Source organism: Dietzia sp. NPDC055340 (assembly GCF_053645335.1).
The window spans coordinates 110,777-222,409 of the sequence record NZ_JBSHML010000003.1; the positions used below are offsets into that span (position 1 = coordinate 110,777).

Genomic DNA, 111,633 nt, shown 5'->3' on the forward strand with positions numbered 1-111,633 from the left:
CCCTCGACGCTGTGCCCGTGCGCATCCAGCCGCGGGGAGAACACCCCGAGTCCGACCTGGGCGGGCAGCGAACCGAGGATGCCACCAGACACCCCGCTCTTGGCCGGGATGCCGACCGTGGACATCCAGTCGCCGGCCGCGTCGTACATACCGCACGTGGCCATGACCGCCAGCACATGCCGCGCCACCTCATCCGAGACCACCCGTTCCTTGGTCACCGGATTGACCCCGCCGGCGGCCAGGGTCACCGCCATCACCGCCAGGTCGCGGACGGTCACCGTGTAGGCGCACTGCCTGGTGTATCCGCGGACCGCCTCGTCCGGGTCGCCGTCAATGATCCCTCCGGCCCGCACCAGATTGGCCATCGCCCGGTTGCGGAACGCGGTACGCAGCTCGGAGTCCAGAACCGTGATATCCACGTCCAGCGGGCGACCCGCGAACGCCGAGAGCCCCTCCTGCACGGCCGTGTCCCGCTCGATCTCGGTCGCGTCCGGCGGCCCGACGAGGGTGTGCGTGGTGATGGCTCCGATGTTGATCATCGGGTTCTCCGGGCGTCCGGTTTCCGGCTCGAGCGAGATCTCGTTGAACGCATCACCGGACGGCTCCACGCCGACCTTCTCCAGCACACTCTTGATCCCCCGGTCGCGCAGGGCGAGGGCGTAGATGAACGGCTTGCTCATCGACTGGATGGTGAACTCGGCGTCCGCATCGCCGGCGGTGTAGACGACGCCGTCCAGGGTGCAGGCGGACACGGCGAACCTGTCCGGGTCGACGGAGGCGAGCTCGGGGATGTAGTCGGCCAACTCGCCGTCGTCGCCCACCGAGCAGGCGTCGCGGATCTCGAGCAGATATTCGGGTACCGGCGTCTTCACACCCTCAGATTGTCACGAGAACTAGTTTGCGGATAAGTGACGCCCATCAGTGTTCTTCTTCCCCGTCTCTCGTAACTTCACAGTTGACGGGCCGGAAAGGTCCGAGGAAGACACCACGAGGAGAGGATAGAAATGGCCGCGAACAGCCAGAACATCGTCAAGAGCATGCTCCGTGCGGAGGGTTTTTCCTGCCCCTCCTGCGTGGGCAGGATCGAGAAGCAGGTCGGCCGCCTCAAGGGCGTGGAGGACGTGAAGGTGCACTTCGCCTCCTCACGCATCGAGGTTGAACACGACCCCGAGGTCGCCAGCGTCGACGACGTGGTGGCCGCAGTCGGCAAGGCCGGCTACAAGGCACGTGCCAGCGCCTTCTGACCCACGCCGGCCCCTATCGGGTCGCGCAGCGGTCATTCGGGCCGCCGACGGCAGCTTCTCAACCGAGCAAGTGCACCACCGGCCGGCGCCAACGGGCGCCGGCCGCCTGAGGTCCGGCACCCCTGACGGTGGCGGAGAAGAGAAAGAGGAAAAGACCATGACCACGATCCGTAGTTGGCTGTACGGGCGGTGGTTCGTGCCCATCGTGTCCGGGCTGCTCATCATCGGATCGTTCATCGCATCCGGTGTGGCCGGCTCGGACTTCCGTGGGCTCGAGGGCAACACCATCCTGGCCGACGCGCTGATGTTCGCCGCCGCCGTCGTGGCCGGCGCGCCCATCGTCAAGAAGGCGATCGACGCACTGCTCATCCGCCATATCGGCATTGACCTGCTGGTCTCGGTGGCGGCGATCGGCGCGATCATCATCGGCAACTACTGGGAGGCGGCCGCGGTCACCTTCCTGTTCGCGATCGGCCACGCCCTCGAGGCGGCGACCCTCAACAAGACCCGCTCGGCGCTGGCCGAACTGGTGGCGGTGGCCCCGGATGTCGCTGTGGTGATGCGCGATGGCGAACAAGTCGAGATCGACGCCGGCCAGGTGAGCCAGGGCGAGATCGTCCTGGTCAAGAACGGCGCCAAGGTGCCCGTCGACGGCCAGGTCGTGGCCGGCTCGGGCGCGCTGGACGAGGCCTCGATCACCGGCGAGTCCATCCCTGTCGAGAAGGGCAAGGGCGACCAGGTGTTCGCCGGCACCATCTCGCGTGGCGGCTTCCTGCACGTGCTGGCCACCGGCATCGGCGCCGACACCACTCTGGCGCGGATCATCCACCGCGTCGAGGAAGCGCAGGATGCCAAGGCCCGCACCCAGAGCTTCATCGACCGCTTCTCCACCTGGTACACCCCGGGCATCATGATCCTCGCGCTGGTCGCCGGCCTCATCTCCGGTGATGTGGTTCTCGCCCTGACCCTGCTGGTGATCGGTTGCCCCGGCGCTCTGGTCATCTCGATTCCCGTGGCGATCGTCGCCGGCATCGGCCGTGCCGCCCGCAACGGCATCCTCATCAAGGGTGGCGAGTACCTGGAGACCTCCGCCAAGATCGACGTTGTCGCGGTGGACAAGACCGGCACCCTCACCGAGGGTCGCCCCGAGCTCACCGACGTGCTGGTGCTCGATCCGGCCATGGACCGCGCCGATGTGCTGGCCCTGGCTGCCGGCGGCGAGGCCGGTTCCGAGCATCCGCTGGCCCGACCGATCCTGGAGGCCGCGGCGGCCGAGGGGATCCGCTACGACACCCCCGAGTCCGTCAAGCCGGTCGCCGGACAGGGCCTGACCGCCCAGGTGGACGGTCACCGTGTCCTGATCGGCAACCAGGCGCTGCTGGACCAGTTCGGAATCGTCGACGACGGCGCCGCGCAACGTGCGGCGGACGAGTTCGCCCGCGACGGCAAGACCCCGATGATCATCGCGGTGGATGCACGAGTCGCCGGCGTCATCGCGGTGGCCGACACCATCCGTGCGGACGCGGCCGAGATGGTCTCCCGTCTGCACGAGGCGGGCGTGGAGACGGTCATCATGCTCACAGGTGACGTGCGGTTGGTCGCCGAGGCCGTGGCGAAGGCGACCGGTGTGGACGAGGTCCGGGCGAGCATGTTGCCCGAGGACAAGCTCGACGCGGTCACCGAGCTGCAGCGTCAGGGGCACACCGTGGCAATGGTCGGCGACGGCGTCAACGACGCTCCCGCCCTGGCCACCGCGGACATCGGTGTGGCCATGGGCGCGGCCGGCTCGGCGGTGGCAGTGGAGACCGCCGACATCGCGCTCATGGGCGACGATCTCCTACGCCTGCCCGAGGCCATCGGCCTGGCCAAGCGCACCGTCAGCGTGATGCGGCAGAACATCGCGATCGCGATGATCACCGTGGCCGCTCTGCTGGCCGGCGTGTTCGCGGGCGGGGTCACCATGTCGATCGGCATGCTCGTCCACGAGGGATCCGTCCTGGTGGTGATCATCAACGCCATGCGGCTCATGCGTCGCAGGGGCAGCGCCCCGAAGGCAATGGCGGCACCCGCGCGCAGCGATGCCGACCTCGGCGATGCGGATCGCGATTCCGTGAAGGTCTGACGCACCACGTCGAGGCAGCCCGCATTCCGCGAACGGCATGCCACACCGCAGAGACGACAAGGGCCCGGACCGGCAATCAGATGCCGGTCCGGGCCCTGCCGCTATCGTGCGGCGCGACTTGTCGGTCAGCGTCGCGCGCAGATCAGTGATCGTGGTTGTCGTCAGCCTTGGTCGGGTGGACGGTGCCGTGAGCGTGCTCCGGCGGGGCGTACAGCGAGTACACCTTGAGGTCCTCGTCACCGATGTTGGTGACGTTGTGCCACGAGCCGGCCGGCACGAGGATCACCCAGTCGTCGCCGACCTCGCGCTCGAAGTCCAGCTGGTCCTTGGCGGGGCCCATCTGCACGCGGCCCTTACCGGCCTCGACGCGCAGGAACTGGTCGTGGTCGTCGTGGACCTCCAGCCCGATGTCGTCACCCGGCTTGATGCTCATCACCGTGAGCTGCATGTTCGATCCCGTCCACAAGGTGGTCCGGTAGTTGTCGTTCTCCAAGGTGGCGTCCTCGATGTCCACGACATACGGGTTCGGACCATGATCGGTGGGGCTCATCGCGGTTCCTGTCTGTTCGGTGTAACTGACACTGACAGCCTGCCCGAAACGGCCGGCCCGCGTGGCGCGTATCTACCTGGACGGCCCCGTCAGCGGGCGCGCGACCGCCTCCAGTCCGTCGCGGTCGAGCACTGCCGTCCATCGTCGTCCGGAGTCGATGATCCCCTCTCTGCGCAAGCGGCTCATCACCCGCGAGACGGACTCGGGTGTGGAGCCGGTCATCCCGGCGAGATCGGCGCGGGTGAGAGGCAGCTGCAACAGTGTGCCGGGCGCGCCGCCGTCGCCGAAACCCGTCCGGGACTCGCCGAACTTGTCGGCGATACGAAGCAGCGTCCCCGCGACCCGCTCGGCCACCGTCCGGGTGGACTGGTGCATCACCGTCGTGCGGGACTCGCCGAGCTGACCCGCCAGATCGTCGACGACCCGCAGCGCGACAGCCGGGTAGCGGACCAGGAGTTCGCGGAAGTCCTCCGCGGAGATCCGCAGTGCACAGAGCGTGTCGAACGCCTCCACGGTCTCGCCGTACACCGGACGGCCGAGCGTGTCGAAACCGCCGAAGACGTCGCCCGGCGCCAGCAGGTCCACCACGACGGTCCTGCCGTCCTCGGTGTCGCGGTAGGCTTTGGCGCGGCCGTAGGCCACCAGGTAGAGGTGGCCGGCCGAGTCGCCCTCGGTGTAGACCGCGTCGCCCGCCCCCCAGGACAGTGCCACCGAGTGCCGGTCGACGTCGGCGATACCGTCGGCGTCGAGGTCGGCGAAGAACGGTGTGTGCCGCAGGACCGCCAGTCGTACCGGCTCCGGGCACGCATGCGGTTGCGCGCACGTCGGTCGCAGGGGCGTGACCCGGCGGGCGGCCGCACGATCGGAAACCGAGCTCATATCCCCCACTGTGCCAACTTCCCGGTTCAGGACACGAGGATCTGGGTGGCGTGCGCCTTGAGCTGCGCCTCCGCCCACTTGGCCTGGCGGTGGGTCTCCGGCTGACACTCCTCGGCCAGCTCGAGCAGGCGCATGTGCCGCACCCCCTGGGCGGCCTGCGCGAGGAGCAACCAGTCCATCTGCACGCCGGAGGCGTCCACGTACACGTTCCGCAGGTCCTCGAGCATGAGTAGCTCCGGCGCACGCAGCCGGCCGATCAACTCCGAGCCCTTCTCGCGGACCCGGGCGGCCGGCCCGGACTCCAGCCGGGGAGCCGGATCGAGGTCGAGCCCGTAGTCGACGCCGACCTCCACCATCCGCCGCAGGTGGCGGCGCGACCATTCGGCGTTGTCCCGCGCGACGTGGTGGATCTCGTGGTCGACGGCGTATCGCTCGGAGACCAGCAGAAGCTGCCGACCCAGCCGCACCTCGGAGTGGTGGAGTTCGTGCAGAACGGGTGCGAGTTTCATCGCGCGCCCTCCTTCCTGGATTCCCGGTGCCCCGGCCCGTGGGCCTCCGCCGCAGCGGCCGAGTCCGCGACCCGCGTGATCCGGGCGGCCGCGGTCTTGAAGATCGGCTGCTTGGACACCGGGTCCCAGTCGGTGAGGGTGAGCTCGTTGGCGGCCCGGCCGGCCGCGTCGCGAGCCGGGCCGTCGCCGGTCGGGGTGTCCCAGTAGCCGTAGTGGAACGGCAGGAACAGCACCCCGTCGCGGATGTCGGTGATCCGCACCGTCGCACGGACGCGGCCGCGCGGGGAGGAGATCTCGGCGTAGTCGCCGGCGGTCAGCCCGGCGGCTGCAGCGTCGCCCGCGCTGATCTCCACCCACACCTCAGGGGCGGCGGCGTCGAGCTCCGGTGCCCGGCCCGTCTTGGTGCGCGTGTGGAAGTGATAGAGGGTGCGTCCGGTGATCAGATGCAGCGGGTGGTCGTCGTCGGGTCTCTCGTGCGCCGGCAGGTACGGCGCGCCCTTGAGCATCGCCCGTCCCTCCGGGTTGAACACCTTGTACTCCTGCGCGTTCTTCGGGGCGCCCGTGACCAGGTCGCGGCCGTAGTTCTCGCACACGTCGGGGTGGGCCCAGAACCGGCCGTCGGTGTAGAGACGTTCGGTGCCGTCCGGGTTCTCCTCGTTGCACGGCCACTGCACACCGGACTCGCCGCGCAGCTTGTCGTAGGTCAGGCCCGTGTAGTCGCACAGGCGCCCGCGGCTGCACTCCGTCCAGGCGTCGAACGCCGACTCCGGGTCGTGCCAGTGCACGAGCGGGCTGCCGTCCTTGCCGCGCAGGTCAAGGCGGCGGGCGTAGTCGAGGAAGATGTCCAGGTCGGCCTTGGCCTCACCGGGCGGCTCGACGGCCTTCTCGGACAGGTGCACGGTGCGGTCGACGTTGGTGAACGTGCCGGTCTTCTCCCCCCAGGTAGCGGCGGGCAGCACGACGTCGGCCAGCTGGGCGGTCTCGGTGAGGAAGATGTCCTGGACCACCAGCGTGAGCCGCTCCTGCGACAGGATCGAGCGGATCCGGTGCAGCTCGGGCAGTGACACCGCCGGGTTGGTCCCGCTCACCCACAGCAGGCGCAGCGAGCCGTCCTCGACGTAGCGCATCATCTGCATGGCGTGCGTGGGGGCGGTGTAGTGCGGGATCGCCATCGGGTCGACGTTCCACACCGACGCCAGGTCGTCGATGTGCGAGGGGTTGGACCAGTTCCGGAAGCCCGCCAGGTCACCGTCCGCCCCACACTCGCGGGTGTTCTCCGCCGTGGGCTGGCCGTTCATCTGCAGCACGCCGCAGCCGGGCCTGCCCAGCATGCCGCGCAGGAGGTGGATGTTGTTGACCTGGATCGACGCCGCCGCGGCCTGATGCGACTGGTAGAAGCCCTGCAGCACGGTCGACATCAGCTTCTCCGCGCCCGCGAGCAGCCGCGCGGCCTCCCGGATCCGCCCGGCCGGGACGCCGCAGATCTCGGCGGCCCACTCGGGCGTGCAGTCGGCGACCTGCCCGGCCAGCGAGTCGTAGCCCACCGTGTGCGAGTCCACGTAGTCGCGGTCCACGGCGTCGGACTCGATGAGCTCGTGGATGAGCGCGTTCATCAGCGCCATGTTGGTGCCGGGCAGCGGCGCCAGGTGGAGGGTGGCGTGCGCGGCCACCGGGGTCCGTCGCGGGTCCACGCACAGGATCGCGGGTGGGTTGGGACCGGCCAGCCGGTCGAGGATCCGCATCCACAGGACGCTCTGCGTCTCGGCCATGTTGTGGCCGTACAGGGCGATCACGTCGGCGTGGTCGATGTCGGTGTACGAGCCCGGCTGCCCGTCGCAGCCGAAGGAGGCCTTGAGCGCCGCGGCGGCGGTGGCCGTGCACAGCCGCGTGTTGCCGTCGACGTGGTTGGTGCCGATCCCACCGTGGGCGATCACGCCCAGCGTGTAGTACTCCTCGGCGAACAGCTGGCCGCTGGTGTAGAAGCCGATCGCGCTGGCTCCCTGCTCGTCCAGCAGCTCCCGTGTCCGGCCGACGACCCGGTCCATCGCGGTATCCCAGTCCGTCTCGACCAGCTGGCCGTTCTCCCGCACCAGCGGCCGGGTCAGCCGGTCCGGCGAGGAGTTGGCCTGCCAGCCGTAGAGGTCCTTAACGCCCAGGCGACCGTGATTGACGCGGTCGCCGGCCCGCCCACGAACCCCCTGGATGCGGCCGTCGACCACCGCCATGTCCATCGCGTCGCCGTTGGAATGCAGGATGGAGGCGGTCTGGACCCAGCGGTCCACGTCCTCCTCGCGCACGCCGTCCGCCAGGTGGGTGTCCACGCGGACCGGCCAGTCCTCGCCGGGCCCGTAGGCGGTGCGCTCGCCCCACGGCTGATCGATCCGCGTGGGCCGCGGCCTGCTGCTGTCGGGATGTGTCGGGCTCATCCGGTCCTCCCTTCCTGGTGGGCGTCGTACCTCGTGAGTCCGCGCGCGGCCGGCCCCTCGAGCAGCTCGCCGCACGCCGAGAAGCGCGACCCGTGCCACGGGCAGTCCCAGGACCGCTCCGCTTCGTTCCAGCTCAGTACGGCTCCCAGGTGAGGGCACAGCAGTCCGACGCGGCAGGTCTCGTCGTCGTCGCCCCTGGCCTGGCCCATCGGCCGGATGCTCGGCCGTGGCGGCCGTACCACCGCCTGCGCCGCGGTCGCGGCGAGCTGCGCCGGCAATCCCGCCGCGAACGGCACCGCGCCCCGGACCGTGCCGGCGATCGTGGGCCGCCCGAACGACGTCCGCGGTTCGCGCCCCTCGAGGCGGTCGACCATGATCCCCGCGGCCGCGGGCGCCGCCGCCAGTCCCCACTTGCTGTAGCCGCCGGCGAAGTGGACCCGCCCGCGCCCCCACGGCAGCGGTCCGGAGCGGGGCAGCATCGTCACCGGGTGGTAGTCCTGCGCGGACCAGCCATGCGTGAGGCGCGCGCCCGGGAAGTGCTTCTCCGCGTATTCGCGCAGGGAGTCGAGCTTGTCGGCGGTCCCGGCGGCCGTGCCGGTGCGGTGGCCGTTGCCGCCGACGAGCAGCACCTCGCCGCCCGCGGACGGGACCGCGCGCAGCGACCGCGCCGGGCTCTCGACGGAGACATACATGCCCTCCGGTAGTCCGCCCGCGTAGTCGAACGCGCACAGGTAGGAACGTTCGGCCTCCATGGTCGCGACCGAGGGGCCGCGGTCGAGCGCCGGCGTCGCCGTGGCCAGCACCACGTCGCGCGCGGTGAGGGTGGAGCGACGGGTGGGACCGGGTGCGGCCGTGGTGCCGGAGGTGCCTGAGGCGTCGGAGGTGTCGACGACGACGTCGCCCGCCACCGCGTCGACGGTCACGTCGACGAACGCCTCGTCCCCGCTGCCCCGCGCATCGAGGCCGGTGACACGCGCGCCCTCCACGATCCGCACGCCGAGCGCCTCGACCGTCCGAACCAGCGCGGCCAGCGCCTCGGCCGGGTCGAACTGCAGCTGCTCCGGCAGCTCGACCGCGGCCTTGGCAGGGAACGGCACGTCGATCCGGTCGTACCACCGCGCGGGCAATCCCAGATCGCGAAGGGTGCGCATCTCCTTGCCCAGCGCGGACCCGCCGAGCAGGCCGCGCGAGAACGTCACGGCCCGCGGGCGCTGCACGGCCACGTCGTGGGTCTCGCAGAACTCGGCCCACCAGTCCAGGCCGTACAGGTTGGCGTCGGCGTAGGCGCGGGCGGTGTCCAGGCCGTGGCGTGACCGGATGGCGGAGAGCCGCGTGCCCTGCAGCACCGACACCTTGGCCGTGGTCGCCCCGCTGGCGCCCGCGCCGACGGTCCGCGCTTCGATCACCACCACCGAGTGGCCGCGCGCCGCCGCCATGAGCGCGGTGATCAGGCCGGTGAAGCCCGCACCCGCGACCACGAGGTCCACGTGCTCGTCGGCCGGGATGTCGACTGCGGGGACGTCGATGGTGCTGCGCTGCCAGTACGAAGTGCCCATGGTGGCTTACCGTAGGACTGCCCAACCGCCAACGCATCCGCTCGACTTCCACGCCGGCGCAGAATCGCCGTCTGCTCACACGGTCCGCTTCTCACGATGTACTCCGGCCCGCGCCGCGCGACTCACGCCAAGTCGAGGGCTCCATCGAGAAGCGGAAAGCGCACAGACTCACTCGGGCGATGCGGGCCGAACCCTCTTCCCGACGCAGCCGGGCGGCGAGGCGGCGAGGCGGCGGGGCGGCCAGGTGATCGGGCAGCAGGCGGCAGGCGCTGCAGAGGGCTACGTGCGCTACTTGCCGGTGAACCCGGCGTCCACGGGGAGCGTGATACCGGTGATGTGCCGGCCCGACTCCTCCACCAGGTAGAGCACCGCGCGCGAGATGTCGATGGGGTCGAGCATCGGCACCGGCAACGCATTGCCCATCGTGTGCCCGGCCGGGTTGCCCGCGAACCAGGCCTGCATCTCCGCGTGCGACACCATCGCGGTGGGCACGCCGGCCGGGTGGATGGTGTTGATGCGGATGCCGTGCGGCGCCAGCCAGATCATGAGACTGCGCATGATGCCCACCACGCCGTGCTTGCTGGCGGTGTACCCGGTCGCGGCGCCGCTGCCGTCGCCGCCGCGGCCGGTCAGGCCGTTCGTCGACGAGATGAGCACGATCGATCCGCCCTGATCCCGCTCGACCATGAGCGGCGCGATCGCGTGGACGGTGTTCCACACGCCGACCAGGTTGACCATGATCGTGTCGATGAACGCGACCTGCGCATCCGGCTCCTGCCCGCGCTGGAGGTTGATGCCCGCGTTGGCCACGACGATGTCCGGCACGCCGAACGCCTCGACACACCGGTCCACGGCTGCGGCGACGTCGGCGGTCTCGCGCACATCGCCCTGCACCGCCACGATCTCACCGCCGACCGCCTCCACCTCGGCGACGGTCTGATCCAGATCCGACTGCGTGGCCAGGGCGTACGGCACCGACGCGATGTCCTCGCAGATGTCGAGGGCGAGGATGCGGGCCCCGCGCCGCGCCAGCTCCACCGCGTGACTGCGCCCCTGGCCCCGGGCCGCGCCGGTGATGAAGGCGACCTTGCCCGCGAGTGACTGCTGTTCCATGTGCTCCACGCTCCTGCTCACGATGCCCGAACGGCGACCTGCCGGGCCGCCCGGCGGGGCGACCTGACTGCTGTCAGAATCTAAGCACCGAAGCGCGCCCGCCGATGTGGATCAGCCTGAACCTGTCGCGTCCAGCACCTCGCGAAGCGCCGCGGCGAACGCGTCAGCATCGCGCGCGACCAGCCGCGAATAGCTCAGTACCAACCCCGACACCGGATACCGCGCGGACTGGCTACTCAGCGACCGCGTCCGCCACCCGGCCCGCTCGAGTGCGCGGACCACGTCGTCGTCGTCATATCCCGGCAGCATCACGCACAGGTGGAGCCCCGCCTCTACACCTGTCACATCCACGGTCGGGCACTCGCGCGCGAGCGCCGCAACCAGGCGCGCGCGCCGATCGCTGTACACCCGCGCCGCCCGCGCCAGGTGCCGGTCCATCGCGCCCGAGGCCATGAACCCGGCCAGCGCGTCCGCGGGCAGCGACGACGGCCCGCGCCGGTGCACCGCCAGCCACCGCTCGACCTCGCGGCGCAACCCGACCGGTGGCAGGCACCAGGCGACACGCAGGTCAGGGGCCACGGACTTGGACGACGTGCCGACGTACGCCACGCACCCGTCGGCGCCCGGCAGCGTCGCGAGCGCGGGCAACGGCGCGACGCCGTAGCGGAATTCGCCGTCGTAGTCGTCCTCGATCACCAGCGAGCCCGTCCGTCGCGCCCACTCCACCAGCGCGACCCGCCGCTCGACGCTCATGCGGTGGCCGAGCGGGTACTGGTGCGCGGGCGTGGTGAACACGATCGCGGGCGTCTCGCCCAGGCGCGCGGCGTCGAGGCCGTCCGGGTCGACGGGGTGAAAGTGCACGTCCAGGCCCTGCTCGCGCGCCATGAGTAGCGCGCCGCGGTAGCCGGGATCCTCCATGTGGAACGGGATCGCGGCGGGGCCCGGCCGGCCGGCCTCCTCGCGCCGGGCGACGAACGCGGCGCACAGGGCGGCGATCGCCGAGCGCGACGAGTCGAACAGCAGCGGGTCCGCGCCGGCGATCCCGCGATGCCGCCGCAGGTGCCCCGCCAACGCCGCGCGCACCGTCGGACTCGGCTCCTCCCACGGGTTGACCCCAGCGAGCCCCTGCGCCGCGGCCGCCCGCACCGCCGACCGCCACGCACGCTCCTCCACCAGCGCGGCGTCCGGGATCCCGGGACGCAGGTCGCGCGGCGATCGCCCCCGACGGGTCTCGGGTAGGGGCGACGACGAGGCCTCAGACGCAGCACCGTCACTCCGCCGGGTCCTGGCACCCGCGCGGGCGGCCTGCGCGGCGCCCCGGCTGACGCGGGTGCCGGAGCCGTGTTCGGAGGCCACGAATCCGGCGGCGGCGAGTTCGTCGAACGCGCGCACGACCGTCCCCCGGGACAGGCCCGTCTGCTCGGCCAGCGCGCGTGTGGACGGCAGGCGGTCGCCGTCGGCCAGGGCGCCGTCCGCGATGCGCTCGATGATCGCGTCCACCAGATCCGCGGCTCCCGACACCTGCCCCAGGACCAGGGCGCCGGGGCGGGAGGTGCGGGACATGGACCAAGCGTAGGCGGCGACCGCGGTCACGAGGCCGGAGAAGTCGCCCGCCAGCGTGTAGGATTCACCGGCAGTGGGGGAGTATCCATCACGCTGTGGACGTCAGCACGCGGGCCCGAGGATCGGGTCGGCCGGGCACAGCGGCTCACACCAACGGTCAAGGCCCGGGTGAGCGGAGAGACTCACGGGGCTTTGTCGTCCCACGCCGTCTCTCACGAAAGGACCCTCTCCGTCCATGGAGATCACTCCGCTGCTCTGGGGCATCACGATCGCGGTGATCGTGGGCCTGCTGGCCTTCGACTATTTCTTCCACGTGCGCAAGGCACACCTGCCGACCATCCGCGAGGCCGCGGTCTGGTCCGCGATCTACGTGGGTCTGGCCCTGTTGTTCGGCCTCATGTTCTTCGCCGTGGGCGACACCGCGCACGCCGTCGAGTACTACGCCGGCTACATCACCGAGAAGGCGTTGAGCGTCGACAACCTCTTCGTGTTCCTGGTGATCATGGCGTCGTTCAAGGTGCCGCGTGAGTTCCAGCAGAAGGTGCTGCTGTTCGGCATCACGTTCGCGCTGATCTCGCGCACGGTGTTCATCCTCCTCGGCGCCGCGATCATCGAGGCCTGGTCGGACGTATTCTACCTGTTCGGCATCGCGCTCCTGCTCATCGCCGGCCAGCAGCTCCGAGGCGAGCTCACCGGGGACAAGGACGGCAAGGACGAGGCCGACAACGTCATGGTCCGGCTGGCCAAGCGGTTCCTGCCGGCCTCCGAGCACTACGACGGCGACAAGCTGTTCACCCGCGAGAACGGCAAGCGGCTGCTCACGCCGATGCTGCTGGTCATGGTGGCGATCGGTGCCACCGACATCCTTTTCGCGTTCGACTCGATCCCCGCGATCTTCGGTCTGACGCAGGAGCCGTACATCGTCTTCACCGCCACCGCGTTCTCGCTGATGGGTCTGCGGCAGCTGTACTTCCTCATCGACGGCCTGCTCGACCGGCTCGTGTACCTGTCCTACGGGCTGTCCGCGATCCTCGGGTTCATCGGCGTCAAGCTGATCCTGCACGCACTGCACGAGAACAACCTGCCGTTCATCAACGAGGGCGAGAACGTCTCCGTCGTGGAGATCCCCACCAACCTCTCGCTGCTGGTGATCGTGATCATCCTGGCGATCACCGTGGCGGTCTCGCTGCTCAGCCCCAAGGGCAAGGCACTGCGTGCGCTGCAGAACGCCGAGCGCTACGCGTTCCGCTACTCCAGGCTCGCCGAGGACACCGACGTCTCCGAGGCCGACCGCGTGCAGGCCGAGCAGCTCATGGACGACTGGACCCGCAAGGCCGAGTCCGTGGCGCCGAGGTACCGCGAGGAACTGCTCGAACACAAGGACAAGTACTCCGACATCATCCGCACCGCGCACGAGACCCGGTTGGCCTCCGCGCGGGCCGCGGGTCGCGAGGCCGGCGAGTCCGAGAAGATCGTCAAGCAGCGCGGCCCCACGGTCTGACGGCGCCGGGGCCTGGGGCCCGGGGCCTGGGGCCTGGGGCGGCGTGCCCGGGCCCCGCTGGCCCGGGCCGGGGCGGCCGGCACTGACCCCGGCCCCGCCAGACCTTGTCGACATGAGTGCGAAACTCGTCGGCATCACTGCGAACCCAGCCCGGAAAGATAGCAGTGACGCCACCAAAGTTCGGGCAGCGCCGACACCGGACCACCGGCCGTCAGCAATCCCCGTATCGGCCGCCCCGAACCTTCGCCAAAGTGGTCTCACCATTTGGCCCGAAGTGGACCTTCCCAGCCGAGCCACTTAGCGGATGGAATGGCCTCATGCAGAACTCCGCGACCGCCTACAACCGCCCGGCGCCCACGTACCGCCAGTCCGCACGCCTCCGCGACGTCCGTTACGACGTGCGCGGCCCCATCCTCACCGAGGCCATGCGACTCGAGGCCGAGGGCCACGACATCCTGCGCCTGAACCTGGGCAACATGCGCCCGTTCGGCCTCGACGCACGCCCCGAGATCGTCGAGGCCGTGGCCCGCGACCTCGGCGACGGCCAGGCCTACTCGGATTCGCGCGGAATCCCGGTCGCGCGCGAGGCGGTCGCCGAGCACTACCGCCGCTGCGGGATCGACCAGATCTCGGCCGAGGACGTGTTCCTGGGCAACGGCGTCAGCGAGCTCATCACCCTCGTCCTGCAGGCCCTGGTGAACCCGGGCGACGAAATCCTGGTCCCGGCACCCGACTACCCCACGTGGACCGGCGCCGTGAACCTCACCGGCGGCGTGCCCATGCACTACCTGGCCGATGAGGCGAACGGCTGGAACCCGTCGCTGGAGGACATCGAGTCCAAGGTCACCCCGCGCACGAAGGCCCTCGTCCTGATCAATCCCAACAACCCGACGGGCGCGGTCTACAGCGAGGAGACGGTCCGCGGGATGGCCGACATCGCTCGCCGCCACGGACTCGTCCTGCTCAGCGACGAGATCTACGAAGAGCTGGTCTTCGGCGAGGCCGTGCATCACCACGCGGCGCTCGCGGCCGGCAGTGACGTGTTGTGTCTGACCTTCGGCGGCCTGTCCAAGGCGTACCGGGTGTGCGGCTATCGGGCCGGCTGGGTCGCCGCGACCGGGCCGCTCGACCACGCCGCGGACCTGCTCGAGGGCATCACGCTGCTGTCGAACATGCGGGTCTGCCCCAACGTGCCGGGCCAGTACGCGATCCCGGTGGCGCTCGCCGCGGGGACGCCCGGATCCGCGCTCCCGGCGGACGTCGTCGACCCGGGCGGCCGCCTGGAGTCGCAGCTGGCGATGGCGTCGGACGCCCTGAATGCGATCCCCGGGGTGAGCTGCGTACCGCCGCGCGGAGCTCTGTACTGCTTCCCTCGGATCGACCGGGAGATGTACGGGATCGACGACGACGAGGAGTTCGTCCTCGATCTGCTGCGCTCGGAGCATGTTCTCGTCACGCACGGGACGGGGTTCAACTGGCCCGAGCCCGACCACTTCCGGATCGTCTGCCTGCCGGAGGCAGGCGTTCTGGAGCGGGCGATCGCCTCGATCGGCGACTACCTCGCCCGCCGCAGGCTCCGCGTCGCGGCCTGAACCCGGCCCGCCCCGCAAGACGCGCCGTCTCATCGTCCAGAGGGTTCCGCACACATCTCGCGAGTAGACGTGTGCGGAACCCTCTGGGCGATGGGCGCGAGCCGGTGACTTCGCGTATCCCGCCTGATCAGCCCTGGAGCGCGGGCTTGATGTAGTCCCACCCGGCGTCGAAGTTCTTCATGAAGTTGACCCAGTTGTGGGCGCCGGTCGGTGTGTAGACGACCTCGTGCTCGACACCGGCCTGGTTGAGTGCCCGCTCGAACGCCGTGGTGCCCTCGAGAACTCCGCGCTCGAGAACCACGCCCACGGCCAGCGACTGCACGTCCCCCTTGTACGCCGCGAGGTCGTCGGGCCCGATGACTCCGCTCCCTGCCGAGAAGAACACGCTCTTGCCATCCAGGCCGCCCACATGGGAGATCGTGTCGTTCTCCCGCCACTGGTCACTGCCGTGCGGGCCCCACATGTTCTGGACGTCGGCGCCGCGCGTCTCGACGGTCATGCGCAACGTCTGGTAGCCGAGCGGGTCCATGGTGGAGTAGTTGCCGCTGAACGACATCACGGCGTCGTACATGTCGTATGTCGCGGCGAGGTGCATCGCCGCCTGGCCTCCCATCGAGATGCCGCCGACCGCAGCCTTGTCGGTCACCTGCAGCTGCGACTCGACGATCCCGGGCAGCTCCTCGGTGAGGAACGTCTCCCACTTGTAGTTTCCGAGGAGCGGATCGTCGCTCTTCCAATCCGTCCAGTACGAGGCGTACGCCCCGGTGGGGGCCACGACGTGGACGTTGTCGTTCGCGAGCGGCCGCGTGTCGGTCTTGGCCATGGACCGCCATCCGGAGGGCTTCTCCGGGGAGTCGACACCGTCGAGCAGATAGAGCACCGGCGCGGGCCCCTCCCCCTTGGACGGCATCACCTCGACGAGGACCTCCCGCTGCATCGCGAAGGAGTCGACGACCCAGTATTCGTAGTCCCCGACCTTCGTCTTGCTGACGAAGCCTGGCGCTGCGACGTCCTTGTGCGGGCGGGGATCGCCGTACAGAGGAGTTTGCGAGCCCGTGCCCAGCGGGAAGTCCGCCGAGCCGACCGAGCCGATGACCCCGGCGGTCGATCCGACCGGCAGCGAGCCGATCACCTCGAGCGCCGTCTCCACTCCTCCCTCACCGAGGCTGGACACGTCGATGTCCTGGGCCGCGGCGGGGCCGGCCGAGCCGATGGTCAGGGCGGTGGCGAGAGCGCCGGCGGTGGTGGCCGCGAGGCGGCGCAGTGCGGGATTCATGTGTCTCCGATGGCGGATCGTGTCGCCGCCCGGTGACGACGAGAAAAGGTGGTGCAGAAAGAGCCGGCGGCTCAGTACAGCGCCGACTTGATGTAGTCCCAGCCGGGCTTGATCTTCGGCACAAAGGTATGCCAGTTGTGGAAGCCTGTGTCGGCGTAGTCGGCGAGATGCTTGATGCCCTCGCGATCGAGTACCCGCTCGAACTCCTCGGTTCCGGACCGCACGCCCGACTCCAGCAGGAGGCCCAGGGTCATCTTGAGGTAGTCGTCCCCGTACTCCTCGATATCTGTCTGCCCGACCCTGGGGCTGCCGGCGGAGAAGTAGACGGCGGTGTTCTCGAGGCCCTGCACGTGCGAGATCGTGTCGTGGTCCTTCCAGCGGTCGCTGCCGCGCGGGCCCCACATGTTCTCGAGCTCGCCACCCCGGCCCTCGATGGCGCCGCGGATCGACTGGTAGCCCAGCTCGTCCATGGTCGAGTAGTAGCCGGAGATGGACATGACGCCCTGGTAGAGCTCGGGGTGCGTGGCCGCGAGGTGCATCGCCGCCTGACCGCCCATCGATACGCCACCGACGGCGTTGTTGCCGTTGGTCGGCGTCCCGCGCTCCGCGAGCTGCGATTCGACGATGCCGGGCAGCTCCTTGGTGAGGAACGTCTCCCACTTGTTGTAGCCCAGAGTCGAGTCCTCGGCGTTCCAGTCCGCCCAGTACGCCGAGTACGCGCCGGTGGGCGCCACGATGTGGACGTTCTCGTTCTGCATCATCTCGTCGATGTGCACCTGGTGTCGGTAGCCGGAATTACCCTCCGGCGAGTCGACGCCGTCGAGCATGTACAGCACCGGCGCCGGGCCCTGGTCGGTGACCTGCGAGGGAACGACCTCGACGATCACCTCTCGCTGCATCGCCGCGGAGGTGACCAGCCAGTACTCGTACTCGCCGACGGTCTTGTCGAGCCCGACGAACTTCGACCCGGTGATCGTGTCCTGGCGCGGGCGGGGCGGCTTCTTGAGCTCCTGCAGCGACCCGGCGCCGTCGAGCGGGAAGTCGGAGGAACCGAGGGCGCCGAGCGAGCCGAGGGCGGACCCGAGCGGCAGTGAACCGGCGACCGAGCCGATCATCTCAACTTCCTCTAGTCCGAGCGAGGAGGTGTCGATGCCGTCGAGTTGGGCGTAGGCGGGCGTGATCGACCCGATGGTGAGGGCGAGGGTGAGGGCGCCGGCGGTGGCGGCCGCGAGGCGACCGAGTCCGAGGGACATGAGCCTCCAGATTCGAGGGGAGGGCGTGCTCGGAAAGCTTAATCGATCCTGAGCCCCGACGCGTTACCAGACCCCTCGCACGATCACCCGCGCAGGGCCCCCTCAACCGCTCCGCCGAGGTCCTGCGGCTTCCGGTTAGGGCCGAAGCGGCCCACCACCCGACCGTCGCGACCGATGAGGAACTTGGTGAAGTTCCACGTGATGCGCCCGCCGAGCATCCCGGACTTCTCCGATTTGAGCCAGCGGTACAGCGGGTGGGCATCGGCGCCGTTGACGTCGATCTTGGAGAACATCGGGAACTCCACGCCGAAGTTCCGTTCGCAGAATTCCCCTATCTGCTCATCGTCGCCCGGCTCCTGGTGCGCGAACTGGTCGCAGGGGAAGCCGAGCACCACGAGCCCGTCCTCGCGGTAGTCCTCGTAGAGCTTCTGCAGGCCCTTGTACTGCGGGGTGAATCCGCACTTGCTCGCGGTGTTGACCACCAGCACGACCCGGCCCGCGTAGTCCGAGAGGTCCTTCTCGCTGCCGTCGAGCAGGCGGGCCCGGAAGTCCGAGAGGGTGGGGGTGTCGGCCATGAGGACTCCTCGTTGTTCGCGTTGTTGTCGTCGTTCTGGTCGGTCCCCGACGCGCGCGGCTCGGTCGCGCGCGGATCACGCTCCATTGTCCCCCGGTGACCGGCCCTGGTGGGCCGTTGCCCCGCTACCGGCCGCGGGAGACGTCCGGCATCGTCAGTGCCGAGGCCGCGCCGATCAGGCCCATTACCGCCAAGAAGACCAGTGCCCACTGGACGCCGATCAACGCGAGTGCCGAGCTGATGCCGCCGACCAGCAACAGGATGATCCCCATGCTGGTGTTGCCCACCGCGACATAAGCGGTCCGTGTGTCCCCTTCCGCGACGTCCACGACGTAGGTCTTGCGGCCGACCCGAACGCCGGAGTGCAGCAGCGTGAGCAGGAAGTAGGAACCCACGAACACGGCCGTGCCGGCGGCCGATCCGCCGTCGAAGCCGGGGACCGCGAGCACCACCACGACCAGCGCGATCGCCACGAGCGAGGCCGCCGACGCCGCACGCGCCATCAGCAGCCGGCTGGACCGGTCGGCCATGCGGCCGAAGATCCGCCCGCCGATCAGCGACGCCACGCCCGAGGCGAGGATGAACCCGCCCAGCCCGGTCAGGGCGTGGGTGCCCGCGGCGACCGACATCGACACGATGAACGGCGGGCTCAGTGACGACACCAGCAGCAGCCCGCGCACGGAGATGAACTTCCGGAAGGTGGGATCCTCGCGGAACAGGCGCGCGGCGTCGGCGAACCACGAGCCGGACGCGCCCTCACCGCCCTCACCGCCCGAGCCCGAGGAGTCGTCCTTGCCGGACTTCTCCGACCGCCCCTCCCCTGCGGGCTCCTTGATCTGCGCGTACACCGCAGCGGACAGGGTCCACATGACCGCGCCCGCCGCCAGCAGGATCGCGATCTGCCCGGCGTCGATGTCGTGTCCGCCCACCAGCCGGATCGCCAGACCCAGCGTGACGGCCACGAGCCCCGCGGCGGAGGTGGCCAGCCCGATGATCTGCCCGCGTTCACCGGACGGGATCGTGCGCCCCTGGACGTCCTTGGACGCGATCGAACACAGGCAGCGGCCCAGCGAGAACATGACGAGCGCCGCCAGGATCCCCACGCCCGCGGCGGTCCCGTGACCGAGCGCGGCGATCGCGGCCATCACCGCCACCGACGCCGCCTGTACGCCCGCACCGGTGACGAACACCCACTTGCGCCGCCGCACCCGCACGACCAGCGGCGTGAGGAATGCCTGCGGCAGCATCGACCCGGACTCGCGGATCGGCACCAGCAGTCCCACCAGCGCGGCCGGCACGCCGATCACGTGGAACAGCCACGGCAGCACGGTCGACGCGCTGACCATCTGGTCCCCCGACGACTGGAACGTGTTGGCCGCGACCAGCCGCAGCCCGTTGCGCGGCACGTCCTGCTGCACGTCGCGGGGCAGCGCCGTCTCGGCGGGATCGACCCGCGTGACGAGGCGGGTGTACAGACGGTCGGGGGCGCTCACGTCTCAGGACAGTAGCCGCCCACTCCGACACCACCGCCCGGAACCCCACAACCGCAGAATCCGCCACCCTCCGCCCGGGTCCGCTGCCCTCCAGGGGAGGTAGCGGACCCGGAACGCGGGTAGCGGATTCCGGGATCTGTCGGCTGGACGGGCCAGCCCGTCGGCCGTCTCGTCAGCCGAGCGGCCCGCCGCAGTTGGGCCACGCGCCGGCGCCCTGGCTGGCGAGCACCCGCTCACCCACGGCGATCTGCTGCTCCTTGGTGGCCTGGTCGGCGGTGGCGGCGTACTCGCCGCCGCCGTGCGCGGTCCAGGTCTGTGCGGCGAACTGCAGGCCGCCGTAGTAACCGTTGCCGGTGTTGATCTGCCAGTTGCCGCCGGACTCGCACTGGGCGACCTGCTCCCAGGCGGCCGGGCCGGCGGCGTTGGCGGCCGGCGTGGCGAGGCTGGCGGCCCCGGCGGCGACTCCTCCCGCGAGGAAGGCGCCGGCGAGGGTTCGGACGAGGGTCTTCTGCATTCTTCGTGACCTCCATGGGGGTCTGGCGTGTCGTGCATCGGTCGTCGGACAGCCGCCGACCCTACGTACCCGGCCGGGGAGGTGCGCAAGGTCGGAGCCGGTGCGAACCCGAGATCAGGGGATCGGCAGGGGTCGACGACGACGAGGCCCGTCGCAGGTCACGGCCCTGAATCGCCGGGTGCGATCGCCGGGCATTCGAGCGGTGGTGACATCGCCCACATCAAGGCAGGCTGGGGCCATGAGTGCTTTCGCGAAGGGCGACCATGTCGAGTGGAACTCCGAGGCGGGGATGGTCAGCGGCGTGATCCGGGCGGTCCACACCAAGGACGTGGAGTTCAAGGGTCGGACACGGCGCTGCAGCCCGGAGGAGCCGCAGTACGAGATCGCCAGCGACAAGACCGACCACGTCGCCATGCACAAGGAGAGCGCCCTGCGGAAGATCGGTAAGTGACCGACAGCTCGATCGCCATCGAGGATCGGACAACTGGCAGGCCTCGCTCGGTGGCGATCCACGAGTGCGGCGACCCGTCCGGCACACCCCTGATCCACTTCCACGGCACCCCTGGCTCCAGGCTCGAGGCGGATTTCGGTCACGAGATCGCCGCCAGGGCGGGCGTACGGGTGATCGGCTTCGACCGGCCCGGTTACGGCGCTTCCGACGCCGCGCCGATCAGCGCGGTGGGCATCGCTCACGAAGCGGAGTCGATCGCCGATCATCTGGGGCTGGAACGGTTCGCGGTGTCGGCGTGGTCAGGCGGTACCGCGTTCGCGTTGGCGACCGCCGCTGTGCTGCCTGAGCGCGTCTCACGTGTGGGGATCGCCGGCGGGTTGGCGCCGTTCGACCGGATGCCCGATGCCCGCGACTCACTCTCGCCGAACGACCTCGAGGCGCTGGCGCAGCTACCCGCCGATCCGGCTCGTGCCGCGGGGCTCTTCCGCACCGGGAACGCCGATACGCTCGGGGCGATGCTCTCGGTTCGCGACGACGAGGCGGCGCCCTGGATCGACTGGATGTTCGCGTCCAGCGACACCGAGGTGGTCGCCCGCCCCGAAGCCCGCCGCGCGCTGGCCGTGAACTTTCGTGAGGCGCTGCGCCAGGGCACGGACGCGATCGCGTGGGACAACGTGGCGTTCGTGGGCCCGTGGGGGGTGCAGGTCGAGGACGTCGTCGCGCCGGTTCTGCTCTGGTACGGAGACCGTGACGAGATTGCCCCACCGGTCAACGGGCAGTGGCTCGCCGAGCACCTCGCCCACGCCCACTTGACCGTCTACCCGGGCGAGGGCCATCTGGTACCGCTGACCTATTGGGCCGAGATACTGCGGTCACTGACTGTCGACCACCGACCCGTCGAATCACTCATGGAGGTTCAACTTCGCGGTGCCGGACACGACGATCCCGTTGTGTTCCGGAATTGACACTTCGAGCAGGCTGGGGCGGCCGACATGGGCACCCTGGTGGATGTGGACTGCCCGGGATGGTGGAACCCGGCCGATCTCGCGCAGGTATGCGCCGGTGGCGGCAGCGGCGGATCCGGTTGCCGGGTCCTCGTTGATGCGGCCGACCGGAAAGATGTTGCGGGCGACGAACTCGTCCTCAGCGACGGGATGCAGCACCGTGATGGTGCCCGCCCACCCGCGCTCCCTCATCATCTCGGCGACGGGTGCCGGTGCGAATCGGAACTGGTTGAAGATCTCGGCGTCGCGCAGCACCAGCATCGGATGCCAGTTGCCGGCGAAGGCCTCGCGGGCCGGGAAGTCGGGGTGCAGGTCCCCGGCTCGCAACCCCAGTAGGTCGAGGACTCGGTCGGTCACGTCGGACGGCATCGCGCGGACATGGGGTTGCACGCTGGTGAAACTCACCCGGACACCGTCATCCGTGTTCTCGACCGCCAAAGAGACCTCACCGACCTCGGTGTCGAAAACGATGCTCTCGATGCTGTATCGCTCTGCCAGCGCGACGGCGGTCGCCACGGTCGCATGGCCGCAGAACGGTACCTCCGCGGCCGGAGACCAGTAGCGAATGCCGACGATCAGACCGCGCAACTCGGTGCTGATGCTCGTCACGAACGCTGTCTCGGGGTAGCCGACTCGTGCGGCGATGCGCAACATCTCCGCATCGCTCAGTTCGGCGGCATCGAGCACTATGCCCGCGGGATTTCCCCCGCCTTCCGCTGCGGCGAACGCGGCGTACCGCAGAATCTCGGGTTCGACCAAGGACTTCATGAGTCAAGGCTAAACATCGCGCGTCGCGTCAGCCCGCGGGCCGAGTGGAGGATCAGGCAGTGGCGACTCAGCCAGCGACGGCGGCCGCGAGGTTGCCCAGGCTGTCGGCGAGCTGCTTCTCCGACACCACCGGGAACGACAGCTTCTCCCGGAGCTTCTTGTCGACCGCGGACCAGTCGTAGGTGAGCCGGACCCTGGTCGAGTCGGGCCCCTCGGGCGTGAGCTCCCAGACCCACTCCCAACCGGGGGGCTCGGTGCCGGCGGGGGCGGTCTTCCACGCGAGCAGCTTGTCGTCGACGAACCCGGTGACGTGGTTGTCGGTCCGGTACTCGCCGCCCATGGCCTCGGCGTACATGTCCATGGTGAACACGTCGCCCACCTGCTGGATGCGGTCGGTCTTGTAGTCGCCGCGGACCATCCCCGAGCCGTCCAGCCGGGCGTGGTTCTCCGGGTTGGACAGGCACTCGAAGATCTCGGCCGCCGAGTGGTCGATCACTCGCTCGACGATGACGTTGGTGGAATCACTCATGCCCCCACCGTGCACGCTGACGGCCGAGCGCGCATCCGCTGCGCGGCCGAGATCGTCGAACGCTTGCCGGGTAGCCCGGGCCCGGGTAGGCACGAGGTATGGGAACCACACTCGAGATCACGACCGACGACGGAACCGCCGAGGCCTACCTGACCGGGTCCGGCCCGGGTGTGCTGTTCTTCATCGACGCCATCGGGCTGCGGCCGCGCATCGAGGAGATGGCCGACCGGATCGCCGGCTGGGGCTACACCGTCCTGGCTCCGAACGTCTTCTACCGGCTCGGCACCAGGGAAGAACTGCTCCCGCCGATGGACCTGACCGTCCCCGAGAACCGGAAGGCGTACGGGCCGGTGATCATGCCCCGCGTGCAGGGCTATACGCCGGACCTGTCCGACCCAGACACCGCGCGTTGGCTCGACGTCCTCGGCGAGCACGCGCGCCCGGGGCCCGTCGGCGTGACCGGCTATTGCATGGGCGCCCGGTTGGCGGTGCGGGCGGCGGCGCTCCGGCCCGAGCAGGTGGTGGCGGCCGCGGGCTTCCACGGCGCGGCCCTCGTCGACGGCTCCGAGGCGAGCCCGCATCTGCTGCTGCCGCACTGCCGGGCCGAGTTCGCGTTCGGACACGCCGACGCGGACCCGGCCAACGACGCCGAGGCGATCGCCGAGCTGGGCCGGACGCTCGACGCCGCCGGGCTGACCGCGGTGAACGAGACCTATCCGGACGCCCCGCACGGCTTCAGCATGTCGGACACCGCCTCCTACCAGGAAGAAGGCGCCGAGCGGATGTTCCGCACGCTGGAGGCCCTCCTCCAGCGCACGCTGGGCGGCCCCGCCCGGGGCTGACTCCGGCAGGCTGCCCGCCCGGGGCGGGCCGCCTCCGGCGGGCCGGCCCCGGGCGCGCCTCAGCCGCGGCGGGCCGTGAAGCGACCGATCAGGCGGGTGCCCGCCAGGAACGGGACCCGCGTGAACCGCTTGGAGTACCAGGCGAAGGTCGCGAACGCGTCCGGGGTGATCACGACACGGCGGGCCTCTATGCCCCGGATCGCCCGCCGGGCGATGATCTCCGAGGTGAGGTGCGTCTTGGAGAGCAGCTTGCGCGCCATCTCGTCCGACTGTGCATCCTCCCCGGACAGCGAATCCGCCAAACCGGACTGGAAGAACTGCGGGCAGATCACCGACGTCGACACCCCCCGGTGCCGCAGTTCCGCGTCGAGGGTCTCCCCCAGCGCGACCGCCGCGGCCTTGGTGGCGTTGTAGGCGCTCATCTGCGGTGCGTGCACCAGGCCGGCCGCCGAAGCGGTGATGACGATCCGGCCGCCGTCCGGGATCCGGCCGGCGAAGGTGCGGCAGCCGCGCACGACCCCCAGCAGGTTGATCTCGACGATCCGCTGCCACGCGGCCATCGACGTGATTTCGATCGGCCCGCCCACCGCGATGCCGGCGTTGTTGACCAGTACGTCCAGTCGGTCGATCTCCGCGGCCGCCGTCTCCCAGTCCGCGTCCGAGGTCACGTCCAGTCGGCGGTACGTCCAGCGCCCGGTCAGCGCCCGCACCTCGGCCGGCGCCTCGGCGTGGACATCCGTGAGGATCACCTCGTCACCGAGCGCCAGGAACTCGCGCGTCAGCGCCAGCCCGAGCCCGGATGCCGCACCGGTGATGAGGACACGACGCGAGCCGGCCTCGGCCGCCGACGCCCCCGCGCGGCCACGTCGGGAAAGGAATCCGCTCATCGGGTCAGGCCCACCTTGTCGTCGTCGTTCTCGTCGTCGAACTGGATGCCCGCGGCCTCGTGGCCCGCGACCTCAGGACTCGCGGCGGCGCTCCCCACGTCTGGCCGCCCGCCGGACAGCTCCACGTCCGGACCGAAGGCCATCCCGCGGCGCTGGTCGCCGAACGCCAGCTCCGGGATCTCCACCAGGTAGTTCTGCACGTAGCGCCACGGCCGGGTCTCGCCCTGCTTGGGGAAGAGATGGCCGTCGCGCCGGATGTAGCCGGCGTCGAAGTCGAGCAACAGCCGATCGGCGGGCTCCTCGGGCGCAGTCGGCGCGTACACGGTGTCGCCCCGCTTCCACAGTTTGACCATGTAGCGCGAGACCATGTCGGCGCGCAGTGTCCACGACGAGTTGATATAGCCGACGGTGAAGCTGAAGTTGGGCACGCCGGCGAGCATCATGCCGCGGTAGGTCGCCTGGGCGGAGATGTCCAGGGGCCGGCCGTCGATGCTCAGGGTGCCGCCGCCGAACGCCTGGAGCCGCAGGCCGGTGGCGGTGACTATCACGTCGGCGGGGATCTCTTCGCCTCCGACGAGCCGGATGCCGGTCGGGGTGAACGTCTCGATGTGCCCGGTCACCACTCGCGCACCGCGCTGCAGTGAGCGGAAGATGTCGCCGTCGGGGGCCTTGCACACGCGCTGATCCCACGGGCGGTAGTCGGGCGTGAAGTGCTGGTCGATCATCTCGGCGGAGATGTAGCGCCGCTGCATCGCGCGCAGCGCCCGCTTGAACAACCACGGCACCCGCTGCGCGATCACGAACTGCGACATGTCGCGCGCACCGTGGTTGAAGCGCGCGACCTTGTAGGCAAGCGGCCCCGGCAACAGACGCTTCCACACCGCGCTGATGGTGTCCTTCTCCGGCAGCGGGCCGATGTAGCTGGGGGTGCGCTGCAGCATCGTGACCTCGGCGCCCAGCTGCTCCAGCGACGGCAGTAGCGTGACTGCCGTTGCGCCGGAGCCGATCACGACGATCTTGCGGCCCTCGTAGTCCATGTTCTCGGGCCACTGCTGTGGGTGGATGATCTCGCCGCGGAAGTCGGCCTCGCCCGGGAACTCGGGGCGGTAGCCCTCGGCGTGCGAGTAGTACCCGGCGCCGTAGTGGACCCGGCGGGCCCACACGATGCGCTCGGTGGTGGTCGAGGCGTCGCCGGCCGCGACGTCGGCGGAGGCGTCGCCGCCCACGCGGCACGTGATGCGGTACAGCTGTAGAGCGGTGTTCCAGTCGGAGTCGGCGACCCACGACCGCAGATGCAGCCGGTCCAGCGCGCCGGCCTCACGGGCGGTGTCGCGGATGTACTCCTTGATGTCGGCGCCGCCGCCGAGCGTGGAGTCGTGCGGCCACGGCCGGAACGGGAAGCCGAAGGTGGCCATGTCCGAGTCGGAACGGATGCCCGGATAGCGGAAGGTGTGCCACGTTCCGCCGAGATCGTCATGGGCGTCGTGGATCTCCCATTCCCACTGCGGGAAGGTGCGATTGACGTGGTGCGCGAGATCGATCCCGGAGATCCCCGCGCCCACGATCAGCAGGTCCAGCGGGTTCTCTGGCGTCGCGCCCGGCCGCTGGCGGCTGTCGGTGGAAGTACTCATGCCGAGTACCGTAGCCGCGCCTGGCGTCAGAAACCTTCCGTAATGCGCCAACAAGTTGAGAATTCGCGCCACCCGACGCAGGGTTACCCCATGGCATTCATCCGATCGGCAGGCCTGCGCGGCGTCCGACAGGTGGTCACCGACCTGGGCGGGGACCCCGACGACCTGGCCCGGCGCTGCGGCCTGCCGACCGCCGCCCTGGACAGCGACGAGATCCTGGTCGAGGACCTGGCGATCGCCCTGCTACTGGAGACGGCCGCCGCGGAGCTCGACTGCCCGGACCTCGGCCTGCGGGTGGCCCAGCTCCAGGACCTGGACATGCTGGGCCCGGTCGCCGTGGCCGTGAAGAACGCGCGCAGCACCACCCAGGCGCTCGAGATGACCTCCAAGTACCTGTTCTTCCACTCGCGGTCGATCGAGATCACCGTGATCCCCGATCCCAGGGGCGACGACGACGTGCTGGGCGTGCGTTTCGGATACCGCGACGTAGACCAGGAGATCCCTCCGCAGTCCGTCGACCTGGTGCTCCTGTTCCTGCACCGCGCGATGCAGAGCGTGCTGGGGCCCGACTACGGACTCCTGTCGGTGGAGTTGCCGAACGAACTCGGCGCTGCGGAGCAGCAGTACCGGGAGCTATTCGGCGCCCCGGTGGCGGCGTCGACCCCGGGCGCGGTGCTGCGCGTGCCGTCCGCGCTGCTCGGGCAGCCCATCCCCGGCGGCGACCAGACCCTGCAGCAGTTGGCGCTCCGGTACCTCGACCAGCACGTCCCCGCGGACCGACGCGGCTTCGTCGACCACGCCCGGGCGGTGCTGCACCAGTCGCTGGAGACCGGCACCTCCTCGCTCGCGGACGTCGCCGGCCTGCTGGCGGTGTCGCCGCGCACGCTGCAGCGCGAGCTCGCCAAGGAGGGCACGACCTTCGCCGGGATCCGCGATGATGTCCGTCGCGAGACGGCGCTGCGACTGCTCACCACCACGGAGATCCCGCTGTACCAGATCGCCTCCGCCCTCGACCTGGGCGATGCGACCACGTTCAGCCAGTACTCGCGCCGCTGGTGGGGAAAGACCGCTCGCCAGGTACGACTCGGCGGCACGCCTGCCGTCGAGGTGGGAGACTGGAGACCATGAGCTCGATCCCGGCGTCCGACCCCCTGGCCATGCTGCGCTCCGGGCGGGGACCGGAGGACGGGGCCGAGCCGGACGACCCGATCCGCGAGCAGATCCTCGACGCGGCGACGGCGCAGTTCCAGAGCGTGGGGATCGCCCGGTCCACGATGAACGACATCACGCGGCGGGCCGGCCTGGCTCGGATGACCCTGTACCGGCGGTTCGCCAACAAGCAGGAACTCGTCGAGGCGACGCTGCTGCGTGAGTCGGCGTGGTTCCTGTCCGATCTGCAGCAGGAGATCGACGCCCACGACACGGTGGAGGACAAGCTCACCGAGGGGTTCGCCTTCACCGTCGAGACACTGCGCGATCATGACCTGCTCAACCGGCTCCTGGAGACCGAGGCGGAGGCGACCGTCCCGCACTTCACGGTCCAGGGGGCGCCGCTGATCACCGCGGCCGCGCACTTCCTGGCCGGCGAGGTCTCCCGCAACGCCCCCGACTCGCGCAGCTACGAGGAACTGCTGGTCGTTGCCGAGGTGACCGTGCGGCTCGTCATCTCGTTCGTCCTCAGTCCGTCCATGGTCATCGATCTGGACGACCCCGAGGTCTCCCGGGCGTTCGCCCGCAACCACCTCGGTCCGCTGCTCGGCCCGTCGGCGTTCGCCGGCGAGGCCGGACCAGCGCATTCCTGAGTAATTCTTCGCAGGCGGTTGACGAAACACCCCTCCGTGTCTAGCGTCAGTTACAAATAGATCGCGGATGTCACTCTGTATCGATCCGCATCTGGCTCCCACGCTCCCGGCAACGGCCGGTGACCGGAAGGATGATCATGACTGCTGTCGCACCCGCCCCGTCGGCGACCACCGAGGAGTACGAGAACACGCTCCGGCGCCTGTCGGACGCCTCGGTCCACCGCAGCTTCGACCCGTTCAAGGACATCTCCTGGGACCACCCGGACTTCAAGGCGGATCCCACCGACAAGCGCTGGATCCTGCCCGCTGGGATCGACCCGCTGGGCGGGCACCCCTGGTACCTGGCGCAGCCCGAGGAGAAGCAGATCGCGATCGGCCTGTGGCGCCAGGCCAACATCATGAAGGTCGGCCTGCAGTTCGAGAACATCCTGATCCGCGGGATCATGCAGTACGTCTTCAAGTCGGAGAACGGCTCGGCCGAGTTCCGCTACCTCACGCACGAGGCCACCGAGGAGTGCCACCACACCCAGATGTTCCAGCAGGGTGTGAACGCCATCGGCGCGGACGTCCCGGGAATGCCCAAGTGGCTGCGCCGGATCTCGCCCATCATCCCGATGGCGGCCGGCCCGTTCCCGGTGGCCTTCTTCATCGGGGTCCTCGCCGGCGAGGAGCCGATCGACCACACGCAGAAGCAGGTCCTGCGCAACTCGGACAACCTCCCGCCGGTGCTGTCGCGGATCATGGAGATCCACGTCGCCGAGGAGGCCCGCCACATCTCCTTCGCCCACACCTTCGTCGCCCGCAACGCGCCGCGCATGTCCCGCCGAGAGAAGTTCCTGGTCTCGCTGGCGTTCCCGGTGATCATGCGGCTGCTGTGCGACGCGATCCTCAAGCCGACCAAGGAGTTCCGCGACGCCTTCGACATCCCACAGGAGGTCGTCGACGAGCTGTACTGGGACGGCCCTGAGTCGCGCCGGTTCCTGTCGGACCTGTTCGGTGACGTGCGCATGCTCGCCGAGGATTCCGGGCTCATGAACCCGACCGCCCGCCGCGTGTGGAAGGCGCTGAAGATCGACGGCCGCCCCTCCCGCTTCCGCGGCGAGCCGCCGGTCGCGTTCCACGAGCCGGCCCCGGCCGCCGCCGCGAGCTAGGCTGCCATGCCCCACGTCATCACGCAGGCCTGCTGCGCGGACGCCTCATGCGTCCACGCTTGCCCGGTCAACTGCATCCATCCCACGCCGGACGAGCCGGATTTCGGCACCGCCGAGATGCTCTACATCGACCCGGTGTCGTGCGTGGACTGCGGCGCCTGCGTGGGGGCGTGCCCGGTCGGGGCGATCGTGCCGCACACCGAGCTGGCCCCGGAGCAGCAGGACTTCCTGCGTATCAACGCCGAGCTCACCGGGGACAACCGTCCGTCCCGGCCCCAGGCCCGCGTGCCGGCGTTGGTGCGCCTCGGTCCGACCCGCACAACGCTGCGGGTCGCGGTGGTGGGCGCCGGCCCGGCCGCGCTGTACGCCGCGGACGCCCTGCTGCGACAGGACGACGTGCAGGTCACGGTCTTCGACCGGCTGCCGGTGCCGCACGGACTCGCCCGCCACGGCGTGGCGCCCGACCACACCAGCACCCGTGCGGTCGCGGACCTGTTCACCGCGATCGAGGACGAGCCCGACTTCGACTACCGGCTGGGCGTGCGGATCGGCGAGGACGTCACCGCCGCCGAACTCGCCGCGCACCACCACGCCGTCATCTACGCGACCGGCGCGGGGACCGACCGGCCGCTGTCCATCCCGGGCACCGACCTCCCCGGCAGCACGTCCGCGACAGAGGTGGTGGCCTGGTACAACGATCACCCCGACCACGTGGACGCGCACGTGCCGCTGGACCACGAGCGCGCGGTGATCGTCGGCAACGGCAACGTGGCGCTGGACGTCGCGCGCATCCTGGCCACCGACCCGGAGCGGCTGGCCGACACCTCGATCGCTCCGCACGCCCTGGACGCGTTGCGCCACAGCCGGGTGCGGGAGGTGGTGGTGCTGGGCCGGCGCGGCCCGCAGCACGCCGCTTTCACCCTGCCCGAGCTGGTGGGTCTGGCCACGCGGGAGGACATCGACCTGCGCGTCGACGCGCCCGACGGCATCGACGTGGACGCCACCGCCGACCGTCAGACGCGCCTCAAGCTGGAATATCTCGCCGAGCTCGCCGCGCGCCAGACCGACGCGCCGGGCGATCGCCGCCGGATCGTGCTGCGCTTCCAGGCCTCCCCCGTGGAGGTCGTGGGAACCGACCGTGCGGAGGGCCTGCGGGTGGTGCGCACCGAGCTCGAGGTCGACGACGACACCGGCACCGCCCGCGCCGTCCCGGTTTCCGGCTCCGAAGAGGTCATCGCGGCCGGACTCATCCTGGGTTCGGTCGGCTACCGTGGCGTTCCGGTGCCGGGAGTGCCGTTCGATCCGGCCTCCGCGACGATCCCCAGCTCGCAGGGCCGCGTGCTCGACGAGCCCGGCGGCAGCGAGTTGCCGGGCCAGTATGTGGTGGGCTGGATCAAGCGCGGACCGCGCGGGTTCATCGGCTCCAACAAGACGTGTGCGGCGGAGACCGTCAACGCCCTGTTGGCCGACGCCAACTCGGGGACGCTGCCGTCGCCGCGGCCCGCGTTTGAGTTCGACGCGCTGCTACGCGGTCGCCGACCCGATCTCATCGACGGTGCGGCATGGCGCCGCGCCCGCCCCCGCGCAAAGGCCGCTGCCTCTGTTTAGTGGGCCCGGGTTTCTCCCGGACGACCGACCGCCGCGCCGACCCGGCGACGGCCCAACCCCGCGGCCATCCAGTCGACCAGGTCCGCGACGTACTCGTGGTGCGGTGGGAACGAGTCGGGGGAGGCCTCGGCACGGACGGCGAGGTCGGAGGTGACGACGACGACGAGTTGCCGCACCCGGTGCCGTGCCATCTCCGTGCCGCACCGTCGCGCCGTCTCGCTGACCAGCGCCTCGATCTGATCCTGGAGCGCGGTGCCGCCGACCGGCCCGGCGGTGACGGTCCGACCGACCTCGGTCAGCGGTCCCACCTGGGCGATCACCCGGAGTGTGCAGCGCCCTTCTTCGTCGAGGAGCAGATCCGCGAGCGGTGCCACCACGGCGCGTACCGCCTCGGGCAGGTCGGGCGGGTCCGTGCGCCAGCGCGCCAGGTCGGCCCGGCGCTCGTCCTCCATCCGCGCCACGCCGTCGGCGAGGATCTGCGCGAGCAGGCCGCTGCGGGAGCCGAAGTGATAGTTGATCGCCGAGTCGTTTCCCTGCCCGGCGTCGGCGATGATGTCCCGGACCCGGGCCGACTGCCAGCCCTCGTCCGCGAAGCGGCGCAGTCCGGCCAGGTAGAGGGCCCGGCGAGTGTCGGCGGAGGTGCGCGGCATGGGCCGAGTCTAGCCGGATTCGGCCCGACCCCTTCCCCCGGATTAACAGTAGGTGTTAAATGGCGGCATGTCCGCCGAGACGCCCTCCGCAGCCACTGCCCCGCCCGTCCCTTCCGCGCCGACCACCGCGACGGCCGACGTGTTCGACCCCTTCGATCCCGCGCACCTCGCCGACCCGTACCCGGCCTACCGGGTCCTCCGCGAGACCGACCCTGTCCACCACCACGTCAGCGACGGCACCGCTGCCCGCCCCGACTTCTGGGCCCTGTCCCGCTACGCGGACGTCGACGCGGCGGTCACCGCACCAGACCTCTTCTCCTCCGCCAGCGGTCTGACCTTCTACCCGGACGAGATCGCCGCGCTCGGCCTGGCCCCGACCATCGTGATGATGGATCCGCCCGAGCACTCGACCAAGCGCCGCCTGTTGGCCAGGGCCTTCTCGCCGAAGCGGGTGGCCGCCACCGAGCCGGTCATCCGCGAGTTCGTGCGGGGCCGCCTCACCGACCTCAGCACGCGCTACTCCGCCGGCGAGTCCGTCGACCTCCACCGCGACTTCTCCTCGCAGGTGCCGACGTTCGTGCTCTCGCACCTGTTTGACCTTCCGGAGGCCGACCGTCCGCTCTTCGACCCGTGGGTCACCGCTCTCACCTCACTCCAGGAGGAGGGCTTCCGCCCCGAGGGACTCGCGGGCGATGCCGTCTCGGCGGTCGCGGCGATGTTCGAGTACTTCGGGGCGCTCATCACGGAGCGTCGTGCGGCCCCCGGGGACGACCTCATCTCGGCGCTCACCCGGGCCGAGATCGATGGCCATACCCTCACCGACTGGGATGTCCTGGGGTTCTGCTTCGTGATCGTCGCCGGCGGCAACGACACCACCGGCAACCTCATCTCGCACACCGCCGCTCTGCTCGACCGGCACCCCGACCAACGAGCGATGCTCGCCGCGGACCCCGGCCTCATCCCCGGTGCGCTCACCGAATGTCTGCGCTTCGAGTCCAGCGTGCAGGCCCTGGCGCGGACCACGACCCGCGATGTGACGATCGAGGGCACGACGATCCCGGCCGGGGAGAAGGTGATGATGCTGTACGGATCGGCCAACCGCGACGAGCGCCACTACGGCCCCACCGCCGACCGGCTCGACATCACCCGCGAGGACACCGGTCATCTCGCGTTCTCGCGCGGCCCGCATTTCTGCATCGGCTCCCACTTCGCCCGGTTGCAGTCCCGGCTCGCGGTCGAGGAACTCTACGCGGCCCACCCGCGTCTGGGCGTCGACCACCACAACACCGTCCGCGCGCTCTCGCCCTTCACGCGCGGCTACGTGTCCCTGCCCGCCACGAATCTGTCCGTCACCGCCTGACCCCGCGCGTCAGGTGCCGCAGTAGGTGACGTGCGGGGCGGCACCCGCCGGGGACGGCTCGGTGAACCGCTCGAGGCCGGGGCGCTCGGTGTAGGGATCGGCGACGACGACGAGGAGCTGGCCCACCGGCCCGAGATCCCCTGCCGTGGCCGCGTCCAGCGCTTCCTCCACCAGGTGGTTACGCGGGATGTAGACGGGGTTGGCGAGCGCCATCTCCGGAGCCGAGGGTTCGTGAACCCGCCAGCGCGCGAGCCAGGCGTCGACCGGGCCCTCCCCGGCGCCGGGGTCGGCCTCCGTGCAGGTGCCCGCCGGTGCGGCGGCGAACAACTCGCGCAGGCCGGCCTCGTCCCCGCGGGCGGCGGCGGTCAGATGCCGGAAGAAGTTCGTGAAATCGACGCGCGTGGTGGTCAGCAGCGCCAGCAGGTCATCGATGAGCACGCGGATCGTCTCGTCGCCGGCTGTGCTCTCGCCGAGCCCCAGCTTGGAGCGCATACCCGCGGCCCACGCCCGCTGGTACTCGTCGGGGAAGGTTGTCAGCACCTCGGTGAGCTGGCGGACCGCCTCGTCCTGATCGGGATCGATGAGTGGGATGAGGGTCTCGGCGAAGCGGGCGAGGTTCCACTGCACGATCCCCGGCTGGTTGCCGTACGCGTAGCGGCCGCCGGTGTCGATGGAGCTGAAGACCGTGGCCGGGTCGTAGGACTCCATGAATGCGCACGGTCCGTAGTCGATCGTCTCGCCGGAGATCGTGGTGTTGTCCGTGTTCATGACGCCGTGGATGAATCCCAACAGCATCCAGCGGGCCACGAGGTCGGCCTGCCGGCGCAGCACGGAGGCGAACAGTTCCAGGTACGGATTGTCCGAGTCGGCGGCGTCGGGGTGGTGCCGGGCGATCGCGTGGTCGGCCAGTCGACGCAACACGGAGTCGGCGTTGTCGTCGTCGTGATCTGCGCCCGCACCGCCGGGCACGGCGCTGTTCCCATTGTCGCGCGCAGCGGCCTTCTCGGCCTCGTGCGCGGCGAGGGCGCGCGCGAACTGGAACGTCCCCACCCTCTCGTGGCCGGCCGCGACCCTGGCGAGCACCGCGCCCGGGAGCGGCTGCTCGCGGTAGACGGTGTCGCCGGTCGCGGTCACCGCCAACGAGCGGGTGGTGGGCACGCCGAGTGCATGCATGGCCTCGCTGATGACGTACTCGCGCAGCATCGGGCCGACCGCCGCCAGCCCGTCCCCGCCGCGGGCGAACGGGGTGCGACCCGAGCCCTTGAGGTGCAGGTCGCGGCCGTCGGGGAACTCGCCCAACAGCAGCGCCCGCCCGTCGCCGAGCCGCGGCGAGTAGCCACCGAACTGGTGCCCGGCGTAGGCCTGGGCGGCCGGCGTCGCACCCACGGGAACGTGGTTGCCGACCAGCAGGCGGGTGCCCTCGTCGCCGCGTAGATACGCGGGGTTCAGACCGAGCTCGGCGGCGAGCGACTCGTTGAGGAGCAACACCTCCGGCGCGGCGGCCTCCGCAGCACGCCAGGGCACCACCAGGTCTGCGAGCTCGGTGGCGTAGCGGGCGCCGAGGCGCGGCGCGGCGGACTGCGGGGTACTCATGCCCCGACGATACGGATCACGGCGCCCGCGAACATCCGCGGCGACGGGCGCACGCAGTCCACATGCCGCCCCAACCTGGGACTTCAGTCGACTAGCCTCACTGCGCATGTCGACTCGTACCCGCCTCGCGGCCGCCCTGATCCCGCTTCTGGCCCTGTCCGCATGTTCCGGAGGGGACGATGCCGAGAACGCCGAGGCCCAGGCGTCGAGCGCCTGCGCGGCCGCGGAGGGCGAGCTCCTCGCCGCCGATTCGCAGGAGGGCGAGCCGACGCTGGAGGTCCCGCTCCCGGAGGGCTGGAAGACCAACACCTCGATGAACTCCGAGCTCATCCGTCTCGCCGTGATCAACCCCGCGCTCACCAAGGACGACTTCGCGCCGAACGTCGTGGTGACCGCCGAGACCTCCCCCGCCGACGAGCAGGCCGCCTTCGACCGTCAGCTCGCCGGGCTGGAGCATGTCGCAGGCACCTCCGACGTCACGCCCGAGCGCGGCGAGATCTGCGGCTACAGCGCCTGGACCCTCGGATACGACCTGCCGGCGATGGGCGCCATCCCGGTGCGGCCCGCGGAGGTGCAGGTCATCGTGGTCCCGCACGAGGACCGGTCGATCACCTACACCATGACCGCCCAGTCGACCGCGCCCGTCGACCCCGCCTTCGAGGAGGCGGTGGAGGAGATCTTCTCCGGAGTGCAGATCACCAACTGAGCCCCGCGGCCTGCTCCAGGCTCAACGGGCGGCCCGGGCGGCGCGAACCGCCCGGGCGCCGGTCGCCGGCGGGCCGGCTCAGGTCGAGCACGTCGGTCAGGTCCTCGATGTGATGGTCCGGCCGGGCCCCGGCCAGGATCGTGGCGTGCTGATAGCCACCCCCGATCGAGACCGTCGTGTACCCCGCCGCCCGCGCCGACGTGATGTCGTAGGCGGTGTCGCCGACGTAGAGTGCGGGTTCGCCGAGGTGACGCAGTGAGCGAAGACACGCCACCTTGTCCTCGACATCTGTATGGACCAGGTCGAACAGCCCGTCGAGGCCGTTGGCCCGGAGGTCCTCACACACGCTCCCCGGTGCCGCCGCGGTGACGACCCCCGTGATCACGCCCCGCTCACGCAGTGCGGCGACCGTCCGCCGTGCGGACTCGCGCGCCGCCGCCTCGACCTCCATCGCGCGGTTCCAGTGCGCGGACGCCTCCGCCGTGTACTCCTGCGGCACCCCCAGGCCTGAGAACCAGTCGAGCAGCGGCAGAGTGAAGCCCAGCTGGAACTCTTCCTCCGAGAGCACCATCCCGAACTTCTCCAGTGCCTGGTTGGCCGCGTCGGCGGCCCGGGCCACGTCGTTCATCACCGTGCCGTTCCAGTCGAAGAGGACGAGAGGCGGACTTTCCACGCCCGGGCCGGGCTGGGGGACGGACGGGCGGTCGGGGGTCGGCGTCGACATGGCGCTCCTGCGATATGCGGTCGGTACGTGTGTAGAGAACACCGACGATTGAAACCCAGTTTCATTACGAGCAGCTGAATGAAAGTTACATACGCCGTTCACTCATGAAACCTGCTCGGTTCACCTCGACTGCCTAGCTTTCTCTTCCGTGAACACAGTCGAGAGCGCCCGGGAGATCGAGACCGCCGGCGATGTCAGAAACCTCATCCGCACCAACCTCCCGGGGTTCTCCCCGGCGGAGCGGCGCGTGGCCGACGCGGTGCTCGCCGACCCCCTCGAGGTGCTGGACGCCTCGGTCACCGAACTCGCCGACCGGGCCAGCACCTCGGCCGCCACCGTGGTGCGGATGTGCACGAGCATCGGGCTCAAGGGTTACCAGGAGCTCAAGACCCGGCTCGCCGTGGAGTACGTGCCCGATGCCGACGCCGCCACTGACAGCGCGGTCGGAGCCGGAGCGAGCCTCACCGCGACGCTGCTGCGCGACTTCGCGTCCGCGCTCAAGGACACGGCCGCCGTCCTGGACATCGGCGAGGTCGAGAACGTCGTGGAGGCACTCCTGTCCGCGCGGCGCATCCAGTTCGCCGCAGTCGGCACCTCGGCGATGCTCGCGTTCGACGGCTCCTACCGGCTCACCACCCTCGGCATGAGCGCGTTCTACGTCGGCGACGTCCACGCGCAGCACATGCAGGCGCGGATGCTCGGGCCCGGGGACGTCCTGTTCGTGGTGAGCCACACCGGCTCGACCTTCGAGACCCTCGCCGCGGTCCGGTCCGCCCGGACCGCCGGCGCGACCGTTCTGGCGATCACCAGTTTCGCCCGCTCCCCGCTGACGGAACTGTGCGACCACGCGATCATCGCCGGCAGCGCCGAGACCCGGATCCGGGTCGAGGCCGTGGCCAGTCGACTCGTCCACCTCGCCGTCCTCGACGCGCTCCATGTACTCATCCGTCAGCGACTCCCGGATGCCGACGAGCATCTGCGGGCCGCTGCGGACGTCCTGGCCGAACACCGGTTCTGACCACCGGCCCACCCCCACCACACCCGAGAAGCAGGTAGATACCCCATGCACGGAACAGTGCGTGCCCCCGACGGTGCCGGAATCCCCGGTATCGTCGTCACCGACGGCCGCGCCTCGGTCACCACCGACGCCGACGGCCGCTACGACCTCCCCGGCGACGGGAGATTCGTCTCCGTCCGCCGCCCCGCCGGCGTCACCGCCGAACCGTGGTGGCACCGCGTCGCCACGGACGAGACCGGCTCCGCCGGTGCCCCCGCCTCCCCGACCGACCCCGGCGCACCCGCAGCTCAGTCAGCACCCACCGACTTCCTCCTGACCCCGACCCCGCAGACGCTGCCGTACGAGTTCGTCCACCTCACCGACACCCACCTCAGCGACCCGAGCGCCCCCAGCACCCCGCGCCGGGCGGCCTCCCTCTACCCGGAGGGCTCCTCGGCCGACCAGTTCGCGACCCTGCTCGCCGAGCTGCCCAGTCTCGCCCCCGACGCCCAGGCCGTGTTCCTCACCGGCGATCTGGTCGATGAGGGCACCGCCACCGAATACGAGTCCCTGCTGCGGGTCCTGGCCTCCAGCGCGCGGCCGGTCCACGCGATCGCCGGCAACCACGACCACATGAACGGCATCCACGACTCCGTGGTCTCGCCGAACGGCTACCTCACCAACACCGGCGACCCGGCCCTGTACGAGCAGTTCATGGGTCCGCGCTGGTACAGCTTCGACGTGCCCGGCCTCCACGTGGTGGCCATGGACTGGCACACCCACGAGCTCGGGATCGACTCCGCTCTCCAGGAGGAGTGGCTGCGCGGGGACCTGGCCCTGGTCCCGGATGAGATGCCGTGGATCCTGCTGTTCCACGACCAGCCGAGCGCCGCCGTTCTGGACGCCGCGCCGCGCCCGCCGCTGGCCACCTTCTCCGGCCACTGGCACACCTCCCGCGTGGTCCGCATCGACGGGACGCTGCACGTCAACACCCCGCCGACGTTCTTCGCCGGGCTCGACTACACCCCGCCGATGCTCCGCCGCGTCATCTGGGACGGGCAGCAGGTCGCGGTGAACTCCGTCGTCGTCGCCCCCGACACCGCCCGCCCCGTGCCGACGGTGAGCGCCACGGCCACCGTCGTGGGCTCCGGACGCCCCGGCCCCTGGGGACCCGCGCGGTGGGTCACCCCCCTGGCCGGCGCCGCGGTGCGGCAGGGCGTGGGGAGCGACGACGACGACATCGTGGTGGGCTCACAGCTCGAGGACGCGGCCGCCGGGTCGGTCGACCTGATCGACCGCTCGACCGGCGAGATCCGCTGGTCGGTCACCACCGCGGCCGCGGTCAAGAGCACCCCCGCGATCGGCGGCGACCTCGTGGTGGTCGCGGACGTCACCGGGGCGGTCCACGGTCTCGACCGCGGCACCGGCAACCCGGTCTGGACGAGTCCGTCCTCCGATCCGTACCGCCGCTTCGCCTGGGGCGCGCCGGTGATCGACTCGGGTCGCGTCGTGGTGGGCGACCAGGCCGACCTGCGCTGCCTGGACCTGGCCACCGGCGAGGTGCTGTGGCGGCGCACCGACATCGCGCCGCACCACAACCTGTGCAATCATTCCGCGCCGCTGATCGTGGGCGACCTCGTGGTGGTGGGCTTCTGGCCTAGTCCCGATCACCCGCTGGGGATCGACCTGGCCACCGGCCGTGACCGCTGGAACGCCCCCGGGCCGGACGCCGCGGCGCCCGCGGATTCCGCCGCGGTCAAGCGTCTTCTGGTGATGGGCACCGGCGCCCACGACGAGGCCACCGGCGCTGCGATCCTGCCGGCCCACGGCCTCACGCTGGCGGTTGGTGTCGCCGACGGTCGGCGCCGCTGGGCGGCCCCGCACGAGGGCGGATTCTCTCCGGCGGCCCCGGTCGTCACCGACCGCGGGGTCGTCGTGACGGTCGGCGGCGTCGGGCTGCGCATGCTCGACCGCGCCGACGGCAGCGCGCTGTGGGACACCCCGGTCTCCGCCTCCGCGGCGCTGCCGTTCCAGCCGTACGCCAAGGCCGGGGGTGTCGTCCTCGCCCCGCCCACCCCGACCGGCGACCGTCTGGTGCTTCCGTGCCTCGACGGCGCGATCCGCACCTATGCGCTCGACGGCTCGCTCACCCGCACCGTCGCGCATGACGCGCCACTGGCCGCGCCGCTGGCCGACGCCGGCGACCTGCTCGTGGGCGTCGACGTGGACGGCCGCGTCATCGCCCTGCCCAAGGAGGGCCTGCTGTGACCGCCACCGCGACACCTGCGCGCTCGCGCCGCGACGATCAGTGGCGGCGCCGCGCCCCGCTGTTGTTCGTCACCCCGATGGCGTTGCTGGCGTTCCTGTTCGTGTTCTTCCCCGCCGCGCTGACCTTCATCGGCAGCTGGTTCCACATCCCGCTCGCCGGCGGGACCTGGACCTTCGTCGGCACCGCGAACTATGAGCGCATCTTCACCGACCCGCACTCGCAGCGCGCGATCGTCAACACCCTCGTCTACTCGGTCGGCACGATCGTCCCGAGTCTGGTGCTGGGTCTGCTCCTGGCGATGCTCGCCAACTCGATCGTGCGCGGCCGGGCACTGGTGCGGACGCTGCTGTTCCTGCCGATGACCGCGAACCTCGTGGCGATGGCGGTGGTGTTCACCTACATCTTCGATGTCCGCGGTGGCGCCGCGAACCAGCTGATCGGGCTGTTCGGCATCGCGCCGATCAACTGGCTCGGCAGCACCGACTACGCGCTGACCACCGTGATGCTCGTCGGCGTGTGGCGGACCGCGTCGTTCACCATGATGATCTTCTTCGCCGGCCTGGCCACCGTGCCCGGGACGATGCTGGAGGCCGCACGCATGGAGGGCATCAGCCCGATCACCCAGCTGACCCGCATCATCCTGCCGGTCATGAAGCCGACCGTCGTGTTTGCCGTGGTGATGGCGGTCCTGCAGTCCATCCAGGCCTTCGACACGGTCCGCGTGATGACCGACGGCGGCCCCCAGTACTCCTCCGAACTCATCCTCACCCACGCCTGGCGCCTGGGCTTCCAGTACTTCGACCTCGGCGGGGCCTCGGCCATGTCGTTCCTCATGGTCGTGGCGCTGGTGGCCGTGGGGCTGTGGCAGCGCCGGATCCTCGCCGGAAAGAAGGACGACCGATGACCGTGACCTCACCCCCGCGCGCCGGCTCGCAGACCGCGCCCTCCCCATCGGAGGAAGACGCGAACGCCGGTCAAATCCGCGCGGACGCAGCGGCACTGGCCCGCACCGCGGCCAAGTGGATCGTTCTCGCGCTGGCCCTGCTGATCTCGCTGTTCCCGTTCTACTGGATGCTGCGCACCTCGGTCTCGCAGCACGACGAGGTGTTCGGCGAGGGCTTCAGCCTGTTGCCGCAGTCGCTGACCTTCGAGCCGTACGTCCGGGCCTGGCAGGAGGCCGGGCTCGGCCAGGCGATCACGGTCGGGCTGATCGTGAGCTTCGGCATCCTCGCCCTCCAGCTGCTCACCGTCATCCCGGCCGCGTACGCCCTGACGGTGTACCGCAGGAGGTGGACCGGCGGAGTGTTCGCGTTCGTCATGCTCTGCCTGCTCATCCCCGGCCAGGTCACCATGATCCCGCTGTTCATCGGCCTCAACCAGGTGGGTCTGGCGGACACCCTGACCGCGCTGATCCTGCCGTTCGCCACCTCGGTGCTCGGCACGTTCATGATCCGCAACCAGATGATGTCGGTCCCGCCGCAGCTGCTGGAGGCGTGCGCGATGGACGGGCTCGGCCCGGTGCGCACGATGGTCAGCATCGTCGCACCCATGGCCAAGCCGGGGATCGCCGCGTTCAGCGTGTACTCGGTCTTCGTCCACTGGAACGACTACATGTGGCCGCTGCTCGTGGCCCGCAGCCCGGACATCCACACCCCGCCGCTGGCGCTGGCGATCTTCCAGGACGTGGACTCCGGGGCCGACTACCCCGCGCTCGCGGCCGGCGCCGCGATCGTCACCCTGCCCATCGTCCTGATCTTCCTGCTCGCCCAGAAGCACTTCGTCCGCGGCATGAGCGGCACCGAGATCACCGGATGACCCGCCCCGACGGCCGGCCGCATCCGCCGGACCCCCACACGGACCAGTCCCCCGCCGACCACCGATTCCGTACCTCGCCCAGAAGAGAGAAGACACCCATGAAGAACGCACGCCCGGCCCTCGTCGGCGGTTCCGCCGCCGCCCTCGCCCTCCTGCTCGCCGCCTGTGGTGGCGGCGGCGCCGGTGACCAGCCGGCCGACGGCAGGGAGGTGGCCCAGGCCGCCGACGTCGCCGAGTGCAGTCCCGACGGGATGACCATCAACGTCGCCTACAACTCGCTCGCGGAGAACTCGATGCCGGTGGCCGTCGAGGCCATGGAGAGCCGCTACCCCGGGCTGTCGATCGAGGGCACCCCGGCCGCGTCCACCGCGTACGAGGAGCTCACCCAGCAGATCGTCGCCGACATCGCGGTGGGCAACCGGCCCGACGTGATCATGACCGGACTCGGCCAGATGCAGTTCTGGGTCGACACCTACGACCCGGTCCCCTTCGACACCGACTCGCTGCCGGAGACCTACCAGACCCAGTTCCTCGGCGCGGGCACCGTCAAGGACGGCACGACCTACGTGGCGCCCGCCCAGATCTCGGCCCCGGTGATGGCCGTCAACCAGACCCTGCTCGACGAGGCGGGCGCCGGTCAGGCCGAGGACATCACCACCTACGACGAACTGCTCGAGGTGGCCCAGCAGGTCACCGACCACACCGGCGAGCCGTCCGTGTCGATCGCGCCGTCCGGCCTGCCGGAGTGGTTCACCCAGGGCCTGCTCCAGAACTCGGGGGCGACGCTGGCGAACGAGGACGGCACCGCGGCCTTCGGTGACGAGGATGGCATCGCCGCGCTCGACATCTGGTCGCAGCTCGGCCAGCGCGGACTCGAGGCCGGCATCGCCGACTCCACCCAGGCCGTCGACCAGTTCAACACCGGCACGCTGCCGTTCGCGATGATCACCACCTCGACCATCGTGGCGATCGAGCAGGGCCTGGGCGACGAGTTCGAGTGGATGCCCATCAAACTGCCCAGCGTCGACGGCACCACCGACCGCGCGCTGCCGGCCGGCGGCAACGGCTACATGGTGCTCTCCGACGACCCGTGCCGCGCCGCATATTCGCAGGAGCTGATCGGCGAGCTGTTCACCCCGGAGTCCGTCCTGAAGGCCTCGGGCACCCAGCGCAGCTACATCCCGGTCGACACCGAGGCGCGGGACGAGCTGCTCGCCAGCGACGCCGCCACCCCGCCGATGGAGTTCGCGTGGACCTTCGACAACGAGCTGAGCCAGTGGGGCGAGGGCTTCCCGGGCGGCCCGGCCAACCAGATCTACGACACGATCGAGGTCATGGCGCAGCGTCTGCAGTCAGGTGAGCCGACCGAGGACGTCGTGCCCGAGACCGTCGTGCAGATCGACCGCATCGTGGAGGGGAACCGCTGATGACCGCCATCAGGATCGCAGGAGTGTCCAAGTCCTTCGGTGATGTCGCCGCCCTGAGCGACATCGACCTGGAGGTCGAGTCGGGCGAGAACATCGCAGTGCTCGGCCCCTCGGGGTCGGGAAAGTCGACCCTGCTGCGGGTGGTGTCCGGCCTGGAGTCCGTCGACCGGGGCGAGGTGCTCTTCGACGGCGAGCGGCAGAACCAGATCCCTCCGGAGAAGCGGGATGTGGCGATCGTCTTCCAGAGCTACGCCCTCTACCCGCACCTGACGTGCCGGGAGAACATCACGCTCGGACTGCGACACGGCAAGAAGCTCTCGCGCTCGGACGCCGATGCCCGTGCCGTCGACATCGCCACCCGGATGCAGGTCGAGCACCTGCTCGACCGCAAGCCGCGGGCGATGTCCGGTGGTCAGCGCCAGCGCATCGCGCTGGCCCGCGCCCTGGCCCGTCGCAGCAGCATCGTCCTGCTGGACGAACCGCTGTCCGGGCTGGACGCGCAGCTGCACGCGCGGCTGCGGGTGGAGATCGCCGGACTGCTCCAGAGCGTGGGTGCGACCGGGGTCAACGTCACGCACGACCAGGCCGACGCCATGGCGATGGCCTCGCGGATCGCGGTGATCAACAAGGGTCGGATCGAGCAGTTCGGGACCCCGGACGAGCTGTACCGCCGCCCCGAGACGCTGTTCGTCGCCGGGTTCGTGGGCACCCCGCCGATGAATCTGTTCCCGGTGGATCCCGAGAGCGGTCGCAGCACGTTCGGCGAGCTGAGGCTCGGCGACGAGCAGGACGTCACCATCGGCGTGCGACCCGAGCGGTTCCACCTCTCGACCGAGGCCCCCGTGAACGCCGACGTGTGGTCCCTCAGCGGCCGCGTGGTGCTGATCGAGCCGACCGGCCGTGAGCGGATCGTGCACGTCCAGACCTCGCTGATGGAGTCGTTCGCGGTGATCGTCGACGCGGACCACGCCCCGTCGGTGGGCGCGTATGTCACGGCGTGGTGCACCCGCGACCACGTCCACGTCTACTCCGACCGGACCGAGCGCAGGCTGGGCAACGCCCGCGAGTGCGGAGTCGAGCTCGACGAGCGCGTGCTCGTGGTCTGACCCAGTGAACCGGGCCGGGCCCCGGGGTCGGCGACACAGCCGGCGCCGGGGCCCGCCTGTCTCCGTTCATAGCAGACCGGAGAGCAGCCGGAAGGCGTTGTCCAGATACTTCTCGTACCAGGGCCGGGCCCGCCACCGGGCCAGGTCGAGTTCGTCGGAGCGGGACGCGTAGTCCGCGAGGACCTCGTCGGTCGCGCGCACGACCTCCGGGTCGAGCACCATCAGGGTGACCTCTCCGTTCTGGCTGAACGAACGCATGTCCATGTTGGAGGAGCCGATGGCCAGGATGTCCCGGTCGACCAGCACGAACTTGGAGTGCAGCACGTCCGGCGCCGGGTAGCGCAGGATCCGCACCCCCGCCTCGAGCAGCTCCTCGAGATAGGACTGCTGGGCGTGGTGGATCATCACCTGATCCGCCTTCTGACAGATCATCAGCGTGACGTCGACGCCGCGTTTGACGGCGCTGGTGACCGAGTACAGCAGCGAATCGTCCGGCACGAAGTACGGCGTGCAGATCGCCACGCGGTCGACCGCCCGGTAGATCAGGTCGTTGAACAGGCGCAGGTTGTTCTCGTCGGGAAAGCCCGGCCCCGACGGCAGTACCTGCACCGGCGATCCCGTGAGCTCGTGCCGGGCCGGGTCGATCTCGGCGCGCACGACGTCGCGCAGGTCGTCGCTGGTCTCCATGTACCAGTCGGAGGCGAACACCAGGTCCAGCGAGGTGACCATCGGCCCGGTGCCCACGACGTTGAGTTCCACCCAGCGTCGGCCCATGCGGACCGCGGATCGCCGTCGGTAGTGCGGCTCGATGAGGTTGGTGCTGCCGGTCAGTGCCTGCCGACCGTCGACGACGAGGATCTTGCGGTGGTTACGCAGGTCAGGCCGTGACGGGCGCCAGCGGGTCACCCGCAGCGGCAGCGACGGCGAGAACTCGATGTCCGAGCCGGCCAGCCGCCGACGGAGTGCCCGGTATCCCCTGACCTGCGCCGTGCCGACGTGGTCGTAGAGGACCCGGACCGCGACGCCCCGCTCGGTGGCCCGGTCGAGGGCGTCCCACACCGGTCCTGCGTAGTCCGGGTCGTCGGAGACCATGTAGAAGAGCATGTGGACGTACGTCTCGGCGGAGTCGATGGCCTCGACCATCCACCGGAACGTCTCCTCGTAGTCCGAGATGAGCGTCAGGTCGTTGCCGAGGTGGACGGGGAACGCCCCCAGCCTGCGGTTCATGTCCACGGTCGCCCGAAGCCGCCGGCTGTGGGCCAGCACGAGGTCGCCGTCGTCGGTGCCGACCAGCAGTTCGGCCAGCTCCTCGTTGATCTCCCGCTGCAGTTCCTGCCGCCGCCTCGACAGCCGGTTGGTACCGAGCACCGCGAACAACGGTAGGGCGACCACCGGGACGAGGAAGACGCCGAGCAGCCACGCCATGGCGGTGCTCGGGCGACGCCCACCGGGGATCACGCCGATCGCGACCAGCCGGATCACGACCTCCACCACCAGGGCGGCGATCGCGACCCAGGCCGGGATCCAGCCGATGCTGTACCCGGTCAGAGGCCAGATCATCGTCCTGCTTCCTGCCCGCCGACCGGGCTCCGGGATGTGGAGCTCAGAAGTGTAGCGGTCAGAAGTACTGGGAGCCGCCGTCCACGCTGATGTGCTCGGCGGTGATGAATGCCGACTCGCCGGAGGCCAGGAAGGCCACGATGTTCGAGATCTCCTCCGGCTCCGCGTAGGTCTGTTCGAGGAACGTCGAGCCCATGAGATTGAGCGGCGGGTTGGACTTCCCCACCTTCTCGAGCTGGCCCACCATGTCGCCGCCACCCATCGGGGTCGCGACGCCGCCGGGATGGACGCTGTTGACGCGCACGTTGCGGGGGCCGAGTTCGGCGGCGAACGCGCGGGTCATCCCGACCAGCGCGTGCTTGGAGGCGGTGTAGTGGACCATGAACGGCTGGATCTTCTTGCCCGCGTACGAGCTGATCAGGATGATCGAGCCGCCGCCTGCCGCGATCACGTGGTGGGCGGTGGCCATCACCGTGTTCCACACGCCGGTCACGTTGATGTCGATGGTCGCGGCGAAGTCCTCCGGCGCGATCGCGTCCCACACCTGCGGGGTGCAGATCCCGGCGTTGGCCACGACCACGTCCAGGCGCCCGAGCTCGACCACCGCGTCGTCGACGATCTTCTTCATCCCGTCCAGGTCTCGGACATCCCCGACGGACAGCAATGCCCGGCGGCCCTGCGCCTCGACCAGCCGGCGCGTCTCCTCGAGGTCCTCCGGCGTGGCCGGGTCGTAGGGCACGGCGGCGGGCAGCGGACCGGCCAGGTCCAGACCGATAATGTCCGCGCCCTCCGACGCCAGCCGGACGGCGTGCGCCCGGCCCTGCCCCCGCGCGACCCCGGTGATGAACGCGACCTTGCCCTCGAGCCTGCCTGCCATGACGGCCTCCCTGCCGCGGTGTGGACCCATGTATCCCTCGTCGCCACCCTAGGCCGATCGGGAGGCTCTAGAGTCGGAAGTCACACGGACCGGGAGGCGGACATGGCCAAGAAGAAGTGGACAGACCTGACCGACGGGCAGCGGGCCGGGCTGATGGCGCTCGCCGCCGTCCAGGTCTCGCTGGCCGTCAGCGCGTGGGCCGACCTCGCCTCCCGGAACCCCTCGCAGATGCGGGGCAGCAAGGGTCGTTGGGCCGCGGTGATCGCGATCAACTTCATCGGGCCGGCCCTGTACTTCACCCGGGGACGTCGGTGATCGTTCCCTCGAGGGCGATGATGACGACGACTACGACGACGCCGTCACCGACCATGCCGCACACCCGGAGACCGGCAGCGCTGTCGGCAGGCGCGCCCCTCGTCGTCGTCGCCTGATGCGGGTTCTCGTCACCGGCGGTGCACGGTCCGGAAAGTCCCGGCACGCGGCGCGCCTACTCGAGGACCGGACGCGCCCAGGCCCGTCGCACGCAGACCCGCCGCACCAGGGCCCGCCGCACCCGGGCGCCCCTGGCCACACCCCCGCCCCGGTCACGTTCATCGCCCCCGGCCGTCCCGCCGACGAGCTCGACGACCCCGACTGGGCCGCCCGCGTCCGGCACCACCGCGCCCACCGACCCGCCGGGTGGCACACGCTCGAGACCGCGGACGTCGCCGCGGCGCTCCGCGAGACCCTCGGTCCTGTGCTGGTCGACTGCCTGGGCACCTGGCTGACCGGGTGTGTCGACCGGCTCGGGCTGTGGGACGCCCCCGTCGACGAGGCGCGCCTGGCCGTAGACGCTCATGTCACGGAGCTGTGTGAGGCGCTGGCCGGCCGCGACGACGTGGTGCTGGTGACCAACGAGGTCGGTTCCGGCGTGGTGCCCGCCCACCGCGCCGGCGGCGTCTTCCGCGACCTGCTCGGCGCGCTCAACCAGTCCGTGGCCGCGCAGTGCCACGAGGTGCATCTGGTCGTGTGCGGGCGCGTGCTGGTGTTGTGACCGCCACCGGCCCCGCGGCCCCATAGGGTGGGAGGCTGACCGGCCCCGGCGGCCGGACACACCCTCACCTGAAGGCGGAAGGAACCCGTGAGCACCGACAAGGTCGCCGAGAGCACCGACGAACCCGCCGCGCCCACCCCACCGTCCCCGCTGGCCCGGGCGGGCGGACTGGTCGTGACGGCCGCGCGGCGACTGCCCGTCACCGCCGCATTCGTGGCGGCGCTCATCGTCACCGGCATCGTGTTCCAGGCCCTGTGGCGTCACGCCTACCGGGCCAGCTGGTTCGAGGGTGTGGCCTACGGCCTGCCCGCCCTGGAGGGCGGTCGGTGGTGGACGCTCGGCGCCGGGCCGTGGTTCGGACTCACGCCACTACAGCACGCGTCGCTGATCGTGCTGGTGGCGGTCGGCATCGGTGTGGGTGAATGGCGGCTCGGGCCGGTGCGTGCCCTGATCGCCGCGATCGGTGGGCAACTCATCGGGGTGCTGGGGGCGTTCGCGGTGATCGTCCCCGGCCACGCCGTGGGATGGGCCTGGGCCACCGAGCTCTCCCTGGTGCTGGACGTGGGCTGTTCGACCGCGGTGGTCTCGGTCCTGGCCGCCGCCACCGCCACCCTCGTCTCGCCGTGGCGACTGCGCGCCCGGGCCATCCTGTACGGATACGTGATCGTCTCGTTCCTGTTCGTCGGGAGCCTGGCGGACCTCACCCACCTCATCGCCTTCGGGGTGTTCTTGGCTGTAGGCGAGAAGTTCTTCTCGAGCGGCGAGCACGGGCTGCGGCCCCGGACCCGCCGCGAGACCCGGCTGGTGGTCTCGGCGGGCATGTGGTTCATCGCGGCCGTCCACGTGGTGGTCTACTTCATCCCCTCCGACGGCCCCCTCGGCCCGACCGAGGCCGACGACGTGAGCCTGGCCAGCATGCTGCTGTCGGTCCTGGTCGCCGCCGTGACCGCCGAACTGCTGCGCCGCGGTTACCGGGCCGCCTGGGCCGTGGCGCTCGCGTACGCCGTGCTCACCACCCTGAGCACGTTCGTGATCACCGGGTTGGTCGTCGCCGCCGACTTCGAGTCCATCGGCGCCGTCACCCTCGGCACCGGCCTACTGTGGGCCGGCGAGGCGGTCCTGCTCATCGCCGGCCGCAACGCGTTCGGTGTCCACCTGCGCCGCCGCGTCACCGGATCCACCGTCCACCCCGACGACGTGGTCAACCGCGTCCGCGCCCTCATCCGCCGGTACGGCGGCAGCACCATGTCGTGGATGATCACGTGGCAGCCGATGAACTACTTCTTCGGCCCCGGCGGCGACGACTCCGCGGGCGTGGTCGGCTACCGCATGCACGTCGGGACGGTCATCGGCCTGGCCGACCCGGTCGCCGAACCAGCCGACCGTGCGCGGCTCCTGGCCGAGTTCGTCGATTTCGCCGAGTCCCAGGCCGCGGTCCCCTGCCTGTTCTCCGTCTCCGGCGACACCGCTGAGACCATGCGCGGGAAGGGCTGGCGGGCACTGCAGATCGCCGAGGACACCCTCATGGACCTGCCGGACCTGGAGTTCGCCGGCAAGAAGTGGCAGAAGATCCGCACCGCCATGAACAAGGCGCAGAAGAACGGCACCACCTATATCTCGGGTCTGCTGCGTGACCAGCCGGCGGAGATCCTGATGCAGGTGCGGGAAATCTCCGAGCAGTGGGTGGGCGAGAAGGAGCTACCCGAGATGGGCTTCACCCTCGGCACGGTCGAAGAGGCGCTCGACGACGACGTCCGCATCGCCCTCGCGGTGGACGCCGAGGGCGTGGTCCAGGCGGCGCTGTCGTGGCTGCCGGTCTACCGCGGCGGGCCCTCCGGCGGCGCGCGCGGCTGGACCCTGGACCTCATGCGTAAGCGCAACGGGCCGGGCGCCAACAACATGGTCGAGTTCCTCATCGCGCGTTCGGCGCTGGAGTTTAAGGAGGAGGGTGCGGACTTCCTGTCACTGTCGGGCGCGCCGCTGGCGCACAGCGGGGGCGACGACGACAACGCCGACATGGCCGTCCTCGACCGGGGACTCGACCTGCTCGGTCAGGCGCTCGAGCCCTACTACGGGTTCCGGTCTCTGCATCACTTCAAGGCCAAGTTCAATCCGCGGATCGACCCCGTCTATCTGTGCTTCCGCGACGAGGCGGATCTGCCGCGCATCGGGCTGGCCATCGGCCGGGCCTACCTGCCGGGGGCCACGACCCGTCAGCTCGCGGCCCTGGCCCGCTCCGGCTCCTCGGACACGATCGACGTCTGAGTCGGCGCCCGCGCCTCGCACCCTGGCTCGCGCCGACCGCCCGTCACCGCCCCGCCGACCGCCCCCCTGCCCGCAGTTGCCAGACATGGATCTCCGGTTGCACGACGTCAGGTGCGATCCGAGCTGAAATTTCGCACACTATGTCCGGCAATCGCGGGGCGGTGTCTTGCAACCGATTGGCGGGCGGCACGTCGAGAGCCAAGCCGTCGAGTGAGTCTGCTCAATCCCGGACCACGGCGAGGACGGCGGCCCGGGCCGTATCGGCGGTGTCGGCGTCCAGTGCGAGCGTCGCGAACTCGCGACACTGCTCGAGCGTGACCTCGGCCAGCGCGGCGCCCACGAACGGCAGGGCCGCCGGCGCCACCGAGAGCGAACTGACGCCGAGGCCCAGCAGCACCATCGCCAGGTGGGGGTCGGCCGAGGCCTCGCCGCAGACGCCGACCGGCACGATCCGGCCGGTCCCTCCCGCGGCGGAGGCAGCTGCGGTCTCGACGACCCGGTGGATCAGCCGGAGCACGGCGGGCTGCCACGGGTCGTTCAGCGCGGCGAGCCCGGAGGACATGCGGTCGGCGGCCATCACGTACTGGGTGAGGTCGTTGGTGCCTATCGACAGGAAGTCGACGTGGGGCAGGAAGCGATCCACGGCCACCGCCACCGCCGGCACCTCGACCATGATCCCGGGCGTCAGGCCTCGCTCCCGGCAGCGTTCACCGAAGTCGCGGGCCTCGTCGACGGTGGCGATCATCGGGGCCATGACCCACGGCGACTCCTGGGCGGCGCCCACCCGGCGGCCCGCCTCGGCGATGGCGTCGAGCTGCCGGTCGACCAGTCCGCGGTCGAGCAGGTCCACGCGTATCCCGCGCACCCCGAGGGCCGGGTTCTCCTCGTCCGGCATCCCGGTGAAGGCCAGCGGCTTGTCGGAGCCGGCGTCCAGTGTCCGGGTCACTACCTTGGCGCCCGGGAACGCCCCGAGGACCCGGGCATAGAGCTCCGCCTGTTCCTCCACGCTTGGTTCGCTGGGCCGCGAGAGGAACGCCATCTCGGTGCGGAACAGGCCGATCCCGCCGGCCGGCCCCCGTGCCGCGTCCTCCGCGCCCTCCCCGTCCTTGACGTTGGCCAACAGGTCGACCGGGTGGCCGTCGGCGAGGACGGCGGGCCCGGTCCAGGCGGCCGCCTTGTCCCGCAGTTCCCGGTCCGAGGCGGCGGCCGCGGAAGCGGCCTGCGCGTCGGGCTCCGACTGGATGGTGCCGCTGCCGCCGTCGACCAGCACGGGGGTCCCGTCCTCGATCGCGGTGAGGCCGGACGCGCCGACCACGCACGGGATCCCCAGGTCACGGGCGATGATCACGGTGTGCGAGGTGGGCCCGCCGAACTCGCACACGATCCCGAGCACCATCGCCGCGTCGAGCCCTGCCGTGTCGGCGGGGGCGAGGTCGTCGGCGAACAGGACGCCCGGTTGGTCGAAGGCCGGGATCCCCGGCTCGGGCAACCCACGCAGCTCCGCGATCACCCGTGCACAGATGTCCCGCAGATCGGTGATCCGCTCGGCCTGACGGCCGCCGACCCTGGTGAACATCTCCACGAAGGTCTCGGTGGCGGCGAGAGTGGCCTCCTCCACCCCGAGCCCCTTCTTCAGCCCCTTGCCCACGGCCTTGGCCCAGCCGCGGTCCCGGGCCAGCACGGCGTTGGCCGCGAGCACCTCGGCAGAGACCCCGGTGGCGGCCGTCGCCCGCGCGTCGAGCCGCGCGCTCACCGTGCCGGCGGCGTCGACGAAGCGCTGACGCTCCCGCTCGACCTGCTCGGCATCCGGCGCGGCGGCGGCGGCGGTGGCGGTGGCGGCGGTGGCGGTGGCGGTTCCGTCCGCAGCCGCGCCGTCGCGGGTCGTGCCCGGGCTGACCAACTCAGCGCGCTGCACCCATCGGGCCACCCCGTAGGCGAGGCCCGGCACCCTCCCGTTTCCTCGGATCGTCGTTCCGGTCTGCGCGTCAAGGGCCATAGGGCTCTCCTTAGGAGATCGGGCACGGCTACCCACGTCGAATACTAGGATTGTGACGAGAGTAACTAAAACAACTTGACTTTCCAACCGAATCGGGCAAACATCAACACAAACGGTCACGAGTGGAGGGTGGAGCCCGATGTACGGGAGCGAGCGACGACGCCACATCGCCGAGTCCCTCGCCGCCACCGGCCGGGTCACCGTCGCCGAGCTCTCGACCCAGCTCGATGTGAGCGCCGAGACCGTTCGCCGCGACCTGTCCGCACTGGAGTCCGAGGGCCTGCTCGAGCGCACCCACGGCGGCGCCGTCCCCGCGGTCCCGGGCGGCCGCATGGAGCGCACGCTGGCCGCCCGCCGCGCCGAGAACGTGGACGCCAAGTCGGCGATCGGCCGGGCCGCCCTCCCACTGCTCCCGAGCGTGGGAGGGACGGTCCTGCTCGACGCCGGATCCACCGCCGCATGTCTCGTCGAGGCCATGTCCGGCAGCCCCGCCGAGGGACGCGGACTCACACTCATCACCAACTCCGTACCGTTGGCCGACGCCATCCACCGCGCCGGGCGCGAGACCCTGCACCTGCTCGGCGGAACCGCCCGCGGCCTGACCGGTGCCTGCGTCGGCTCCCAGACCCTCCGGGCCCTCGACGCGATCCGCGTGGACGTGGCCTTCATCGGCACCAACGGCCTCGACGCGGAGCGGGGCCTGACCACACAGGACACCGAGGAGGCAGCGGTGAAGTCGGCAATCTGCCGGGCCGCCCGCCGCGTCGTCCTCCTCGCCGACTCGAGCAAGTTCGGCCGCGACTTCCTGGTCTCGTTCGCCGACCTCGACCGCATCGACATCCTGGTCACCGACACCCGTCCCACCGGCGCACTGGCCGCCGCGCTCGACACCCGCGGAATCGAGGTCCTGCTGCCATGATCGTCACGCTCACCATGAACCCGTCCGTCGACCGCACGGCCACGTTGCCGGCGCCGCTCCAGATCGGTGGGGTGAACCGCATCGCGGGGATCGACGACTCCCCCGGAGGCAAGGGCGTCAACGTGGCCCGGGTGGTGGCCGCCGGCGGCACCGCTGCGCGCGCGGTCTTCCCGGCCCCGGCCGAGGACCCGTTCATCGCGATGTGCGCCGCCGCCGAGGTCTCGACGACCGTCGTGCCGGCCGACGGGGCGGTGCGGGTCAATCTCACCGCCGTCGACCCCGAGGGCACCACCACCAAGATCAACGCCCCCGGCCCCGAGCTCGACGCGGCGACCCTCGACCGCGCCCGGACCACCGTCGCGGATCTCGCGGGAGAGGCCTCGTGGGTGGTGCTGTGCGGGTCGCTGCCGCGCGGCGTGCCGGACGACTTCTATGCGGGCCTGGTCATCGAACTCCGTGCGGCCGGCGTCCGCGTCGCCGTCGACACCTCCGACGCTCCGCTGGCGGCCCTCGCCGCGCGTTTCCCCGAGGCCGCCCCGGACCTGGTCAAACCCAACGGCGAGGAGCTCGGCCAGCTCGCCTGCGTGGACGGCGTCGAGCTGGAGCAGCGCGCCGCGGCGGGCGACCTCGCGCCGGTCGTGGGGGCCGCCCGCGCCCTGCGCGACAAGGGCGTGGGTGCGGCGCTGGTGACGTTGGGCGGTGCCGGCGCGGTCCTTGTCGACGACGACGAGGCCTGGTTCGCCCAGGCCCCCGCCGTGCGCGTTCGCTCGACCGTCGGTGCCGGCGACTCCTCGCTGGCCGGCTACCTGCTGGCCGAGGCCCGCGGGCTCGGACCGGAGGAGCGCCTCGAGTGGGCGGTCTGCCACGGCAGCGTCGCCGCGTCGCTGCCCGGCACCGGGCTGCCGCTCGGCCTCGACCCCGCAACCCTCCGCGCGACGCTGCGCCGACTCGACTGAACGGCGCGTCCCGCCCGGCAGCCGGCCCACCCCCACCGACCCGACAAGACCCCCCCTCGCCCTACCAAGGACACGGAGTACGGCCATGAACAACCCGATCATCGAGACCGCCACCGTGCGGCTCGACGCGGATCTCGGCGGCAGTAAGGAGGAGGTCATCCGGTCGCTGGCCGGGGCCCTTGTCGACGCCGGCCGCGCCCATGACCTCGACACGATGGTTACCGACCTGCTGGTCCGCGAGGCCAAGGCCGCCACCGGGATGAAGGGCGGGATCGCGATCCCACACTGCAAGTCCGAGGCCGTGGATCAGCCCAGCCTCGGGTTCGCCCGGCTCGACCCCGCCGTGGACTTCGGTGCGAAGGACGGGCCCGCCGATCTGGTGTTCCTCATCGGTGCGCCGGCCGGCGGCGGGAAGGAGCACCTCAAGCTGCTGGCCACCCTCGCCCGGAACCTCGTGCGTGCGGAGTTCGTGGCGGCGCTGCGGGCGGCGGCGACGCCGGAGGAGGCAGTCGATGTGATCCAGGGGGTGCTGACTCCGGCGGAGGAGTCCTCGTCGTCGTCATCGTCGTCACCGTCCCCCTCCGACCAGTCCGGTGCCGCCGCGGGTGCGGCAGGCGCGGCGGCCACGACAGGCGTAGCGACGGCGACCTCCGGCGGCTCGGGCGGCGGCGGATCCACCACCCGGCTGGTCGCGGTGACCGCCTGCCCCACCGGCATCGCCCACACCTACATGGCCGCCGACTCGCTGGCCCAGGCGGCCACGGCGCGCGGCATCGACCTGCAGGTCGAGACGCAGGGCTCCGCCGGTGCGACGCCGCTCGACCCGGCGGTGATCGAAGCCGCCGACGCCGTGGTGTTCGCCACCGACGTCGGCGTGCGTGACCGCGGCCGGTTCGCCGGCAAGCCCGTGGTCGAGTACGGCGTGAAGAAGGCCATCGACGCGCCCGAGGAGGTGCTCGACGACGCCGTCGCCGCGGCCCGGAACCCGAACGCGCGTACCGTCACCGGTGACTCGGGTGGCTCCGGTGCCGAGGCGGGCGGTTCCGGCGCGAACGAGCACTGGGCGCGCGGCCTGCAGCGGGCCGTGATGACCGGCGTGTCCTACATGATCCCGTTCGTCGCGGCCGGCGGCCTGCTCATGGCTCTCGGCTTCCTCTTCGGCGGTTACGACGTCGCCTATGTCTGGCAGTCGCTCGCCACCGATTTCTCGCTGACCGATCTGCCCGGGGAGATCTGGGCGCTCGACGGAGAGATCGTCACCGCGGGCACCGCCGGGGCCGAGGTGCTCTCGCGCACCGGGCTGAGCCTGTACATCGGTGCGGTGCTGTTCGCGATCGGGCAGGCCGCGATGGGCTTCATGATCGCCGTCCTGTCCGGTTACATCGCCTACGGGCTGGCCGACCGGCCCGGGCTCGCCCCCGGGTTCGTGGGCGGCGCGATCGCGGTGTCGCTCGACGCCGGCTTCATCGGAGCACTCATCACCGGTATCGTCGCCGGCTACCTCGTGCGCTGGATGACCTCGTGGAACGTGCCGCGCTGGCTGGCCGGGCTCATGCCCGTCGTCCTGATCCCGCTGCTGGGCTCGCTGGTGATCGGCCTGCTCATGTTCCTGTTGCTCGGCCGCCCGCTCGCCGCCGTGTCCGAGGGGCTGGAGTCGTGGCTCAACGGCATGACCGGCTCGTCCATGATCGTGCTGGGCGTGGTGCTGGGCCTGATGATGTGCTTCGACCTCGGCGGGCCCGTCAACAAGGCGGCGTACACGTTCGCCACCGCCGGGCTGGCGATCGACAACGCCGCGTCGCTCAAGATCATGGCCGCCGTGATGGCCGCGGGCATGGTTCCGCCGCTGGCGATGGCCCTGGCCACGGTCGTGCGCGCGCGGCTGTTCAGCGAGGCCGAGCGGGAGAACGGCCGGGCCGCGTTCCTGCTCGGCGCCAGCTTCATCACCGAGGGCGCGATCCCGTTCGCGGCCGCCGACCCGCTGCGGGTGATCCCGTCGATGATGGCCGGTGGCGCCGTGACCGGTGCGCTGATCATGGCGTTCTCGGTCGAGTCGTACGCGCCGCACGGCGGCATCTTCGTGCTGTTCGCGATCAACCCGGTGTGGGGCTACCTCGTCGCGATCCTCGCGGGCATGCTGGTCTCGTGCGCGGCCGTGGTGATCGCCAAGTCCGCCCGCCGCGAGCCGGCGCCGGCTGTCGCCACGGCCACCGTGGCCGCCTGACCTTTCCCTCCCTGCCGGAACCCGGCCCCACCGACACCCAACCCGCTTGACCCGAGCCACCCCAGAGGAGACACCATGCCCAGTCAGACCGTGATCGTCGGCTCCGCCGAGGGGCTGCACGCCCGCCCGGCCGGGATCATCGCCGAGGCCGCCGAGAACTACGACGACGACATCGTCATCACCTTCGGCGACGACGAAGCCGACGCGGACTCCGCGATGCTCATCATGGCGCTCGGTGCCGAGAAGGGCGCGGAGGTGACCGTGAGCGGCGACAACGCCGACGCGGTGGCCGAGATCGCGCGGCTCGTCGAGCAGGATCTCGATGCGGAGTAGCGCGAGGCCTCCGTTTCCCTCCGCCGCCTCCTCGGCCCCGCCCTTGGCATCCGCTCCAGCGCCTGCCCCACCCCGGGACATCCGCTCCAGCGCCTGCACGCTCGCGACGCAGACGCTCCCCGCGATGAACTCCCGCCCCCGCCGATTGCGCGCGCGGGAGTTCATGGAGTGGAGCGGATGGGCTGGCAGGCCGAGGCCCGGGTGGCCCCCGGCAGGCGACGGGTTGCCCGCCGGCGGTACGCCCGTACGCTGAGCACTGTGCTGGATGTCCTGACCACCGCTGATGACGGGCCGGGGGCTCAGCCGGGCCGGCCGTCGGAGTCTGTGGCGCCTGCGGGGCCTGCGGGTTCAGCTACGACGGCGATCGCGACGATCATCGCGGCAGACGGGTCGGCACCCCTGCCCGCCGGCACGTCGATGCTGGTCGAGTCCGGTGGCAGGATGCGGGGATCGCTCACCGGCGGGTGTGTTGAGGGCGCCGTGCTCGTCGCCTGCCAGGAGGCCCTCGAGACAGGGCACTCCGCCGTCCACCGGTTCGGATACAGCGACGACGACGCCTTCGCCGTCGGTCTCATGTGCGGCGGCACGATCGACGTCCTGGTGCAGCCGCTCGACCCGCGTTTCGCGGCGTCGGCTCCTCCGGCACCAACGCCGACCCCGGGCCAGGCCCTAGCCCCGGCCGAATCACCTACCGCCGCGGCGCCCGCCCCGCCCGCGGCGATGGTCGCCCGTGTGCCCGGCATGCAGCCGGCTCGCCTGCCCGGCGTCGCCGCTATCGACACCGGCCAGGACGACGCCGTCGCAGCGGCGCTGACCCCCCTCGTGCCGCGGACCGTGCTCGCCAACGCCACCCGCCAGGTCGCCGCAATGGTGCGGCGCGGGCATACCGGCCTCGTGCGGGTCGCGGCCTCCAGCGAGTCGGCGGAGCCGGTCGAGTTGTTCGTCGAGTCGCACCGCCCACCTGCACACCTGGTGATCTGCGGCGCGAACGCCTTCGGTCAGGCGCTCGTCGAGGCCGCCCGTCCGCTGGGACACCGCCTCACGCTGTGTGACCCGCGGCCCGCTTTCGCCGATCCCGCCTCGTTTCCCGGCGCGGAGGTCGTCCGCGCCTGGCCCCATCTCTATCTCGCCGACGCCGCGGAGTCCGGTGACGTCGACGCACGCACCATCATCTGCGTGCTCACCCACGACCCAAAGATCGACATACCGACGCTCAGTCTGGCGCTGGAACTCGACGTGGCCTACGTCGGCGCAATGGGGTCGAGGCGCAGCGACCGCGACCGCCGGGCCGCGCTCCGCGATGCCGGGATCGGCGACGAGGCGCTGGCCCGCCTGCACTCCCCCATCGGCCTGGGGCTGGGCGCCGTGACTCCCGCCGAGGTCGCGGTCTCGATCCTCGCGGAGGTCATCGCCGTCCGCGAGCGCCGGCCCCGGGTCGCTTCCCTGAGCGACGACGACGCGCCCCTGCATTCGCCGGACAGTTGATAAGGGACCCGGGTCAGGGCGCCAGGCGCGTCAGATCGTCGGGAATGTCCACGTCGGCGCCGTCATCGAGGTCCGAGCAGTCCACCAACCGGACGAGTTCGTGCTGCGTGCTGAGCAGCCCGCGCGCCCCGACGTCGCCGTGCGCGGCGGCAGCCGCGTCGCCGGTCCAGCGGGCATCGAACAGCACCGGGTGCCCGCGTCGCAGGCGCCCGCCGGGGTCACGGTGGGCGGCCGCGGTGATGCCGCCCGGGCGATGCGCGTGGATCACCCGCTCGATGGCGGCGGCGCTGACGCCCGGCCGGTCGACCGGCATCACCAGCACGTTCACCCCGGCGCCGAGGGCCTCGAGACCACACCTGAGCGATACGCCCATCCCCGCCGACCAGTCCGGGTTCTCGATGCACTGCACGTCCCGGAGCGAGCCGAGCGCCTCCGCGACCTCGCGAGCGCCCGCCCCGGTCACCACGGTCACGCGGCCGCACCCGCCGGCGAGCATCGCGTCGGCGACGTGCTCGGCCAGCGTCACGCCGCCGTGCCGCAACAGTGCCTTGGGTCCCCGGCCGAGGCGGCGGCCTTCGCCGGCGGCGAGCAGAAGTCCCTCCGGCTGCTCACGCCCGGGTGGCCCTGCCCCCGGGCCTGTCTCCGGCCGGGAACTCACGCTCGCAGGAACGCGTCCCCGAAGGCGGGCAGCTCCCGCACCCGCACCCCGGTCGCGTGATATGCGGCGTTCACGATCGACGCCGCCGCGCCGACGATCCCGATCTCGCCGATGCCGCGCGCGCCGAGCGGCCCGGCGTGGGGATCGGACTCGTCGAGCCACTCCACCTCGATCTCGGGGATGTCGGCGTTGACCGGCACGTGGTACTCGGCGAAATCGTGGTTGACCACGTGGCCGAACCGCGGATCCATCTCGCCCTTCTCGTGCAACGCCATCCCCACGCCCATCGTCATGCCGCCGATGAACTGCGAGCGCGCGGTGCGGGGGTTGACGATGCGTCCGGCGGAGAAGACCCCGAGCATGCGATCGAGCCGGATCTCCCCGGTCAGTTCGTTGATGCTGACCTGGGCGAAGTGTGCGCCGAACGAGTGCATCGCGACCTCCTCCTCCGCGGGGTTCTCCCCCGCCTCGGCCTGCGACTCGGCCCCGGGCGCGGGGTCGGCGCCGTGCTCAAGACGGAACTGCTCGGCGGCCAGGAGGATCGCGGCGCCCCAGCTCGCCACTCCGGTCGATCCGCCGGCGACGGTGGCGTTCGGTAGATCCGTGTCGCCGATCCCCAGACCGATCTGCTCGACCGGCACGCCCAGCCCGTCCGCCGCCACCTGGGCGAGCACGGTCCAGGTGCCGGTGCCGATGTCCGCGGCGCCGATGTCGACCCGGTAGCCGTCGTCGGTGCGGCGGATGCGCGCGATGGAGCCCGGCTGCCGCAGGGCCGGGTAGGTGGCGGCCGCGACGCCCGTGCCGATCAGCCACCCGTTCTCCTGGCGGGACCGCGGCGCCGGGTCGCGGCCTGACCACCCGAAACGGTCGGCGCCCGAGCGCAGGCAGTCGATCAGCCGTCGCTGGTTGAAGGGCAGCCCGGTGTCCGGGTGCCGGGCGGGCTCGTTGCGGACGCGCACCTCGATCGGGTCGAGGCCCGTGGCCACCGCGAGCTCGTCCATCGCGATCTCCAGGCCCACCATGCCGGCCGCCTCCCCCGGCGCGCGCATCCAGGACGGCACCGGGGCGTCGAGCGGGACCACCTTCTGCGTGAGCCGCCGGTGCTCGGCGGCGTACATCATCCGGACCGGCTTGATCGCCAGCTCCGGGAACTCCTTGGTGTGGGAGGACATGGACACGGCGTCGAACCCGATGGCGGTGAGCCGACCTTCGCGATCCGCCCCCAGCCGCACGTGCTGCGAGGTGGCGGGGCGGTGCCCCGTGAGGGCGAACATCTGCTGCCGGGAGACCGCATAGGCGACCCGACGCCCCGGGACGGCCCGGGCCGCGAGTGCGGTGAGCATGAGATCGGCGTGGGGCATCCCCTTGGATCCGAACCCGCCGCCCACATGAGGGTTGATGATGCGGATCTGCTCGCGGTCGAGGCCGAGGATCGGCGCGATCATGTCGCGGGCGGGGTGCGCACCCTGGGTCGAGAGCCAGAGCGTGAGCTCGTCGTCGTCCCATCGGGCGACGGTGGTGTGAGGCTCCATGGGGTTGTTGTGCTCCATGGGGGTGCCGTAGACGGCGTCCACCACGATGTCCGCGTCCGCCAGTGCCGCGTCGACGTCCCCGAGGATGTACTCGGCCGAGTCCGGGTCCTCGGGGAGCCGGGCGGACGGGTGGTCACGCCGGAAGTCCGTGTCGTGTGGCTCGGTCTCGTAGGTCACCTCGACCAGGTCCGCGGCGCGCCGTGCCTGTTCGGGTGTGGTGGCGACGACCGCACCCAGGTACTGCCCCCGGAACCCGATCTCGGCGTCGCGGAGGATCGCGAGCTCCCGGTCGTCGGTCTCCGCCAGCGGCGGGGCGTTGTCCGGTGTGAGGACGTGGACGACCCCGTCCATCGCCTCGGCCGCGGACGTGTCCAGCACCAGGGCCCGGCCGCGCGCGATCGTCGCCTGGAGGGGAAAGAGGTACAGCGGGTCGGGCCCGGGGTGTTCGTAGGCGTAGCGGGCCCGGCCACGCACCTTGTCGGCGCCGTCGGATCGGACCCGGTCGGTGCCGATCGCGGAGGCGGGCAGGAGTTCGGCCATCGTCTACACCTCCGAGTCCGTGAGCTCGCCGAGCACGGTCATGATCGCCCCGCGAGTCATCGGGACCTTGAACTCGTTGCCCTCCAGCGGCGCGGCGGCCTCGAGCTCGGCGTCGGCCGCCCGGCGGAAGGTCTCCGGTGAGGGCCGTGCGCCGCGCAGCTCGGCCTCGGCGCGGCGTGCGCGCCACGGTTTGTGCGCGACCCCGCCGAGTGCGATCGACGCCTCGCGGATCACGGGCTCGGGCCCCGAGTCGTCGAGGTCGACCACCGCGGCCACGGAGGCCAGCGCGAACGCGTACGAGGCGCGATCGCGGATCTTGCGGTACGTCGACCGGCCCGCCGGCGGCGGCGGGAGCTCGACCGCGGAGATGAGGTCGCCGTGGCCCAGCACCGTGTCCTTGTCCGGCCGGTCGTCGGGCAGTCTGTGCAGGTCCGTCACGGGTATCCGGTGCTCCCCGTCGGAGGTGAGGACGACGACGACGGCGTCGAGTGCCGCGAGCGCTACCGCCATATCCGAGGGATGGGTGGCCACACAGGCCTCGGATGCGCCGAGTATCGCGTGATAGCGCACATATCCGCCGATCGCCGAGCAGCCCGACCCGGGCTCGCGCTTGTTGCAGGGCGTGGTGACGTCCTGGAAGTAGACGCAGCGCGTGCGCTGCAGGAGGTTCCCGCCCGTCGTGGCGGCGTTGCGCAGCTGGCCGGAGGCGCCGGAGAGCAGGGCGCGCGACAGCACCGGGTAGTCGTGGCGGATCCGTGGGTGGGCGGCCAGATCGCTGTTGCGGACCATGGCGCCCACGCGGACCCCGCCGTCGCCGGAGTCCTCGACCGCGTCCAGCTCCAGACGCCCGATGTCCACGACCGTGTCCGGCGCGGCGATCCCGAGCTTGAGGTGGTCGACGAGGTTGGTGCCGCCGGCGAGGAACACGGCCCCGGGTCGGTCGGCGACGGCGGCCACGGCGTGGCCGGGATCGGTGGCCCGTTCGTACTCGAATTGCTTCATCGGTCCTCCCGGGCGGCATCGCGTACGGCGGCCAAGATGTTGACGTAGGCGCCGCACCGGCACAGGTTTCCGCTCATGCGTTCGCGGATCTCGTCGTCGTCGTCGGACAGGTCGACACGCGCCTCGAGGTTCTCGGTGACCACGCTGGGCGCGCCGTCGGCCGCCTCGCGGATCGCGCCCACCGCGGAGCAGACCTGGCCGGGCGTGCAGTATCCGCACTGGAAGGCGTCGCGGTCCAGGAAGGCGCGGTGCACCGGGGCGAGGTCGCCCTCGGCGGCGAGGCCGTCGGAGGTGGTGATCTCCGCGCCGTCCTGGCTCAGCACCAGCAGTAGGCAGGAGTTGAGCCGCCGACCGTCCACCAGGACCGTGCACGCTCCACACTGACCGTGGTCGCAGCCCTTCTTCGGGGAGAAGTTCTGCAGGTGGTCGCGGAGGGCGTCGAGCAGGGTGGTCCGTGGGTCCACGCTCAGCGAGTGTTCGTGGCCGTCGACCACCAGGTTCACAGATCGGTCCATGGGCCCTCCACACCTGTCACGGGGCCGACCCTGCGGGCGGCGCCTCGTCGTCGTCGTGTGGCGCCACCCTCCTCCCCCGGACAGGAACCCCGCAACCGGTCGGGCCGCGCCGCGGCCATACCGCACGCCAATCAAGCATTTGCTTGGTTAGGTGGACAAACCTATGCTCGACGGAGACGGCACACCGCTGACGACGGACCGGCGCCGAGCTCCGGAACCGTCGCCGCACGAAGAGATGAGAGGTCGCGCGATGACCCAGTCGGTCGCCCCAGGTCGGGAAGCACTGTTCCAGCCGCTCGAGATCCGTTCCCTGCAGCTCGCCAACCGCCTGGCGATGTCGCCGATGACCCGCATGGGCTGCCCCGACGCACTGCCGGACGAGGTCAACCGCGCGTACTACGCCTCCCGCGCGGCCGGTGGGACCGGGCTCGTGGTCACGGAGGGCATCGGCGTGGACCACCCGACCTCGGTGGACCATTCCTGGATTCCGCGCCTGGACACGCCGGAGTCGGTCGAGGCCTGGCGACTGGTGACGGACGCGGTGCATGCGGCGGGCGGCAGCATCATCGCCCAGCTCTGGCACGTGGGGCCGCTCTGGGGAGCCAACGCCCGGTTCGACAAGCCGAACCGCGACCGCCTGATGGAGATGCGGCCGATGCGGCCGTCGGGACTGTGGGGCACCCCGGGCGTGACCACCTACTCCGAGCGCAGCGTCGCACGGTGGTCGCCGGAGATCGAGCCGATGACCGAGGCCGAGATCGCCGAGACGATCGAGGCGTACGCGCGGTCGGCGAAGCTGGCGATGGAGGCGGGCTTCGACGGCGTGACCCTCCACGGCGGCCACGGCTACCTGCTGGACGCGTTCGTCTGGGCCGACACCAACCGCCGCACCGACTCCTGGGGTGGCGATCTGGCCGCGCGCGTCCGCTACCCGGCGGCCGTGGTGGCGGCGGTCCGCGAGGCGATCGGCCCCGACGCGCCGCTGTTCTACCGCTTCTCCCAGCACACGCAGCAGGACTACACGGCCCGCAAGGCCGAGAACCCCGAGGAGCTGGGCATCTACCTGGGCGCGCTCGCGGAGGCCGGCGTGGATCTGTTCGACGCGTCGACGCGCCGGTTCAGCGATCCGGCGTTCCCCGACCTCGAGGGTGACGACGGCAAGGTCACCCTGGCCGGTTGGGCCCGCCGGCTCACGGGCAAGGCGTCCGGAGCCGTGGGCGGGGTGGGCATCGGCACCTCGCTACGCGAGCAGAAGTCCGGGGCCGAGGTCCGGGTGTCGGACAACGTGGATTCGGTCGTGGAGCTCATGAACCGCGGGGAGTTCGATCTCATCTCCGTGGGCCGCCTGCACCTGGCCGACCCGGCTCTCGCCGGGATCCTGCGCTCCGCCGGCCCCCTGCCCGAGTTCATCCGCGAGGAGCACGAGGCACCGCTGCGCGCGCCGCAGTCCTGATCCGGGGTCGGCCAGTCCGGGGCCCGGTGGATCGGGCGGTGCGAGACGGCCTCGCAGCGGCGACGAGCGTGGCCGCGGACGACCACTGAGACCGGGAAATTCGGTAGTCGTGCACCCCTTGACTTGACAGGTCTGTATACATAGTCTGAAGCCGAGGTTTACAGACCTGTATACCCACCTCCTAGCCCGACCCCTCAAGGAGGGAAATCATGTCGCCGTTCCGTCCCTTCATCGACCTTCTCGCCCAGCTGTGGTTCGCCCTCGACACCGCCAGTGCTGTCCGTCATGGCAAGCCCGTCTCCGAGCGGGCCCGCGTGTACTGCATGACCGACCACGCGCCCACCCGGGCGCACCTCGGCTCCGTCGCTGCGTAGGTCCCAGCATCTGCCGCTGCACCTACTGCCGGCCCACCGACGGGTGAGCAGCGTCACGCGGGCAAAGAGCTCGATCGGGCACTTCTCGCGACCGAAGTGATTAAGTTCTTATTGAACACGATCGTTCTCGCCTGCTTCCACAAACGAGGTTCCCCACATGACCACTTCCACCTTCACCCCTGTCGCCAAGGGCATGCGCCTGGCCCTGATAGCCGGCGGTCTCATCGCGATCGCCTTCGGCATCGCCGTGCTCGTCTGGCCGGGCAAGACCGCCGTCGTCATCACCGGCGTCATCGCGGTCTGGGCCATCGTGGCCGGGCTCATCTACATCGCTGTGTCGTTCGCCACCACCGGCCATTCCACCGGCAGTCGGGTGGGCCACGGCCTGCTCGGCGTGCTCTACATCGTCGCGGGCATCTACGCCTTCGTCTCACTGCAGCAGTCGGCGGCCTTCCTCGCGATCTTCGCCACCGTGTTGATCGGCGTCATGTGGATCTTCGAGGGCTTCACTGCCCTGTTCAACCTCGGCGAAGCCAGCTCGAAGGGCATCACGATCTTCTTCGCGATCATCTCCGTGCTCGCCGGCATCTCGCTGGTGAGCACGCCCCTGTGGGGAGCCGGCTTCCTGTGGTGGCTCGCCGGCATCGCACTTCTCGTCCTGGGCGTGCTCAACGTGATCCGAGGCTTCTCGATCAAGGCCTGACGCGCCGACCGGCCGCGGTCAACCAGGGTTATCTCGAGGCCCTCTCGTGCCGGGGAATGCCTCGAAACCCGCCAGCAGGCCGGGAGCGAACCTCCAGCGAACTGCGAGCCGTCACTTCGGTCAGCATTCGGCCAGGTGGGCGGCGGCGGGTGGCCGCTCGCCCGGTGACGCTCCGCGCGACCCCGTCCAGCCCGGGGCGCTGCCGGTGTGGCCCGAAATGGGTTGTCACCAGTCGTGTTACGTTGTCCTGGCCAGCGAGACCAACAGGTCGCGGGAATCCGGTGCGAATCCGGAACTGACGCGCAGCGGTGAGGGAGATGGCAGGGGCACGATGCCACTGGGTCGGTAGACCCGGGAAGGCGCTCCCGGCCAGGTGATCCCGAGTCCGAATACCGGCTGGCCCTCGCGGTGACCACCGCCAGGTCAAGATCGGGCTTCGCGTTTCAAGGCCCGCGACCTCGAAAGCACCACGATGCGCGCACCCGCTCCGGCTGACTGCGGCGAGGCCGTCGCTGACCGCGCCCGGGCCGCCCGCCGGCGCGTTCGCGTCCGGACCTCCCCTTCCGGACTACCCGCCCGGGCCGCCGGGCTCGGCCTGGGCGTCGCGCTGGACCGCGTGGTGGGGGATCCCCGGCGGTGGCACCCCGTCGCCGGATTCGGAGGGGTCGCGATGGCCGTCGAGCACCGGCTCCTGGACCCGCGCCGATCCGAGACCGGGCAGCGGGCGGCGGGTGTGCTGTTCACCGGCATCCTCGTCGGCGGGAGCGCCGCGGCGACCCACGCCGTGGGCCGGCTGCTGTCCCAGAGCACGGCCGGGACCGTCGCGTGGAACGCGGCCGTCGCGTGGGCCTGCCTCGGCGGGAGCTCGTTGCTCTCGGTGGCACGCCGACAGGACGCTCTCCTGCGCTCCGGCGATCACGACGGTTCCCGGGCCCTCCTGCCGTGGCTGTGCGGCCGCGACCCGGACGCCCTCGACCCCGACGACCTGGCCCGCGCGGTCGTGGAATCGGTCGCGGAGAACACCTCCGACGCGGCCGTGTGCACGCTGTTCTGGGCCGCGATCGCGGGCCCGGCCGGCGCCGCGATGCACCGGACCGCCAACACACTGGACGCGATGGTCGGTCACCGCTCACCGCGGTACCAGCACTTCGGCACCGCCTCGGCCAGGCTCGACGACGTCCTGGGATTCGTTCCGGCCCGCCTCGCCGGGCTCATCGGCGTCGCGGTCGCCGGCACCATCGGCGGCAGCCCCTCCGGCGCCCTACGGACCTGGCGTCGGGACGCCCGCACGCACCCCAGCCCGAATGCCGGAGTGGTGGAGTCGGTGTGCGCCGGCGCGCTCGGGGTCCGGCTCGGCGGCCCGACCCCCTACCCGTACGGCGTGCAGCAGCGCGCGGTCCTCGGGGACGGGCGGCCGGTCCGCGCCGAGGACATCGGCCGGGCCGTTCGCCTCCACGACCGGGTCCAGCTGGTTACCGCCGGCCTGATGATCGCCGGTCTGCTCGTCGCCCACGCGAGGACGGTGCGGCGCGATGGCTGAGGACCTCGACAAGCTTCGTATCCACGGCGACACCCAGGTCGGCCCGGGCGCGATCGACTTCGCGGTGAACGTCCACGGGGACCGCCCGCCCGCATGGCTGGCCGACCGGCTGCGGCAACGCATCGACGATCTGGCCGCCTATCCGACCGCCGCCGACGAGGCCCGGGCCCGGCGCGCCGTTGCCGAGAGACACGGCGTCGATCCCGGCCGGGTGCTCCCGCTCGCCGGGTCCGCGGAGGGTTTCCATCTGCTGGCCGACCACGCCGCGCGCCGTGGGCTGCGCGCCGCCGTGGTGCACCCGTCGTTCACTGAACCCGAGGTGGAACTTCGGCGGGCCGGGGTGCCCGTCACCCGGGTGATCCTGCGCGAGCCGTACACCTTCGACCCCGGCCTCGTTCCGGAGTCGGCCGACCTCGTCGTCGTCGGCAATCCCACCAACCCCACGTCCGTCCTCCACCCACGGGCGACCATCGCGGCGCTGTGCCGCCCCGGGCGGGTCACGGTGGTGGACGAGGCGTTCTGCGACGTGGTCGACGACGAGGGCGGCTCGACGCTCGCCGGCGCCGACCTGCCCGGGCTCGTGGTCCTGCGCTCGGTGACCAAGACCTGGGCGCTGGCCGGCCTACGCGCCGGGTACGCCGTGGGCGACGCGGCGGTCCTCGCCGACCTGGCCGCGCACCGGGTCCACTGGCCGCTCGGCACCCTCCAACTGGAGGCCGTGGCCGCGTGCTGCTCGGGCGAGGCGTCGGTCCACCTCGATCGGATCCGGCGGCGACTCGCCGCCGACCGCGCGGCGATGTGCGAGGCCCTCACCGGCGCGGGGATCGAGATCGCCGTCCCGCCCGCGGCGCCGTTCGTCCTGGTCAGGACGCCGGAGGGGTACGATCCCCACGACTTCCGGGCCCGGCTCGGCGAACGCGGCGTCGCGGTCCGCCGCTGCGACACCTTCCCCGGTCTCGACCCGCGGCACGTGCGGTTGGCCGTCCGCGACGCCGCCACCGTGAGCCGTCTCATCACCGCGTGGGAGGGCGCCCGGGATCAGGCGTCGACGGACTCGGACAGGGGGTGACGCCCCTGTCGGTAAAGCCCTGTGCATACCCTGTCCCTGTACTGCTGACTTCCGGAACACGCAGGGGAAGACCGGTGAGAATCCGGCGCTGACCCGCAACGGTATGCGGCCACCCAGGTGGTCGCGAGCCCGATTACCTGCCCGGATGTCCGCGACTCCGAGTACATCGCCGAGGTCTGCGAACCGGAGTCCTGCAGGTGATGCGGCGTCGCTGACGCCTACCCACCCACAGGTCTCTCGTGTCGTCTCACCTCATGACACGATCCGAGGTCTGATCATGTTTCGTCGCAAGTCCCGAATCACCCTGTCCACGCTCCTCGTGGCCGGCGTTGCCCTCACCGGCTGCTCCCGCGGGGAGGCGATCGAGAGCAGCGGTGGGGGTGAGGCGTTCGCCGAGCCGGTGACCATCACCAACTGCGAGCGCGAGGCCACCTTTGAGGCTCCGCCGCAGCGCATCATCTCGATGAACGACCACGTCACCGAGACGCTGATCCAGATGGGCGCTGGGGATCGTATCGTCGGCATGGGTTACGGCGAGCAGAACGACGTGCTCCCCGAGGTGGCCGAGCAGTTCCACGCCATCCCGTCCCTGGCCGAGGAATACCCGACCTGGGAGCAGATCATCGACCTGGAGCCGGACATGGTGGTCGGCGGTATGCGCAGCGCCTTTGACGAGAAAGAGGGCCGCAGCCGCGACGCCCTGGAGGCCCAGGGGATCTCCACGTTCCTGTTCTCCGAGTACTGCGGCGAGGGCTTTCCCGACCTGGGGATGCTCGACACCGACTTCGAGCAACTGGGCCGCGTGCTCGGCGTCGAGGACGGGGCCGAGGCCCTGGCCGAGCGGATCACCGGGGACATGAACGAGGTGCGCGAGTCGCTGAATGAGGCCGGGGTCAGCGGCATTCCGACCTTTTTCTACGACGGCGGCGAGACGGAGCCCACCACGATCGGCGGCGTGGGGGTCGGGCAGTTGATTGGCGAGTACGCCGGCGCAGACAACATCTTCACGGAGGGCGAGAAGCCGTACGTCACGACGACGTGGGAGATCCTGGGCGAGCGGCAGCCCGAGGCGATCGTGGTGCTGGACTACGGTGCCACCAGCGCGGAGGACAAGGTCGCCTACCTGCGCAACCAGCCCATCATGTCCACCACGCCGGCCGTTCGGGAGGACCGCATCGTGGTGGTGCCGCTGTCGGACTTCTTCGAGAGTTCACGCATGACGACCTCCACCGAGACCATCGCCCGCGCACTACACCCGCAGGCGTTCGGGGGCCGGTGATGACCACCGTCGCCGAACCCGTGGCCGACGCCGCCGGCCGCGCCTCCCGGCCCGGTTCCGCCGCACCACCAGCGCCGCCGCGCCGACGCCCGCTGTGGCTCATCCTGGTCCCACTGGTGGTGCTCCTGCTGATGTCGATCGCCGCCGGCGTCTCGCTGGGGTCGGTGTCGATCCCGATCGGCGACGTGTGGGCGATCGTCGCCCACCGCATCGCCCCCGGCGCGTTCGAACCGTGGTGGACCCAGGCGCGCGAGGCGATCGTCATCGAGTCCCGGCTGCCCCGATCGCTCATGGCCGCCGCTGTCGGAGCGTCGCTGGCGGTGGCCGGTGGCGTGGCCCAGTCTGTCACCCGCAACCCGCTGGCCGACCCATATCTGCTGGGGGTGTCCTCGGGCGCCGGGTTCGGCGTGGTGGTGCTCACCGTGCTCGGGATCGGCGCCGGCGTATGGGGCGTGTTCACGCTCCCGATGGCCGCCTTTCTCGGCGCGCTTCTGCCGCTGGCCGGCGTCATCCTGGTCGCGCGCCGCGCGCATGACACCACCGCGATCGTCCTGGTGGGCGCGGCCATGACCATGGTGTTCGGCGCGCTCAACACGTTCGTGCTCCTGGTGCTGGGTGACGATCACCAGCTCGGCACCGTCATGCGCTGGCTGGCCGGCGGATTCGGGGACGCCGGCTGGACCATGCTGTGGGCCCCGCTCGGCATCCTCGCGGTGGCCGGGACGGTGGTCCTACTCTGCAGCCGACACCTGGATCTGCTCCTGACCGGCGACGACGGCGCCACCGCGATGGGCGTCAACGTGCCGCGCTTCCGCATCCTCATGCTGCTGCTGGTCTCACTGCTGACCGCGGGCGCCGTGGCCGTGTCCGGGACCATCGGCTTCATCGGCCTGCTGATCCCGCACCTGGCCGGCTACCTCACCGGGCGCACGTCGGTACGGCTGCTGCCCACGGCCGCCGTGCTCGGCGCCGTGGCGCTGGTGCTGGCGGACCTGGCCGCCCGGTCCGTGTCCGACGGGGCCGAGCTCCCGGTCGGCGTGGTGACCGGGGTGATCGGTGGCCCGGTGTTCCTGCTGATGTTGTGGCGCCGCTACGGGAAGGCCTCGGTATGACCACGTTGACCGCGCTCGATGTCGACGCCCGCCTCGGGGGTCGACAGATCCTCGACGGGGTGGGCCTGACCGTCACACCCGGCCGGGTCACCGCCCTGGTCGGCCCCAACGGCAGCGGCAAGACGACCCTGCTGCGCACCTGCTACCGGGCGCTGCCCACCACGGCCGGTCTCGTCACGATCGACGGCGCGGACATCACCTCACTGCGCCGCCGCGCCCTGGCCCGCACCGTGGGGGTGAGCACGCAGGAACCGGTCTCGCTCGGCGGGATCACGGTCCGCGAGTCGGTCCGACTCGGCCGCACCGTCAAGCGAAGAATGTTCGAACCGTTCGGCACCGACGACTCCGACGTGGTGGACACCGTCCTGGCGCAGGTCGGGATGACGGCGCTGGCCGAGCGCGATGTGCTGGCCCTGTCTGGCGGCGAGCGGCAGCGGGTCTCGATCGCGCGCGCTCTGGCCCAGCAGCCGGAGGTCCTCCTGCTCGACGAGCCCACCAACCATCTGGATCTGCACCAGCAACTGTCCGTCCTGACGCTGCTGCGCAGGCTGGCCGCCGACGGACTGGCCGTGCTGTTGACCCTGCACGACCTGCGGATGGCCACCGAGTACTGCGACGCGATGGCGGTGCTCCAGCGCGGCCGGGTGGTGGCCGACGGCCCGCCGGAGAAGGTGCTCTCCCCCGCCCTGCTCGCCGAGGTGTTCGGCGTCCGCGGCGAGGTGCGCCCCGGACGCGCCGGTGGCCGCACCCTCGACGTATGGGGGCTCGCCGATGAGTGACGTGCCCGGCCGCCGCGCGCGAGGAGACCACGGTGGTCACGACGACGAGGGCCGCGCGCCCGGGGCCGTGGCCTCGGCGTACGAGCGCGTCTCGGGCCCGCTCGGGGATTTTGCCCGCACGATCGAGCACGGGCCGCGGGTCCTACCCGGATCGGTGCTGACGGACCCGCGGTGGCTCGCCCGGCGGGTGGCCGACACCGGCCGACGATGGAGTCACGACGATCCGCGGGTCAACGGCACCCTGTGGTGGTATTCGGCCAGCTCATCACTGGTCGCGGCGCCGCTGACGATGCTGCTGACCGCCGGCCTCGCCCCGGATCCGCGGCCGGAGCGGCTCACCGTGTCACTGCAGCCCAACGGCTACCTCAAGGCCGCCCGGTCGGACCGGCTGCTCGCCTCTGTCGGGGAGTTCGCGAACGCACTCTGCCAGGCGCACGCCGAGGTGATCGCGGCGCTGGCGGAGGTATCCGGGGCGACGCCGCGGGCCCTGTGGGCCATCGCCACGGACTCCATCGGGAACCGGGCGCTGGAGGCGGGTCGGGCGGTGGGCGACGGGGACCGTGTGGACGGCGCCGGGGGCGGCGGCGCAGACAGGGGCGCCGCCCTGGCCCGGACTGTCTGCCGCCCACCCCTCCTGCCGGTGCGGTACGTGGACGTCGACGGGCCGCAGCGCTCCCGACGTTTCGTCCGCCGCAGTTCCTGCTGCCTCATCTATGTGGCCACCGGCGGGGACAAATGCGTCAGTTGCCCTCGCCGGACTCCGCAGGATCGGCAACATCAGCTGACCCTCCGGTCGTGAGCGGTACCGCCATGCCCACCGGTCACGCAGACCTGGGCTGAGGCTGGCCCGGCCGGGCGGCGCCGTCGAGCCGCCCGGCCAGGGTAGCCGGTCAGCGCTTGCGGGCGCTGTTGCTCACCTTCTGCAGAAGCTCTTTTGCCCTGCGCTGGTTCTCGGGCTTCGCGGCCTCGCGTCGGACCACGTCAACGGCCTTGAGGGCGATCCCGCTCTTGATGGTCTTACCCAGAAATCCCATCGTGCACCTCCATGTGTCGGGAGCGCCAGCGTAGGCACGGTGCACGCGGCCCGCGACCGGCCGCCGGTGACTGGTTCAGCCGACCACGGCGGTGAGCAGGTCCGACAACCCGGCGACCGCTCCGATCACCGTGATCGCCGGCGGCTCGATCCCCGCCTCGGCGCAGGCCGCGGCGATCGTGGCCGCTGTCCCGTGCAGGATCCGCTGCGTGGGCATCGACCCGTCGGCGACGGTCACCGCCGGGGTGTCGGCGGGCAGGCCCTGTGCGAGGAGTTCAGCGGTGATCGCCTCGAGGTTCGTCACGGCCATGAGCAGCACCAAGGTGGTCCCCGACCGGGCCAACGCGCCGTAGTCGAGGGTCGACTGCGGGCTGCCCGGCGGGACGTGCCCGGAAATGACCGACACCCCCTGAGACAGGCCGCGATGGGTCGCGGGAACGCCGGCGAGGGCCGGGACCGCCAGCGCCGAGGTGACGCCCGGGATCACTCTCACCGGCACCCCGGCGGCCGTACACGCGAGGTACTCCTCGCCGCCGCGGCCGAACAGGAAGCTGTCGCCACCCTTGAGGCGCACGACCGTCCGGCCGCGCCGTGCCTGGTCGACGAGGATCCGGTTGATCTCCTCCTGCGGGGTCGCCCGGCCGAAGGGGATCTTGCCCACGTCGATCACCTCGATGCGTGCGTCCAACTCCTCGAGCACCGCGACCGGGCCCAGGCGGTCGGTCACCACCACGTCGGCGGCGAAGAGCGCCTCCCGCCCGGCGACGGTCATCAGCCCGGGGTCTCCGGGCCCACCGCCCACCAGCACCACCTGACCGGTGATCGCCTCCGTCGCAGCCGTCACGTCATCGTCCTCTCGTCACGTTCTGTCTCGCGCCCGCCACCACGTCGGAGCAGGTACACGTCCATCACCCAACCGTGCTCGGCGCGCAGCCGGTCGCGTTCGGCCCGCAGCTCATCGAGCACGTCGCCGACCCGCCCGGCGGCCAGCGTCTCGCCGACATCGCCGAGATTGCCGCCCCACCAGATGCGCCAGTCGTCCAGGCCGTCGAGCGGCAGGTCGGAGTTGAGCATCACCACCACGTTGTCGGCGCCCGCGGCCACGACCTCGCGCAGCCGCCGGCCGGTGGTGACGGTGATCGTGGCGCCGATCTCGTGCAGGACGAGCCGATGTCGCGCGGCCAGGACCTGCAGCGCGGAGATGCCCGGCAGCACCCGGACGTCGAGGTCCAGGCGCCCGCGCTCGGCGATCCGGTCGAGAATCCGCAGCGTCGAGTCGTAGAACGCGGGGTCTCCCCACACGGGGATCGCCACGTCCCCGGGCCGTTCGGTGAGGATCTGCTCCCAGGCCAGTGCGCGGGCCTGGTGCCAGTCCAGGACCACGCCGCGGTAGTCACCGTGGGTGGAGGTCGACGACGACGAGCGGTCCCTCTCCGGATCCTGTACCCCCACCAGCTCGAGCCCCGGGGCGTGCCGGCCCAGGAGCTCGACGCGCCTGGTGAACAGCGGATCGCCCGGACGCTTGAGGGCGGCCACCGCATAGTCGGACGCCTGTAGAGCATGTACCGCCTCGACGGTGATCTGATCGAGTCCGCCGGAGCCGATACCCACCACGTGGATCCGCCGCGTCGGCGAGTCCGCGGCGGCCGCGGGTCGGTCAGTCACCGTGGGCATCCTCGAGGTCGCCCTCGACGTCCAGGTAGAGCTGTCGCATCTGATCCATGAGCGCGGCGTCGGGCTCGGCCCACAGGCCGCGGTCGGCGGCCTCGGTCAGCCTCTCGATCATCCCGCGCAGCGCCCACGGGTTGGACCGTCTCAAGAAGTCCTGGTTGGTCTCGTCCAGCACGTACTCGCGGGTCAGCGTCTCGTACATCCAGTCGTGCACCACGCCGGCGGTGGCGTCGAACCCGAACAGGTAGTCCACGGTCGCGGCCAGCTCGAAGGCCCCCTTGTACCCGTGCCGCTGCATGGCCGCGATCCACCGCGGATTGACCACCCGGGCGCGGAACACCCGGACGGTCTCCTCGGCCAGCGTGCGGGTGCGTACCGCGTCGGGCGTGGTGGAGTCGCCCACATACGCCCTCGGCTCGGCCCCGGTGAGCGCGCGCACGGTGGCGATCATGCCGCCGTGGTACTGGAAGTAGTCGTCCGAATCGGCGATGTCGTGCTCGCGGGTGTCGATGTTCTTCGCGGCCACGGCGATGCGCCGGTAGTTCGTCCGCATGTCGTCGGCCGCCGGCACGCCGTCGAGGTCGCGGCCGTAGGCGTACCCGCCCCAGCGGGTGTACACCTCCGCCAGGTCACGGTCGTCGCGCCAGTTGCCGGCCTCGATGGTCTGCAACAGGCCCGCCCCGTACGAACCGGGAGCGGAGCCGAAGATCCGTGTGGTGGCCCGCCGCTGATCGGTGTGCTCGGCCAGATCGGCGCGGGCGTGGGCGGCCACGAAGTTCTGCTCGTCGGGCTCGTCCAGACCGGCGACCAGCTGCACCGCGTCGTCGATCATGGCGATGACGTGCGGGAATGCGTCCCGGAAGAAGCCCGAGATGCGGACGGTCACGTCGATGCGCGGGCGTCCCAGCTCGTCGGCCGGGACCACCTCGAGGCCGTTGACCCGCCGGGAGGCCTCGTCCCACTGCGGGCGCACGCCGAGCAGGACCAGCACCTCGGCGATGTCGTCGCCCGAGGTACGCATGGCCGAGGTGCCCCAGATGGACAGCCCCACCGACGCGGGGTACCCGCCAGTCTCGGACACGTGGCGCTCGAGCAGCGAGTCGGCCATGAGCTGACCGGTCTCCCAGGCCAGGCGCGACGGGATGGCCCGCGGGTCCACGGTGTAGAAGTTGCGGCCCGTGGGCAGCACGTTGACCAGGCCACGCAGCGGGGAGCCCGACGGCCCGGCCGGGATGAAGCCCCCGTCGAGTGCATGCAGGACCCCGTCCATCTCGTCCACCGTGGCGGCCAGGCGCGGGACGACCTCGCGGGCGGCGAACTCGAGGACGCGGGCGACGTCGTCGCGGCCGGTCACGTTGTCGTCGTCGCCCCCTTCCGCGGCGCCGGAGTCGCGGGCGAGGTCACCGCCCGCGCCGAGCCCTGCAGCGCCAATACCTGCACCGACCCCCGCGGCGGCGAGGACCTCGGGCACCGCGGCGGCGTCCCAGTCGCGCGCGTCCATCGCCACGACCAGCTCGCGGGCCAGCGCCTCGATGCGGTCCACCTCCTCGGTGGGTGCGCCCTCGGCCAGCCCCAGCGCGCGGCGAAGGCCCGGAACCGCGGCGGACTCGCCGCCCCACACCTGCGAGGCCCGCAGGATCGCCAGCACCAGGTTGACGCGTGCCTGGCCCTCGGGCGCCTGGCCGAGTACGTGGAGGCCGTCGCGGATCTGGACGTCCTTGATCTCGCACAGCCAGCCGTCGACGTGGAGGAGGAAGTCGTCGAACTCGTCGTCGCCCGGCTGCTGCTCCAGGCCCAGGTCCTCGTGCATGTGAGCCGAGCGCATGAGGGTCCAGATCTGGTCGCGGATGGCGCCGAGCTTGCCCGGGTCCATCGCGGCGATGTTGCCGTACTCGTCCAGCAGTTGCTCGAGCCGGGCGATGTCGCCGTACGACTCCGCGCGGGCCATCGGCGGCACCAGGTGGTCGACGATCGTGGCGTGCGCCCGGCGCTTGGCCTGCGCGCCCTCACCGGGATCGTTGACGAGGAACGGGTAGATCAGCGGCATCTCGGCGATCGCCGCGTCGGTCGCGCAGTCCGCCGACAGCGCCGCGTTCTTACCCGGCAGCCACTCCAGCGAGCCGTGCTTGCCCAAGTGGACCAACGCGTGCGCGCCGAAGCCGCGGGACAGCCAGCGGTAGGCGGCCAGGTAATGATGCGACGGCGCGAGCTCGGGGTCGTGGTAGATCGCCACCGGGTTCTCGCCGAACCCGCGGGGCGGCTGGATCAGTAGCACCACGTTGCCCGCCTGCAGCGTGGCGAGCACGATCTCGCCGGCGTCGTTGACGAACAACTCGCCGGGCGCCTCGCCCCACGCCTCGACCATCTCGTCGCGCAGCGCCGGTGACAGGTCCTCGGTCCAGCGCAGGTAGTCGGAGGTGCTGATCCGCACGTGGGAATCGGTGAGCTGAGCCGTGGTCAGCCACTCCTCGTCCTGGCCGCCCGCCTCGATGAGCGCGTGGATGAGGGCGTCGCCGGCGGCGGTGTCGTCGGCGAAACCGGCGTCCTGCCCACTGCCGGCGCCGTCCCCGGCACCGCCGGTGGCCACGCTCCCGCCCTCGCCGGAGCGGGTGAGGAAGCGGGCGATCGGGCCGTCGTCCGGGCCCAGATCGTAGCCCTCCTCGCGCATGCGGCGCAGCAGCCCGATGGTGGAGACGGGCGTGTCCAGGCCGACAGCGTTGCCGATGCGCGAGTGCTTGGTGGGGTATGCCGAGAGCACGAGCGCGATCCGGCGCTCGGCCCGCGGGATGTGCCGCAGCCGGGCGTGGGCCACGGCGATCCCGGCCACGCGCGCGCACCGTTCGGGGTCGGCGACGTAGCGGGGCAGGCCGTCGGCGTCGATCTCCTTGAACGAGAACGGGGCGGTGATGATGCGGCCGTCGAACTCGGGGATCGCGATCTGGCTGGCCGAGTCGAGCGGGTTGACGCCGTCGTCGGAGCCCTCCCAGTCGTCGCGGCCCCAGGTCAGGCACAGCCCCTGCAGGATCGGGATGTCCAGCGCGGCGATGCGTTCGACGTCCCAGCTCTCGTCGTCGCCCCCGGCCCCCGCGGCGCCGGGCGTGGTCCCGCCGGCGGCGAGCACCGTCACGACCAGCGCGTCGAGCGTGCCGAGCGCGTCGAACAGCTCGTCCGGCGCCGACCGCAGCGAGCCGGCGAACACCGGCACGCCCACGGCCTCGCCGGTGGCGTCGATCGCGTCCGCCAGCGCGTGCGCGAAGCCCGCGTTGCCGCTCACCTCGTGGGCGCGGTAGTAGAGCACGCCGACGCGCGGCAGGTCGCCCGCCGGGGCGCCAGGCCGCTCGGGAAGCCCCCACACCGGTACGGCCACCGGCGGTTCGAACCCGGCTCCGGTGAGTAGGACGGTGTCCGAGAGGAAGGCGTGGAGCTGCGCGAGGTTGGCGGGCCCGCCCTCGGCGAGATAGCGGTGGGACTCGGCGGCGGTGCCGATGGGGACGGTGGAGACCTCCATGAGGTCCGCGTCAGGGGTCTGTTCGCCGCCGAGGACGACGACGGGCACGCCGGCGCCCAGCACCGCCTCGAAGCCGTGGTCCCACGAGCGCCTGGATCCGAGGATCCTGACGACGACGAGGTCGGCCCGGGTGAGCAGGTGCGGGAGGTCGGTCTCCACGTCGATGCGTGACGGGTTGCCGAGCGTGAACGCCGCCCCGGATTCCCGCGCGGAGAGCAGGTCCGTGTCGGACGTGGACAGCAGTGCGATGCGGGGAGCACGCGAATCGGACGACTCGGGTGTTGCCGCGGCGTCGTCAGGGGACGCCGAACGCCGGTCTTGGCGCATGTTCTTCTCCAAACCCTCGTGGAACATGTCGCCGTGGCCGGTCTCCTGGCTTTCGCATCGACGCCACGCGACCGACCTTCCCGGGCTGGTGAGCCCAGTGGCCTCCGCCCCGTGAGGGACGGACGAGGGTCGCGGAACTCCGCGACTACAGTGGCGAGGGCCGCGCCGGCTTCTCCTCCGGCTTCCCGAACACCACGGCACCGCCGAGACTATCGGCCGCCTCCGGAGCCCGGCCCGCCGCCCTGGGTTCGACGGCGTCCGCGTAGGCTCCAGGGGCATCCCACGGCGAGGAACCCGGTGCGATTCCGGGGCGGTTCCGCCACTGTGAGGCCCTGACCAGGGCCGTCAGCCAGATACTGGCCGGGGGATGGACGTGCGGTCACTCCCGCGCCGACTTCGACTTCTGACCGGGGCGAGAACCCCGAGGAGGACCCATGCCTGGTGCTGTCCGGCCGCCGCGTCGCTATGACTACATCGACGACGGCCCCGCCATCTACCTGGATTCCTTCGCCACCATCCGGCGGGAGACCGATCTCTCGCGGATCCCCGGGGACGCCGAGAAGCTCGCGGTCCGCATGGTGCACGGCACGGGTCAGACGGATCTGACCGGGGACCTGCAGGTGCATCCCGGTCTCGTCGGCGCCGTCCGATCGGCCCTCGACGCCGGCGCGCCGATCCTCTGCGACGCCCACATGGTCGCCTCGGGCGTCACCCGCGCCCGGCTGCCGCGGGCCAACGACGTGGTGTGCACTCTGAACGACCCGCAGGTCCCCGAGCTGGCCCGGCAGATGGGCACCACCCGCTCCGCGGCCGCGCTGGCACTGTGGGGTGACCGGCTCGGCGGCGCCGTGGTGGCGATCGGCAACGCCCCCACCGCCCTGTTCCACCTGCTCGAGATGCTGCTCGACGGCGCACCCCGGCCCGCGGCGGTCATCGGCTGCCCGGTCGGCTTCATCGGAGCGGCCGAATCCAAGACGGCACTGGCCGATTTCGCGAGCGACCACGGGATCGACATCCCGTTCGTCACCGTGCACGGCCGTCGCGGCGGATCGGCGATGACCGCCTCCGCCGTCAACGCCCTGGCGCAGGACGCCGAGTGAGCGGTGGGATGCCCGGTGCGGAGGCCGCGGGTGTGGCCGGCGATGCGGGCACTGTCGCAGAAGCGGGCGCAGGCGCGGGCCGGCTCTACGGCGTCGGCGTGGGGCCGGGTGACCCCGAGCTCATGACTCTCAAGGCCGCCCGGCTCATCGGCGCCGCCGACGTGGTGGCCTTCCACGCCGGGCGCGGCAAGCAGTCCAACGCCCGGCGCATCGCCGCCGACCTCATCCCCTCCGGCGCGATCGAGGAGGTGCTCGAGTACCCGGTCACCACCGGCCTGACCGAGCATCCCGGCGGGTACGCGGGCGCGATCGCCGACTTCTACGAGCGCAGCGCGCAGCGTCTCGCCGAGCACCTCGCCGCGGGCCGCGACGTGGTACTGCTGGCCGAGGGCGACCCGCTGTTCTACGGCTCGTTCATGTACATGCACGACCGGCTCGCGGAACGGTTCCTCACCGAGATCGTCCCCGGCGTGCCGGCCTTCGCGGCCGCCACCGCCGCGGCCGCGACCCCGCTGGTCCGGCAGACCGATGTGCTCACCGTGCTGCCCGGAACTCTGCCCGAGCCCGAGCTCGCCCGGCGACTGGCCGACACCGACGGCGCGATCATCATGAAGCTCGGGCGCAACTTCCCCGCCGTGCGCAGGGCGCTCGAGTCCGCCGGACGGCTTGACGGCGCGGTGTACGTCGAGCGCGCCTCGACGGATGCAGAGGCGCATCACCCGGTTCGCGAGGTCGACCCGGAGACCGTGCCGTACTTCTCCCTCGTCGTCGTCCCCGGGGACTCCCACTACCACGACCCCACCGGCCGCCGACCCGCACAACTGACCGCGTCGGCCCCCGACCGCTCCGCTCCCGGCGCCCGCGGCGTCGTGCACGTGGTGGGGCTCGGACCCGGTCCGGACGACTGGCTCACGCCGGAGGCCGCGCGGGTACTCACCGAAGTGGACCACGTCGTGGGCTACGCGCCGTACGTCAACCGGGTGCCGCAGCGGCCCGGGCTGCGGCGACACAGTTCCGGCAACACCGTGGAGGTCGACCGGGCGGGTCTCGCCCTGGAGTTGGCGGCAACGGGCGAGCAGGTGGCTGTGGTCTCCGGCGGGGACGCGGGCGTGTTCGGTATGGCGTCGGCGGTGTTCGAGGCCGCCGAGGACCCGCGGCACGACGGGGTCGACATCCGTGTGGTGCCCGGCGTCTCCGCGGTGCAGGCGGTGGCCGCGCGGGCCGGTGCACCGATCGGCGCGGACTTCGCGGTGGTGAGCCTGTCGGATCGACTCAAGCCGTGGGAGGTGATCGCCGGCCGGCTCGACGCGATCGCCGCCGCCGACCTGGTCCTGGCCGTCTACAACCCCGCGTCCCGCTCGCGAACTCACCAGGTCGCCGATGCTCGGGAGGTGCTCCTGCGTCATCGTGCCCCCGCCACGCCGGTCGTGGTGGGTCGGGACGTCGGCCGCGCCGAGGAATCGCTGACCGTCACCACACTGGGCGAACTCGACTGCGACTCGATCGATATGAAGTGCCTGCTCATCGTGGGCGCATCCGGGACGCGGGTGACCGACTCCGGCCGCGTGTGGAGTCCGCGTTTCGTGCGAGCATGACGCTCGTGAACCACGAGGAGCTCGAAGCGGCCGACGCGGACGCGCTGTGGCGGGTGCTCGCCACCAGGCGTGACCACCGACATTTCTATCCGACGCCGGTGCCGCGGGAGCTGATCGAGCGGCTGCTCTCGGTCTTCTCGGTCGCTCCGAGCGTGGGGCTCAGCCAGCCGTGGCACGTGACCGTGGTGCAGGACCGCGCTGTTCGAGAGGCCGTCCATGCCGGTTTCCGGGACGTACGCGCCGCCGAGGCCGAGCGCTTCTCCGGCGAGCGGCGCGAGCTGTACGACACGCTGCGGCTCGAGGGCATCCTCCAGGCTCCGGTCGGCCTGGTGGTGAGCCACCTGCCGCCGGACGGGCCGGTGTTGGGGACGACGGCGATGCCCGCCGCGTCGGAGTACAGCGTCATCTCGGCCATCACGCTGCTGTGGCTGGCCACCACCGCCGAGGGCCTGGGCATGGGCTGGGTGAGCCTGCTCGACCCGGACCACCTCAGCGACGCTGTGCCGATCCCCGAAGGCGCCCGGCCGCTGGCCTACCTGTGCATCGGTTACCCGTCCCTCGAGCTGGGCGAGCCGCTGCTGCAGACCGTCGGTTGGGGCCGGCGTAAGCCGCTGCCGGTCGACTGGGTGTGAGGATTCCCGGTGCGTGACGGGATCGTGCCTGACGGCGTTGATCCGCTACCGGCGCCTACCCACTACCAGCGGTGAAGTCCGCCCGGTGATCTCGCAGAGCCTGCGCCAGGTCGCGCGTGGCACGAGTGGGTGCTCGGCGGGTCGCCAGGGCAAAGACGACGTCGGGCATCGGCGGCAGCTCCGGCTCCTCCAGCAGCGCCAGCCCGCCCGGGATCAGTGATTCGGCGAACGGCATGATGCCGATACCGCTGAGCGTGGCTGCGCGCAGTCCGGCGAGGCTTGTCGAGGTCGCCGCCGTGCGGTAGGCGACGCCGTGGCTCTCGAGCGCGCCGACGGCCGCGTCTCGCGTCACCGAGGGCCGCGGATAGAGAACCAGGGGCAGTGGCTCGTCGAGAGGCGGTTCGTAGCCAGCTCGGGCCGCCCAGACGAGTCGATCCGAGAACAGCGGCTCGACCTCGAGCGCGTCCACACCGCGCGACGGGCCCGGGCGCATGGCGAGGATGATGTCCAGCTCCGCTGACCTCAACCGTCGATGCAGCTCGACGCTGAGATGGATCGACAGCTCCACGTCGAGAAACGGATGTTCCAGCCGTAGCCGCTCGAGGAAGGTCGGCAGATGGGTGAAGGCGAAGTCCTCCGAGACCCCGAACCGCACGGTGTAGCGACGATGATGGAACCCGCTCTCGTCCAGGGCTTCATCAGCCAGCGCGAGAATGCGATGGCCGTAGGTCAGGAAGCGCTCCCCCGCCGGCGTGAGCCGGACGGAGTGGGTGTCCCTCTCCAGGAGCGGGTGTGAGAAGTGCTCTTCGAGCTGACGCACGCGTGCACTGATCGTTGACTGACTCAGACCCAGCCGGCGCGCGGCTCGGGTGAAGCTCAGTTCCGACGCCACGGCGAGAAAACTCCGCACGAGTCGAAGGTCCAGATCGCGCTCCATGGTCATCGGTTCTGATGATAACAATGACCATGGCGATGGGGTTTCCCGTTGTTCGCGCCAGTGGCAGCCTCGCAGCGTGGCTTCACTACGCAGGTTCCGTCTCGATCCGTTCCTCACCGCGCTGGTCGCGCTGCCCGTCATCGCGACGCTTCTCCCGGCGCGGGGCGGCGTGGCCGAGGCGCTGGACACCGCGACCATCGCCGCGATCTGCCTGCTCTTCTTCCTCCACGGCGCCAAACTCGCCCCATCGCAGACGATGGCGGGCTTCGCGAGGTGGCGGTTCCAACTCCTCGTGCTGGGAAGTACGTTCGTCGTGTTCCCCGTTCTCGGGCTCCTCATCACCCTCGCCCCGGAGTCGGTGCTCAGCCCGGTTCTCGCCACGGGGTTCCTGTTCCTGTGCATCCTCCCCTCGACGGTGCAGTCATCGATCGCGTTCACCTCGGTGGCGCGCGGAAACGTGGCCCTGGCGGTGAGTTCGGCGTCCATCTCCAACGTGCTGGGCGTGGTCATCACCCCCGTCCTGGCAGCACTCCTCATCGGCTCGCAGGTGCACATCACCCCGGAATCGATCCTCGGCATCATCGGCCAGCTCGTCGTACCCTTCGTCGCGGGTCAGTTGCTCCACCGCCGAATCGGCGCCTGGCTAGGGCGGCATCGGATACTGGTGTCGATCGTCGACCAGGGGTCCGTGCTCCTGGTGGTCTACGTGGCATTCAGCACCGGCGTGACCCAGGGGCTGTGGACAGTCGTGCCGCCGGCACAGCTCCTGACGGTGTTGGGCGTCTCCGTGATTCTCCTGGCCGTGGTGATGTCCTTGTTCGCGGGCGCCGGGAAGGTGTTCAGTCTCCCCCGCGCCGACCGCGTCGTCCTGTTCTTCTGCGGGTCGAAGAAAAGCCAGGTGAGCGGGTTGCCGATGGCGTTTCTGCTGTTCCCGGCTGCGCAAGTCGGGATCATGGTTCTGCCGTTGATGGTGTTCCACCTCATCCAACTGCTGGTCTGCGCTGTGATCGCCAAACGCGTCGGCAGGGCCTATATCGAGCCCGAGCTGCAGCCCCAACCGGCCTGACGTCGCATGCCCCCGGACGTTCCGGACTTCGCTGCCGTTTCGTCGCCACCATCGCGAAGCTCGTTGGCACCACTGCGGCTATGCGCCGAATTCTTCGCAGTGGTGCCATCAAGACACGGGTGGGCAAGCTGGGTTCCAGGGATTTTCCGGGCTCCGCGCTGCATGCGCACGTAGGCGGTACCCGCCCCTCCCGCAACGTCGGCCGCAGGTGGGGGACGGCGGGGGTCACGTCACCGCGGCCAAGCACCCTCAGCTCTAACCTGTACCCATGACTCCCCTCGATGCGGTACTCGCGTTTGCCGTGGTCGCGGGCCTGCTCACGCTGGTGCCCGGGCTCGATACGGCACTGGTCCTCCGTTCCTCACTGACGCGCTCGCGCCCGTACGCCTGGGCCACGGCTGCGGGGATCGCCACCGGCGCGATGGCCTGGGGCATCGCCGCCGCCGTGGGGGTCTCGGCGCTGCTCACCGCCTCGGAGTTGGCGTATCGCGTGCTCACGACCGCCGGCGCGGTGTACATGTGCTGGCTCGGCGTCTCGATGATCCCGCGGTCGATCCGCGAGGGCGCAGTGTCCTTTCCCTCCGCGGATACGGGCGAGGTGGCGGAGGGATCGCCCTGGCGGGGCTATCTCGTGGGGACCGGCACCAACCTCCTCAACCCCAAGGTCGGCGTGTTCTACATCGCCACCATCCCGCAGTTCCTCCCGGACGGCGTCGCCCCGCTGCCGATGGGCGCCGCCCTGGCCGGCGTCCACGGGCTGCTGACCCTGGCCTGGTTCGCTCTGCTCATCACCGCGGGGTCGTTCGCGCGCCGCCGGCTCATGAATCCGCGGACCCTGACGATGATCGATCGCGGGACGGGGCTCGTCCTGATCGGCTTCGGCGCGAAACTGCTGTGGGACGCGCTGCTCTCCGGTCCGAGCGCGGCGGCCATGGCGCTCAGCCCGACCAGGTCCCCGACCCTGGCGTAGGGCCGGCCGGGCCGTGAAGGCGGGCCGGGCGACGTAAAGGCGGGCGAGCCGTCACTTCGGTCAGCGAATCCCCTGGTGCGCGGCGGGGAATGCGTACCGGAGTGACGGCTCGCTGGTTGTGCCTAGTCGCGCGGTACGCTCAGCCGGTGTCCCCGACCCGCACCGCCCAGGGCTTTCCCTGGGTAGTGGCCTCGCTGTGCGGGTTCGTCGTGGCGATCGTCAGCGGCGCGACGGGAGTCGTCGCGCACTGGCTCGCCTCGACCGGCCCGATGCCCGTCACCGCCGATGCGGTGATCGCCACCGTCGCCGCGTGCACCGGGGTCGGGATCCTCACCACCGCCGGCGTAGGCAGATTCCACCCCGGCCTGATCGTGCCCGCCGGACTCGTCGCGGCCCAGGGTTCCGTGCACCACGCACTCGAGTGGACGCACCGGCTCCACGGCCCTGCACACGGGGCCGGTGACGTCTCCGGGCACGCCGCGCACCTGCTGTACACCCCGGCCGAGCAGGCCGCGATGACCCGCGAGGCGATGACCGCGGGCGCCCACATCGCCGCTGGCGCAGCAGGCCACGGCGCCCCGAGTTGGTCGATGCTCGCCGCCCACGCCGTGGCGACGGTGGTCGCCGCCGGGGCCCTCGCGTTGGTGGCCGGCGTGCTGGGGTGGCTGGTCGCCCGCGCCGAGCAACTGACCATCGGGCACCTCTGCGCAGTCGACCGGGCCAGCACCGTGCCACCGGCGAACACGCCCCGCGCGGCCTCCGACCGGTTCCTGCTGTCACGCGGGCTCCTTCGCGGACCGCCCGTCGCCCGGGGCGCGTGGAGCTGATCAACGAGCGGCTCCCGTTCGCACGTCCGCGTTGGTCGCCACCAGTGTGGTGGACGAGGCGCGTCGTCGTCGAGACGACGACCATCTTCGCCATGGTGACGACCATGCCGCCGGCCACTCGCGCGCCCCTGCAGATCTCATCAATCCCCGCCTGACCCGCGGGGCTCATCACCGGTGATCCCGCCGTCGCGTGCGCCACGAGGCCGCGGCGCGATTCCGCTCGCCCCGGCCCGGCCACACGCGAGCAGGACACCGGTATCTGCGAGAGGTATCAGCCATGTCTGTGGCACCCACGACTGCCGAACCCACCCGTCCACCGAAACCCACGCGACCGGCACGAACAGCCGGACCCGTCGCCGAGCAACTCCGGGCGATCCTCGCCCGGATCCACTTCTATGCGGGGTTGTTCGTGGCCCCGTTCCTCATCGTCGCCGCGCTGTCCGGCGCGCTCTACGCGCTGTCCCCCACGCTGGAGAAACTCGCCTATCAGGATCAGATCTCCGCGACGACAACGACGACGACAACGAGCACACCCTTGGTCGAACAGATCGCGGCCGCCCGGGACCGTCAGCCGGGCCTCGAGCTGGTCGAGGTCTGGCCCGCCGACGAACCCGGGACCGCCACCCGCGTCCTCTTCGCCGACGACTCGCTGCCCGAGGGCGTGAACCGTGCCGTCTTCGTGGACCCCGCGGACGCGTCCGTGAACGGTGTGCTGACCAGCTACTCGGGCCTCGGTGAACTCCCCTTGCGCAGCTGGATCTCCGGCCTGCACAGCGACCTGCACCTCGGCGCCGCGGGCGAGATCTACTCGGAACTCGCCGCCTCCTGGCTGCTCATCCTCACGCTGAGCGGGCTGTTCCTGTGGTGGCGCAGGACCCGCGCCGCCAGGTCCGCGCGTCGGGCCGCGATGCTGCGGGGAGTTCCCGCGCGACCGGGCTCGCGCCGCAAGACGATGTCTCTACACGCGACCCTCGGCACCTGGTTCGCCGTGGTCCTCCTCGGGATCGCCACGACGGGCCTGACCTGGTCCACCTACACCGGCGGCAACATCGATTCCGTGGTCTCGGCGATGAACTGGCGATCTGACCCCTTGCAGACCTCGCTCAGTGGTGATGCCGCCACGACCGACGCGCACGCGGAGCACCGGGGCCACTCCGCCCAGCACGCAGGGCACCGATCCCCCGCCGAACAGGCCCCCTCGGTCCTCGACGCGGCACGCCACGCCGGCCTGGACGGTCCGCTCCGGATGAGCGCGCCCACCGACGCTGACTCGGCGTGGACTGTCAGCCAGCTGTGGGGACCGTGGGTGTTCAGCTCGGACTCGGTCGCCGTCTCGGGGGACGACGGGCGGATCGTCGACCGGCTCGACTTCGAGGAACTGTCGCCGTATTCCAAGCTGTCGTCCTGGGGCATCTACCTGCACATGGGGATCATGTTCGGGCTTCCCCTGCAGATAGCCCTCGCCGCGACAGCGTTGGCGGTCGTGGCGCTCGCGATCACGGGATATCGGATGTGGTGGAAGCGCCGCCCGACCCGAGGCGGACTACCCGCACCCCTCGGGAAGACCACCGGACTCTCGTGGCAGGTCTACGCGATCGCGACAGCCGTCGCAGTGGGGCTAGGACTATTCATGCCGCTGCTGGGAATCTCGTTGGCGGCCTTCGTCGTCGTCGACATCCTGGTCACCCGCCGCGCCACAGTCACGGCCCCTGCGACCGGACCCACCGCCCCGGCCGGGCCCCTCTCGTAGCTTCGGCCACCTGACCGACCCGCGGCGCGGCACCTGCCGCGCTGCGGGTCGGCTCGGTTCCCGTCACACCCGGCCGCGCCGCCACGCCCACACGGCCAGGCCGACGGTGGCCACGGCGACGATCGGCAGGACCCACCGCGCCACCGAGAGCACCTGCCAACGCAGGTACATCTGGTTGAACTGCTCGTTGCTCAAGAACTGCCCGATGGGCTCGTAACTCGCGTGGTGCACGACCATCGTCCCCGCGCCGGACACCCCGGCCCAGGACAGTCCCATGGCGATGGAGGCAGCCACCAGGAGCGCGGCCACCGGAAACGCGACCCAGAACCACGGGAAACCCTCGCGCGGCTGCCCCGCTCGACGCGGCAACACCGCACCGCCGACCAACACGACGACCAGCACTGCACACACGAAGACCCAGATCATGGCAGCCACGGTAGTGCCGGCGGGCCCGCCCGGGCGCATCTGCCGCAGCGCCCCTCCCAGCAGGGGCGGCGACCCTACAGTGAAGGCGTGCAGACCTTGTTCATCGTCATCTCCGTCGTCATCAACACGGTCCTGGTCGCCTGGACCGTCCGGCGGCTGATGGGCGGGCCCGTGGGGTGGCCGCGGATCTTCGTGTTCTCGTTCATCGTCGCCCTCGTCGCCAACCCCCTTCTGCTCACCACACTCGAACACACGGGTATCGACGACCCGTCCGCCTCGGAACACATCTGGAGCACGGTCGCCATCTCGGTGCTCTTCGTCGCCTGGGTCATCGCGTTCGAGATCAGCATCCTGGTCGTGACCGAGATCCTCGTGCCCACGGGGAGCCTGCCGGGTCCGATCGAGTTCGTGCGCGGGATGCCCGGCTGGTTCCGGCGCGCCCGCCGGTTCCAGCAGATCTTCGCCATCGCCGCCCGCCAGGGACTCATCGGCTACCTCGGTCGGTCCCGTTCAGCCGTGGACCGCCTGAACCGACCCGGCACCGCTGTCGCGCTGCGTACGGCGCTCACCGAGGGCGGGGTGACGTTCGTCAAGCTGGGTCAGATGCTCTCGACCCGCCCCGATCTCCTGCCGCCTGCGTACATGAGCGAGTTGGCGCAGCTGCACAGCCAGGTCCCGCCGGATCCGTGGGAGACCGTCCGACAATCCCTCATCGCCGAGCTGGGGGGTCCGCCCGAGGAGGTGTTCTCGGAGTTCGAGCCCGAACCGCTGGCCGCGGCCTCCCTCGGACAGGTACACAAGGCCACGCTGACGACCGGTGAGGACGTGGTGGTCAAGATCCAGCGCCCGTCGGCCGACGCGACCGTGCGCGCCGATCTCGACATCATCACGCGGCTGGCCCGGCTGTTGGAGAAGCGGGCCGCGTGGGCTCGCCAACTCGGCGCGGTCGACCTGGCGGAAGGATTCGGGGCCTCCCTGTCCGAGGAGCTGGACTACCGGACGGAGCTGCGTAACCTCGCGGCCCTGGAGGGAACCGATGGTGTGGTCATCCCCGGTGCGCACCGGCGGTTCTCCACCAGGCGCATCCTCACGATGGACCGCATCGACGGCATCCCCCTGTCCCGCGCCGCGGACCAGATCGACGCGCTGTCCGCCACGGAGCGCGAGGACCTCACCCGCACGATCCTCGAGGTGGTCCTGCGGCAGATCCTGGTCGACGGCGTCTTCCACGCCGACCTGCACGGTGGGAACATCCTGCTCACCCCGGACGGGTCGTTCGCCCTTCTCGACTTCGGCTCGGTCGGCCGCCTGGACCGCCAGGCCCGTCTGGGACTGAGATCGCTGCTCATCGCCATCGACCGCCAAGACGGCGCCGCCGCGACCACCGCCCTCTGCCACATCCTCATCCCGCCCGCGGACCTGGACCTCGTGACCACGCAGTGGCTCATCGGCGACCTCATCATGCGCATCGAGGGCATGCCGGCCGACGTCCTGTTCAACGACCTGCTGCGGGCGGTCGTCTCCGCCGGGTTCAAGGTCCCGTCATCCATCGCCGCGGCCTTCCGTTGCCTGGGCGCACTGGAGGGCACGCTGTCCCTTCTGGCCCCGGATATGGACGTCATCGCCACCACCCGGTCGATCGCCTCGTCGGTGTTCCGGGAGAGCCTCTCGCCCGGCCACTCCGTGCGCACGGGCATCGAGCAGGCGGCGCTGGTGGCGCCGATCGCCGAGCGAGCGCCCGCCCAACTGTCGTCGATCCTGGGACGCCTCGACCGCGACAACCTGGGGCTGAGCTTCTCTCCGCTCGCCGACCCGGCGAGCAGGGCGGTGGCCAACCACTTCGCGCAGGTCATCTCCCTGTCCGTGCTCACTGTCGTGGCGGCGTTCAGCGGTATCGCCCTGGTGCTGTCCGAGGAGGGGCCGCGGTGGTCGGACGACCTGCTGATGACCACCTACATCGGGATGGCCCTCCTGCTCATCGCCTACGTGATCGGCAGCCGCCTGGTGATCATGACGCTGCAGCGCGGGTTCCGAGAGAACACGCGAACGTCCGCCGGGTAGCGCGGTTGGTGCCGACCGGCCGGCAGGTCATCGGTGCGATCAGATCGTTCGAGACGCCGAGTCGACGCTCGCCTTAGATACTGGAGACCGACAGCCACTGATCCACGGCACGATCCGGCGCCAAGTCAGTAGCAGGATCAGGCGGCTGGGCGCCTACCGAGGTATTCGTCGATGGCCACTCGAACGACGGCGCTCATGGGCTGCCCGGTCCGCTCAGCGGAGTCTGCCACCCGGCGGCGGCGGCCTGCGTCGGTGAGCCGCACTGCGAGTGGACGGGTGTGCTCGGCGCCCTCCCTCTTGCACGGCCGACCGGGGCGATAGTCCTGACGGACCTGGGCGGCGTCGTCCAGCACCTCGTAGTCGCCGCCCTCGCTCGCATCCGCGAGCTGCGCACAATACTCCGCGCTCGTTCGTCGTGCTCACGATTCCTCCTGCGGAGATCGCAGTCGGCGGTCGACCTGGCCAGTCACATCTAGTGGCCCGCGGTCACCCCGAGCACTTCGCGGGCCACTGCCGACGTCAGCGACATGGCGTGGGAGACATGCAGTTCTCCGGCGTGGACCTGGTCGGCGACCACCTCGATCAGTGGCCCGCCGTCAGGGTCGCCGATCATTCGTTTCAGCTCTGGGCTCGGATCTGCCCGCGGGCCTACCGGTATCGAAATATCGGTGCTCCAGTACTGCCCGGATCCCCGCGTCTTCGCTGCCGTGGCGGCGCGCAGATACAGAGCTCGCTACCATCACCGGAGAGCCGTTTCACGGTTTCCGGATGTTCCGCGACGGCGGTTCGGGCCCCGGCTCCTACCCAGCGGCTCGCCGCCGCTTCGACTCCCGCTCCGGGTCGGAGGCATAGAGCCACGACTCGGCCGAGCCGGGCCGGTCCAGCGCGCGGCCGACCAGAATGACCGCGGCCTGTCGTAGTCCCGCCGCCTCGACGGAGTCCGCGATGTCGGCGAGCGTGCCCCGCAGTTCCACGCGGTGCGGGCGACTGGCGTTGGCGACCACCGCAACCGGGCAGTCTGCGCCGTGCGTCGGCACCAACCGCTCGGCGAGCTCGCGGATCCGCGTGATGGCCAGGTGCAGCACCAACGTCGCTCCGGTGGCGGCGAAGTGCTCCAGCGCCTCCGCGGGCGGCATCGCTGTGGAGCGGGCCTGAACGCGGGTCAGCACCACCGACTGCACCACCTCCGGCACGGTGAGCTCCACGCCCAGCTCGGCGGCGGCCGCCGCGTACGCGGGCACGCCCGGGACCACGTCCCACGGCACCCCGGCGGTGTCGAGGCGGCGCGTCTGCTCGGCCAGCGCCGAGTACAGCGACGGATCGCCCGAGCACAGCCGCACCACGTCCAACCCCTGGGCGTGAGCGGCGGCGATCTCGGCGATGATCCCGTCCAGGTCCAGGTGCTGGGTATCGACCAGGCGGGCATCGGGCCGGCAGTGATCGAGCACGCCCTCGTCGAGGTAGGTGCCGGCGTAGAGGCAGACGTCGGCCGCCCGAAGCGCGGCCGCCGCGCGCAGTGTGAGCAGGTCAGCGGCGCCGGGGCCGGCACCCACGAAATGAACGGTCACGAGATCTCCTCTACAGATGTCTCCAGCGCTTTGAAGGCGGCCCACTGCACCACCGCGCGCGCGGGCGTCCAGCCGGTGAATCCCCCGATCGCGTCCGCGTGTTCCACGTGGAACCTGGTCAGTTCGCCGCCGAGTTCGGCGCGGGCGTCGAGCAGCACGCGCTCGGTCTCGACGGTGACCGCGTGTGCGACCAGCCGACCGCCCGGCCGGAGCGCATCCCAGCACAGGTCGACCAGTCCCGGAGCAGTGCCACCGCCGCCGATGAAGACGGCGTCCGGACGGGGGCACCCCTCCAGAGCCTCGGGCGCACGTCCCCGGACGACCTCGAGCGCCGGCACCCCGAGGCGGGCTGCGTTGCGACCGATCCGCTCGGCGCGGGCGTGGTTCGCCTCGACCGCGATCGTCCGGCAGCTCGGGTGGGCCCGCATCCACTCGATCCCCACCGAGCCGGCACCGGCTCCCACGTCCCAGAGCAACTCCCCGTACCCCGGGGCCAGCCGGGACAGAGCCGACGCCCGCAGGTCGCGGCGCGTGAGCTGGCCGTCGGATTCGAAGGCGTCGTCGGGAAGCCCGGGCACCATGCCCAGGCATCGCGCCGGGTGTGGGGCCGTGGGGCCGGCGTTGTCGTCGTCGTTGTCGGGGCGCCCGTCCTGCCCCGTTCCGACCCCGCACTCCACGGCCAGCACGTGCAGGGCCGGGGCCTCGTCGCCCGGCGACCACTCGCTCGCTCGACTGCGCTCGCTCGCCTCCGCGGGGGCGCCCAGGTCGGCCAGCACGGTCATTTCACTCGCGCCGAAGCCGGCGGCGGTGAGCATCGCGGCGACCTCGGCGGGTGTGTGGCGGTCCGCCGAGAGGATCAGGACCCGACGCCCGGGGGACAGTTCGCGGGCGATCGTGCGATGGTCCCGGAGCACCGCCACTGACTCGGCCGACCAGCCCATCCGCGCACGCGCCAGTGCCACCGACGAGACGGCGGGGAGCACCGTCACCGCGTCGCGACCGAGTGCGTTGATGAGTGTTGCCCCGATGCCCGCGACCAGCGGGTCGCCCGAGGCCAGAGCCACTATCCGGCGGTCGCGGTGGCGCTCGAGGAGCGTGGGCAGACCAGGCAGAAGCGGCCGCGGCCAGGGCTCCCGTATGGCCGCCACCTCCCCCGGGATCATCGCGAGATGACGCTCCCCGCCGAGCAGCACATCGGCGTCACGGACGGCGCGACGGCGGGCCTCGTCGAGACCGTCCCAGCCGTCGCCGCCGATGCCCACCACGACCACCTGTGCGTTCATGAGCCGGAAGACTACAGCCGAGGCCGGGAGCCACGGTGCCGGAGATGGTGGGTAGCCTGGCATGCAGTCAACTGAACAACCCCACAGCACGAGGTGCCCCACGACCCGCCCAGGCGGTGCGGAGGGGAGAATCAGGGAAGCCGGTGAGAATCCGGCACAGGGCCCGCTACGGTGACCCGGCCTCTCAGACGATCGCGCACAGTGCGCACGTTCCGAGATGAGCCGGGAAGTCCGGAGACCGGCCTCGCGCTGACCGCCACTGGCAGACGAGAGCGGGAGCCCCCATGCCACAGCACTACCCTTTCAGCGCCGTCGTCGGATCCGATGACATGGCGCTCGCCCTCATCCTCACCGCGGTGTCGCCGTCGGTGGGTGGTGTCCTCATCCGCGGCGAGAAGGGCACCGCCAAGTCCACGATGGTGCGCGCGCTCACCGGCGTCCTACCGCCCATCGACGTGGTGGCCGGCGATCGCTTCTCCTCCGCGCCCACCGACCGCGGCACCGAGACCCCCGACGGCCGGATCCCCGCCGACGCCCCTGTCGAGCAGCGTGCCGTCCGCCTGGTCGAGCTGCCGATCGGCGTGTCCGAGGACCGCATCACCGGCTCTCTCCATCTGGAGAGCGCGCTCAGTGACGGCGTCACCGTCTTCGAGCCCGGCCTGCTCGCGCGGGCCCACCGCGGCCTGCTGTACGTGGACGAGGTCAACCTCCTGCACGACCACGTGGTGGACCTTCTCCTGGACGCCGCCGCGATGGGCCGCGTGACCGTCGAGCGCGACGGCGTCTCGGTGGACCACGCCGCGCGCTTCGTGCTGATCGGCACCATGAACCCCGAGGAGGGCGAGCTCCGGCCCCAGCTGCTGGACCGATTCGGCCTCACCGTGGAGGTGGCCGCCCCGCGCGACCCCGAACTCCGGGCCGAGGTGGTGCGCCGTCGCATCGCGTTCGAATCCGACCCGACCGGGTTCGCCTCGAGCTTCGCCGCCGACGAGGCCGCGCTGGCCGAGCGGATCGTCGCCGCGCGCGAGCTGGTCGACCGCGTGCCGATGTCGCCGTGGGCACTGGCCACCATCGCGCGGGTCTGCGCCGGGTTCGACGTGGACGGCATGCGCGCCGACATCGTCACCGCCCGCACCGCCGCCGCGCACGCCGCCTGGCAGGGCCGGGCGCGGATCACGCGCGAGGACATCCGCGTCGCCGCGCGCATGGCGCTACCCCACCGCCGTCGGCGCGCCCCCTTCGATGCGCCGGGCCTCGACGAGGACCTGTTGGAGAGGTTGTTGGGCGACGACGACGAGCCCGACCCCGAGCCCGACGGGGATCCGGACACCGAGTCCACGGATCGCGCCGAGACCCCGGACGGGCAGCCGGGCACCGACGGGGCCCCCGAGGCGGACGCCCCCAGGGATGCGGACACAGCCGATGCAGCCGCGCCGAGTGCCACCGACGACACCCGCGCCGACCGCGGCACAGACACCCACCCGGACACAGAACTCGACGCCGACCGCGGCACCGAGGAGTCAGACACCCGCACCAACGCCGCAGCCCCACAGCGCCCCGACGCGGAGCAGGACCCCGACACCGTCGAGGAGGCCGACCGGGGTGACGCCCCGGCCGGGGCTCCCGGCGGCGTCCCGCCCGGCACCGTGGCCTCCGCCGCGGGCCCGTACCGCACCCGGCTGCTGTCCGTCGCGGGCACCGGCCACGGCGCGGCCGGCCGCCGATCGCGCGCGCTCACCAGCTCGGGACGACGGATCGGATCGGGCCACTTCACCGGCTCGGACCTGCATCTTCCCGCCACCATCCGCGCCGCCGCCAGGTGGCAGGCGGGCCGCGGCCGCCCCGGTGGCCTGCACGGCGGCCGGCTGCTGCTGGCCCCCGAGGACCTGCGCTCGGCCGTGCGCGAGGGCCGCGAATCCAACCTCGTACTCTTCTGCGTGGACGCCTCCGGGTCCATGGCCGCCCGCAGCCGGATGGAGCAGGTCAAGACCGCCATCCTCTCGCTGCTACTGGACGCCTACCGCCGCCGCGACACCGTGGGTCTGGTGACCTTCCGCGGGTCCGGCGCGCAGGTCGCCCTGCCGCCCACCTCCTCGGTCGACATCGCCGCGACGCGCCTGGCGGAGCTGCCCGCGGGCGGCCGCACTCCGCTGGCGGAGGGTCTGCTCGCCACCGCCGAGGTGCTGCGGATCGAGAGGGTTCGCGATCCGCGGCGGCGGCCGCTCGTCGTCGTCGTCACCGATGGCCGCGCCACCCACGGCCCGGACGCCCTCGCACGGTCCCGCGCCGCGGCGGCCGGGCTGGCGTCGCTGGGCACTACATCCGTTGTGGTGGACTGCGAGACCGGCCGATTCCGCATGGGGCTGGCCGCCGAACTCGCCGCACAATTGGGCGCCGAGCACGTGCCCCTGGGCGAGGTCACCGCCGAGGGGCTCACCGACACCGTCCGCGCCCGCACCCACTCACGCTCTCCCCGAAACGAGGTGGCCTGATGCCCAAGGGACAGCCCACGACCGTGCCCGACGACGGGCTCAGCACCCGCCAGCGGCGCAACCGGCCACTCGTCATGGTCCACACCGGGCCCGGCAAGGGGAAGTCGACCGCCGCGTTCGGCCTGGCGATGCGCGCCTGGAACCAGGGCTGGGACATCGGCGTGTTCCAGTTCGTGAAATCCGCCAAGTGGAAGATCGGCGAGCAGAGCGTCATGGAACGGCTCGGGCAGTTGCACACCGAGACCGGCGAGGGCGGGCCCGTCGAGTGGCACAAGATGGGGTCGGGCTGGTCGTGGTCGCGCAAGGACGGCACCGAGGAGGACCACGCCGCCGACGCCGCCGAGGGCTGGGCCGAGATCAAGCGCCGCCTTGCCGCCGAGCAGCACGACCTGTACCTGCTCGACGAGTTCACCTATCCCATCAAGTGGGGATGGGTGGATGCGGCGGACGTGGCCGAGACCCTCGCGGCCCGGCCCGGACGCCAGCACGTGGTGATCACCGGCCGCGACGCCGACCCGCGCGTGCTCGAGGTGGCCGATCTGGTGACCGAGATGGGCAAGGTCAAGCACCCGATGGATGCGGGGCAGAAGGGGCAGCGGGGCATTGAGTGGTGAGCCGGGCCGGCGCGGCCACCGCGACAGCGGCCACCGCGGCCCCGACGCGCACGGTGACGCGCGGTGAGCGCTGACCTGCCCCGATTCGTCGTGGCGGCGCCCGCGTCGGGCCACGGCAAGACCACCGTCGCCACGGGGCTGATGCTCGCGCTGCGCCGCGCTGGCCTGCGGGTCTCGGGCCACAAGGTGGGCCCCGACTACATCGACCCCGGCTACCACGCCCTCGCCACGGGGCGGCCCGGCCGCAATCTCGACCCGCACCTCGTCGGCGAGGACCGGATCGTGCCGCTGCTCCGCCACGGGGCGTCGGCGGAGGCTGGCGGGCCCGCGGCCGGCGTCGGTGCGAGCTCCGGGGCTCCCGCGGGCGCGGGCCCGGCCGACGTCGCGGTGATCGAGGGTGTGATGGGCCTCTACGACGGCCACATCGGCGGCGACGGGTTCGCCTCCACCGCGCATGTCGCCGCGCTGACCGGCAGCCCGGTGATCCTCGTGGTCGACATCTCGCACGCCTCTCGCAGTATCGCGGCCGTGGTGCTGGGCATGGCGACATATGAGCCGGGTATCCGGATCGCGGGGGTCGTGCTCAACAAAGCCGGCTCCGAGCGGCACTCCGACGAGGTCCGCCGCGCGCTGGCGCCCCTGGGCATCCCGGTGCTGGGCGTCCTGCACCGCGACGACAACGTCACCGCCCCCTCCCGCCACCTCGGCCTCGTGCCCGCCGCCGAGCGCCCCGAGGCCGCGCGGTCGCTGGATCACCTGGCCGAGCGGGTGGCGACATCGCTCGACCTGGACATCGTCATGCGCATCGCGCGGAGCGCCCCGCCGCTGGTGGGAGGGCCGTGGGACGCGGCCGAGGCGCTGGCGGGGGTCGGTGGCGGTGGGGCCGACGTGCGGATGGGGGTCGGAGGCGCCGGAGTCGACGACAACGACGACGACACGGCCCGCCCTCGCATCGCCGTGGCCGGCGGCCGGGCCTTCACCTTCCGCTACGCCGAGACGGTCGAACTACTGGAGGCGGCCGGCTGCTCGGTTGCGGCGTTCGATCCGCTGACCGACGAGGCGCTGCCCGAGGGGACCGCAGGGATCTACCTGGGGGGCGGGTTCCCGGAGGTGCACGCCTCCGAGCTCAGTGCGAACGGGCCGATGTTGTCCTCGCTGGGCGCGGCGATCGCGGCCGGCACGCCGACCGTCGCCGAGTGCGCCGGGCTGCTGTATCTCTGTCGCACCGTCGACGGCTCGCCCATGGTCGGGGCCGTTCCCGCAGATGCCGCGATGGCTCCCCGGCTCACGCTGGCGTACCGCCGGTCGACCGCGCCCGCCGACAGCGTGCTGGCCGCCGCGGGCACCGCGGTCACGGGCCACGAGTTCCATCGCACCGCGGTCAGCCCCGCGGCCGGGGGCGCCGACGACTCCGGAACAGCACCCGCCTGGGTCAGCAGCGCCGGAGCCGAGGGGTTTGTCACCGGATCGGTACACGCCTCCTACCTGCATACCCACTGGGCTGGGCACCCGGCTCTGGCGGCGCGATTCGTCGCTCGGGTCCGGGCGTTCGCCGATACGCGTCGGCCGGCTCGACTCTGAGCATCCGGACCCGGGTGATGCCCCACCGCGCCGTGAACCGGCGCCCCGTCTGAGTCCGCCGTCTCGCGGATTCCACTCACCGGGACTTCCGGACTGTTGCCCCGCATGCCGCCCTACAGTCGGTCGTGATGTGACTCGGATCACCATGAAGATTCGAGGCTCGCTATCCGCTTGAACAAGGGAGACACCCGATGACAGATTCCGCATCCGGCTACGACGAAGCCGTGGATGTATTGGTGGTGGGCTCGGGCGGCGGCGGCCTGTGCGGCGCCTACACCGCGGCCCGCGAAGGGCTCACCGTCACACTGGTCGAGGCCAGCGAGCAATTCGGTGGGACCACGGCCTACTCGGCCGGTGGCGGCATGTGGTATCCCGCCAATCCGGTCTACCAGCGGGAAGGGGTGGACGACACCGTCGAGGACGCGTTCGAGTACTACCATGCCGTGGTGGGCGACCGGACTCCGCTGGAACTGCAGGAGACCTACATCCGGGGTGGATCACCGCTGATCGCGTACCTGGAGCAGGATGCCCACCTGTCGTTCGAGGCCTACCCGTGGATTGACTACTTCGGTAGTGCGCCAAAGGCCCGGCTGGACGGCAAGCGCCACATCATCCCTACACCGCTGCCGGTGAGCCAGGCGCCGGAACTGCGCGAGCTGGTCCGTGGCCCGCTGGACAACGATCGGCTGGGCACACCGAAACCGGAGGACCTCTTCATCGGCGGACGCGCCCTGATCGCCAGGTTCCTCACGGCGATCAGCGCATACGAGAACGCCTCCCTGCACCTCAGCACGACGATGACGCAGCTCCTCACCGACGATTCGGGACGAGTGATCGGTGCAATGGTCGATCGCGATGGCACCCCGACCCGCATCCGCGCCGAGCGCGGCGTGCTCTTGGCGGCCGGCGGGTTCGAGGCCGACCAGAATCTGCGCGAACACTACGGGGTCCCCGGGCGGGCCGAGGACACGATGGGGCCGCCCACCAACGACGGCTCCGCCCTCCGGGCCGCCCTCGCCGCCGGCGCGGACACTGACCTCATGGACCAGGCGTGGTGGTCACCGGGCCTCACGCACCCCGACGGACGGTCCGCGTTCGCACTGGGCTTCGTTGGCGGGATCTTCGTCAACCAGAACGGCGAGCGGTTCGTCAACGAATCCGCGCCGTACGACTCGCTGGCCCGCACCATGCTCGACCTCGTGGACTCCGGCGACCTGGGCGAACGGTACTGGATGATCTACGACGACGCCGGCGAGGGCCGGCCGCCGATCCTCGCGCCCAACGTCACGATGGCCGACACAGCCGAGTTCGTGGCGGCCGGTCTGTGGCACAGCGCGGACACACTCGAGGAACTCGCAACGAAGATCGCGGTACCGGGCGAGGCTCTGGTCGCCACCGTGCGCCGGTTCAACGAGCAGGTGGACTCCGGACGCGACGCCGACTTCGGACGGGGCGATGAGGCCTACGACCGGCTCTTCACCGACGGCGCGGTCCCGTTCACGCGGATCGAGAAGGGCCCCTTCCACGCCGCGGCCTTCGGGTTCTCCGACCTGGGGACCAAGGGCGGTGTGCGTACCGATGTCCACGGACGCGTCCTCGATCACGACGGCGCCCCCATCGCGGGCCTTTATGCGGCGGGAAACACCATGGCCGCTCCCAGCGGGACCGTCTACCCGGGCGGCGGCAACCCGATCGGCACGTCCGTGCTGTTCAGCCACCTCGCCGCCAAGCACATGGCGGGCTGACACCCCGGTCTCCAGACCACAACCGCGGGGGCTCGCGCACGACGGGCGCCCGCCGTCACCATGTCGACCACTTACTAGTCCAACAAGGAGAAAACAGATGGAAACCACCACCCGACTCGCTGGGAAGGTCGCCGTGGTCACGGGCGGAGGGCAGGGGGTCGGGCGCGGGATCGCGCTCGCCCTCGCCGCCAGCGGAGCGCACGTGCTACTGGTGGGCCGCACGCAGAGCAAACTCGACTCTGTCGCCGAAGAGGTCCGAGAACTGGGGGTCGAGGTCGCCACACTGACGGTGGATATCGCCGGAGACGGCGCGGCCGAGCACATCATTGCTACCGTGCGCGAGCATTTCGGCGGTGTCGACATCCTCATCAACAACGCCAATTCCGCCGTGCCCGCCCCCCTCGACGAGTCGGACGAGGCCGCGTTCCGCGAGGCGTTCGAGTCCGGCCCCCGCGCGGGGTTGTCCCTGATGAAGGCCGCCAAGCCCAGCATGGCCGAGCGCGGAGGCGGAGTGATCATCAACCTCGCCAGCTCCACCGCCGTGCGGTGGGACTCGGTCGGGTACGGCATCTACGCAGCCATCAAGGAGGCTCAGCGGTCGATCACCCGCACCGCTTCTCATGAGTGGGCTCGCGAGGGCATCCGGGCACTGTCCGTCGCCCCTCACGCACACTCACCGGGGCTGGACTGGTGGATGGAGAACAACCCCGAGAAGGCCGAGAGCTTCCTCAACTCCATCCCCTCCCGGCGGATCGGCGACCCGGTCACCGACATCGGCGCGCCCGTGGCGTGGCTCTGCTCGGACGAGGCCTCCTACCTGACCGGGGCAACCATCCCCCTCGACGGCGGGCAGGCCCGCTGGTCGTGAACTGAGCACCTGAGACCCGAACACCCAACCGACAAAGGAATCACCATGGCATCACACGGCGACTGGGCCGAGCAGTTCAAATACTCCGACTTCAAGGAAGCAGGCGGTCTCGTCTACTTCTCCGGCCAGGTCGGTCTGGACGAGGCCGGAAACCCGCCCTCCGATCCGGCCGAGCAGTACCGCCTGGCGTTCGAGGCACTGTCGAGGGTGCTGGGCGAAGCGGGGTGCACGCCCGACGACCTCGTGGACCTGATGAGCTACCACACCAGCTACCCCGAGCACATCGACGAGTTCATGGCCGCCAAGGCCGCGTTCCAGGGCGCCGCACGCCCGACCTGGACCGCGGTCGGGGTGGAGAAGCTCGGCATGCCGGGCACCCTGGTGGAGATCAAGGCGATCGCCCTGGCCGCGCGCTAGCTAACCCGATACCGCCCCGGGGTACGCGTCCAACACACCCCGGGCGGCATCGGCTGCGGTCGCGGCGACCCGCACCCCGGGCGGCGGGCCGGGCCTGCGGACCACGACCACCGGGATGCCGGCGGCCGTCGCGACCGCCATCTTCGGCCACGTCAGCGCCCCGCCGGAATCCTTGGTGACCAGCACATCGATGCCATACCGGTGGATCAGGGCTCGCTCGCCGTCCTCGGTGTACGGGCCCCGCGCGCGCAGCACGAGCCACTGCTCGGGCAGCTGATGATCCGGCGGATCCACCACGCGCACGACCGCCGGCACGTCGGCCAGCGGCCCGATGAAACGATCCAGCGACTGCCGGCCCACCGTCAATAGGGGGCGCCTGCCCAGGCGGGCGGCGGCGTCGGCGGCGGAATCGTGGCTGTCGACCCAGTGCCAGCTCTCCGCTCCTGGCGCCTGCGACCAGCCCGGACGCTCCAGTCGCAGCAACGGGACCCCGGTAGCGGCGCACGCGGCGGCGGCGTTCCCGGAGATGATCCGCGCGAACGGATGGGTGGCGTCGACGACCGCGCGCACGCCCGTCTCCCGCAGGAACGCCGCGAGCCCGTCGACCCCGCCGAAGCCCCCGACACGCACCTCGCCCACCGGCAGCCGCGGCTTCGAGACCCGCCCGGCCAGCGACGACACCACCGGAATCCCACGGTCGACGAGTAGCGCAGCGAGCGAACGCGCCTCCCCCGTCCCGCCGAGGATGAGCACGCCACCACGCGCAGCGGCATCACCGGCCGCGCCGGGTCCGGCGGTCGCGGAGGGCCCGCTCATCGGCTCGCCCCCGGTTCGAGCAGCGGCATCGCGGGCGCCCCGGCCCGGGCGAGTTCGAGCAGAGCGTCGAGGTCGAGATGCTCCTCGGCGAGGTCGGCGAGCAGATCCAGCCGCGCCTCGCGGGCCCGGCCGAAGCTCACCCCCGACGCCTCGCGCACGCCCACGGCCCGCCCGGCTCCCGCGGCCCCAGCGCCGCTGCCGCGGGCCACCTCGGCCAGGAACGCGCTGCGGAAGCCGTCCGATTCCAGCGTGCCGTGCCACATGGTGCCGAACACCCGACCCCGCCGGGCTCCGCCGATGAACTCGTCGTCGTCGTCGCCCCGCGTGATTCTCCCGTGGTGGATCTCGTACCCGGTCACGTCCTCGCCGAACTCCCGCCCGGCCGGCAGGCGTAGCGCCTTCTCTGCGGCGAAACGGGTGGTCAGGCCGAGCAGTCCGAGGCCGTCGACGCGCGCGCCGGGGCGCCCCTCGGTGCCGTCCGTGTCGGCGATCTCGCGGCCGAGCATCTGGCACCCGCCACAGATGCCGAGGACCGCACCGCCGCGCTCGACATGCGTAGAGATCGCGCGGTCGAGGCCCCGCGCGCGGAGCCAGTCCAGGTCGTCGAGGGTGGCGCGGGTCCCGGGGACGACGACGAGGTCGGCCCCCGCGAGGTCGCGGGGCTCCGTGACGAATCGCAGCTCGACATCCGGTTCGAGGCCGAGTGCGTCGACGTCGGTGAAGTTGCTGATCCGCGGCAACCGGATCACCGCGACACGCAGGGCGGCGGGCACGGGGCCGGCGGATCCGACACTGCTCGGGGCGGGCACGGCGAGCGCGTCCTCCGAGTCGAGCCAGAGGTCGGGATGCCAGGGGAGCACCCCGAGCGTCGGCCGGCCGGACAGCGCCTCGAGCTCCCGCAGCCCCGGGGTGAGCAGGGAGGCATCGCCGCGGAACTTGTTGAGCACGAAGCCCGCGAGCAGTCGCTGGTCGGCGGCCTCGAGCAGCGCGACGGTGCCGTAGAGGGCGGCGAACACCCCTCCGCGGTCGATGTCACCCACCACCACGACAGGCATGTCGCCGTGTCGGGCGAGACCCATGTTGACGTAGTCGCTCGCGCGCAGGTTGATCTCGGCGGGGCTGCCGGCGCCCTCGCAGATCACGAGGTCGTGGCGGGAGGCGAGGTCGTCGTAGGCGGCGAAAGCGGCCTCGGCCAGATGCGCGCGACCGTCGACGAAGTCGCGCGAGGACACCGATCCGGCCGGCTGCCCCATCACCACCACGTGGCTGCGCCGGTCGCCGCCGGGTTTGAGGAGCACCGGGTTCATCGCGGGTTCTGGGGCGGCCCCCGCCGCGACGGCCTGGATCCACTGGGCGCGCCCGATCTCGCCAGTGGCCGAGGAGCCGTCCGAGCCGGCTGGCGTGCCCGGGGCGCCCGGGCCTCCGGGGCTGCCCGGATTGCTGACGACCATCGAGTTGTTGGACATGTTCTGCGCCTTGAACGGCGCCACCTTGAGGCCGCGGCGAGCGAACGCTCGGCACAGTGCGGTCACCACGACGGTCTTGCCCGCATCGGAGGTCGTACCGGCGATGAGCAGAGAGGCGGCCACGGGCATCGATCCTAGTCGGCCCGCCGACGCCCCTCGCGTGCGCGCCGGAGGCGGTCTGACCTACGCGCCCAGAATGCACATTTTCAGCCGATCTACGCACCCGGAATGCTGCAAAGAGGGTGCGCACCTCAAGGGCCCTGGCCATCATGACGCTGCAGGGGGATTCCGTGAGCGCGCACGGGCACCCGCGATCGGTAGTCGATCGACGGGCGGCCACGTACGGTCGGCGGCCATGGTCTCCCTACGAGCTCGAATGGTGATGGCGTCGCTGCGTGCGCGCCGAAGCAAACGGTTCTACGCGGATCCCTCATACATGCGACATTCACTGCCCCAGGCGCAGGACCCCCGCAAGACAGTGCCCCGCGCGTCGTCCTGCAAGGGCCTGAACGTGCGCACCGACCAGGTCGCGGGGGTCGGTGTCCACGTGTTCACCCCCGAGCACGCCGCACAGCGCTCCGGCACCCGGATCCTCCACCTTCACGGCGGGGCGTTCGTCTCCGAGCCCGACAACCACCACTGGGATTTCGTCCGCGACGTCGTGCTGAGTACCGGCGCCGAGGTGGTGTTCCCGATCTACCCGCTCGCCCCGTCGGTCGGGCACGAGAAGATCCGCGACTGCGCGATGTCCGTCTACGAGCACTACCTGTCCGATCACCCGGGCCACCGATTCGTGTTCGGCGACTCCGCCGGGGGCGCGCTCACCGTGTACCTCACCGAGACCCTGCGGGAGCGTGGCGACGGGCTGCCCACCGCGCTCGCGCTGCTCTCGCCGTGGCTGGACATGGAGGTCTCCGACCCGCGCTCCGAGGAGATCGACGCTGCGGACCCGGAGCTGGACATCGACGGGCTGCGGCAGGCCGGCGAGTGGTACGCCGACGGCGACGACCCCAACGCCCCGGAAATCAGTCCCGTCTACGCGGACTACACCGACTTCCCTCCGATGATCGTGTTCACGGGGACCCGCGACATCCTCAATCCCGACGCCCGCCGGGTCCGCGACGCCGCGCGGAAATGCGGCGTGCGCGTGGACTTCCACGAGTACCCCGGCATGTTCCACAACTGGACCATGCAGCCCATCCCGGAGGGCCGCCGCGCCCGCCGACAGCTGTACGAGTTCCTCGACCAGATGGAGGTAAAGCAGTGATCGTGCGCACCACCGACGAGATCACCGGGACCGATCGTCAGGTCAGCGGTGACACGTGGACGTCCAAGCGGATCATCCTGTCGGACGACAACGTGGGTTTCTCGTTCCACGAGACCACGGTGCAGGCCGGCACCGAGACGCCGCTGCACTACCCCGACTACATCGAGGCCGTCTGGCTGATCGAGGGGCACGGCGATCTGATCAACCGCGAGGACGGCACGACGCACCCGCTGGCCCCGGGCACCATGTACCTGCTCGACGGCCACGAGCGGCACACGATCGTCGCGCACGACCAGCTCCGCATGTACTGCGTGTTCAACCCCGCGACGCCGCCGGGCAGCGACTGACACGAGCGGCCTGTCACGCGTAGCCGGTCACTCGTCGCCGGTCATCCCAGGCCGCCGTACAGCGGCAGTCCGTGGCCCGAGCGCCGCGGCTCCGCTGCGATCCGCCATAACGTGACCACCCAGACCACCAGCGCGAGTACCGTCGGCACGATCATCTCGACCATCACCGGCGTCACGTCGCCGCGGCCTTCGACATCAGACGCGCGGCCATCTCGCGGCCATCGGTCAGTAGCGACGTGCCGTAGATCCGACGGTGCGCGAAGGCCCCTTCCAGGAGGAGGAAGAGGTGCCTGGCCAGCATCCGGTGATCGTCCTCGGGCGGCGTGTCCTCGCGGACGAGTTCGACGAGCCGGTCGTAGATCGCCTGCTTGTGGTAGCGGATGACCTCGTGGGCGGGATGATCGTCCGGCAGTTCGGCGGCGGCATTGAGGAACGCGTCGCCGCGTCGGCTGTTCCCGGGATCGGCCGCGTAGACGTCGAAGAAGGCCAGAACCCGGGGACTCTCCGCGCGCTCGACCTCCTCCTCGAGCAGGTGCCACCACCACCTGTGCCGATTCAGTAGATACGCCACGACGAGGCCGTCCTTCGAGCCGAAGTTGGTGTACAGGACCGGCTTTGTCACCCCGGATTCGGCGGCGATCATGTCGACACCGACCGCATGGATGCCCTGCTCGTAGAACAGGGTCGACGCCTCGTCGAGGATGCGTTGCGCCCCCGGGGTCAGGTCGGACAGGTCGGGGAATTCAGTAGCCATAACGCCCTTGAATTTACAACCCTGTATAGCTAATCTGAAGTTAGCTATACAGATCTGTATAGCTGCACCCACATTCACCTCGTAGGGAGGGAACCCCTCATGGCACCCATCCGGCCGGCCATCGACCTCGTCCGCCAGCTCTGGTATTCACTCGACACCGCCAGCGCGCTCCGTCACGGGGCGCCCATCTCCGAGAGGGCCCGGCAGTACACCATGGCGGCGCCGACCCCCGGCACTCAGATTCTCGCGTAACCGCCGCACCGGAGCGGGCACCTGCGACGGGCGTCGGCTCCGGGGGCGTTCGCACACCCTCCGTCGTGGCACGGATACCCCCTGCGGGTATACCCTCGCGGTCAGCGAACCCGACGAGAGGACACACACCATGAATCGTCAGACCGCCCTCGCAGCAGTCGCACTGGCCTCCGCACTGGCACTGAGCGCCTGCGGGAGTGACACCGCGGAGACGGGCGAGGCCACCGCGACGGGGACCTCGTCGTCGTCGGACCATACCGGGCACGGCACCGACGCCGACGGCCCCGCCGACACCGGGCACGGCACCGACGCCGCGCCCTCCGACGGCACCGAGCACGACGCCCATCAGCATCCCGCGGACGGCGGGCCGGCGCCCGAGGGGATCGCGGAGGCCGGCGATCCCGCCTTCCCGGTCGGGACGGACGTCATCCTGTCCGCCGACCACATGCCCGGGATGGACGGCGCCGCCGCCACCGTCTCCGGCGCGTTCGACACCACCACCTACTCGGTCAGCTACACCCCGACCGACGGCGGTGAGCCTGTCGTCGACCACAAGTGGGTCGTCCACGAGGAACTGGAGAACCCGGGCCCGGCACCGCTGCCCGACGGCACCGAGGTCGTCCTGCGCGCCGCCCACATGCCCGGCATGGACGGGGCGACGGCGACCATCGACAGCTCGACCCAGGAGACCGTCTACATGGTCGACGTCCACTCCGAGAACATGACCATGACCAACCACAAGTGGGTCACCGAGAGCGAGATCCGACCGGCGGGCTGACCGCGACGCGGGGGCCTTGTGCCCGGCGGCCGACAGTCCTACTCTTCCGGACACACCGCAGCCCGCACGGCAGGGGACGATATGTCCAGAGTCCGGATCCACAACATGTTCGTTTCGCTGGACGGCTTCGCCGCCGGCACCTACGTCACCACCGACCACCCCATCGGCGACGCCGCGGCGCTCTTCGCGGGCTTCGACGGCCGGGTGATCCACGGGATCGACGGCGTGGATGCGCCGATCACCCTCGACCGCGCCCTGACCAGCCTGTGGGGGCAGGGCATCGGCGTGGAGATCATGGGGAGGCGCAAATTCGGGCCACAGTCCGGGCCGTGGGCCGACGACGGGTGGCGCGGCTGGTGGGGCGATGAACCGCCGTTCCGCACGCCCGTCATCGTGCTCACCCATCACGCGCGGGAGCCGATCGAGTTCGCCAACGGCACCGTCTTCCACTTCCTCGACGCCGACCCCGCCGAGGCCCTGCAGCGCGCCCGCGAGCTCGCGCCGGGCACCGACGTGCGCATCGGGGGAGGTCCGACGGTCTGCCGCCAGTTTCTCGAGGCCGACCTCGTGGACTTCATGCACGTCGTGGTGGTGCCGGTGGTCCTGGGCGAGGGCCAGCGCGCGTTCCCCCACGGCGCTGCGCTGACGGACCGGTTCGACGTGGAGGTCTTCTCGACCCCGGGTGGACGCACGCATCAGCTGTGGAACCGGCGGGCGCGGGAGTCGTAGCGGCCCGCCGGTTCCCACTGCCGGGCTCGATTACCCCAGAGCCACAGCGATCTCGTTCGGTTCGCCGGGGATCTGGCCGGAGGCGACGACCTCACCGGTCCGGAGATCGACGGCGTGCACGGAGCGCGTCGCAGGCTCGGTCACGTAGGCGATGTCCCCGCGGACGGTCATGGCCGGGTGCGGGTTCTGCCACTCCGCCGGCCCGTCCCACGACTCGATCACCTCGTGACTCTCGGAGATCTCGCCGGTGGCGGGATCCATCACGTGGATGGACCCGTCCGTGGCGAGGATGTACGCCAGGTCGCCGGGCCCGCGGGCGACGCCCCGCCACGTGTACTCGACGCCTTCCGGCAGATCCACGACCTCGTGGGTGCCGGCCTCGGGATCGATGAGCGCGACCTGATCGAGGAGCACGCCCTCGGCGTCCGGGTCGTCCTTGTAGTCGCCGACGATGAGCGGGCTGGTCTCGGAGACGTACGCGTTGCCCATCCGCCCGTAGTCGTCGGCGGCGGTGAGCTTCTCGAACTCGCCGTCGTGGAACAGCAGCGCGCCGTCCTCGCAGCCGAAGACCACGGTCTCGTCGGCGGCGGTGCCCTCGCCGTGGACGCCGGGGCACTCCTCGCTGCGACTCACCTCGGTGCCGTCGGCGTCCATGGCGCGCACTCCCGAGCGGCCGGCGTCGTCGCCGATCGTGGTGAGGAAGGTGCCGTCCGACAGCACGATGGACACCCCGTGGTGGGCCCGGTCACCGGGGACCGTCTCGGTCTCCGGGAGCTGTCCGCCACCGTCGAGCAGCGCGCTGGTGGCGAAGATGGTGGTGTCGCTGGTGCCGTCGTCGTAGAGAACCGTTTTTCCGTCGTGTCGCACGACGTGCGCGGGGGTCTCAGCCTCGAATACCAGGTCGGTCAGGGCGGGTTCGGCGGTGTCGAGGACCTGGAAGCCGTCCGACATGGTCACCAGAACGTTCCGGCCGTCACCGACCGCGTTGAGTCGGGTGAACTCCTCGGACTCGAACTCCTCGACCACCTCGAGGGTGTCGCCGTCGAGGACCGCGATCCCGTTCTCGTAGGCCACCGCGAGGCGGTTCTCCGTGGCGCCGGCGTCAGCCGCCGCGGTGGCGCTCGTGGTCGCCGAGTCCTGGGATTCCGCGCTGTCCCCGGCGCCGCTGCCGCCCCCGCACGCCGTCGCCAGCAGCGACGCCGTCGCGAGCATCGCGAGCGCTCCGGCGCCGCGTGTGATCCGTGTTGTCATTCGGTGTTCCTCTCCTATGGGTGATTCGAAAGCCCGTCGGCGATGCGCGTGGTGTTGGCGCGCATCATCGTCAGGTAGGTGTCCGCGCCCCGGCCCGGTTCGGTGAGCGACTCGGTGAACAGTTCGATCACCTCGACGTCGATCCCGGCCTCGCTCGCCAGCACCTGCACCAGCCGGTCGGGCTGGGACGATTCGGCGAAGATCGCGGGAACGTCGGCCTCGGTGATCGCCGAGGCGAGGTCATCGAGATCGGCGGCGCTCGGGGACGCCAGGGTGGTGCCCCCGGGGATGGCCGCGCCGATGACGCGGAAGTCGAAGCGCTCGGCCAGGTAGCCGAACACGTGGTGGTTGGTGACGAGGGCGCGCGCGTCGTCGGGGATACCGGCGAACGCGGTCGTCATCTCCTCGTCGAGCTCGGCGAGTTCCGCGCGGTATCGCTCCGCGCCCGCCTCCACAGACGCGCGGTCGATCCCCTCGACCTCGAGCAACTCGGTCTCCAGCGCGTCCACGACGTCGACGACCCGGCGCGGATCGGTCCAGAAATGTGGATCCGGGGCGCCGCCGGCCTCCTCCTGCGAATAGGAGATGACCTCGATCTGCTCCCCCGCCGTGAACGTCTCCACACCCGCGTCGGCCACGCGGTCCAGGTGCTGTTGCAGGCCTTCCTCCAGGCCCAGTCCGTTGGAAACCACGAGGCCCGCGCGGTCCAGGAGACTCGCTTCCTGGACGGAGATCTCGAAGGAGTGCGGATCGGCGTTGGGCTTCATCAGCGTCGTCACGTCGGCGCTCTCACCGGCCAGGTTCTCCACCACGTCGCCGAGGATGTTGGTGGTGACGACGACCACGGGCCGGTCCGATGACGCATCGGCGCCCGTACACCCGGACAGGGTCAGCACGGCCACGAGGGCCGCGGCTACCGGCCCCCGAGGGACGCCGACCGCGGGTGTCCGCCGCCGCCTCATCGCCCGGTCTCCGCGAAGAAGTCGGGCGCGGTCGGGGTGTCCAGAGAGCGGGCGACGCGCGCACCTGCGCGGTAGTCGATCTCGTGGACCACGCCCCCGGCGGGGTCGTTGACGTAGGCGCGTTCCCGGTCGACGGTGAGGTCGACCCCCTTCCGCGAGTCCGGGTCCGCGAGAGCAGCGGCCACCAGGGGTTCCGTTGCGGCAATCTCGGTTCCGGCGGCGCCGTCGTAGACGCGGATCCGGCCCTCGTGGTCCAGTGCGACGACGTGTCGGTCCGCGTCGTCGGACGCCGAGACCTGGACGAGCGGCTCCGCCGTCGGCACGTACCGCCACTGCTTCTCGCGGGTGTCGAGCAGCCAGAACCCGGCCTCGTCGGCGAGCGCGGCCGTGGTGGGGCGCCCCTTGCGGTTCCGGAAGTCGGTGGCGCGCGGTGCGTCCGTGCCCTCGGGGTAGGGCACGTGCTCCAGGGTCGGCTCGTCACCGTCAAGCGTGGCGAGGACGGCTCCGTCAGCGCAGCCGACGACCACGCCCACGCGGGTGGTGATGGTGCCCCGCGCATCGGGGCACGGGGCCGCCGCACCGTCCACGGGTGCGCCGGCCGAGTCGTGGAACCGCACCCCGGTCACGGCGCCCGAGTCGTCGACGGAGCTGACGAGCGCGCCACCGCCGAGCGGGGCGGTCACCCCCTCGTGCGGTTCGGTCTCCAGACGGAAGACCTCCTCGATCCGCCCCTTGGACAGCGCCTGGTTGTCCAGCAGCACCGCCTCACCCGACTCGGGGAAGAACAGCCCGGTGCCGCCGGTGGTCGCGTTGGCCGAGGTCGATACGACCACCGGACCGCTGCCCGCCACGGGTCCCAGCACCCGGGGCGAGGTCCGGTAGAAGTGGAAGTGGTCGACGTGATCCCACGTCCACACGCCGCTGTCGACGATCTCGACGCCCTCGCCCGTCTCGGCGAACAGGTACCGGCCGTCGGAGGTGACCGCCGACGGCGGGGCGATGGCCCCCGGTTCGGAGACCGTCCCGTCCAGCAGGTTCAGCATTCCCACGGCGCCGTCCGAATCGATACTCACGAGGTGCAGCTGCGGCTCGGCCACCTCCTCGGCGCCGTCGATGGCTCCGTGTCCGGTTCCGGAGACTTCCGCGCCGGCGGGACTCCCAGCGGTGGGCGCCTCGGCAGCCGGCGCGGCGCCGGTTGCGTCGGTGCCCTCGTCGTCGGCACCGGCGCACGCCGCGAGTGAGAGCGCCAGGGCCACGGCGAGGGGCACGATCGTTCTGGAATTCTGCATGACCTGCTTTCGGATAGTCATCTGGGTCGGGCGGGTGGTGACGGGGTCCGCGGCTACCGCCGGGAAGACGGGTGGTGCGTCAGCCGGCGGGCTCGTGGGATGTCGTACGCGGCCCTGACCAGCGCTGAGGCCCCGGCGAGCGCGATGGCGGAGAAGGCGATGGAGGAGCCGGCGGCCGTGCCCACATGCCAGGACGCCAGCAGGCCGATCACCACGGCGGCGCTGCCGAAGACGGCGGCGAGCGCCATCGTGGAGGGGATACGCCGGGTCCACCGGTTCGCGGCGACCACCGGCGCGAGCAGCAGCGCCACCACGAGCAGCGTGCCGACGGCCTGGTACGAGGCCACCACCGCGAGGGTCACCAGGCCGATGAGCACCACGTGGGCCAGCGCCGGACGGAGCCCGAGAGTCTGCGCGATGCGTGGGTCGAATGCCGCAGCCACGAAGGCCCGGTGGAAGACCACCCCGAGCGCGAGCGTCACCGCCAGTGCGATCGCCAGGGTGACGAGTTCGGGAGTGCCTACCGCGAGGATGTCACCGAAGAGGATGGCCGTCGCGTCCGTGGCGAAGCTGCCCGAGTGCGACACGATGATCACCCCGACCGACAGCATCGTGACGAACAGCAAACCGATGGTCGTGTCGTAGGACAGCCGCCCGCGCCGCTGCAGTGCGCCGATCGCCACGCTCATCGTCACCGCGCTGGCGGCTCCGCCGGCCAGGGCGGGCAGGCCGAGCACGGTGGCCAGCGCGACCCCCGGCAGCATGCCGTGCCCGATCGCCTCCCCGAAGAACGCCATCCCGCGGATGACCACCCAGGTGCCCACGACGCCGCATATGGCCGCCACGAGCACACCACCGAGCGCAGCACGCGCGACGAACACCGTGCTGAACGGATCAAGGAACCAGGACACGAGGTAGTACGTTAACGGTACTGATAATCATTTTCAACAAGGAGATTCACCTTGACGCCTCCGAACGTCCCCGCACTGAGCGCCCACGGCGTGTGCTTCGGTTACGCAGGACGCGAAGTGATCCACGATGTCGATCTCGAACTGAGTCGGGGGACGGTCACCGCCATCGCCGGACCCAACGGCGCCGGCAAATCGACACTGCTCGAGATCCTCGCCGGGGTTCGCACTCCACAGAAGGGTGAGGTGCGCCGGCTGGGCACGGTGTCATTGGTGGTGCAGCGCCCGGCCGCGCCGGAGACCCTCCCGCTCACCGTGCGGGACACCGTCTCGATGGGGACGTGGGGCCGCCGCCTCGGGAGGAGGCGAACGCGGGAAGTCGTCGCGGAGATGATCGACGTGGTCGGCCTGACCGGCTACGACTCCCGCCCACTGACCGACCTGTCCGGGGGGCAGCGACAGAGAACTCTCCTCGCCCAGGCACTCGCACGCCGGGCGGACATCGTGCTGATGGACGAACCCGACGCCGGACTCGACGCCGCCAGCCGTGGCCGCATTCACGATCTTCTCCTCGACCAGGCGGACCGTCGAGGTGCCGTCGTCGTCTGCGCGACACACCACGACGGCTTCATCGCCGCCGCGGATCGCGTGGTCAGGCTCGAATCCGGGCGACAGATCTGACACACCGGCCGGGCGACCGTGACGCGTGTTTCCGTCGCCGCGTGGGCGAGATCGAACAGCGCTCGAACGAGACCACAACCGGCATATCGCGTATCACGGAACTGGACGCGGTACGCGGGTTCGCCCTGTGCGGCATCCACGTGGTCAACATCTACCAACAGGTCGTCTTCGCGGCGATGTTCGGAGACGATCGCGGGTTCGGCCTCGCCCTGATGCCCGGCATCGTCCGATACGGCTTCTACGAACGATTCCTCCCGATCTTCACCCTGTTGTTCGGCATCGGTTTCGCGATCTTCCTGGACTCCGCGGACCGGAGAACGACCCGGCCCCGGCTCGTCCTGGCGCGACGGCTCGTGGCGCTCGGCGTGATCGGCGCACTCCACCAGATCGTCCACCCGGGTGAAGTCCTGTTGCCCTATGCCGTCTTCGGTCTGGTGTTCCTACTCCCGGCCAGTTTCCTGAAACCCCGGACGACACTGATCGTCGGCCTGACCCTCCTCGTGCTCGGCGGACAGACCATCGCCGGCTACGGCGTGATGCCGGGTCTGCTGGTGATCGGCCTGGCGCTCGCGCGGATGGGCGTGCCCCGGTCGATGGGGACCCACCTCCGGGAGTGGCTCATCGCAACCGGGGTCTTCGGCGTCATCACCGCGGCGTACCTCGCCACGATCGTCGCGGGAGGGTCAATTCCGACGCTGTCCCTCGGTCCCACAGCACTGTCCTCGCAACTGGCCGCCGTCGCCGCGGGGATGCTCTACACCTGCCTGGTCGTCCTGCTGTTGCGGACGCCGATCGGAGGCCTCCTCATCCGGGTACTGGCACCGATGGGGCGGATGGCGCTGACCAACTACCTCCTGGCGACCGCGCTCATCCTCGTCCTCGCCCCGCTGCTCGGCATCGATCACACCGACGACGGACTCGCGATCGCCGCACTGGTGGTGGGGATCATCGTGGTCGAGGCGGTGTGGAGCCCGCTCTGGCTGCGGCGGATGCGCTTCGGCCCGGCCGAATGGGCGTGGCGATGCGCCACGTGGTGGCAGGTCATGCCGATCCGGCGCCGCCCCGAGCCCGCCGGGAGCACTTGAACCTCACACCGTGTCAGGGGCTCTACTCATTCACATGGACGCCCACCGCACGCCCGACCGCACCACGCTCGCGGACGCCCTCGCCGCCCACGACACCTCCACCCGCCTGCGCGCGGCCATGGCCGTCGGCTCCACCGCGGATCCCGACTTCGTCGACGCACTGGTCGGCAGGTGCGCGGTCGAGCCGGACTTCTATGTCCGCGACATGCTCACGTGGGCGCTCACCCGCCTGCCGCACCGCGACGTCCTCGCGCGCCTGAGCCCCGAGCTGAGCTCGGCCAGACCGCAGGCACGCAGCCAGGCGTTGCACACGCTGTCCAAGATCGGCGCCCCCGAGACGTGGGAGTGGGTCACCGCCGGACTACTGACGGACGACGACGACGAGGTGGCGCGCAGCGCGTGGCGAGCCGCGGTCGTGGTGGTGCCGTCCTCCGCTCGGGCGTCGTTGGCCCGATCGCTGGCCGGACAGTTCGGACGCGGCGACCGCGATCTACAGCTCAGTCTGAGTCGAGCGCTGATTAGCCTCGGCGACGTGATCGTTCCGGCGATGGAGGCGGCGGCGGAGCACGCCGATCCGGCCGTGGCGACGCACGCGCGTGCGACCATGGCACTCATGGACGATCCCGAGCTCGGCTTCGACGCCGCGGTCCACGAGGCCCGGCGGGTCGCGGCGTTGGGGACGGATCCCGCGTAGCGATGCTGATCGGCGAGGTGGCACGACGGTCCGGCGTGAGCGCGCGGATGCTCCGCCACTACGACTCACTGGGCCTGGTCAGTCCGTCCGGGCGCACGTCGGGCGGGCATCGCGAGTACTCGGGCGCCGACCTGCGCCGCCTGCTGCACGTGGAGAGCCTGCGTTCGCTGGGCCTCACGCTGCGGCAGGTTGGC

The 111,633-nt window shown here is 71.1% G+C and carries 103 protein-coding genes and 5 riboswitches (2 of these 108 only partly in view); of the genes, 59 read left to right on the forward strand and 44 right to left on the reverse strand.

Annotated features, from left to right (window positions below):
- Positions 1 to 872 carry the 5' portion of a glutaminase gene (locus ACWIFB_RS02835; RefSeq protein WP_454057234.1) on the reverse strand. Its footprint begins 385 nt before the window's first position, so 872 of the gene's 1,257 nt are visible here — the first part of the coding sequence; it begins with the start codon at positions 870 to 872; its stop codon lies off the left edge, out of view.
- A gap of 132 nt (positions 873 to 1,004) precedes the next feature.
- On the opposite strand from ACWIFB_RS02835, the gene ACWIFB_RS02840 reads away from it, so the two are divergent.
- Positions 1,005 to 1,244, forward strand: a complete 240-nt coding sequence (locus tag ACWIFB_RS02840) for a heavy-metal-associated domain-containing protein (RefSeq protein ID WP_452098060.1) — start codon at positions 1,005 to 1,007, stop codon at positions 1,242 to 1,244.
- A 157-nt stretch (positions 1,245 to 1,401) separates the two neighbouring features.
- Positions 1,402 to 3,366 carry a heavy metal translocating P-type ATPase gene (locus ACWIFB_RS02845; RefSeq protein WP_454057235.1) on the forward strand — a complete coding sequence of 655 codons (1,965 nt, stop codon included), beginning with the start codon at positions 1,402 to 1,404 and terminating at the stop codon, positions 3,364 to 3,366.
- Between the two features lie 142 nt (positions 3,367 to 3,508).
- Here ACWIFB_RS02845 and ACWIFB_RS02850 read toward each other — a convergent pair whose 3' ends face one another.
- The 7 genes from ACWIFB_RS02850 to ACWIFB_RS02880 all read right to left on the reverse strand — a co-directional run bounded on the left by ACWIFB_RS02850 (position 3,509) and on the right by ACWIFB_RS02880 (position 11,962).
- Positions 3,509 to 3,916, reverse strand: coding sequence for a cupin domain-containing protein (locus ACWIFB_RS02850; protein ID WP_452098062.1), 408 nt, complete (start codon positions 3,914 to 3,916; stop codon positions 3,509 to 3,511).
- Positions 3,917 to 3,988: 72 nt separating this feature from the next.
- Positions 3,989 to 4,795: a Crp/Fnr family transcriptional regulator gene (locus ACWIFB_RS02855; protein WP_454057236.1), complete on the reverse strand. Its 807-nt coding sequence runs from the start codon at positions 4,793 to 4,795 to the stop codon at positions 3,989 to 3,991.
- 26 nt (positions 4,796 to 4,821) lie between these two features.
- Positions 4,822 to 5,304, reverse strand: a complete 483-nt coding sequence (locus ACWIFB_RS02860; RefSeq protein ID WP_452098064.1) for a hypothetical protein — start codon at positions 5,302 to 5,304, stop codon at positions 4,822 to 4,824.
- A complete protein-coding gene (locus tag ACWIFB_RS02865; protein WP_454057237.1) occupies positions 5,301 to 7,730 on the reverse strand; it encodes a molybdopterin oxidoreductase family protein in 2,430 nt (809 codons plus the stop codon). The genes ACWIFB_RS02860 and ACWIFB_RS02865 overlap by 4 nt, the downstream gene beginning before the upstream one ends.
- On the reverse strand, positions 7,727 to 9,286 hold the full coding sequence (locus ACWIFB_RS02870; RefSeq protein WP_454057238.1) for an FAD-dependent oxidoreductase: 1,560 nt from the start codon (positions 9,284 to 9,286) through the stop codon (positions 7,727 to 7,729). Before ACWIFB_RS02870 ends, ACWIFB_RS02865 begins: the two co-directional genes overlap by 4 nt.
- A 288-nt stretch (positions 9,287 to 9,574) precedes the next feature.
- On the reverse strand, positions 9,575 to 10,399 hold the full coding sequence (locus ACWIFB_RS02875; RefSeq protein ID WP_344996885.1) for a mycofactocin-coupled SDR family oxidoreductase: 825 nt from the start codon (positions 10,397 to 10,399) through the stop codon (positions 9,575 to 9,577).
- Positions 10,400 to 10,510: 111 nt separating this feature from the next.
- The gene (locus tag ACWIFB_RS02880) at positions 10,511 to 11,962 is read right to left on the reverse strand and encodes an aminotransferase-like domain-containing protein (protein ID WP_454057239.1); all 1,452 of its coding nucleotides are present in this window, start codon (positions 11,960 to 11,962) and stop codon (positions 10,511 to 10,513) included.
- Between the two features lie 235 nt (positions 11,963 to 12,197).
- On the opposite strand from ACWIFB_RS02880, the gene ACWIFB_RS02885 reads away from it, so the two are divergent.
- Positions 12,198 to 13,463, forward strand: coding sequence for a TerC family protein (locus ACWIFB_RS02885; protein WP_454057240.1), 1,266 nt, complete (start codon positions 12,198 to 12,200; stop codon positions 13,461 to 13,463).
- Positions 13,464 to 13,780: 317 nt separating this feature from the next.
- Positions 13,781 to 15,055: a pyridoxal phosphate-dependent aminotransferase gene (locus ACWIFB_RS02890; protein WP_452098070.1), complete on the forward strand. Its 1,275-nt coding sequence runs from the start codon at positions 13,781 to 13,783 to the stop codon at positions 15,053 to 15,055.
- 127 nt (positions 15,056 to 15,182) lie between these two features.
- Here the strand turns inward: ACWIFB_RS02890 and ACWIFB_RS02895 are convergent, their stop codons facing one another.
- The 5 genes from ACWIFB_RS02895 to ACWIFB_RS02915 form a co-directional block, all read right to left on the reverse strand.
- A complete protein-coding gene (locus ACWIFB_RS02895) occupies positions 15,183 to 16,331 on the reverse strand; it encodes an alpha/beta hydrolase (protein WP_452098071.1) in 1,149 nt (382 codons plus the stop codon).
- A 71-nt stretch (positions 16,332 to 16,402) separates the two neighbouring features.
- Positions 16,403 to 17,584, reverse strand: a complete 1,182-nt coding sequence (locus ACWIFB_RS02900; protein ID WP_454057241.1) for an alpha/beta hydrolase — start codon at positions 17,582 to 17,584, stop codon at positions 16,403 to 16,405.
- A gap of 83 nt (positions 17,585 to 17,667) precedes the next feature.
- Positions 17,668 to 18,159, reverse strand: coding sequence for a glutathione peroxidase (locus tag ACWIFB_RS02905; protein WP_452098073.1), 492 nt, complete (start codon positions 18,157 to 18,159; stop codon positions 17,668 to 17,670).
- A gap of 124 nt (positions 18,160 to 18,283) precedes the next feature.
- Positions 18,284 to 19,651 (reverse strand): MFS transporter, encoded by a 1,368-nt coding sequence (locus tag ACWIFB_RS02910; RefSeq protein ID WP_454057242.1) that lies wholly within the window; start codon positions 19,649 to 19,651, stop codon positions 18,284 to 18,286.
- Positions 19,652 to 19,823: 172 nt separating this feature from the next.
- Positions 19,824 to 20,165: a transglycosylase family protein gene (locus ACWIFB_RS02915; protein ID WP_230929288.1), complete on the reverse strand. Its 342-nt coding sequence runs from the start codon at positions 20,163 to 20,165 to the stop codon at positions 19,824 to 19,826.
- 238 nt (positions 20,166 to 20,403) lie between these two features.
- Between ACWIFB_RS02915 and ACWIFB_RS02920 the strand changes: the two genes are divergently transcribed.
- Positions 20,404 to 20,616, forward strand: coding sequence for a DUF2945 domain-containing protein (locus ACWIFB_RS02920; protein WP_454057243.1), 213 nt, complete (start codon positions 20,404 to 20,406; stop codon positions 20,614 to 20,616).
- Positions 20,613 to 21,581, forward strand: coding sequence for an alpha/beta fold hydrolase (locus ACWIFB_RS02925; RefSeq protein ID WP_454057244.1), 969 nt, complete (start codon positions 20,613 to 20,615; stop codon positions 21,579 to 21,581). The genes ACWIFB_RS02920 and ACWIFB_RS02925 overlap by 4 nt, the downstream gene beginning before the upstream one ends.
- On the opposite strand, the gene ACWIFB_RS02930 is transcribed toward ACWIFB_RS02925, so the two are convergent.
- The gene (locus ACWIFB_RS02930) at positions 21,519 to 22,388 is read right to left on the reverse strand and encodes a PhzF family phenazine biosynthesis protein (RefSeq protein ID WP_454057245.1); all 870 of its coding nucleotides are present in this window, start codon (positions 22,386 to 22,388) and stop codon (positions 21,519 to 21,521) included. The two genes, ACWIFB_RS02925 and ACWIFB_RS02930, sit on opposite strands and share 63 nt — an antisense overlap.
- 67 nt (positions 22,389 to 22,455) lie before the next feature.
- Positions 22,456 to 22,917 (reverse strand): SRPBCC family protein, encoded by a 462-nt coding sequence (locus tag ACWIFB_RS02935; protein WP_454057246.1) that lies wholly within the window; start codon positions 22,915 to 22,917, stop codon positions 22,456 to 22,458.
- 98 nt (positions 22,918 to 23,015) lie between these two features.
- On the opposite strand from ACWIFB_RS02935, the gene ACWIFB_RS02940 reads away from it, so the two are divergent.
- The gene (locus ACWIFB_RS02940) at positions 23,016 to 23,759 is read left to right on the forward strand and encodes a dienelactone hydrolase family protein (RefSeq protein ID WP_454057247.1); all 744 of its coding nucleotides are present in this window, start codon (positions 23,016 to 23,018) and stop codon (positions 23,757 to 23,759) included.
- A 59-nt stretch (positions 23,760 to 23,818) separates the two neighbouring features.
- Here ACWIFB_RS02940 and ACWIFB_RS02945 read toward each other — a convergent pair whose 3' ends face one another.
- Together ACWIFB_RS02945 and ACWIFB_RS02950 are read right to left on the reverse strand one after the other, a co-directional pair.
- On the reverse strand, positions 23,819 to 24,646 hold the full coding sequence (locus ACWIFB_RS02945) for an SDR family NAD(P)-dependent oxidoreductase (RefSeq protein ID WP_454057248.1): 828 nt from the start codon (positions 24,644 to 24,646) through the stop codon (positions 23,819 to 23,821).
- Positions 24,643 to 26,277 (reverse strand): flavin-containing monooxygenase, encoded by a 1,635-nt coding sequence (locus tag ACWIFB_RS02950; RefSeq protein ID WP_454057249.1) that lies wholly within the window; start codon positions 26,275 to 26,277, stop codon positions 24,643 to 24,645. The genes ACWIFB_RS02945 and ACWIFB_RS02950 overlap by 4 nt, the downstream gene beginning before the upstream one ends.
- Positions 26,278 to 26,367: 90 nt before the next feature.
- On the opposite strand from ACWIFB_RS02950, the gene ACWIFB_RS02955 reads away from it, so the two are divergent.
- From ACWIFB_RS02955 to ACWIFB_RS02970, 4 genes are all read left to right on the forward strand, one after another.
- Complete coding sequence (locus ACWIFB_RS02955) at positions 26,368 to 27,405, forward strand: AraC family transcriptional regulator (protein ID WP_454057250.1); 1,038 nt, start codon at positions 26,368 to 26,370, stop codon at positions 27,403 to 27,405.
- Entirely contained in the window at positions 27,402 to 28,079 is a 678-nt protein-coding gene (locus tag ACWIFB_RS02960) for a TetR family transcriptional regulator (RefSeq protein ID WP_454057251.1), read from the forward strand. Before ACWIFB_RS02955 ends, ACWIFB_RS02960 begins: the two co-directional genes overlap by 4 nt.
- Positions 28,080 to 28,216: 137 nt before the next feature.
- Positions 28,217 to 29,230 (forward strand): AurF N-oxygenase family protein, encoded by a 1,014-nt coding sequence (locus tag ACWIFB_RS02965; protein ID WP_454057252.1) that lies wholly within the window; start codon positions 28,217 to 28,219, stop codon positions 29,228 to 29,230.
- A gap of 6 nt (positions 29,231 to 29,236) precedes the next feature.
- Positions 29,237 to 30,838: an FAD-dependent oxidoreductase gene (locus ACWIFB_RS02970; RefSeq protein ID WP_454057253.1), complete on the forward strand. Its 1,602-nt coding sequence runs from the start codon at positions 29,237 to 29,239 to the stop codon at positions 30,836 to 30,838.
- Here ACWIFB_RS02970 and ACWIFB_RS02975 read toward each other — a convergent pair.
- The gene (locus tag ACWIFB_RS02975; protein ID WP_454057254.1) at positions 30,835 to 31,488 is read right to left on the reverse strand and encodes a TetR/AcrR family transcriptional regulator; all 654 of its coding nucleotides are present in this window, start codon (positions 31,486 to 31,488) and stop codon (positions 30,835 to 30,837) included. The genes ACWIFB_RS02970 and ACWIFB_RS02975 overlap by 4 nt on opposite strands.
- A 67-nt stretch (positions 31,489 to 31,555) precedes the next feature.
- Here ACWIFB_RS02975 and ACWIFB_RS02980 point away from each other — a divergent pair, with 67 nt between their 5' ends.
- Positions 31,556 to 32,848, forward strand: coding sequence for a cytochrome P450 (locus tag ACWIFB_RS02980; protein ID WP_454057255.1), 1,293 nt, complete (start codon positions 31,556 to 31,558; stop codon positions 32,846 to 32,848).
- A gap of 9 nt (positions 32,849 to 32,857) precedes the next feature.
- Here ACWIFB_RS02980 and ACWIFB_RS02985 read toward each other — a convergent pair whose 3' ends face one another.
- Positions 32,858 to 34,441: a protein adenylyltransferase SelO gene (locus tag ACWIFB_RS02985; protein ID WP_454057256.1), complete on the reverse strand. Its 1,584-nt coding sequence runs from the start codon at positions 34,439 to 34,441 to the stop codon at positions 32,858 to 32,860.
- A gap of 106 nt (positions 34,442 to 34,547) precedes the next feature.
- Between ACWIFB_RS02985 and ACWIFB_RS02990 the strand changes: the two genes are divergently transcribed.
- Positions 34,548 to 35,147, forward strand: coding sequence for a hypothetical protein (locus ACWIFB_RS02990; protein ID WP_454057257.1), 600 nt, complete (start codon positions 34,548 to 34,550; stop codon positions 35,145 to 35,147).
- Here the strand turns inward: ACWIFB_RS02990 and ACWIFB_RS02995 are convergent.
- Positions 35,137 to 35,871 (reverse strand): HAD family hydrolase, encoded by a 735-nt coding sequence (locus tag ACWIFB_RS02995; RefSeq protein ID WP_454057258.1) that lies wholly within the window; start codon positions 35,869 to 35,871, stop codon positions 35,137 to 35,139. The genes ACWIFB_RS02990 and ACWIFB_RS02995 overlap by 11 nt on opposite strands.
- A gap of 148 nt (positions 35,872 to 36,019) precedes the next feature.
- Between ACWIFB_RS02995 and ACWIFB_RS03000 the strand changes: the two genes are divergently transcribed.
- From ACWIFB_RS03000 to ACWIFB_RS03025, 6 genes are all read left to right on the forward strand, one after another.
- Entirely contained in the window at positions 36,020 to 36,889 is an 870-nt protein-coding gene (locus ACWIFB_RS03000; protein ID WP_452098088.1) for a MurR/RpiR family transcriptional regulator, read from the forward strand.
- Between the two features lie 45 nt (positions 36,890 to 36,934).
- Positions 36,935 to 39,136, forward strand: a complete 2,202-nt coding sequence (locus ACWIFB_RS03005) for an outer membrane protein assembly factor BamB family protein (RefSeq protein ID WP_454057259.1) — start codon at positions 36,935 to 36,937, stop codon at positions 39,134 to 39,136.
- Positions 39,133 to 40,041, forward strand: coding sequence for a carbohydrate ABC transporter permease (locus tag ACWIFB_RS03010; protein WP_452098090.1), 909 nt, complete (start codon positions 39,133 to 39,135; stop codon positions 40,039 to 40,041). Before ACWIFB_RS03005 ends, ACWIFB_RS03010 begins: the two co-directional genes overlap by 4 nt.
- The gene (locus ACWIFB_RS03015; protein WP_452098091.1) at positions 40,038 to 40,952 is read left to right on the forward strand and encodes a carbohydrate ABC transporter permease; all 915 of its coding nucleotides are present in this window, start codon (positions 40,038 to 40,040) and stop codon (positions 40,950 to 40,952) included. The genes ACWIFB_RS03010 and ACWIFB_RS03015 overlap by 4 nt, the downstream gene beginning before the upstream one ends.
- Positions 40,953 to 41,050: 98 nt before the next feature.
- Entirely contained in the window at positions 41,051 to 42,379 is a 1,329-nt protein-coding gene (locus tag ACWIFB_RS03020) for an ABC transporter substrate-binding protein (RefSeq protein ID WP_452098092.1), read from the forward strand.
- Positions 42,379 to 43,485 (forward strand): ABC transporter ATP-binding protein, encoded by a 1,107-nt coding sequence (locus ACWIFB_RS03025; RefSeq protein ID WP_452098093.1) that lies wholly within the window; start codon positions 42,379 to 42,381, stop codon positions 43,483 to 43,485. Before ACWIFB_RS03020 ends, ACWIFB_RS03025 begins: the two co-directional genes overlap by 1 nt.
- A 66-nt stretch (positions 43,486 to 43,551) precedes the next feature.
- Here the strand turns inward: ACWIFB_RS03025 and cls are convergent, their stop codons facing one another.
- Positions 43,552 to 45,045 carry a cardiolipin synthase gene (gene cls / locus ACWIFB_RS03030; protein WP_452098094.1) on the reverse strand — a complete coding sequence of 498 codons (1,494 nt, stop codon included), beginning with the start codon at positions 45,043 to 45,045 and terminating at the stop codon, positions 43,552 to 43,554.
- A 58-nt stretch (positions 45,046 to 45,103) separates the two neighbouring features.
- Entirely contained in the window at positions 45,104 to 45,922 is an 819-nt protein-coding gene (locus ACWIFB_RS03035) for a mycofactocin-coupled SDR family oxidoreductase (protein ID WP_452098095.1), read from the reverse strand.
- 102 nt (positions 45,923 to 46,024) lie between these two features.
- Here ACWIFB_RS03035 and ACWIFB_RS03040 point away from each other — a divergent pair, with 102 nt between their 5' ends.
- The 3 genes from ACWIFB_RS03040 to ACWIFB_RS03050 all read left to right on the forward strand — a co-directional run bounded on the left by ACWIFB_RS03040 (position 46,025) and on the right by ACWIFB_RS03050 (position 49,220).
- Positions 46,025 to 46,237, forward strand: a complete 213-nt coding sequence (locus ACWIFB_RS03040) for a PLDc N-terminal domain-containing protein (protein WP_454057260.1) — start codon at positions 46,025 to 46,027, stop codon at positions 46,235 to 46,237.
- Positions 46,238 to 46,352: 115 nt separating this feature from the next.
- The gene (locus tag ACWIFB_RS03045) at positions 46,353 to 46,955 is read left to right on the forward strand and encodes a bifunctional adenosylcobinamide kinase/adenosylcobinamide-phosphate guanylyltransferase (protein ID WP_454057261.1); all 603 of its coding nucleotides are present in this window, start codon (positions 46,353 to 46,355) and stop codon (positions 46,953 to 46,955) included.
- 87 nt (positions 46,956 to 47,042) lie between these two features.
- Positions 47,043 to 49,220: a bifunctional lysylphosphatidylglycerol flippase/synthetase MprF gene (locus ACWIFB_RS03050; protein WP_454057262.1), complete on the forward strand. Its 2,178-nt coding sequence runs from the start codon at positions 47,043 to 47,045 to the stop codon at positions 49,218 to 49,220.
- A 220-nt stretch (positions 49,221 to 49,440) separates the two neighbouring features.
- Here ACWIFB_RS03050 and ACWIFB_RS03055 read toward each other — a convergent pair whose 3' ends face one another.
- Positions 49,441 to 51,216, reverse strand: a complete 1,776-nt coding sequence (locus tag ACWIFB_RS03055) for a putative PEP-binding protein (protein WP_454057263.1) — start codon at positions 51,214 to 51,216, stop codon at positions 49,441 to 49,443.
- 139 nt (positions 51,217 to 51,355) lie between these two features.
- Here ACWIFB_RS03055 and ACWIFB_RS03060 point away from each other — a divergent pair, with 139 nt between their 5' ends.
- From ACWIFB_RS03060 to ACWIFB_RS03080, 5 genes are all read left to right on the forward strand, one after another.
- Positions 51,356 to 52,135, forward strand: coding sequence for a DeoR/GlpR family DNA-binding transcription regulator (locus ACWIFB_RS03060; protein ID WP_454057264.1), 780 nt, complete (start codon positions 51,356 to 51,358; stop codon positions 52,133 to 52,135).
- Positions 52,132 to 53,091 (forward strand): 1-phosphofructokinase family hexose kinase, encoded by a 960-nt coding sequence (locus ACWIFB_RS03065; protein WP_454057265.1) that lies wholly within the window; start codon positions 52,132 to 52,134, stop codon positions 53,089 to 53,091. The genes ACWIFB_RS03060 and ACWIFB_RS03065 overlap by 4 nt, the downstream gene beginning before the upstream one ends.
- Positions 53,092 to 53,176: 85 nt before the next feature.
- Complete coding sequence (locus ACWIFB_RS03070; protein ID WP_454057266.1) at positions 53,177 to 55,315, forward strand: PTS fructose transporter subunit IIABC; 2,139 nt, start codon at positions 53,177 to 53,179, stop codon at positions 55,313 to 55,315.
- Positions 55,316 to 55,390: 75 nt separating this feature from the next.
- Positions 55,391 to 55,648: an HPr family phosphocarrier protein gene (locus tag ACWIFB_RS03075; RefSeq protein WP_344996976.1), complete on the forward strand. Its 258-nt coding sequence runs from the start codon at positions 55,391 to 55,393 to the stop codon at positions 55,646 to 55,648.
- Between the two features lie 258 nt (positions 55,649 to 55,906).
- Positions 55,907 to 57,133, forward strand: coding sequence for an XdhC family protein (locus ACWIFB_RS03080; protein WP_454057267.1), 1,227 nt, complete (start codon positions 55,907 to 55,909; stop codon positions 57,131 to 57,133).
- Positions 57,134 to 57,146: 13 nt separating this feature from the next.
- Here the strand turns inward: ACWIFB_RS03080 and ACWIFB_RS03085 are convergent, their stop codons facing one another.
- From ACWIFB_RS03085 to ACWIFB_RS03100, 4 genes are read right to left on the reverse strand one after another with little or no spacing between them, the layout of a single operon-like run.
- Positions 57,147 to 57,791 carry a nucleotidyltransferase family protein gene (locus ACWIFB_RS03085; protein ID WP_454057268.1) on the reverse strand — a complete coding sequence of 215 codons (645 nt, stop codon included), beginning with the start codon at positions 57,789 to 57,791 and terminating at the stop codon, positions 57,147 to 57,149.
- The gene (locus ACWIFB_RS03090; RefSeq protein ID WP_454057269.1) at positions 57,788 to 59,863 is read right to left on the reverse strand and encodes a xanthine dehydrogenase family protein molybdopterin-binding subunit; all 2,076 of its coding nucleotides are present in this window, start codon (positions 59,861 to 59,863) and stop codon (positions 57,788 to 57,790) included. The genes ACWIFB_RS03085 and ACWIFB_RS03090 overlap by 4 nt, the downstream gene beginning before the upstream one ends.
- Before the next feature lie 3 nt (positions 59,864 to 59,866).
- Entirely contained in the window at positions 59,867 to 60,865 is a 999-nt protein-coding gene (locus tag ACWIFB_RS03095; protein ID WP_454057270.1) for an FAD binding domain-containing protein, read from the reverse strand.
- On the reverse strand, positions 60,862 to 61,380 hold the full coding sequence (locus tag ACWIFB_RS03100; protein WP_452098116.1) for a (2Fe-2S)-binding protein: 519 nt from the start codon (positions 61,378 to 61,380) through the stop codon (positions 60,862 to 60,864). Before ACWIFB_RS03100 ends, ACWIFB_RS03095 begins: the two co-directional genes overlap by 4 nt.
- A 250-nt stretch (positions 61,381 to 61,630) precedes the next feature.
- Here ACWIFB_RS03100 and ACWIFB_RS03105 point away from each other — a divergent pair, with 250 nt between their 5' ends.
- The 9 genes from ACWIFB_RS03105 (at position 61,631) to ACWIFB_RS03145 (ending at position 70,488) form a co-directional block, all read left to right on the forward strand.
- Entirely contained in the window at positions 61,631 to 62,833 is a 1,203-nt protein-coding gene (locus ACWIFB_RS03105; RefSeq protein ID WP_454057271.1) for an oxidoreductase, read from the forward strand.
- Between the two features lie 209 nt (positions 62,834 to 63,042).
- A complete protein-coding gene (locus tag ACWIFB_RS03110) occupies positions 63,043 to 63,207 on the forward strand; it encodes a hypothetical protein (protein ID WP_452098118.1) in 165 nt (54 codons plus the stop codon).
- 157 nt (positions 63,208 to 63,364) lie between these two features.
- On the forward strand, positions 63,365 to 63,910 hold the full coding sequence (locus tag ACWIFB_RS03115; RefSeq protein ID WP_452098119.1) for an HdeD family acid-resistance protein: 546 nt from the start codon (positions 63,365 to 63,367) through the stop codon (positions 63,908 to 63,910).
- Positions 63,911 to 64,145: 235 nt separating this feature from the next.
- Positions 64,146 to 64,325: riboswitch (cobalamin riboswitch) on the forward strand.
- Between the two features lie 57 nt (positions 64,326 to 64,382).
- Entirely contained in the window at positions 64,383 to 65,450 is a 1,068-nt protein-coding gene (cbiB, locus tag ACWIFB_RS03120; protein WP_454057272.1) for an adenosylcobinamide-phosphate synthase CbiB, read from the forward strand.
- Entirely contained in the window at positions 65,443 to 66,519 is a 1,077-nt protein-coding gene (cobC, locus tag ACWIFB_RS03125; RefSeq protein ID WP_454057273.1) for an Rv2231c family pyridoxal phosphate-dependent protein CobC, read from the forward strand. The genes cbiB and cobC overlap by 8 nt, the downstream gene beginning before the upstream one ends.
- Positions 66,520 to 66,554: 35 nt before the next feature.
- Positions 66,555 to 66,679: riboswitch (cobalamin riboswitch) on the forward strand.
- Positions 66,680 to 66,796: 117 nt separating this feature from the next.
- Complete coding sequence (locus ACWIFB_RS03130; protein WP_454057274.1) at positions 66,797 to 67,798, forward strand: ABC transporter substrate-binding protein; 1,002 nt, start codon at positions 66,797 to 66,799, stop codon at positions 67,796 to 67,798.
- A complete protein-coding gene (locus tag ACWIFB_RS03135; RefSeq protein ID WP_452098123.1) occupies positions 67,798 to 68,910 on the forward strand; it encodes a FecCD family ABC transporter permease in 1,113 nt (370 codons plus the stop codon). Before ACWIFB_RS03130 ends, ACWIFB_RS03135 begins: the two co-directional genes overlap by 1 nt.
- Positions 68,907 to 69,689: an ABC transporter ATP-binding protein gene (locus ACWIFB_RS03140; RefSeq protein WP_454057275.1), complete on the forward strand. Its 783-nt coding sequence runs from the start codon at positions 68,907 to 68,909 to the stop codon at positions 69,687 to 69,689. The genes ACWIFB_RS03135 and ACWIFB_RS03140 overlap by 4 nt, the downstream gene beginning before the upstream one ends.
- Positions 69,682 to 70,488 (forward strand): (2Fe-2S)-binding protein, encoded by an 807-nt coding sequence (locus ACWIFB_RS03145; RefSeq protein WP_454057276.1) that lies wholly within the window; start codon positions 69,682 to 69,684, stop codon positions 70,486 to 70,488. Before ACWIFB_RS03140 ends, ACWIFB_RS03145 begins: the two co-directional genes overlap by 8 nt.
- Positions 70,489 to 70,579: 91 nt before the next feature.
- Here ACWIFB_RS03145 and ACWIFB_RS03150 read toward each other — a convergent pair whose 3' ends face one another.
- The 4 genes from ACWIFB_RS03150 to cobN all read right to left on the reverse strand — a co-directional run bounded on the left by ACWIFB_RS03150 (position 70,580) and on the right by cobN (position 76,255).
- Positions 70,580 to 70,723 (reverse strand): hypothetical protein, encoded by a 144-nt coding sequence (locus tag ACWIFB_RS03150; protein WP_454057277.1) that lies wholly within the window; start codon positions 70,721 to 70,723, stop codon positions 70,580 to 70,582.
- 75 nt (positions 70,724 to 70,798) lie between these two features.
- Positions 70,799 to 71,566, reverse strand: coding sequence for a uroporphyrinogen-III C-methyltransferase (gene cobA / locus ACWIFB_RS03155; RefSeq protein WP_454057278.1), 768 nt, complete (start codon positions 71,564 to 71,566; stop codon positions 70,799 to 70,801).
- Positions 71,563 to 72,387 carry a precorrin-6A synthase (deacetylating) gene (cobF, locus tag ACWIFB_RS03160; RefSeq protein ID WP_454057279.1) on the reverse strand — a complete coding sequence of 275 codons (825 nt, stop codon included), beginning with the start codon at positions 72,385 to 72,387 and terminating at the stop codon, positions 71,563 to 71,565. The genes cobA and cobF overlap by 4 nt, the downstream gene beginning before the upstream one ends.
- On the reverse strand, positions 72,380 to 76,255 hold the full coding sequence (gene cobN / locus ACWIFB_RS03165; protein WP_454057280.1) for a cobaltochelatase subunit CobN: 3,876 nt from the start codon (positions 76,253 to 76,255) through the stop codon (positions 72,380 to 72,382). Before cobN ends, cobF begins: the two co-directional genes overlap by 8 nt.
- Positions 76,247 to 76,440, reverse strand: a riboswitch (cobalamin riboswitch). It overlaps the preceding gene by 9 nt.
- Positions 76,441 to 76,517: 77 nt before the next feature.
- A riboswitch (cobalamin riboswitch) is annotated at positions 76,518 to 76,585 on the forward strand.
- A 77-nt stretch (positions 76,586 to 76,662) separates the two neighbouring features.
- Here cobN and ACWIFB_RS03170 point away from each other — a divergent pair.
- The 3 genes from ACWIFB_RS03170 to bluB all read left to right on the forward strand — a co-directional run bounded on the left by ACWIFB_RS03170 (position 76,663) and on the right by bluB (position 79,555).
- Positions 76,663 to 77,328, forward strand: coding sequence for a precorrin-8X methylmutase (locus ACWIFB_RS03170; RefSeq protein WP_454057281.1), 666 nt, complete (start codon positions 76,663 to 76,665; stop codon positions 77,326 to 77,328).
- A 122-nt stretch (positions 77,329 to 77,450) separates the two neighbouring features.
- Positions 77,451 to 78,923 carry a precorrin-2 C(20)-methyltransferase gene (locus ACWIFB_RS03175; RefSeq protein ID WP_454057332.1) on the forward strand — a complete coding sequence of 491 codons (1,473 nt, stop codon included), beginning with the start codon at positions 77,451 to 77,453 and terminating at the stop codon, positions 78,921 to 78,923.
- Positions 78,920 to 79,555, forward strand: coding sequence for a 5,6-dimethylbenzimidazole synthase (bluB, locus tag ACWIFB_RS03180; RefSeq protein ID WP_454057282.1), 636 nt, complete (start codon positions 78,920 to 78,922; stop codon positions 79,553 to 79,555). Before ACWIFB_RS03175 ends, bluB begins: the two co-directional genes overlap by 4 nt.
- Before the next feature lie 55 nt (positions 79,556 to 79,610).
- On the opposite strand, the gene ACWIFB_RS03185 is transcribed toward bluB, so the two are convergent.
- The gene (locus ACWIFB_RS03185; RefSeq protein WP_308281897.1) at positions 79,611 to 80,498 is read right to left on the reverse strand and encodes a LysR family transcriptional regulator; all 888 of its coding nucleotides are present in this window, start codon (positions 80,496 to 80,498) and stop codon (positions 79,611 to 79,613) included.
- A gap of 70 nt (positions 80,499 to 80,568) precedes the next feature.
- On the opposite strand from ACWIFB_RS03185, the gene ACWIFB_RS03190 reads away from it, so the two are divergent.
- From ACWIFB_RS03190 to ACWIFB_RS03205, 4 genes are all read left to right on the forward strand, one after another.
- A complete protein-coding gene (locus ACWIFB_RS03190) occupies positions 80,569 to 81,558 on the forward strand; it encodes a bile acid:sodium symporter family protein (RefSeq protein ID WP_454057283.1) in 990 nt (329 codons plus the stop codon).
- A gap of 268 nt (positions 81,559 to 81,826) precedes the next feature.
- Positions 81,827 to 82,528 carry a LysE family translocator gene (locus ACWIFB_RS03195; protein WP_454057284.1) on the forward strand — a complete coding sequence of 234 codons (702 nt, stop codon included), beginning with the start codon at positions 81,827 to 81,829 and terminating at the stop codon, positions 82,526 to 82,528.
- 146 nt (positions 82,529 to 82,674) lie between these two features.
- Complete coding sequence (locus tag ACWIFB_RS03200; RefSeq protein WP_454057285.1) at positions 82,675 to 83,355, forward strand: hypothetical protein; 681 nt, start codon at positions 82,675 to 82,677, stop codon at positions 83,353 to 83,355.
- A gap of 277 nt (positions 83,356 to 83,632) precedes the next feature.
- Complete coding sequence (locus tag ACWIFB_RS03205) at positions 83,633 to 85,105, forward strand: PepSY-associated TM helix domain-containing protein (protein ID WP_454057286.1); 1,473 nt, start codon at positions 83,633 to 83,635, stop codon at positions 85,103 to 85,105.
- A 63-nt stretch (positions 85,106 to 85,168) separates the two neighbouring features.
- Here the strand turns inward: ACWIFB_RS03205 and ACWIFB_RS03210 are convergent, their stop codons facing one another.
- Positions 85,169 to 85,531, reverse strand: coding sequence for a hypothetical protein (locus ACWIFB_RS03210; protein WP_454057287.1), 363 nt, complete (start codon positions 85,529 to 85,531; stop codon positions 85,169 to 85,171).
- Between the two features lie 87 nt (positions 85,532 to 85,618).
- On the opposite strand from ACWIFB_RS03210, the gene ACWIFB_RS03215 reads away from it, so the two are divergent.
- Positions 85,619 to 87,592 (forward strand): ABC1 kinase family protein, encoded by a 1,974-nt coding sequence (locus ACWIFB_RS03215; protein WP_454057288.1) that lies wholly within the window; start codon positions 85,619 to 85,621, stop codon positions 87,590 to 87,592.
- Positions 87,593 to 88,064: 472 nt separating this feature from the next.
- On the opposite strand, the gene ACWIFB_RS03220 is transcribed toward ACWIFB_RS03215, so the two are convergent.
- From ACWIFB_RS03220 to cbiE, 3 genes are all read right to left on the reverse strand, one after another.
- The gene (locus ACWIFB_RS03220) at positions 88,065 to 88,205 is read right to left on the reverse strand and encodes a hypothetical protein (RefSeq protein WP_454057289.1); all 141 of its coding nucleotides are present in this window, start codon (positions 88,203 to 88,205) and stop codon (positions 88,065 to 88,067) included.
- 187 nt (positions 88,206 to 88,392) lie between these two features.
- The gene (locus ACWIFB_RS03225; RefSeq protein WP_454057290.1) at positions 88,393 to 89,160 is read right to left on the reverse strand and encodes a cobalt-precorrin-4/precorrin-4 C(11)-methyltransferase; all 768 of its coding nucleotides are present in this window, start codon (positions 89,158 to 89,160) and stop codon (positions 88,393 to 88,395) included.
- Positions 89,157 to 90,443 (reverse strand): precorrin-6y C5,15-methyltransferase (decarboxylating) subunit CbiE, encoded by a 1,287-nt coding sequence (gene cbiE / locus ACWIFB_RS03230; protein ID WP_454057291.1) that lies wholly within the window; start codon positions 90,441 to 90,443, stop codon positions 89,157 to 89,159. The genes ACWIFB_RS03225 and cbiE overlap by 4 nt, the downstream gene beginning before the upstream one ends.
- Before the next feature lie 74 nt (positions 90,444 to 90,517).
- Positions 90,518 to 90,704: riboswitch (cobalamin riboswitch) on the forward strand.
- A 23-nt stretch (positions 90,705 to 90,727) separates the two neighbouring features.
- Here cbiE and ACWIFB_RS03235 point away from each other — a divergent pair.
- The 6 genes from ACWIFB_RS03235 (at position 90,728) to ACWIFB_RS03260 (ending at position 98,160) form a co-directional block, all read left to right on the forward strand.
- Complete coding sequence (locus tag ACWIFB_RS03235; protein ID WP_454057292.1) at positions 90,728 to 92,935, forward strand: VWA domain-containing protein; 2,208 nt, start codon at positions 90,728 to 90,730, stop codon at positions 92,933 to 92,935.
- Positions 92,935 to 93,549 carry a cob(I)yrinic acid a,c-diamide adenosyltransferase gene (gene cobO / locus ACWIFB_RS03240; protein ID WP_454057293.1) on the forward strand — a complete coding sequence of 205 codons (615 nt, stop codon included), beginning with the start codon at positions 92,935 to 92,937 and terminating at the stop codon, positions 93,547 to 93,549. Before ACWIFB_RS03235 ends, cobO begins: the two co-directional genes overlap by 1 nt.
- Positions 93,550 to 93,612: 63 nt before the next feature.
- The gene (locus ACWIFB_RS03245; RefSeq protein ID WP_454057294.1) at positions 93,613 to 95,130 is read left to right on the forward strand and encodes a cobyrinate a,c-diamide synthase; all 1,518 of its coding nucleotides are present in this window, start codon (positions 93,613 to 93,615) and stop codon (positions 95,128 to 95,130) included.
- Positions 95,131 to 95,321: 191 nt separating this feature from the next.
- Complete coding sequence (locus tag ACWIFB_RS03250; protein ID WP_454057295.1) at positions 95,322 to 96,875, forward strand: FAD-binding protein; 1,554 nt, start codon at positions 95,322 to 95,324, stop codon at positions 96,873 to 96,875.
- Between the two features lie 97 nt (positions 96,876 to 96,972).
- Complete coding sequence (locus ACWIFB_RS03255; RefSeq protein WP_454057296.1) at positions 96,973 to 97,743, forward strand: SDR family NAD(P)-dependent oxidoreductase; 771 nt, start codon at positions 96,973 to 96,975, stop codon at positions 97,741 to 97,743.
- Between the two features lie 45 nt (positions 97,744 to 97,788).
- The gene (locus tag ACWIFB_RS03260; protein WP_454057297.1) at positions 97,789 to 98,160 is read left to right on the forward strand and encodes a RidA family protein; all 372 of its coding nucleotides are present in this window, start codon (positions 97,789 to 97,791) and stop codon (positions 98,158 to 98,160) included.
- Here the strand turns inward: ACWIFB_RS03260 and ACWIFB_RS03265 are convergent, their stop codons facing one another.
- Complete coding sequence (locus tag ACWIFB_RS03265; RefSeq protein ID WP_454057298.1) at positions 98,161 to 98,976, reverse strand: cobalt-precorrin-6A reductase; 816 nt, start codon at positions 98,974 to 98,976, stop codon at positions 98,161 to 98,163. It abuts the gene before it with no gap.
- A complete protein-coding gene (locus tag ACWIFB_RS03270; protein WP_454057299.1) occupies positions 98,973 to 100,571 on the reverse strand; it encodes a cobyric acid synthase in 1,599 nt (532 codons plus the stop codon). The genes ACWIFB_RS03265 and ACWIFB_RS03270 overlap by 4 nt, the downstream gene beginning before the upstream one ends.
- Before the next feature lie 307 nt (positions 100,572 to 100,878).
- On the opposite strand from ACWIFB_RS03270, the gene ACWIFB_RS03275 reads away from it, so the two are divergent.
- Together ACWIFB_RS03275 and ACWIFB_RS03280 are read left to right on the forward strand one after the other, a co-directional pair.
- Entirely contained in the window at positions 100,879 to 101,709 is an 831-nt protein-coding gene (locus ACWIFB_RS03275; RefSeq protein WP_454057300.1) for an alpha/beta hydrolase fold domain-containing protein, read from the forward strand.
- Entirely contained in the window at positions 101,706 to 102,056 is a 351-nt protein-coding gene (locus ACWIFB_RS03280; protein WP_454057301.1) for an ectoine synthase, read from the forward strand. Before ACWIFB_RS03275 ends, ACWIFB_RS03280 begins: the two co-directional genes overlap by 4 nt.
- A gap of 41 nt (positions 102,057 to 102,097) precedes the next feature.
- Here the strand turns inward: ACWIFB_RS03280 and ACWIFB_RS03285 are convergent, their stop codons facing one another.
- Positions 102,098 to 102,232 carry a hypothetical protein gene (locus tag ACWIFB_RS03285; RefSeq protein WP_454057302.1) on the reverse strand — a complete coding sequence of 45 codons (135 nt, stop codon included), beginning with the start codon at positions 102,230 to 102,232 and terminating at the stop codon, positions 102,098 to 102,100.
- Positions 102,229 to 102,810 carry a TetR/AcrR family transcriptional regulator gene (locus tag ACWIFB_RS03290; protein ID WP_454057303.1) on the reverse strand — a complete coding sequence of 194 codons (582 nt, stop codon included), beginning with the start codon at positions 102,808 to 102,810 and terminating at the stop codon, positions 102,229 to 102,231. Before ACWIFB_RS03290 ends, ACWIFB_RS03285 begins: the two co-directional genes overlap by 4 nt.
- Before the next feature lie 99 nt (positions 102,811 to 102,909).
- Here ACWIFB_RS03290 and ACWIFB_RS03295 point away from each other — a divergent pair, with 99 nt between their 5' ends.
- The 3 genes from ACWIFB_RS03295 (at position 102,910) to ACWIFB_RS03305 (ending at position 104,569) form a co-directional block, all read left to right on the forward strand.
- Positions 102,910 to 103,062 carry a hypothetical protein gene (locus ACWIFB_RS03295; RefSeq protein WP_344997087.1) on the forward strand — a complete coding sequence of 51 codons (153 nt, stop codon included), beginning with the start codon at positions 102,910 to 102,912 and terminating at the stop codon, positions 103,060 to 103,062.
- A 130-nt stretch (positions 103,063 to 103,192) separates the two neighbouring features.
- Entirely contained in the window at positions 103,193 to 103,840 is a 648-nt protein-coding gene (locus ACWIFB_RS03300; RefSeq protein ID WP_454057304.1) for a YdhK family protein, read from the forward strand.
- Between the two features lie 81 nt (positions 103,841 to 103,921).
- The gene (locus tag ACWIFB_RS03305; protein ID WP_452098164.1) at positions 103,922 to 104,569 is read left to right on the forward strand and encodes a dihydrofolate reductase family protein; all 648 of its coding nucleotides are present in this window, start codon (positions 103,922 to 103,924) and stop codon (positions 104,567 to 104,569) included.
- A 30-nt stretch (positions 104,570 to 104,599) separates the two neighbouring features.
- Here ACWIFB_RS03305 and aztD read toward each other — a convergent pair whose 3' ends face one another.
- From aztD to aztB, 4 genes are read right to left on the reverse strand one after another with little or no spacing between them, the layout of a single operon-like run.
- Complete coding sequence (aztD, locus tag ACWIFB_RS03310; RefSeq protein WP_452098165.1) at positions 104,600 to 105,820, reverse strand: zinc metallochaperone AztD; 1,221 nt, start codon at positions 105,818 to 105,820, stop codon at positions 104,600 to 104,602.
- A gap of 14 nt (positions 105,821 to 105,834) precedes the next feature.
- Positions 105,835 to 106,722, reverse strand: coding sequence for a zinc ABC transporter substrate-binding protein AztC (gene aztC / locus ACWIFB_RS03315; RefSeq protein WP_454057305.1), 888 nt, complete (start codon positions 106,720 to 106,722; stop codon positions 105,835 to 105,837).
- A 56-nt stretch (positions 106,723 to 106,778) separates the two neighbouring features.
- Entirely contained in the window at positions 106,779 to 108,071 is a 1,293-nt protein-coding gene (locus ACWIFB_RS03320) for an ABC transporter (RefSeq protein WP_454057306.1), read from the reverse strand.
- 53 nt (positions 108,072 to 108,124) lie between these two features.
- Positions 108,125 to 108,982, reverse strand: coding sequence for a zinc ABC transporter permease AztB (gene aztB / locus ACWIFB_RS03325; RefSeq protein WP_454057307.1), 858 nt, complete (start codon positions 108,980 to 108,982; stop codon positions 108,125 to 108,127).
- A 51-nt stretch (positions 108,983 to 109,033) separates the two neighbouring features.
- Between aztB and ACWIFB_RS03330 the strand changes: the two genes are divergently transcribed.
- The 4 genes in view from ACWIFB_RS03330 to ACWIFB_RS03345 are tightly spaced (at most 41 nt apart) and all read left to right on the forward strand, a layout consistent with a single transcriptional unit that may run on beyond the window.
- Positions 109,034 to 109,660, forward strand: a complete 627-nt coding sequence (locus ACWIFB_RS03330; RefSeq protein WP_454057308.1) for a metal ABC transporter ATP-binding protein — start codon at positions 109,034 to 109,036, stop codon at positions 109,658 to 109,660.
- A gap of 41 nt (positions 109,661 to 109,701) precedes the next feature.
- Complete coding sequence (locus ACWIFB_RS03335; RefSeq protein ID WP_454057309.1) at positions 109,702 to 110,745, forward strand: DUF418 domain-containing protein; 1,044 nt, start codon at positions 109,702 to 109,704, stop codon at positions 110,743 to 110,745.
- A gap of 34 nt (positions 110,746 to 110,779) precedes the next feature.
- On the forward strand, positions 110,780 to 111,439 hold the full coding sequence (locus tag ACWIFB_RS03340) for a HEAT repeat domain-containing protein (protein WP_454057310.1): 660 nt from the start codon (positions 110,780 to 110,782) through the stop codon (positions 111,437 to 111,439).
- A gap of 2 nt (positions 111,440 to 111,441) precedes the next feature.
- A protein-coding gene (locus ACWIFB_RS03345) for a MerR family transcriptional regulator (protein ID WP_454057311.1) crosses the window boundary here: on the forward strand, positions 111,442 to 111,633 show its beginning. It continues 858 nt past the right edge of the window; 192 of the gene's 1,050 nt are visible here — the first part of the coding sequence; its start codon is at positions 111,442 to 111,444; the stop codon falls past the right edge of the window.

What these genes read in the sequence shown, in the direction of transcription:
- aztD (WP_452098165.1), bottom strand. Translation starts at nt 105,820, where the DNA reads ATGACAACACGGATCACACGCGGCGCCGGAGCGCTCGCGATGCTCGCG.
- ACWIFB_RS03065 (WP_454057265.1), top strand. Translation starts at nt 52,132, where the DNA reads ATGATCGTCACGCTCACCATGAACCCGTCCGTCGACCGCACGGCCACG.
- ACWIFB_RS03295 (WP_344997087.1), top strand. Translation starts at nt 102,910, where the DNA reads ATGGCACCCATCCGGCCGGCCATCGACCTCGTCCGCCAGCTCTGGTAT.
- ACWIFB_RS02930 (WP_454057245.1), bottom strand. Translation starts at nt 22,388, where the DNA reads ATGAAGTCCTTGGTCGAACCCGAGATTCTGCGGTACGCCGCGTTCGCC.
- ACWIFB_RS02970 (WP_454057253.1), top strand. Translation starts at nt 29,237, where the DNA reads ATGCCCCACGTCATCACGCAGGCCTGCTGCGCGGACGCCTCATGCGTC.
- ACWIFB_RS02985 (WP_454057256.1), bottom strand. Translation starts at nt 34,441, where the DNA reads ATGAGTACCCCGCAGTCCGCCGCGCCGCGCCTCGGCGCCCGCTACGCC.
- ACWIFB_RS03110 (WP_452098118.1), top strand. Translation starts at nt 63,043, where the DNA reads ATGTCGCCGTTCCGTCCCTTCATCGACCTTCTCGCCCAGCTGTGGTTC.
- ACWIFB_RS02995 (WP_454057258.1), bottom strand. Translation starts at nt 35,871, where the DNA reads ATGTCGACGCCGACCCCCGACCGCCCGTCCGTCCCCCAGCCCGGCCCG.
- ACWIFB_RS03060 (WP_454057264.1), top strand. Translation starts at nt 51,356, where the DNA reads ATGTACGGGAGCGAGCGACGACGCCACATCGCCGAGTCCCTCGCCGCC.
- ACWIFB_RS03220 (WP_454057289.1), bottom strand. Translation starts at nt 88,205, where the DNA reads ATGATCGGCGACCCTGACGGCGGGCCACTGATCGAGGTGGTCGCCGAC.
- ACWIFB_RS03090 (WP_454057269.1), bottom strand. Translation starts at nt 59,863, where the DNA reads ATGGCCGAACTCCTGCCCGCCTCCGCGATCGGCACCGACCGGGTCCGA.
- ACWIFB_RS03210 (WP_454057287.1), bottom strand. Translation starts at nt 85,531, where the DNA reads ATGATCTGGGTCTTCGTGTGTGCAGTGCTGGTCGTCGTGTTGGTCGGC.
- ACWIFB_RS03275 (WP_454057300.1), top strand. Translation starts at nt 100,879, where the DNA reads ATGCGACATTCACTGCCCCAGGCGCAGGACCCCCGCAAGACAGTGCCC.
- ACWIFB_RS03145 (WP_454057276.1), top strand. Translation starts at nt 69,682, where the DNA reads ATGAGTGACGTGCCCGGCCGCCGCGCGCGAGGAGACCACGGTGGTCAC.
- ACWIFB_RS02960 (WP_454057251.1), top strand. Translation starts at nt 27,402, where the DNA reads ATGAGCTCGATCCCGGCGTCCGACCCCCTGGCCATGCTGCGCTCCGGG.
- ACWIFB_RS03045 (WP_454057261.1), top strand. Translation starts at nt 46,353, where the DNA reads ATGCGGGTTCTCGTCACCGGCGGTGCACGGTCCGGAAAGTCCCGGCAC.
- ACWIFB_RS03105 (WP_454057271.1), top strand. Translation starts at nt 61,631, where the DNA reads ATGACCCAGTCGGTCGCCCCAGGTCGGGAAGCACTGTTCCAGCCGCTC.
- ACWIFB_RS03135 (WP_452098123.1), top strand. Translation starts at nt 67,798, where the DNA reads ATGACCACCGTCGCCGAACCCGTGGCCGACGCCGCCGGCCGCGCCTCC.
- ACWIFB_RS03320 (WP_454057306.1), bottom strand. Translation starts at nt 108,071, where the DNA reads ATGCAGAATTCCAGAACGATCGTGCCCCTCGCCGTGGCCCTGGCGCTC.
- ACWIFB_RS03260 (WP_454057297.1), top strand. Translation starts at nt 97,789, where the DNA reads ATGGCATCACACGGCGACTGGGCCGAGCAGTTCAAATACTCCGACTTC.
- ACWIFB_RS03075 (WP_344996976.1), top strand. Translation starts at nt 55,391, where the DNA reads ATGCCCAGTCAGACCGTGATCGTCGGCTCCGCCGAGGGGCTGCACGCC.
- ACWIFB_RS03170 (WP_454057281.1), top strand. Translation starts at nt 76,663, where the DNA reads ATGCCTGGTGCTGTCCGGCCGCCGCGTCGCTATGACTACATCGACGAC.
- ACWIFB_RS03100 (WP_452098116.1), bottom strand. Translation starts at nt 61,380, where the DNA reads ATGGACCGATCTGTGAACCTGGTGGTCGACGGCCACGAACACTCGCTG.
- ACWIFB_RS02850 (WP_452098062.1), bottom strand. Translation starts at nt 3,916, where the DNA reads ATGAGCCCCACCGATCATGGTCCGAACCCGTATGTCGTGGACATCGAG.
- ACWIFB_RS03185 (WP_308281897.1), bottom strand. Translation starts at nt 80,498, where the DNA reads ATGACCATGGAGCGCGATCTGGACCTTCGACTCGTGCGGAGTTTTCTC.
- ACWIFB_RS02845 (WP_454057235.1), top strand. Translation starts at nt 1,402, where the DNA reads ATGACCACGATCCGTAGTTGGCTGTACGGGCGGTGGTTCGTGCCCATC.
- ACWIFB_RS02940 (WP_454057247.1), top strand. Translation starts at nt 23,016, where the DNA reads ATGGGAACCACACTCGAGATCACGACCGACGACGGAACCGCCGAGGCC.
- ACWIFB_RS02915 (WP_230929288.1), bottom strand. Translation starts at nt 20,165, where the DNA reads ATGCAGAAGACCCTCGTCCGAACCCTCGCCGGCGCCTTCCTCGCGGGA.
- ACWIFB_RS02935 (WP_454057246.1), bottom strand. Translation starts at nt 22,917, where the DNA reads ATGAGTGATTCCACCAACGTCATCGTCGAGCGAGTGATCGACCACTCG.
- ACWIFB_RS03305 (WP_452098164.1), top strand. Translation starts at nt 103,922, where the DNA reads ATGTCCAGAGTCCGGATCCACAACATGTTCGTTTCGCTGGACGGCTTC.
- ACWIFB_RS03115 (WP_452098119.1), top strand. Translation starts at nt 63,365, where the DNA reads ATGACCACTTCCACCTTCACCCCTGTCGCCAAGGGCATGCGCCTGGCC.
- ACWIFB_RS03195 (WP_454057284.1), top strand. Translation starts at nt 81,827, where the DNA reads ATGACTCCCCTCGATGCGGTACTCGCGTTTGCCGTGGTCGCGGGCCTG.
- ACWIFB_RS03040 (WP_454057260.1), top strand. Translation starts at nt 46,025, where the DNA reads ATGGCCAAGAAGAAGTGGACAGACCTGACCGACGGGCAGCGGGCCGGG.
- ACWIFB_RS03265 (WP_454057298.1), bottom strand. Translation starts at nt 98,976, where the DNA reads ATGAGCGGGCCCTCCGCGACCGCCGGACCCGGCGCGGCCGGTGATGCC.
- ACWIFB_RS03150 (WP_454057277.1), bottom strand. Translation starts at nt 70,723, where the DNA reads ATGGGATTTCTGGGTAAGACCATCAAGAGCGGGATCGCCCTCAAGGCC.
- ACWIFB_RS02990 (WP_454057257.1), top strand. Translation starts at nt 34,548, where the DNA reads ATGTCGACTCGTACCCGCCTCGCGGCCGCCCTGATCCCGCTTCTGGCC.
- cobO (WP_454057293.1), top strand. Translation starts at nt 92,935, where the DNA reads ATGCCCAAGGGACAGCCCACGACCGTGCCCGACGACGGGCTCAGCACC.
- ACWIFB_RS03300 (WP_454057304.1), top strand. Translation starts at nt 103,193, where the DNA reads ATGAATCGTCAGACCGCCCTCGCAGCAGTCGCACTGGCCTCCGCACTG.
- ACWIFB_RS03140 (WP_454057275.1), top strand. Translation starts at nt 68,907, where the DNA reads ATGACCACGTTGACCGCGCTCGATGTCGACGCCCGCCTCGGGGGTCGA.
- ACWIFB_RS02965 (WP_454057252.1), top strand. Translation starts at nt 28,217, where the DNA reads ATGACTGCTGTCGCACCCGCCCCGTCGGCGACCACCGAGGAGTACGAG.
- ACWIFB_RS02855 (WP_454057236.1), bottom strand. Translation starts at nt 4,795, where the DNA reads ATGAGCTCGGTTTCCGATCGTGCGGCCGCCCGCCGGGTCACGCCCCTG.
- cobC (WP_454057273.1), top strand. Translation starts at nt 65,443, where the DNA reads ATGGCTGAGGACCTCGACAAGCTTCGTATCCACGGCGACACCCAGGTC.
- ACWIFB_RS03250 (WP_454057295.1), top strand. Translation starts at nt 95,322, where the DNA reads ATGACAGATTCCGCATCCGGCTACGACGAAGCCGTGGATGTATTGGTG.
- ACWIFB_RS03020 (WP_452098092.1), top strand. Translation starts at nt 41,051, where the DNA reads ATGAAGAACGCACGCCCGGCCCTCGTCGGCGGTTCCGCCGCCGCCCTC.
- ACWIFB_RS02860 (WP_452098064.1), bottom strand. Translation starts at nt 5,304, where the DNA reads ATGAAACTCGCACCCGTTCTGCACGAACTCCACCACTCCGAGGTGCGG.
- ACWIFB_RS02945 (WP_454057248.1), bottom strand. Translation starts at nt 24,646, where the DNA reads ATGAGCGGATTCCTTTCCCGACGTGGCCGCGCGGGGGCGTCGGCGGCC.
- ACWIFB_RS03270 (WP_454057299.1), bottom strand. Translation starts at nt 100,571, where the DNA reads ATGCCCGTGGCCGCCTCTCTGCTCATCGCCGGTACGACCTCCGATGCG.
- ACWIFB_RS03255 (WP_454057296.1), top strand. Translation starts at nt 96,973, where the DNA reads ATGGAAACCACCACCCGACTCGCTGGGAAGGTCGCCGTGGTCACGGGC.
- ACWIFB_RS02920 (WP_454057243.1), top strand. Translation starts at nt 20,404, where the DNA reads ATGAGTGCTTTCGCGAAGGGCGACCATGTCGAGTGGAACTCCGAGGCG.
- ACWIFB_RS02900 (WP_454057241.1), bottom strand. Translation starts at nt 17,584, where the DNA reads ATGTCCCTCGGACTCGGTCGCCTCGCGGCCGCCACCGCCGGCGCCCTC.
- ACWIFB_RS03095 (WP_454057270.1), bottom strand. Translation starts at nt 60,865, where the DNA reads ATGAAGCAATTCGAGTACGAACGGGCCACCGATCCCGGCCACGCCGTG.
- ACWIFB_RS03005 (WP_454057259.1), top strand. Translation starts at nt 36,935, where the DNA reads ATGCACGGAACAGTGCGTGCCCCCGACGGTGCCGGAATCCCCGGTATC.
- ACWIFB_RS02955 (WP_454057250.1), top strand. Translation starts at nt 26,368, where the DNA reads ATGGCATTCATCCGATCGGCAGGCCTGCGCGGCGTCCGACAGGTGGTC.
- ACWIFB_RS02895 (WP_452098071.1), bottom strand. Translation starts at nt 16,331, where the DNA reads ATGAATCCCGCACTGCGCCGCCTCGCGGCCACCACCGCCGGCGCTCTC.
- ACWIFB_RS03205 (WP_454057286.1), top strand. Translation starts at nt 83,633, where the DNA reads ATGTCTGTGGCACCCACGACTGCCGAACCCACCCGTCCACCGAAACCC.
- ACWIFB_RS02905 (WP_452098073.1), bottom strand. Translation starts at nt 18,159, where the DNA reads ATGGCCGACACCCCCACCCTCTCGGACTTCCGGGCCCGCCTGCTCGAC.
- ACWIFB_RS02875 (WP_344996885.1), bottom strand. Translation starts at nt 10,399, where the DNA reads ATGGAACAGCAGTCACTCGCGGGCAAGGTCGCCTTCATCACCGGCGCG.
- ACWIFB_RS03025 (WP_452098093.1), top strand. Translation starts at nt 42,379, where the DNA reads ATGACCGCCATCAGGATCGCAGGAGTGTCCAAGTCCTTCGGTGATGTC.
- cobN (WP_454057280.1), bottom strand. Translation starts at nt 76,255, where the DNA reads ATGTTCCACGAGGGTTTGGAGAAGAACATGCGCCAAGACCGGCGTTCG.
- ACWIFB_RS02865 (WP_454057237.1), bottom strand. Translation starts at nt 7,730, where the DNA reads ATGAGCCCGACACATCCCGACAGCAGCAGGCCGCGGCCCACGCGGATC.
- ACWIFB_RS03055 (WP_454057263.1), bottom strand. Translation starts at nt 51,216, where the DNA reads ATGGCCCTTGACGCGCAGACCGGAACGACGATCCGAGGAAACGGGAGG.
- ACWIFB_RS02975 (WP_454057254.1), bottom strand. Translation starts at nt 31,488, where the DNA reads ATGCCGCGCACCTCCGCCGACACTCGCCGGGCCCTCTACCTGGCCGGA.
- ACWIFB_RS03340 (WP_454057310.1), top strand. Translation starts at nt 110,780, where the DNA reads ATGGACGCCCACCGCACGCCCGACCGCACCACGCTCGCGGACGCCCTC.
- ACWIFB_RS03175 (WP_454057332.1), top strand. Translation starts at nt 77,451, where the DNA reads ATGACTCTCAAGGCCGCCCGGCTCATCGGCGCCGCCGACGTGGTGGCC.
- ACWIFB_RS03015 (WP_452098091.1), top strand. Translation starts at nt 40,038, where the DNA reads ATGACCGTGACCTCACCCCCGCGCGCCGGCTCGCAGACCGCGCCCTCC.
- ACWIFB_RS03035 (WP_452098095.1), bottom strand. Translation starts at nt 45,922, where the DNA reads ATGGCAGGCAGGCTCGAGGGCAAGGTCGCGTTCATCACCGGGGTCGCG.
- cls (WP_452098094.1), bottom strand. Translation starts at nt 45,045, where the DNA reads ATGATCTGGCCTCTGACCGGGTACAGCATCGGCTGGATCCCGGCCTGG.
- ACWIFB_RS03235 (WP_454057292.1), top strand. Translation starts at nt 90,728, where the DNA reads ATGCCACAGCACTACCCTTTCAGCGCCGTCGTCGGATCCGATGACATG.
- ACWIFB_RS02840 (WP_452098060.1), top strand. Translation starts at nt 1,005, where the DNA reads ATGGCCGCGAACAGCCAGAACATCGTCAAGAGCATGCTCCGTGCGGAG.
- ACWIFB_RS02885 (WP_454057240.1), top strand. Translation starts at nt 12,198, where the DNA reads ATGGAGATCACTCCGCTGCTCTGGGGCATCACGATCGCGGTGATCGTG.
- ACWIFB_RS03070 (WP_454057266.1), top strand. Translation starts at nt 53,177, where the DNA reads ATGAACAACCCGATCATCGAGACCGCCACCGTGCGGCTCGACGCGGAT.
- ACWIFB_RS03290 (WP_454057303.1), bottom strand. Translation starts at nt 102,810, where the DNA reads ATGGCTACTGAATTCCCCGACCTGTCCGACCTGACCCCGGGGGCGCAA.
- ACWIFB_RS02880 (WP_454057239.1), bottom strand. Translation starts at nt 11,962, where the DNA reads ATGTCCCGCACCTCCCGCCCCGGCGCCCTGGTCCTGGGGCAGGTGTCG.
- ACWIFB_RS03130 (WP_454057274.1), top strand. Translation starts at nt 66,797, where the DNA reads ATGTTTCGTCGCAAGTCCCGAATCACCCTGTCCACGCTCCTCGTGGCC.
- bluB (WP_454057282.1), top strand. Translation starts at nt 78,920, where the DNA reads ATGACGCTCGTGAACCACGAGGAGCTCGAAGCGGCCGACGCGGACGCG.
- ACWIFB_RS02870 (WP_454057238.1), bottom strand. Translation starts at nt 9,286, where the DNA reads ATGGGCACTTCGTACTGGCAGCGCAGCACCATCGACGTCCCCGCAGTC.
- cbiE (WP_454057291.1), bottom strand. Translation starts at nt 90,443, where the DNA reads ATGAACGCACAGGTGGTCGTGGTGGGCATCGGCGGCGACGGCTGGGAC.
- ACWIFB_RS02950 (WP_454057249.1), bottom strand. Translation starts at nt 26,277, where the DNA reads ATGAGTACTTCCACCGACAGCCGCCAGCGGCCGGGCGCGACGCCAGAG.
- ACWIFB_RS02890 (WP_452098070.1), top strand. Translation starts at nt 13,781, where the DNA reads ATGCAGAACTCCGCGACCGCCTACAACCGCCCGGCGCCCACGTACCGC.
- cbiB (WP_454057272.1), top strand. Translation starts at nt 64,383, where the DNA reads ATGCGCGCACCCGCTCCGGCTGACTGCGGCGAGGCCGTCGCTGACCGC.
- ACWIFB_RS02980 (WP_454057255.1), top strand. Translation starts at nt 31,556, where the DNA reads ATGTCCGCCGAGACGCCCTCCGCAGCCACTGCCCCGCCCGTCCCTTCC.